This is a genomic window from Paenibacillus amylolyticus (assembly GCF_051136285.1).
Taxonomy (GTDB): domain Bacteria; phylum Bacillota; class Bacilli; order Paenibacillales; family Paenibacillaceae; genus Paenibacillus; species Paenibacillus amylolyticus_F.
The window spans coordinates 6,514,056-6,611,862 of sequence record NZ_CP194938.1 but is presented as its reverse complement, the minus strand read 5'-3'; the positions used below and the strand labels follow the sequence as shown (position 1 = coordinate 6,611,862).

General features: G+C 43.8%; 78 protein-coding genes and 1 pseudogene (1 of these 79 running past the window's edge). 26 read left to right on the top strand and 53 right to left on the bottom strand.

What is annotated here, in order from left to right:
- Nucleotides 1-141: 141 nt before the first annotated feature.
- The 4 genes from ACR8BL_RS28825 to ACR8BL_RS28810 all read right to left on the bottom strand — a co-directional run bounded on the left by ACR8BL_RS28825 (nt 142) and on the right by ACR8BL_RS28810 (nt 3,058).
- Nucleotides 142-588 (bottom strand): DMP19 family protein, encoded by a 447-nt coding sequence (locus ACR8BL_RS28825; protein ID WP_434750705.1) that lies wholly within the window; start codon nt 586-588, stop codon nt 142-144.
- Nucleotides 585-1,052, bottom strand: a complete 468-nt coding sequence (locus ACR8BL_RS28820; protein WP_434750704.1) for an Imm63 family immunity protein — start codon at nt 1,050-1,052, stop codon at nt 585-587. Before ACR8BL_RS28820 ends, ACR8BL_RS28825 begins: the two co-directional genes overlap by 4 nt.
- 72 nt (nt 1,053-1,124) lie before the next feature.
- The gene (locus ACR8BL_RS28815; protein WP_434750703.1) at nt 1,125-2,594 is read right to left on the bottom strand and encodes a protein adenylyltransferase SelO; all 1,470 of its coding nucleotides are present in this window, start codon (nt 2,592-2,594) and stop codon (nt 1,125-1,127) included.
- A 155-nt stretch (nt 2,595-2,749) separates the two neighbouring features.
- Nucleotides 2,750-3,058 (bottom strand): Dabb family protein, encoded by a 309-nt coding sequence (locus ACR8BL_RS28810; protein ID WP_434750702.1) that lies wholly within the window; start codon nt 3,056-3,058, stop codon nt 2,750-2,752.
- Between the two features lie 205 nt (nt 3,059-3,263).
- Between ACR8BL_RS28810 and ACR8BL_RS28805 the strand changes: the two genes are divergently transcribed.
- Nucleotides 3,264-4,115 (top strand): AraC family ligand binding domain-containing protein, encoded by an 852-nt coding sequence (locus ACR8BL_RS28805; protein ID WP_434750701.1) that lies wholly within the window; start codon nt 3,264-3,266, stop codon nt 4,113-4,115.
- Between the two features lie 5 nt (nt 4,116-4,120).
- Complete coding sequence (locus tag ACR8BL_RS28800; protein ID WP_434752959.1) at nt 4,121-5,044, top strand: DMT family transporter; 924 nt, start codon at nt 4,121-4,123, stop codon at nt 5,042-5,044.
- A 136-nt stretch (nt 5,045-5,180) separates the two neighbouring features.
- Here the strand turns inward: ACR8BL_RS28800 and ACR8BL_RS28795 are convergent, their stop codons facing one another.
- Nucleotides 5,181-5,897 (bottom strand): pseudouridine synthase, encoded by a 717-nt coding sequence (locus tag ACR8BL_RS28795; protein ID WP_434750700.1) that lies wholly within the window; start codon nt 5,895-5,897, stop codon nt 5,181-5,183.
- A 285-nt stretch (nt 5,898-6,182) separates the two neighbouring features.
- On the opposite strand from ACR8BL_RS28795, the gene ACR8BL_RS28790 reads away from it, so the two are divergent.
- The 4 genes from ACR8BL_RS28790 to ACR8BL_RS28775 all read left to right on the top strand — a co-directional run bounded on the left by ACR8BL_RS28790 (nt 6,183) and on the right by ACR8BL_RS28775 (nt 10,648).
- Nucleotides 6,183-7,391 carry an MFS transporter gene (locus ACR8BL_RS28790; protein ID WP_434750699.1) on the top strand — a complete coding sequence of 403 codons (1,209 nt, stop codon included), beginning with the start codon at nt 6,183-6,185 and terminating at the stop codon, nt 7,389-7,391.
- A gap of 106 nt (nt 7,392-7,497) precedes the next feature.
- A complete protein-coding gene (locus ACR8BL_RS28785; protein WP_434750698.1) occupies nt 7,498-8,736 on the top strand; it encodes an aspartate aminotransferase family protein in 1,239 nt (412 codons plus the stop codon).
- Between the two features lie 31 nt (nt 8,737-8,767).
- Nucleotides 8,768-9,805 (top strand): zinc-dependent alcohol dehydrogenase, encoded by a 1,038-nt coding sequence (locus ACR8BL_RS28780; RefSeq protein WP_434750697.1) that lies wholly within the window; start codon nt 8,768-8,770, stop codon nt 9,803-9,805.
- 99 nt (nt 9,806-9,904) lie between these two features.
- Nucleotides 9,905-10,648 carry an HAD family hydrolase gene (locus tag ACR8BL_RS28775; protein ID WP_434750696.1) on the top strand — a complete coding sequence of 248 codons (744 nt, stop codon included), beginning with the start codon at nt 9,905-9,907 and terminating at the stop codon, nt 10,646-10,648.
- 163 nt (nt 10,649-10,811) lie between these two features.
- Here the strand turns inward: ACR8BL_RS28775 and ACR8BL_RS28770 are convergent, their stop codons facing one another.
- From ACR8BL_RS28770 to ACR8BL_RS28745, 6 genes are all read right to left on the bottom strand, one after another.
- Nucleotides 10,812-10,994, bottom strand: coding sequence for a YjfB family protein (locus ACR8BL_RS28770; RefSeq protein WP_434750695.1), 183 nt, complete (start codon nt 10,992-10,994; stop codon nt 10,812-10,814).
- 189 nt (nt 10,995-11,183) lie between these two features.
- Nucleotides 11,184-21,008, bottom strand: coding sequence for an amino acid adenylation domain-containing protein (locus ACR8BL_RS28765; protein ID WP_434758302.1), 9,825 nt, complete (start codon nt 21,006-21,008; stop codon nt 11,184-11,186).
- 36 nt (nt 21,009-21,044) lie between these two features.
- A complete protein-coding gene (locus ACR8BL_RS28760; protein WP_434750693.1) occupies nt 21,045-33,008 on the bottom strand; it encodes an amino acid adenylation domain-containing protein in 11,964 nt (3,987 codons plus the stop codon).
- Nucleotides 33,009-33,275: 267 nt separating this feature from the next.
- Complete coding sequence (gene fabD, locus ACR8BL_RS28755) at nt 33,276-34,487, bottom strand: ACP S-malonyltransferase (RefSeq protein WP_434750692.1); 1,212 nt, start codon at nt 34,485-34,487, stop codon at nt 33,276-33,278.
- 199 nt (nt 34,488-34,686) lie between these two features.
- Entirely contained in the window at nt 34,687-35,541 is an 855-nt protein-coding gene (locus ACR8BL_RS28750; RefSeq protein ID WP_434750691.1) for a Cof-type HAD-IIB family hydrolase, read from the bottom strand.
- 108 nt (nt 35,542-35,649) lie between these two features.
- Nucleotides 35,650-36,156, bottom strand: coding sequence for a GNAT family N-acetyltransferase (locus ACR8BL_RS28745; protein ID WP_434750690.1), 507 nt, complete (start codon nt 36,154-36,156; stop codon nt 35,650-35,652).
- A gap of 244 nt (nt 36,157-36,400) precedes the next feature.
- On the opposite strand from ACR8BL_RS28745, the gene ACR8BL_RS28740 reads away from it, so the two are divergent.
- The gene (locus ACR8BL_RS28740) at nt 36,401-37,561 is read left to right on the top strand and encodes a S8 family peptidase (protein ID WP_434750689.1); all 1,161 of its coding nucleotides are present in this window, start codon (nt 36,401-36,403) and stop codon (nt 37,559-37,561) included.
- A gap of 79 nt (nt 37,562-37,640) precedes the next feature.
- On the opposite strand, the gene ACR8BL_RS28735 is transcribed toward ACR8BL_RS28740, so the two are convergent.
- From ACR8BL_RS28735 to ACR8BL_RS28700, 8 genes are all read right to left on the bottom strand, one after another.
- On the bottom strand, nt 37,641-38,039 hold the full coding sequence (locus ACR8BL_RS28735; protein ID WP_434750688.1) for a RidA family protein: 399 nt from the start codon (nt 38,037-38,039) through the stop codon (nt 37,641-37,643).
- 323 nt (nt 38,040-38,362) lie between these two features.
- Entirely contained in the window at nt 38,363-39,805 is a 1,443-nt protein-coding gene (locus tag ACR8BL_RS28730) for a 6-phospho-beta-glucosidase (RefSeq protein WP_434750687.1), read from the bottom strand.
- A gap of 64 nt (nt 39,806-39,869) precedes the next feature.
- Nucleotides 39,870-41,783, bottom strand: coding sequence for a beta-glucoside-specific PTS transporter subunit IIABC (locus ACR8BL_RS28725; protein ID WP_434750686.1), 1,914 nt, complete (start codon nt 41,781-41,783; stop codon nt 39,870-39,872).
- Nucleotides 41,784-42,126: 343 nt separating this feature from the next.
- Nucleotides 42,127-42,966: a BglG family transcription antiterminator LicT gene (licT, locus tag ACR8BL_RS28720; RefSeq protein WP_434750685.1), complete on the bottom strand. Its 840-nt coding sequence runs from the start codon at nt 42,964-42,966 to the stop codon at nt 42,127-42,129.
- Nucleotides 42,967-43,209: 243 nt separating this feature from the next.
- Complete coding sequence (locus ACR8BL_RS28715) at nt 43,210-43,515, bottom strand: hypothetical protein (protein WP_434750684.1); 306 nt, start codon at nt 43,513-43,515, stop codon at nt 43,210-43,212.
- Nucleotides 43,516-43,589: 74 nt separating this feature from the next.
- Nucleotides 43,590-44,150 carry a shikimate kinase gene (locus ACR8BL_RS28710; RefSeq protein WP_434750683.1) on the bottom strand — a complete coding sequence of 187 codons (561 nt, stop codon included), beginning with the start codon at nt 44,148-44,150 and terminating at the stop codon, nt 43,590-43,592.
- 220 nt (nt 44,151-44,370) lie between these two features.
- Entirely contained in the window at nt 44,371-45,459 is a 1,089-nt protein-coding gene (locus tag ACR8BL_RS28705; protein ID WP_434750682.1) for an acyltransferase, read from the bottom strand.
- A gap of 102 nt (nt 45,460-45,561) precedes the next feature.
- On the bottom strand, nt 45,562-46,137 hold the full coding sequence (locus ACR8BL_RS28700; RefSeq protein WP_434750681.1) for a 5' nucleotidase, NT5C type: 576 nt from the start codon (nt 46,135-46,137) through the stop codon (nt 45,562-45,564).
- Between the two features lie 286 nt (nt 46,138-46,423).
- On the opposite strand from ACR8BL_RS28700, the gene ACR8BL_RS28695 reads away from it, so the two are divergent.
- The gene (locus tag ACR8BL_RS28695; protein ID WP_434758301.1) at nt 46,424-46,615 is read left to right on the top strand and encodes a hypothetical protein; all 192 of its coding nucleotides are present in this window, start codon (nt 46,424-46,426) and stop codon (nt 46,613-46,615) included.
- Nucleotides 46,616-46,637: 22 nt separating this feature from the next.
- Nucleotides 46,638-46,925 carry a hypothetical protein gene (locus ACR8BL_RS28690; protein ID WP_434750680.1) on the top strand — a complete coding sequence of 96 codons (288 nt, stop codon included), beginning with the start codon at nt 46,638-46,640 and terminating at the stop codon, nt 46,923-46,925.
- Nucleotides 46,926-47,116: 191 nt separating this feature from the next.
- Here ACR8BL_RS28690 and ACR8BL_RS28685 read toward each other — a convergent pair whose 3' ends face one another.
- The 4 genes from ACR8BL_RS28685 to zwf all read right to left on the bottom strand — a co-directional run bounded on the left by ACR8BL_RS28685 (nt 47,117) and on the right by zwf (nt 52,183).
- Nucleotides 47,117-48,220 carry a metallophosphoesterase gene (locus ACR8BL_RS28685; RefSeq protein ID WP_434750679.1) on the bottom strand — a complete coding sequence of 368 codons (1,104 nt, stop codon included), beginning with the start codon at nt 48,218-48,220 and terminating at the stop codon, nt 47,117-47,119.
- A 251-nt stretch (nt 48,221-48,471) separates the two neighbouring features.
- Nucleotides 48,472-49,890 (bottom strand): NADP-dependent phosphogluconate dehydrogenase, encoded by a 1,419-nt coding sequence (gene gndA / locus ACR8BL_RS28680; RefSeq protein WP_434750678.1) that lies wholly within the window; start codon nt 49,888-49,890, stop codon nt 48,472-48,474.
- 69 nt (nt 49,891-49,959) lie between these two features.
- Nucleotides 49,960-50,625 (bottom strand): fructose-6-phosphate aldolase, encoded by a 666-nt coding sequence (gene fsa / locus ACR8BL_RS28675; RefSeq protein WP_434750677.1) that lies wholly within the window; start codon nt 50,623-50,625, stop codon nt 49,960-49,962.
- 34 nt (nt 50,626-50,659) lie between these two features.
- Nucleotides 50,660-52,183 (bottom strand): glucose-6-phosphate dehydrogenase, encoded by a 1,524-nt coding sequence (gene zwf, locus ACR8BL_RS28670; RefSeq protein WP_434750676.1) that lies wholly within the window; start codon nt 52,181-52,183, stop codon nt 50,660-50,662.
- 112 nt (nt 52,184-52,295) lie between these two features.
- Between zwf and ACR8BL_RS28665 the strand changes: the two genes are divergently transcribed.
- On the top strand, nt 52,296-53,201 hold the full coding sequence (locus ACR8BL_RS28665) for a LysR family transcriptional regulator (protein ID WP_434750675.1): 906 nt from the start codon (nt 52,296-52,298) through the stop codon (nt 53,199-53,201).
- Between the two features lie 110 nt (nt 53,202-53,311).
- Here the strand turns inward: ACR8BL_RS28665 and ACR8BL_RS28660 are convergent, their stop codons facing one another.
- From ACR8BL_RS28660 to ACR8BL_RS28640, 5 genes are all read right to left on the bottom strand, one after another.
- The gene (locus ACR8BL_RS28660) at nt 53,312-55,318 is read right to left on the bottom strand and encodes a chemotaxis protein CheW (protein WP_434750674.1); all 2,007 of its coding nucleotides are present in this window, start codon (nt 55,316-55,318) and stop codon (nt 53,312-53,314) included.
- 14 nt (nt 55,319-55,332) lie between these two features.
- Nucleotides 55,333-55,758 carry a chemotaxis protein CheW gene (locus ACR8BL_RS28655; RefSeq protein WP_434750673.1) on the bottom strand — a complete coding sequence of 142 codons (426 nt, stop codon included), beginning with the start codon at nt 55,756-55,758 and terminating at the stop codon, nt 55,333-55,335.
- 21 nt (nt 55,759-55,779) lie between these two features.
- Nucleotides 55,780-57,372: a methyl-accepting chemotaxis protein gene (locus tag ACR8BL_RS28650; protein WP_434750672.1), complete on the bottom strand. Its 1,593-nt coding sequence runs from the start codon at nt 57,370-57,372 to the stop codon at nt 55,780-55,782.
- A 550-nt stretch (nt 57,373-57,922) separates the two neighbouring features.
- Nucleotides 57,923-58,606, bottom strand: coding sequence for a hypothetical protein (locus ACR8BL_RS28645; protein WP_434750671.1), 684 nt, complete (start codon nt 58,604-58,606; stop codon nt 57,923-57,925).
- Between the two features lie 151 nt (nt 58,607-58,757).
- Nucleotides 58,758-59,354: a cupin domain-containing protein gene (locus tag ACR8BL_RS28640; RefSeq protein ID WP_434750670.1), complete on the bottom strand. Its 597-nt coding sequence runs from the start codon at nt 59,352-59,354 to the stop codon at nt 58,758-58,760.
- Between the two features lie 250 nt (nt 59,355-59,604).
- Between ACR8BL_RS28640 and ACR8BL_RS28635 the strand changes: the two genes are divergently transcribed.
- Entirely contained in the window at nt 59,605-61,143 is a 1,539-nt protein-coding gene (locus ACR8BL_RS28635; protein WP_434750669.1) for a hypothetical protein, read from the top strand.
- Nucleotides 61,144-61,297: 154 nt separating this feature from the next.
- On the opposite strand, the gene ACR8BL_RS28630 is transcribed toward ACR8BL_RS28635, so the two are convergent.
- Nucleotides 61,298-62,365, bottom strand: a complete 1,068-nt coding sequence (locus ACR8BL_RS28630) for an ankyrin repeat domain-containing protein (protein ID WP_434752957.1) — start codon at nt 62,363-62,365, stop codon at nt 61,298-61,300.
- Nucleotides 62,366-62,497: 132 nt separating this feature from the next.
- Between ACR8BL_RS28630 and ACR8BL_RS28625 the strand changes: the two genes are divergently transcribed.
- Complete coding sequence (locus ACR8BL_RS28625; RefSeq protein ID WP_434750668.1) at nt 62,498-63,499, top strand: serine hydrolase domain-containing protein; 1,002 nt, start codon at nt 62,498-62,500, stop codon at nt 63,497-63,499.
- A gap of 171 nt (nt 63,500-63,670) precedes the next feature.
- Here the strand turns inward: ACR8BL_RS28625 and ACR8BL_RS28620 are convergent, their stop codons facing one another.
- The 5 genes and pseudogenes from ACR8BL_RS28620 to ACR8BL_RS28600 form a co-directional block, all read right to left on the bottom strand.
- A complete protein-coding gene (locus tag ACR8BL_RS28620) occupies nt 63,671-64,693 on the bottom strand; it encodes a serine hydrolase domain-containing protein (RefSeq protein WP_434756508.1) in 1,023 nt (340 codons plus the stop codon).
- A 14-nt stretch (nt 64,694-64,707) separates the two neighbouring features.
- Nucleotides 64,708-65,424 carry a DUF1361 domain-containing protein gene (locus ACR8BL_RS28615; protein WP_434750667.1) on the bottom strand — a complete coding sequence of 239 codons (717 nt, stop codon included), beginning with the start codon at nt 65,422-65,424 and terminating at the stop codon, nt 64,708-64,710.
- Between the two features lie 233 nt (nt 65,425-65,657).
- Nucleotides 65,658-66,650 (bottom strand): sigma-70 family RNA polymerase sigma factor, encoded by a 993-nt coding sequence (locus ACR8BL_RS28610; RefSeq protein ID WP_434750666.1) that lies wholly within the window; start codon nt 66,648-66,650, stop codon nt 65,658-65,660.
- Nucleotides 66,651-66,685: 35 nt separating this feature from the next.
- Nucleotides 66,686-67,132 (bottom strand): carboxymuconolactone decarboxylase family protein, encoded by a 447-nt coding sequence (locus ACR8BL_RS28605; RefSeq protein ID WP_434750665.1) that lies wholly within the window; start codon nt 67,130-67,132, stop codon nt 66,686-66,688.
- Nucleotides 67,133-67,676: 544 nt separating this feature from the next.
- A pseudogene (locus ACR8BL_RS28600) lies at nt 67,677-68,193 on the bottom strand (cupin domain-containing protein); the annotation flags it as partial.
- A 180-nt stretch (nt 68,194-68,373) separates the two neighbouring features.
- Here ACR8BL_RS28600 and ACR8BL_RS28595 point away from each other — a divergent pair.
- A complete protein-coding gene (locus ACR8BL_RS28595) occupies nt 68,374-68,658 on the top strand; it encodes a hypothetical protein (protein ID WP_434750664.1) in 285 nt (94 codons plus the stop codon).
- Nucleotides 68,659-68,775: 117 nt separating this feature from the next.
- Here ACR8BL_RS28595 and ACR8BL_RS28590 read toward each other — a convergent pair whose 3' ends face one another.
- From ACR8BL_RS28590 to ACR8BL_RS28560, 7 genes are all read right to left on the bottom strand, one after another.
- Complete coding sequence (locus ACR8BL_RS28590; RefSeq protein WP_434750663.1) at nt 68,776-69,375, bottom strand: SMI1/KNR4 family protein; 600 nt, start codon at nt 69,373-69,375, stop codon at nt 68,776-68,778.
- Between the two features lie 8 nt (nt 69,376-69,383).
- Complete coding sequence (locus ACR8BL_RS28585) at nt 69,384-69,854, bottom strand: hypothetical protein (protein WP_434750662.1); 471 nt, start codon at nt 69,852-69,854, stop codon at nt 69,384-69,386.
- Nucleotides 69,855-69,879: 25 nt separating this feature from the next.
- Complete coding sequence (locus ACR8BL_RS28580; protein WP_434750661.1) at nt 69,880-71,181, bottom strand: hypothetical protein; 1,302 nt, start codon at nt 71,179-71,181, stop codon at nt 69,880-69,882.
- A 25-nt stretch (nt 71,182-71,206) separates the two neighbouring features.
- Nucleotides 71,207-71,953: an SMI1/KNR4 family protein gene (locus ACR8BL_RS28575; RefSeq protein WP_434750660.1), complete on the bottom strand. Its 747-nt coding sequence runs from the start codon at nt 71,951-71,953 to the stop codon at nt 71,207-71,209.
- Between the two features lie 90 nt (nt 71,954-72,043).
- Complete coding sequence (locus tag ACR8BL_RS28570) at nt 72,044-72,601, bottom strand: hypothetical protein (protein ID WP_434750659.1); 558 nt, start codon at nt 72,599-72,601, stop codon at nt 72,044-72,046.
- On the bottom strand, nt 72,601-73,251 hold the full coding sequence (locus tag ACR8BL_RS28565) for a hypothetical protein (RefSeq protein WP_434750658.1): 651 nt from the start codon (nt 73,249-73,251) through the stop codon (nt 72,601-72,603). Before ACR8BL_RS28565 ends, ACR8BL_RS28570 begins: the two co-directional genes overlap by 1 nt.
- A gap of 31 nt (nt 73,252-73,282) precedes the next feature.
- Nucleotides 73,283-73,891 (bottom strand): hypothetical protein, encoded by a 609-nt coding sequence (locus ACR8BL_RS28560; RefSeq protein ID WP_434750657.1) that lies wholly within the window; start codon nt 73,889-73,891, stop codon nt 73,283-73,285.
- A 511-nt stretch (nt 73,892-74,402) separates the two neighbouring features.
- Between ACR8BL_RS28560 and ACR8BL_RS28555 the strand changes: the two genes are divergently transcribed.
- From ACR8BL_RS28555 to ACR8BL_RS28545, 3 genes are all read left to right on the top strand, one after another.
- On the top strand, nt 74,403-75,395 hold the full coding sequence (locus tag ACR8BL_RS28555) for a multicopper oxidase domain-containing protein (RefSeq protein WP_434756507.1): 993 nt from the start codon (nt 74,403-74,405) through the stop codon (nt 75,393-75,395).
- Between the two features lie 21 nt (nt 75,396-75,416).
- Nucleotides 75,417-76,100 carry a Crp/Fnr family transcriptional regulator gene (locus ACR8BL_RS28550; protein WP_434750655.1) on the top strand — a complete coding sequence of 228 codons (684 nt, stop codon included), beginning with the start codon at nt 75,417-75,419 and terminating at the stop codon, nt 76,098-76,100.
- A 122-nt stretch (nt 76,101-76,222) separates the two neighbouring features.
- Entirely contained in the window at nt 76,223-76,648 is a 426-nt protein-coding gene (locus ACR8BL_RS28545; protein WP_434750654.1) for a YlbF family regulator, read from the top strand.
- Nucleotides 76,649-76,800: 152 nt separating this feature from the next.
- Here ACR8BL_RS28545 and ACR8BL_RS28540 read toward each other — a convergent pair whose 3' ends face one another.
- Both ACR8BL_RS28540 and ACR8BL_RS28535 read right to left on the bottom strand, forming a co-directional pair.
- On the bottom strand, nt 76,801-77,526 hold the full coding sequence (locus tag ACR8BL_RS28540; RefSeq protein ID WP_434750653.1) for a ZIP family metal transporter: 726 nt from the start codon (nt 77,524-77,526) through the stop codon (nt 76,801-76,803).
- A 222-nt stretch (nt 77,527-77,748) separates the two neighbouring features.
- Nucleotides 77,749-78,027: a YwiC-like family protein gene (locus tag ACR8BL_RS28535; RefSeq protein WP_434750652.1), complete on the bottom strand. Its 279-nt coding sequence runs from the start codon at nt 78,025-78,027 to the stop codon at nt 77,749-77,751.
- 125 nt (nt 78,028-78,152) lie between these two features.
- On the opposite strand from ACR8BL_RS28535, the gene ACR8BL_RS28530 reads away from it, so the two are divergent.
- The 6 genes from ACR8BL_RS28530 to ACR8BL_RS28505 all read left to right on the top strand — a co-directional run bounded on the left by ACR8BL_RS28530 (nt 78,153) and on the right by ACR8BL_RS28505 (nt 82,082).
- Entirely contained in the window at nt 78,153-78,854 is a 702-nt protein-coding gene (locus ACR8BL_RS28530) for a Crp/Fnr family transcriptional regulator (protein ID WP_434750651.1), read from the top strand.
- 385 nt (nt 78,855-79,239) lie between these two features.
- Entirely contained in the window at nt 79,240-79,473 is a 234-nt protein-coding gene (locus ACR8BL_RS28525) for a DUF2249 domain-containing protein (RefSeq protein WP_090917009.1), read from the top strand.
- 17 nt (nt 79,474-79,490) lie between these two features.
- Nucleotides 79,491-79,868: a hypothetical protein gene (locus tag ACR8BL_RS28520; RefSeq protein ID WP_434750650.1), complete on the top strand. Its 378-nt coding sequence runs from the start codon at nt 79,491-79,493 to the stop codon at nt 79,866-79,868.
- Entirely contained in the window at nt 79,861-80,511 is a 651-nt protein-coding gene (locus ACR8BL_RS28515; RefSeq protein ID WP_434750649.1) for a DUF2249 domain-containing protein, read from the top strand. The genes ACR8BL_RS28520 and ACR8BL_RS28515 overlap by 8 nt, the downstream gene beginning before the upstream one ends.
- A gap of 13 nt (nt 80,512-80,524) precedes the next feature.
- Nucleotides 80,525-81,757: a hypothetical protein gene (locus ACR8BL_RS28510; protein WP_434750648.1), complete on the top strand. Its 1,233-nt coding sequence runs from the start codon at nt 80,525-80,527 to the stop codon at nt 81,755-81,757.
- Nucleotides 81,758-81,782: 25 nt separating this feature from the next.
- Entirely contained in the window at nt 81,783-82,082 is a 300-nt protein-coding gene (locus ACR8BL_RS28505; RefSeq protein ID WP_434750647.1) for a metal-sulfur cluster assembly factor, read from the top strand.
- 313 nt (nt 82,083-82,395) lie between these two features.
- Here ACR8BL_RS28505 and ACR8BL_RS28500 read toward each other — a convergent pair whose 3' ends face one another.
- The 6 genes from ACR8BL_RS28500 to ACR8BL_RS28475 form a co-directional block, all read right to left on the bottom strand.
- Nucleotides 82,396-82,737 carry a cupin domain-containing protein gene (locus ACR8BL_RS28500; protein WP_434750646.1) on the bottom strand — a complete coding sequence of 114 codons (342 nt, stop codon included), beginning with the start codon at nt 82,735-82,737 and terminating at the stop codon, nt 82,396-82,398.
- Between the two features lie 173 nt (nt 82,738-82,910).
- Nucleotides 82,911-83,921 (bottom strand): sugar kinase, encoded by a 1,011-nt coding sequence (locus ACR8BL_RS28495; RefSeq protein ID WP_434752956.1) that lies wholly within the window; start codon nt 83,919-83,921, stop codon nt 82,911-82,913.
- A gap of 1 nt (nt 83,922) precedes the next feature.
- Nucleotides 83,923-84,126 carry a hypothetical protein gene (locus ACR8BL_RS28490; protein WP_434750645.1) on the bottom strand — a complete coding sequence of 68 codons (204 nt, stop codon included), beginning with the start codon at nt 84,124-84,126 and terminating at the stop codon, nt 83,923-83,925.
- Entirely contained in the window at nt 84,123-85,166 is a 1,044-nt protein-coding gene (locus ACR8BL_RS28485; RefSeq protein WP_434750644.1) for an SPFH domain-containing protein, read from the bottom strand. Before ACR8BL_RS28485 ends, ACR8BL_RS28490 begins: the two co-directional genes overlap by 4 nt.
- A 180-nt stretch (nt 85,167-85,346) precedes the next feature.
- The gene (locus ACR8BL_RS28480) at nt 85,347-89,720 is read right to left on the bottom strand and encodes a glycosyl hydrolase 53 family protein (RefSeq protein WP_434756506.1); all 4,374 of its coding nucleotides are present in this window, start codon (nt 89,718-89,720) and stop codon (nt 85,347-85,349) included.
- 314 nt (nt 89,721-90,034) lie between these two features.
- Entirely contained in the window at nt 90,035-90,754 is a 720-nt protein-coding gene (locus ACR8BL_RS28475) for a YceI family protein (RefSeq protein ID WP_434750641.1), read from the bottom strand.
- A gap of 193 nt (nt 90,755-90,947) precedes the next feature.
- Here ACR8BL_RS28475 and ACR8BL_RS28470 point away from each other — a divergent pair, with 193 nt between their 5' ends.
- Both ACR8BL_RS28470 and ACR8BL_RS28465 read left to right on the top strand, forming a co-directional pair.
- Nucleotides 90,948-91,634 (top strand): response regulator transcription factor, encoded by a 687-nt coding sequence (locus tag ACR8BL_RS28470; RefSeq protein WP_434750640.1) that lies wholly within the window; start codon nt 90,948-90,950, stop codon nt 91,632-91,634.
- Nucleotides 91,619-93,097 (top strand): ATP-binding protein, encoded by a 1,479-nt coding sequence (locus tag ACR8BL_RS28465; RefSeq protein ID WP_434750639.1) that lies wholly within the window; start codon nt 91,619-91,621, stop codon nt 93,095-93,097. The genes ACR8BL_RS28470 and ACR8BL_RS28465 overlap by 16 nt, the downstream gene beginning before the upstream one ends.
- 53 nt (nt 93,098-93,150) lie before the next feature.
- Here the strand turns inward: ACR8BL_RS28465 and ACR8BL_RS28460 are convergent, their stop codons facing one another.
- Nucleotides 93,151-93,963 carry an AAA family ATPase gene (locus ACR8BL_RS28460; protein ID WP_434750638.1) on the bottom strand — a complete coding sequence of 271 codons (813 nt, stop codon included), beginning with the start codon at nt 93,961-93,963 and terminating at the stop codon, nt 93,151-93,153.
- Nucleotides 93,964-94,346: 383 nt separating this feature from the next.
- On the opposite strand from ACR8BL_RS28460, the gene ACR8BL_RS28455 reads away from it, so the two are divergent.
- Together ACR8BL_RS28455 and ACR8BL_RS28450 are read left to right on the top strand one after the other, a co-directional pair.
- A complete protein-coding gene (locus ACR8BL_RS28455) occupies nt 94,347-94,499 on the top strand; it encodes a DUF1540 domain-containing protein (protein ID WP_434750637.1) in 153 nt (50 codons plus the stop codon).
- A gap of 192 nt (nt 94,500-94,691) precedes the next feature.
- Nucleotides 94,692-96,149 carry a 4-hydroxyphenylacetate 3-hydroxylase family protein gene (locus tag ACR8BL_RS28450; protein WP_434750636.1) on the top strand — a complete coding sequence of 486 codons (1,458 nt, stop codon included), beginning with the start codon at nt 94,692-94,694 and terminating at the stop codon, nt 96,147-96,149.
- Between the two features lie 59 nt (nt 96,150-96,208).
- Here the strand turns inward: ACR8BL_RS28450 and ACR8BL_RS28445 are convergent, their stop codons facing one another.
- The 3 genes in view from ACR8BL_RS28445 to ACR8BL_RS28435 are tightly spaced (at most 46 nt apart) and all read right to left on the bottom strand, a layout consistent with a single transcriptional unit that may run on beyond the window.
- Nucleotides 96,209-96,775, bottom strand: a complete 567-nt coding sequence (locus tag ACR8BL_RS28445) for a nitroreductase family protein (RefSeq protein ID WP_434750635.1) — start codon at nt 96,773-96,775, stop codon at nt 96,209-96,211.
- A gap of 46 nt (nt 96,776-96,821) precedes the next feature.
- Nucleotides 96,822-97,628, bottom strand: a complete 807-nt coding sequence (locus tag ACR8BL_RS28440; protein ID WP_434750634.1) for a hypothetical protein — start codon at nt 97,626-97,628, stop codon at nt 96,822-96,824.
- Between the two features lie 5 nt (nt 97,629-97,633).
- Nucleotides 97,634-97,807, bottom strand: the 3' portion of a protein-coding gene (locus ACR8BL_RS28435) for a flavodoxin (protein ID WP_434756505.1). 279 nt of this gene lie beyond the right edge of the window; 174 of the gene's 453 nt are visible here — the last part of the coding sequence; its start codon lies off the right edge, out of view; it ends in the stop codon at nt 97,634-97,636.

Genomic DNA, 97,807 nt, shown 5'->3' with positions numbered 1-97,807 from the left:
TTTAATTATAGCCAGTATAGCGGAACGTTATAGGCATTGCAAGCGCAAGTATTCCGATAATGCATATTATTATAAAAATTAAAAGTTCTAATCCACAAAAACATTGCATCCTTGTAGGCAAAATTGACTATGCCAAGTTAATTACAACCTGATCTGAAGCTGGTCATGGTAATATACATAAGCCTTCTCAGCAACCTGATCCTCGTTATTCCAGAGCTGCTGATCTAGCTCATCCAGACGTTCTTCTTGCTCCGCTTCAAGATATTTCGGGATGTCCCATAGCCCGGTCAGTCTAGGATCATCTTCCAAATGCTCAAAACAAGCATACTGCTGCTGTACATTATCCAGAACCTGGTTGGCACCGATGGTTTGCAAAGCTCTGCAAGCCGCCACATACCCTTCTTCTCCCCAGTTACAAAAAAACTGTATAAAGCCGCCATTATAGACGTCGGCCTCCAAGAGCCACAATGCCGCAATTTCTTGTTCCACCTGGGAAAGCACAGCCCATCCTTGTTCTGATTTGTTCTTTTTCTCCACAAAAGTCAGAGCGTAATCATACCAAATATCTTGAATATCCTGTTCACTCATATCGAAGATTTCCCCTTTTTGGGTTGAACCGTTTCCAGCTCCCGGCGTTTACCCTCTTGGTGCCAGCTTAAATAGGGTTCACCAATTGCTCGAAAAGCATTGAATACGTTATCTTCTATCTCCTGCCACACTTCACTTGTGTAATCGAGATGGGTATTCACATTATCTACACCGTACTTCTTAAGCAATGTTACATGGGCAGCTGTAAAAATCATATCTTCCAATAACCAATAGAGCATCTCTTCAGTCTGCTCCAGCTTTTTAATCAACGAAGGTATACCACGTTCATAGATCGTTACGATGTAATGTTTATCACCGATTTCTACGTAAGGAACGCCTTCCCATTTGAATGACTCACCCAATCGGTTCACATAACTCTCCATCTGTTCTCTAGGATAAGCAGTTCTTGATAACAGTTCAAGAAGTTGTTCGACTAACTCCTGCATACTTAATATATTGGACATGAAAGTTACCTCCTAATGAAAAAGCTGCCATTTGGCAGCTCTATCCTTTTTTTTCTGTCAGCCTTGCATATTTTAAGTCCCGCAGAATGTTTGGTACGAAGTGTCACAGGACACAGGCAACGCACCGAATGCTTCCTGTTCCGGCGTATACGCATAAGGGTGCTGAACAATGTCCAGTAAAGGCTGGATTAAGCTGTAGTCCCCATCCTTCTCTGCTCGTTCCAGCACTTCCTCTACCTTGTCGTTCCGTGGAATAACCGCAGGATTATTTTGTTTCATAAGCTCTACCACGTCTTCGCTGGATTCGGGCTGCCCACCTAATCTTTCTGTCCAGCGTGCATGCCACTCCTGAAAATCTGACTTGTCATTCAGATTAGACGTTTCCAGTTTGTTCAAGGTCAGCGCCACGAACGTATTCGTGTAGTCTGCAGCATGCTTTTCCATTAGTTCAAGCAAATCCTTAATTAAGGTCTCATCTTCTGCTGCTTCCGTAAACAAACCGAGCTTGGCTCGCATCCCTGTTAACCAGTGATGATGATATTGCTCCGAGAACTGTGCAATAGCATCCTGAGCGATTTGTACGGCCTGTTCTTCATCTTCATGAAGCAAAGGTAACAACGTTTCTGCAAAACGCGCCAGATTCCAGCCTGCAATGTAAGGTTGGTTTCCATAGGCATATCGACCTTGTCTGTCGATCGAACTAAACACCGTTGCTGGATTGTATGTATCCATAAAAGCACAGGGTCCATAATCAATCGTTTCCCCGCTGATCGCCATATTATCCGTATTCATCACGCCGTGAATGAAGCCAACGCACTGCCATTTCGCAACAAGCTCTGCCTGAAGTTTGATCACTTCCTGCAGTAGGCTCAAATAACGCTGTTCGTTAGGCTCTACCTGTGGAAAATGGCGCTGCAATGTGTAATCTGCGAGCGCACGTATATCCTCTACCGAACCAAATTGCGCTGCATACTGGAAGGTAGCTACACGTATGTGACTGGCTGCAACCCGTGTGAGAATAGCCCCTGGACGCTCTGTTTCACGATAAATGTTCTCCCCTGTAGAGACAACAGCCAAGCTTCGTGTCGTAGGAATACCTAGACCAACCATCGCTTCACTAATAATATACTCCCGAAGCATCGGGCCAACAGCAGCACGTCCATCCCCACCGCGAGAGTAAGGCGTCCGCCCTGATCCTTTCAACTGAACATCGACTCGCTCCCCTTGCGGGGTAATCTGTTCACCCAGCAGCAAAGCACGTCCATCCCCAAGCATATTAAAGTTACCAAATTGATGGCCCGCATATGCTTGTGCGAGGGGAACTGCCCCCTCTGGTAAGTTATTGCCTGCAAAAATAGCCACTCCCTCGGGACTTTGCAGGAAATCGGCATCTAACCCAAGACTGTTTGCCAAGGTTTTATTAAAAATGATCCAATCTGGGGACTTTACAGGCACTGCATGTTGACTTGTATAAAACGACTGGGGAAGTTCTGAGTAGCTATTTTCAAGATTCCAGCCTGAATTTAATTTACTTTTTTCCATGGGTCACACTCCTTCTCCTAACCAAGAAACTTCTTTGTTTATCTTCATGTAGCTTTTGTGAACCCATGCTCATTTATGTAGTCACATGGAGATTCCAAGGTGAAGACAACTCTTGTTTAACAGGATCGTACGAAAGCTAAAACAACGAGCATTACTTACTTGGCGGGGATTGCATAATCCGTTACGATCACATTCTCAATCCAGCCATCCAGAGAGGATACGAACGCTTGATGTGCAGGATGTGGTCCATAGGCACGAAGCGCTTCCTGATCTTCAAATGTCACTCGTAATCCCAGGGTAAATCCCTGAATGCGATCCGTTTCCTCCGTTACATTCACTCCAGCCGTCAGATCAACGATCCCAGGAATTTGATCCTGTAATGTCAGTAACTGAGCTACAAACTCCTGCTGCTTGGCAGGTGTGATTTTATCGTTAAATTTGAAAATGACCAAGTGTTCAAACATATCATCCCATCTCCTTATCCATTACCATATCCATCAGAGGAAAATCTTTCATTCAAGTTCCACACTCTTATTTTAAATTAAACATAAACTGAACTCAAATAGACGTTCTCGATCCAACGCTCCGCTATAATAAGCAATATCGTTCAAGAAATCGGGCTTAGGTGCACGTTATAATCTCCTCACCATACCAGAAAGAAGGTGCATCATGAGTCGCGAAGTGCGAACCGTCGTTTTTGATTCAGATTTGCAGCTGGAGGCTTACCAATTCGAAGGTATCATGCAGAAATTTCCCAATCATTTTCACGAATATTACGTGATTGGATTTATTGAGGAAGGCAAACGACATCTGATCTGCAACAACGAGGAATACCTATTAAACAGCGGAGACATCATTATTTTCAATCCACAAGATCCACATGCCTGTGAGCAGGTAGACGGAAGGAAACTGGATTACCGCTGTATCAATATTGAGCCTGAGGTTATGCGAGAGTATGTACGTGAAATTACCGGACAAGCCTATTTGCCGAGGTTCTCCACCCATGTTTTATATCAAAGTGAACTCGTCTCCTCGCTCCATGACCTGCACCAGATCATACTTGAAGAGCAGTCTGATTTCTGTAAGGAAGAGATGCTTTTGCTGCTGCTGGATCAGTTGCTAAAAGATTATGCTGATATGGAACCCCCTGAAGCAGAACAAACTGTCACGTTGGAAATCAGGAAAATTTGCGAGTATATGGAAGCTCATTACACAAAAAACGTCAGCTTAAATGAACTATCTGAGCTTTCAGGGATTAGTAAGTACCATCTGCTGCGCCTCTTCACTCGCCAGAAGGGCATATCCCCCTATCGTTATCTGGAAACGATACGGATTAATCAAGCTAAACGTCTGCTGGAACATGGCGTACTGCCCATTGATGTAGCTGCACAGACGGGCTTCAGTGACCAAAGCCACTTTTCAAACTTTTTCAAAAAACTGATCGGTCTAACACCTAAACAATATCGACGTATCTTCAATCACGGTTCGGAGCCAAGACGATTACAGGAGAGCAAACGATGACTTCGATGCGTCATTATAGCAGCACGACTGGACACCTGCTCGCCTTATTTACCATCCTGATCTGGGGAACGACCTTTGTCTCAACGAAGGTGCTGCTAGAGGACTTTACACCTGTGGAAATCTTGCTGTTCCGTTTCTTGATTGGTTATCTGATCCTGTGGATAATCTATCCACGTGTTCAGAAAGTCTTTTCTTTTGGGGAAGAAGCCTTATTTATGGGCGCGGGTTTATGCGGTGTAGCTTTGTATTTTCTCATTGAAAATATCGCTTTAGTATATACAACAGCTTCCAACGCAGGTGTGATCGTATCCGTTGCTCCCTTCTTCACCGCTGTGCTTGCCCACTTCTTTCTGGTTGGAGAAAGGTTAACTCGCCGCTTCTTGATCGGATTTGGCATTGCGATGTGCGGGATCATTCTAATCACACTAAACGGAAGCTTTATGTTACAACTTAACCCCTTAGGGGATTTGCTTGCCTTTATCGCTCCGGCAGTATGGGCTATATACTCTGTTCTTATGCGCAAAATTGGCGTGCGAAACTACCCTGTGATAGGTGCAACCCGTAAGGTTTTTTTCTATGGCCTTCTCTTCATGTTGCCAGCACTCGCTTGGTTTGAATTCGATCTGAATGTTGCTCGGTTCACACAATTTAGTACGATATCAAACTTTCTCTTCCTTGGTGTGGGTGCTTCTGCGCTGTGTTTCGTAACCTGGAATCAAGCGGTAAAAATATTAGGTGCTATTCATACAAGTGTATATATCTATCTCGTACCCGTCATCACCATTGTCTCTTCTACACTGATTCTTCAGGAACGAATCACATGGGTGAGCATGTTAGGCGCATCCCTTACGTTGTATGGATCTTATGTTTCGGAAAGCACCAAGAGGCGGAAAAAAACAAGAAATTCTTTTGACAACATTACGTCGTAACACATAAATTACTCATCTTGAAAAGTCACGTAAAAACGTGTTCACTATAAAAACACGACCTCCACCAAAAGGGGGCGTGTTTTCTATGTTCGTCTGAATGAAGTTCTTCATTCTTTCGAGCTTGGCAAGCATGTTCTTACTCATCCCCTGCCTCGTTATGATCCAATTGAGACATAAGCAGCTCAAGTTCCTGCTGCTCCAGATGTCTCCATTCCCCCTTTTTTAACCGCTCATCCAGTGTAATGTTCATAATTCGAATGCGTTCCAGCTTGAATACCCTGTACCCCAGCGCTTTGCACATTCGGCGTATTTGCAGATTAAGCCCCTGTGTCAAAATAATTCGAAAGACATTCTCGCTCTGCCTGTACACCTCACACGGTTTGGTCACCACGTTAAGAATCTCCACACCTTGCGACATGGAATGTATAAATGCATCCGTAACCGGCTTGTCCACCGTGACAACATACTCTTTCTCGTGATGATGCTCTGAACGCATCATTTTGTTCACAATGTCTCCGTTATTGGTTAGTAAAATTAACCCCTCAGATGCTTTATCCAGTCGGCCGACTGAAAAAATGCGTGAAGGATAATTCACATACTGAATGATGTTGCCTTCAACATGCTCAGCTGCGGTACAGGTTATACCAACAGGTTTGTTCAGCACGATATACACGGACTCCGGATTCCGTTCTGGAATCTTCTCTCCATCCATCAGCACAATATCACCTGGTTCCACCGTATCTCCTTTTACACATACCCTGCCATTAATCGTAATTCTTCCGGCTGCAATGCGCCGATTCGTTTCTCTGCGGGAGAAATGTCCCGTCTCACTTATGTATTTGTTGACTAACATTCCTTCACCACTTCTTATCATAATAGCGTACAAACATTGACTCTACTCTACAGCAAAGCACCAAACCTCATCTTCTCATGAATTGAATAGTGACGCAACAGAGTCATTTTCGACACCATTTTTAAGTTTAGACAAGATGAATCAAAAGAATGATCTCTCCGCTAAAACCTAACAAAATTTTACAATAAAAAGCTTGTAAAATTTCAATATTATGGTATAAGTTAAGTATAAAATAAACATTTATTTCAATTTATAAAATTTATATCCACCTTAGGAGGTAGACACTTGAGAAGAATATTCGTTTTAAGTTGCGGCTTCTATCTGTTGATCGGTATCACCAGCGTTGTGCTTGGTGCCCTTCTGCCTGTTTTACTGCCTCATTATGAACGAGGTTACAGTGACGGAGGATTTTTGCTATTTTTGCAGTTTATCGGATTTCTTGTTGGCGTACTTGTGTCACCATCCTTGACAGCCAGAATCGGGCGAAAATGGATGCTTACCTTGGCGTTGATCTGTATTATTGCAGCTTATTTGGTGCTCGGAGGGTTACCTTCATGGAACATTCTGCTTCTGTTAACCATAATCGTAGGGTTTGGCTCAGGTATCATTGAACCTTCCGTCGGAGCCTTCACCATTGAATTCACGGAAAATCAAAAAGCGGTCGCCATGTCCAAACTGGATGTATTTTTCGCACTGGGTGCACTTCTCATTCCAGCGGCCGCCGCTTTATTCATCTGGCTAGACCAGTGGCACCTGACGTTCTTTACAGTTGCTGTCTCTGCACTAATTCTCATGATTACTTGGGTCACCATGCCTCGTTCTGCTGCACAATACCTGGAACAGGCCGGAGAAAATACGACCGCCCAAGGAACAGACAAAATTAGCTATTCCAAAAAACATCTGGGACTACTCTCGATCTTCGTTGTCTTTTTCTTTGTCTATATGGGACTAGAACTTGGATTGATGAATTTCTTGCCTTCCATTCTCGTGGAACGCCTGGAACTGAAAGAATCTATCGCTTCCCTAAGCGTCTCTATTCTGTGGATTGCCATGATTATCGGACGCCTGTTCTCGGGCAGAATTGCAGAAGCTGTCAACTATATGCCTTTCCTGATCTGGAGTACCATCGGCACACTGCTGTTCACGGTTTCCATGGTATTTGTGTCTGGTCAATGGGTGACGTATATACTGATTTTTGGAACAGGGTTATTTATGTCTGGGCTGTTCTGTATCGCACTCGTCTACGCGAATGTGTTGATTCCCGGCATGACAGAGAGGACAACCAGTATTCTGATTGCCTCCGGCGGTATTGGCGGTGCAACACTACAATATCTCACAGGATGGAGCATGAGCGCTTGGCCTATTGTTGGCACCATTATGATTTTAGCGGGATTCTGTCTACTTTTATTGCTGACACTGATCCTCTCTCACCTTTGGAACAATCGCAATGAAACACTAAGCTCTACATTCCCCCACCAAACCAAAGAAGTATAAATTTTTAACTCATAGTTTCCTTACTTGAAAGGGGTGATGCCCAAACCATCCGGATCAGATCATATCGTTCACCCAGCTTGTACACTAAACTTTTGGAGGAATCTGCATGCAAACTTTAACCAATAACCGCTTTATAGTCGGAAAAGGGATTAAGTTGATTGACGATTCAGGTGTGGAGTATTTAGACGGTGTCTCGGGCACGTTTAATCTGTCCTTGGGATATAACCATCCACATGTAGTCAATAAAATACAGGAACAAGTCGGCAATCTTACGCATATGTCATCCTCCTTCACCGAACCTTATGTCAACGAAGTATTGGATCACTTGATTGAGTTCGCTCCGAACCAGATTGATGCCGGATGGATGCGGGATATTACCGGCTCCACAGCCAATGAATGTGCAACTAAAATTGCTCAGAAATATACAGGCGCTACGGACATCATTAGCTTGTATCTTTCTCACCATGGACAGACCCAATTTGCAACGGGCATCTCAGGGAATGCCTTCAGACGTAAGCGATTTCCAAACTCATCTGCACCGAATGCAGTTCATGTACCCGCACCATATTGTTATCGCTGTCCGTTCAAAAGCGAAAGCAGAGAGTGCGGATATCAATGTATTGAAGCGATATCTGATGCCATTGACTATACCAGCTCCGGCTCGGTTGCTTGTATGATTATTGAGCCCATTCTCGGAAATGGCGGCAACATTGTACCACCGCTCGGATACTTCAAACGCCTTCGTAAACTATGTGATGAGAACAACATGCTTCTTATTGCGGATGAAGTCCAGACAGGTGTAGGCCGAACAGGAACGATGTTTGCCAGCGAACTGTTTGATATCCAGCCCGACATGATTACACTTGCCAAGGGACTTGGTGGCATTGGCGTGCCTGTAGCTGCTGTATTGATGCAATCCCGTTTGAATGTGCTCGAAAAACATGAGCATTCCTTCACCTCAGGTAGCAACCTGATCTCGGTCACCGCTGCCAAGTCCACGCTGGAGGTTGTCTCCGAACCGGGATTCCTGGATGCAGTCAAGCGAAAAGGAATTTTGCTTGGAGAACTGCTGCAGGAACTCGCTTTGAAATATCCTGGCATCGGTGAAGCTCGCGGTGTTGGACTGATGTGGGGACTTGAAATCGTGGGTGATAACAACGAACCAGATACCCCAAAAACCAATGCAATCATTGACCGTGCTTTTGAAGATCAACATCTGATCCTGCGCAGTTCGCGATACGGCTTCGGTAATGTCGTTAAAGTACGCCCTTCTCTGACAACAACGGAAGACGAGTTGGTCGAGATTGTTGATCGATTGGATTCCGTGCTGGCCAGCGTTCATTAATCTGTTTCTAAGAATATAAGGAGGTTTTAACATGCTTGCATTAGTATATAAATCTGCATGGGATGTCGCACTAGAGGAACGACCTGTTCCCGAGATTACAAGAGACAATCAGGTTCTTGTCCGTATACGGGCAACCGGGGTGTGCGGAACCGATCTTGGCATTGTCAGCGGCAAATATCATGCGATTCCTTCCGTCATTCTTGGACATGAATCAGCGGGAGAAGTGATTGCTGTAGGTTCCGCCGTCTCAACGCTGCAGCCTGGAGATCGCGTTGTCATTGATCCTACGTACTACTGTGGTCAATGTGACATGTGCAGAACAGGCAGACAGAATCACTGCACCCATAAATCCGTTACGGAAACGGGAGTAAGTGCGGATGGCACCTTCACGGATTATTACGTGACCGAAGATCGCTTTTTATATAAATTAAAAGATCATGTAAGCTATGAAGAAGCAACGTTAACCGAGCCCCTAAGCTGCATGCTGACAGGCATTAACCAGATTCATTTGTTACCGAATTTCAGAACAATTATTCTTGGAGCCGGGCCGATTGGCATCCTGTACAGCTATGCGCTTGCTTCCAAAGGTGTCACTGGAAGTCTTGTCGACATCTCCGAAGAACGTTTAGCCATTGCAGGCTCCATCGCACCCGACCGCTGGCAAGTTCATTCTTCCTTTGAACAGGCGATTGCGGACATCGCTCCAACAACCGGACAAGTCGATATGATTGTGGACACCACTGGTGTTGTAGGCACACAAGTATTGTCACAGCTCGCCAGCGGCGGATATTTAATGCTGGTTGGTTTACGTGATGGCAATACGTCCTTCAATCCGAAGGAAGTTGTAGATCGCAGTCTGAAGATCATTGGCTCTATCGACTCACTTGGAACATTTGCAACCGCACATTATATGATTGAGCAACAGATTATACCTGCTAAAAAAATCATAACCCATTCCTTCCCTCTAGAAGATTATGAAGAAGCGTTCCGTACATTGGGATGTGATATCCCTGGACGTACCCTACAAGCTTCATCTCATGCTATTAAGGTTGTGTTGCAATCCAGTTAATTCAGTTTGCCTCAAGCTGGAATGAAGGATAGAATGCTGGATAAAAAGAAGTTAAACTTGAACGTATCTGAATCACTCACTTAATAGGAGGAACGCAGCATGAGAGCAAAAGAGGAAGCTGAACGTCTGGATATGAATGAGAATGGAGATCCGTCCATTCAAGCAGTCATTTTTGATATGGATGGCGTTCTGATTGACAGTGAACCGATCTATTTTGAGATTGAGCGTAGTTCATTTGATCATTTTGGTGCAGCCGTGACGCAAGAAGAACATCATTCTTTTGTCGGAGTAACGCTGGAATCCATGTGGAAGCAAGTCATTGACAAGTATCAGGTCAAGGTACCCCTGGAAGAGATTCTTGCGTATCATCAGCATAATGTGATGGAGAAGATGTTTACTCATCCTGAACTTACTGCCATGCCTGGCGTGGAACGGTGGATTAAATGGTTGCATGAACAGCGCATCCCGATTGCCGTTGCCTCCTCTTCCCCCCGGGCACTCATTGATCTAATCATGGAGAAAACAGGATTGGGCTTGTACTTTGAAGTGCGCATGACTGGTGAAGAGGTTGAACATGGCAAACCAGCCCCGGACATTTTCCTCGTGACAGCCGAGCGAATCGGCATATCTCCGGCACAATGCCTCGTTATTGAGGATTCACGTAATGGTGTTCAAGCCGCCAAAAGTGCAGGCATGCGCTGCATCGGCTATCATAATCCAGGTTCAGGGGATCAGAATCTCTCCAAAGCTGACGTGCAAATTTCCAGTTACGACGAGTTATGGGCGATGAAGGATTCATTATCTTTTAAAAGCTCTACACCGGACTTATCGTTAACAATATAATATGAGCCTACAACAAAAATCGATGTGTTAATTCGGACTTATGATTTCATAGCGCAAAACAAACGCGAAGCAGCTTCAATTCCTGTGAATTGAAGCTGCTTCGCGTTATGCTTGCTGCATGTTTTGTAAAGCATACCAAACTTAAGATACGGTCGGAACTGGCCTAACCTGAAATATCCAGACTCCCACCCAAGTTAGGATGAGGAGCAGGCACGGATTTTAACATCTCTGCCATCTGTTGACCTTGCTGCTGCGCCATGTCTTTCGTAATAGACATCACCTGCAGACTCGCCGCTTGTGCTACCGAAGCCTGGTTCATCATCATTGACATTGCTGCAATATCCATGTGAACCCTCCTTTCCTTATCTTCGCGTATAGGTGTACTTATTATATATCGGTTAGAAGGAAGCAAATGTTACAACTCATCATCATACCTTCAACAAATAGGATCGAAAACAATGACAACAGCAACAACAACACCCCAAAAAGCTACTTGGATTCATTAGAACCAGAACTGTTTGGGGTGATCGCTGCTTTAATAACTTTTCGATGTGATCAAGTCAAGGTCGTTGATGTGAACTTCCGGGTTTGTTACCACTTGTTGAATCACAGAAATAAAGTTGTTCTGAATCTGTTCCACCGTGGTGAGATCATATACCTTGGCATTGTACATTAATATGATTTTCATTTGCTCATGGGGTTTAATAATTAAAGTAAAATCGAAACTGTTGTGTTCCGTTCCCCCGACATTCGTGATTTCAAGAGGTACTTCACCTTTTTTCCCTAGATTCTCCAGCTGATCCTGTACCGGAAAATTTTGATATACGACAACATGGTTAATCAAATCTTGTTTCTGCTTGGTCAGATTTTGAATATCATATAACGAGTACGTATCATACGCGTGCGAATCCACAGCCTGTACCTGGTTCCTTTTCACTAGTGATATAAAGGACTCTTCACCCTTAGTGCGGATACGAACAGGAATGGCATTAATAAATAGTCCAATCATGCTTTCAATCCCAGGAATAACTGGGGGTCTGCCCGATACAACACTGCCAAATACGACATCTTTACTTTCATTATATTGCTGCAGTAATACGCCCCACGCGGTTTGCATAAATGTATGCACCGTCACCTGCTGTTGCTCCGCAATTTGTTTCATTCTCTGAACCAGCGCCTCATCCAAGTGACAGTTTAGCGTTCTGGAATCCTGTCTTTCATGCTGCGGTTTAGTTTTCCCTCCAGGTAATCTGGTTTGTCCATCATAACCTTCCAGGTAACGACTCCAGTAGGTTATCGCTCGTTCATTGTCCTGCTGCTCCAACCATTCAATGAATTCACTATATGGTGTTAACAGGCTCATTTCAGGTTTTCGATTTTCCCGAATCGCAAAATAATTCTCGAAAATCTCTTTACTGATCAGAGACATACACCAGCCATCCATCAAAATATGATGAAAACTCCAAATGACATGATAATTTTCTGGGGCTGTTCGTATAACAGACATCCGTATTAACGAATCTTTTTGCAAGTCAAATCCTCTAGCCTGATCCTGCTTGATGTATTGATTGATATACGTTTTACGCTGCAATTCACTTTTGCCTGTTATATCCTCAACTTTAAATTCAAATTCCTTCTCCTGATATACAATTTGAAGAGGAATGTCCAGCATTCCAGTGTAAAAATTAGTTCTTAATATCGCATGTTTTTGCATGATTTGATCCAGGCTTTGTGCAAAAGAGACAACATCCAAATCTCCGGCCATATCAAACAAGATTTGTACAAAGTACGCACCCGAAACGGGATTCCGCTCACTTTCGTACAGCATTTCCTTTTGCAAAGGGGTAAGTGGATACACATTCTCAATTTGACCGATATTTCGGGTATATTCAACCATTTGATCCCATTGATCTAGTGTCAATCCCTTAAGTGAAAGATCGCTTGGGGTAAGTTCCGTTTGTTCTTTAATGATGCAATGCTCGATTACTTTACGAAGGTTATCCTTATAAGAATAGGCCAGTTGCTCCATCGTTTCTCGTTGATATTGTTTCTGACTATAATTGATAGTCAGTGACAATTTCCCTTCTACAACAATACTGTTGATATTAAGCACAAACGGTCTCTTGTTATTTTCACTGACGGAAGGTCCACTGGAATACGTTGAAAATTGAATACCAGCCTGATCCGAATCCTGATTTATTTGACCCATATAATTAAAACTGATTTCGGGATTTCTCTCTAATTTGCCTCCTTCATTCTCCGGTGACAAGTACCTCAAAATCCCGTAACCGATCCCTTTATTCGGGATCTGGCGCAGTCCTTCCTTGACGGACTTGATTCTTCTGGATATGTTAGCCCCCGCTTCCATAGCAACTATAACCGGATACATGCTCGTAAACCATCCCACGGTACGCGTAATATCCAGTTCTGGAAGAATGTCTTCCCTGCCGTGCCCTTCCAGGTTCACGACCACTTTATCCATGCCTGTCCAATCATGGACAGCCATTCCCAGAGCCGTAAGCAATATATCATTAATCTCTGTATTGTACGCACGGTGGATCTGCTTTAATAATCGCTCCGTTTCCTCTGCCGTCCAATGCAAGGTAATCGTTTCGCTGTCTTTTCCAATCGTCTCCTTACAATCCATGTCTTTAGGGAGAGGACTTAGCTCAGCCTGATCTACAGAATACCAGTAAGAGTACTCTTGTTTCATCAAAGCATGATCTGAAAAAGTAGACAAACCTTCTGCCCATTGTTTAAACGAGGTTGTTTTTTGAGGTAGACAGATTTCTTCTCCCCTCAGGAATTGATCAAACCCAGTTTGTATATCTTCATATAAAATGCGCCATGATACCCCATCAATCAACAAATGATGAATCGCAATCAGCAAATGACCCCCTTCAGCACATTGAAACAAACCTAGTTTAATTAATGGACCGTGAGACAGGTTTAAGCTGCTCTGGATTTCTCTAGCTTTATTTTCCACCAAGGGTGCCGGATCAGATTCATTCTTCAGATTGAAGGTATCCAAACTGTATAAACCGTCTTCTTCAGATCCGCGGTTCCACACTTCATACCCGCCTTCTGGTACCTGACGATAAACGATGCGAAGTGCATCATGCTGCTCGACAATTTTCTTCATGATGCTGTGAATGAAGCTGATATCGAACCCGTCTTTACGGAAGAACATCATTTCTTGATTATAGTGATGTGCATCCACCATGTCCTGATCAAAGAACCAGTGCTGAACAGGTGTCAGCATGACTTCTCCTGTTACTTCCCCCTGATCATACTGTGTGCTCACAGATGTGACGTGTTCACTTAATTCCGCTACAGTTGGATAGACAAAAAAATGTTTCATTTCCACTTTATAGCCTGATTGAAGCAATCGTGATGCTACTTGAATACATTTGATTGAATCTCCCCCAAGTTCAAAGAAATGATCTGATCTGCTGATTCTCTGAACGCCAAGCACAGCTTCCCATGCAGAAATGATTACTTGTTCCACTGGGCTTTGTGGTGCCATATATTCAGCTGCCTGATCTACACGTTCCTGTGGTGAAGGCAATGCCTTCCGGTCAATCTTGCCATTCGAAGTTAACGGAATATGCTCTAATTGAACATAATACGACGGGATCATGTAATCCGGGATTTCATGAGCTAATGCTGATCTGATCTCCTTGGCTGATAATGCGCCGCTACCTTTCCAATAAGCACATAATTGCTTTGATCCATCCTCATGTTCAGGGGCGATCACAACCGCTTCCTGGATCGTTTCTATTTTTAAAATAGCCGTTTCCACTTCACCCAGTTCAATACGATAACCCCGGATTTTCACCTGATGATCGATTCGTCCCAAATATTCAATATTACCATCTGGCAACCACCTGGCAGCGTCTCCAGTTCGGTACATCTTCCCTTTGGTGATCGAGGCATATTCTACGAATTTCTCTGCTGTCAGCTCAGGTCGGTTCAGATAACCTCTCGCCAGCCCTTCCCCTGCGACATACAGCTCTCCTTGAACACCAACTGGCTGCAGTTGTTGATGGGTGTTTAATATATAGGCTTGCAGTGTCGGGATCGGTTTACCAATGTTGCTCTTGCCCGCCTGTATTTCCATTTCAGTGATTTCCTTATACGTCACATGAACGGTGGTTTCAGTGATGCCATACATATTGATCAACTGAATGAATGGATATTTTCCCCTCCAGTTTTTTAATAAAGTCGGATTAAGAGCTTCCCCTCCAAAAATCACTTTTCTTAAATTCAGACTTTCTCCGTGACTTGTTAATTCCTCCTGAAGAAGATGGTAAAAATACGTTGGCGTTTGATTCAAAATGGTTACTTGCTCATTTCTTAACAATTGTAAAAATTGCTGCGGACTTCTAGCTGTCATTTGGGGTACGATAACCAGTTTTCCACCATAGAGCAAGGCACCATACATTTCCCATACTGAGAAATCAAAGCAAAAGGAGTGGAACAGCGTCCATGTATCTGATGGTTTGAAATCAAACCTATTTTGACTGTTAAACAACAATCGAACCACGTTTTTATGTTCAATGCATGTGCCTTTGGGTTTCCCTGTCGTTCCCGAAGTATAGATCACGTAGGCCAGCCCTGTTGGGCAAACAGTTACTCCCAAGTTGGAATCATCTTCATGATAAGCGTCTAATTCATCAAAGTTGATGGTTTCTCCTTTAAAAGAGATACGTTCCTGTATATGTCGCTGCAGCAGCAATACATGTACACCCGAATCTTCAAGCATGTATTTCACACGATCTTCTGGATATTCAGGATCAATCGGAACATATGCCCCCCCTGCTTTCAAAATCGCAAGGATTCCTACCACCATGTCTAATGATCGTTCCGTAATAATTCCAATTAACTGATCTTGTTGAATCCCTTTGCCATACAGCGTTCTTGCCAATTGATTGGCTTTCCTGTTCAGTTCCTGATAGGTCAACTGTTGACCTTCGAACACAACTGCGACGTGTTCAGGAGTTCGTTCCGCCTGCTCTTCAAACAGTTCATGAATTGTTTTATCCGTGGGGTATTCAGCCTTGGTGTCATTAAAAGATTCCAATATCTGCACTTTCTCATCTGCTGTCATCAGGTCTATAGCATCGATCTGGATAAGCGGGTTGTCGGCCACCTGCTCCAGCAGTTGAATCAAATGACCTTGAATCCGTTCTATGCTTGCTCGATCATAGACATTGCCGTTGTAATAGAACATGCATTTCATGGCTTGGCCTGGTTTGATAATCAGGTTAAAATCATAATTCGTTTGTTCATCTGCTTCTACATTTGTGATTTGAAGTGCTGTCTTCTCCTGATCTCCGAACTGTTCCGTAATGCCTTGTACCGGATAATTTTCAAAAACGAGAATATGATCAATCAAATTTTGCTTTTGTCGGGTTTCCGCTTGAATCTCATATAATGGATACGTTTCATGCGGATGCGAAGCGACAGCTTGCTCCTGATTCCGTTTCATCACCGCAGCAAATGTTTCGTTTACCTGCGATTGAATTCGAACTGGGATCGTATTGATGAACAAGCCGATCATGCGTTCAACTCCAGCAATCCCTGCTGGTCTGCCTGATACCACACTCCCAAATACGACATCTTGACTGTTGCTGTATTTCTGTAGCAGCATTCCCCAAGCAGTCTGCATTAGCGTGTTCAGTGTTACCTGGTTCTGACTCGCGACATATGAGATACGCCCTGTTAATTCCTGACTCAGGGTGCAAATTAGATTTTCCGATTGATATTCGTTACTTTTCCGATGGATATGTTCTTTTGGTAAAGCGGTTTGCTCCTCATATCCTTGCAAGTAGTCACTCCAGTATTTCAAAGAGGTTTCATGATCCTGTTTATCCAGCCATTCGATATAGAGTTTGTAAGGGGCAGCTGCCTGTTCCTCACTTCTCCGTTGTTCAAGTATCGCAAAATAACCATCAAACAGCTCCTGAATTACAAGAGAAAGACACCAGCCATCCATTAAAATATGATGATAATTCCAAATGAAACGATAGGTTTGATCCTGTGTTTGCAAGATCGAAATCCTCATCAACACATCCTTAGACAAGTTAAAACCCTTCATTTTATCTTTCCTTGTATAGTCTGCAACGTATGCGTCACGATCTTCTTCCTTCATTTCACGTAAATCTTCGTATAAAATCCCGTTTGGTTTATGACGGTAAACCACTTGTAAGGGACCGTGTTTCCATTGGCCATGAAAATTCGTTCTGAGAATCGAATTCCGCTCAATGAGTTGATCCAAACTTCTTTCAAATGCTCTCACATCTAAAGAACCGTGAAGATCTAGCGTCGTTTGAAGTACATATGCCTCCGAACCTTCATAACGTAAATGATGAAAAAACATCCCGTTTTGCATCGGTGACAACGCATAAATATCTTCGATTTCACCAATACGCTCAGATTGGCAAACCAGATCTTCTAATTCTTCAATGCTCATCCCTTTCAAGGATAGATCACTTGGTGTTAATTCCGGCTTCTCTTTGCTCAAGCAGTGCTTTGTTAATGCTTGCACATGGTTCTTGAAATAGGCCGCCACTCGTTCCATCGTTTCTTTATGATATTGTGTACGGCTGTACTTCAAGGACAAGGACAATTTCCCTTCCATAATCAAAGCGTTAACATCGATAAGAACATTTTTTCTGTGATTCTCACTTGCTGTAGCTCCACCGGAATAAGGAGACATTTGCATCCCGCTATGTTGAAGATCCTGATCAAATTGTCCCAAATAGTTGAAACTAATTTCAGGATTCAAGGTGAATGGAATATCTTTCTGATGTGTACTTAAATATCTTAAAATCCCGTATCCAATCCCCTTTTTAGGGATGTTGCGAAGGATCTCTTTGTTTGCTCTGATGAGCAGAGATATATCGGAATGTTTTTTCATGTTAAGCACAACCGGGTATTGGCTTGTAAACCACCCGACCGTTCGTGTAATATCAAAACCCGGAATAATAGATTCTCTACCATGTCCCTCTAGATTGACAAGAACTTGATCACTGCCCGTCCATTGATAAATTGACATGCCTAGTGCGCTAAGCAAGAGATCTGTAATCTCTGTGTTATACGCACGATTTGCATGTTTCAATAACTGCTCCGTTTCCGCTACCGTCCATTCCATCGTTAATTCTTCGCTGTCTTTTTCCAGGGCATAACTTCTTTTGAAATCGGTTGGCAATGGTTTAAAAGAGGATTGTTCAATTACACTCCAGTATTCCAATTCCTGTCTCATAACTTCGCTGTCCGCGTATAACTGCAACTGCTCCGCCCATAATTGAAACGATGCCGTTTTCAGTGGCAACTGCATCGGTCTTGCACGTCTTAACTGTTCATAGCTCTTTGATATATCTTCAATCAAAATTCGCCATGAAACCCCGTCGATCACCAAATGATGAATCACAATCAATAGATGATCGCCGTCTGCGCATTGAAACACACACAATCTCATCAAAGGGCCCTGCTCCAAGTTGAACAATCGTTGGAGTTCATTGGCTTTCTTCTCGATTTGAAGCGATGGTTCTAGTAACGACTTCAAGTCCATTATTTCTAACGTATAGAATGACTTGGTTTGGTCCAGCCCTGGATTCCACTGCTCATAACCTGGTTCGGTTTGATGATACACTGTGCGAAGTGCGTCATGATGCTCAATCATTTTATCAAACACCTGACGAAGGGTAGTCTCGTGAAAACCTTCTTGCCTATACAACATGATGGACTGATTATAGTGATGAGGATCCACCTCGTACTGCTCAAAAAACCAATGTTGGATAGGCGTCAGTAACCCTTTGCCTGTGACGACTCCCTGGTCAGATTTTGTGCTTATGGGCTGAACATAAGGAATTAGGCTTGCAATGGTTGGGTTCTTAAAAAGATGGTCCATCTGTACCTGATAACCGGCCTGGTATAACCTCGAAGATACTTGAATCGACTTAATTGAATCCCCGCCCAGCTCAAAGAAATTATCCCGGAGCCCGATATTCTGCACCCCCAGTACACTTTCCCAAATAGATACCAGTTGTTGCTCCATGATGGTGCGCGGCGCTTCGTATTCCATTCCCTTCAACATATGTTCTTTGGGAGCGGGCAGTGCTTTACGATCCAATTTTCCATTGGATGTAAGCGGCATCTGATCCAATTGGACAAAATAGGCTGGTATCATGTAGCTTGGCAAATGCATGGATAGTTCTTCACGCAGCTCCGTAATGGTCATTGCTTCCACTCCTACGAAGTAGGCACATAATTGCTTTGTACCCGCTTCGTCTTCAATGGCGATTGCAATAGCTTCTTGAATACCGGTTATATTTAAAAGGGCACCCTCCACTTCACCAAGTTCAATCCGGTATCCACGAATTTTTTCTTGATGGTCCATTCTTCCGATATATTCAATATTTCCATCAGGCAGCCATCTTGCAAAGTCACCTGTCTTGTACATCTTCGCTCCAGGCACAAACGGATCATCTACAAATTTTTCCGTCGTCAGGTCAGGACGATTCAAGTAACCTCTGGCGAGTCCAGCACCTGTTACACATAATTCTCCCTGCACTCCAGCAGGTTGCAGTTCACGCTGTTCACTTAAAATGTAGATTCTATTATTCGCAATGGGCTTCCCGATAGAGATATATTGCTCCGTGGAGTTAATTGTAAGAACTGTAGATACCACACTATTTTCAGTCGGGCCATACTCGTTGCATACTTCAATCCTTGGATTGATATGGTTTAAACGGTGAATCAACGAGGGCACAATTTTCTCTCCCGCAGCAACTACATTTTTCATCGAAGCCCAATCCTCTGCTTGTGCTTGTTCCAAAAGAGTCATCAAGAAACTGGGCGGGCTTTGAATATGCGTAATTTTCTCTTTCCTGATCATCGAATTGATGGCTACCGCATCTTTACATTGCTGCCCGTTTAATAGGTACACCGTTGATCCTGAGATCATCGGACCAAAAAAGTGAGTAATGAACGAATCAAACACAAAGGGATTCAGCATTAATACTCGGTCGTTACCGCTAAAATGATAAAAATCCGATTTCCATTGTAAAGAATTCACAATGCTGGCGTGTTCAATCATGACACCTTTGGGATTGCCAGTTGTTCCTGACGTATAGATCATATAGGCTAGGTCACTTGCACTGGCTGAGTGCTCCAGATTCAAATGACTGTTACTGGAATGGGCAGTATCTTCGAGAAGGATAGACATTCCCATATATTGCTCAGGTTTTTGGATATGACTGTGATGCAGCAACCAAGCCGCATTGGAGTCCTCAAGGATAAATTGAATACGATCTGCAGGATATTCCGGATCAATCGGGACATAAGCTCCCCCAGCTTTCAGAATACCTAATAATCCTACAATCATCTTCAGTGAGCGTTCCGCCATGATTCCAACGAATTGCCCTGTCTGCAATCCTTTAGCTTGAAGTGTCCGGGCCAATTGATTGGATTGTTGATTTAAATCTCTGTAGGTTAATACACTACTCTCAAATCTGACAGCAGGATGATCTGGCGTCCGCTCCGCCTGTTCTTCAAATAATTGATGCATTAACTTATGCTGCGGATAAGCCACCTTTGTTTCGTTAAAATCGAACAACAGCTCGTTCCGTTGAGCAGTTGACAACATTTCGACTTGACTCAACGCCAGATCGGGTTGGTGCAATAGGACAGCAAACAACTGATCCAGATGCTCTGCGGCTTGCATCATATAATCTTGATCATAACGCTCTGCGTCATAGGTTAATTTCAATTGAACATTTTCGTTCTCCAGATCAAAGTGAAACATCGTCGCCGCTCTTACGTTATTGTCATCAGGGACCGTCTGAGCTTTCCCTAATGAAACCAATGTATGGATCATTGGTACGTGGTTCAAATCGTACTGAATATTTAAACGTTCAACCATTTTTCTGAAAGAAATTTGTTGATGTTGGATAGCCTCACTGAAAATGACCTTCATTTGATTAAATATAGACTTAAACGACATCGTATGATCGATATTGTTTTTTAAGAGAAGAACCTTATTCGAGAGCGTCAAGTCACTGTTCTTCTCTTCCATCACTCTCATGCCCATCATTATTTGGGTTTCATTGGTGTATTTATATAAGAGACATTGAACTCCGGATAATAATATCGTGTACATGGCCATGGGATTGTTTCTAGAGATAGATTTGATTTTATTAGATACTTCGACTGACAATGGCTTATAAATATAATTTTGTTGGTTAGTATCGTGGGCGTGTTTGAAATCTATTTTGCAATAAGGCAAATGAACAAGAACATCTTCTTCTTCAAATCGGCTTGCCCAATACATTTCTTGTTTCTTAAATATAGACATACGGCACCCCGATCACTATTTATATTTTCAGTTCATTTAGAAAAAATCCATCTCTATCAGATTGGTCAGTGTATCCTCATTCGTGGATTCGTCAGCCAATTGGATCTCATTGATTGCTATATGAGGCTCGCGGCATATCGTTGTCAGAATCCGCAGTAAATGTTGTGACATGGCTTCAATCGTTGTTTTTTCAAACAACATCGTGCTGTATTCAAAAGCGGCATCGAATTGGTGATCCGACTCAGTGACATACAGCGTTAAATCAAACTTGGATACGCGATTATTTGGAGCATAAGGCTTACAGGTGATGCCATCCATATGAATCTCTGACGGACCTGTATTTTGTAATACAAGCATGGTGTCAAACAACGGATTCCGCCGTGCATCCTTGGTTCGATCCACTTTTTTGATTAATTCCTCAAATGGATAATCCTGATTATCATAAGCGTTCAGCATATGTTCTTTAACTTCCAGCAGATAAGATGCAAATGTTTTATCCGCCGCAGGCTGATTTCGAACAGCCAGTGTATTCACGAACATGCCCATCACCGGCTCCAGATCCGCATGTGTTCTTCCTGCAATCGGCATACCCACAATGATATCCTCTTGTCCACTATACTTAGACAACAAAATCGTATAAGCAGCGAGCAAGATCATGTTTAATGTTGTTCCTGTCTGAGTTTCCAATTTTCTCAAGCTTAAGACCAGATCTTCATTCACAGCAATTTCCAATAGATCTCCCTCATAACGCGGCGATTCAGGTCTTTCATAATCTGTTGGCAATTCCAGTAGCGGAACCTTTTCACTAAAGACCTCGAGCCAATATTGCTCCTGCTTTTTCATCCAGTCACTTTGAAGTTGGCATTGCTGCCATTCCGCATAGTCCTTGTATTGAATTCGAAGAGGGGATAACTTTTCTCCTCGATATAACTGACCGAGTTCGGTCATTAAAATCTGCACAGATAATCCATCTGCAATGATATGGTGCAGATCCACTAACAGCACATGGCAATCTTGCCGAAGCTTAATCAGTCCTGCTCTCATAAGCGGTGCTTCTCCCAGATCAAAGGCCCGAACAAAGTGCTGGACCTGTTCTTCCATTTCTTCTTCCACTGCATGAATAGATTCAATAACAAACGTTGCTTCAGGGTAGATGATTTGTCTGGGTTCTCCGTGGATGACTTTGAAACCAGTCCGAAGTGATTCATGGCGATCTACTAACTGCTCGAAAGCGGCTTCCAATCGTGTCCGATCAAGCATTCCTTCCAGCATAAACATACCTGACATGTTGTAGATGAGTTCCTCGCCAGCTTTAATGCTCATAATGTACATTCTCATTTGTGCAGAAGAAATAGGATAATATTCTTTTTCTATCACTTGAGGAATAGACAGATTCACCTGCTGCTCCATCTGATCAATGTAGAGAGCCATTTGTTCTATCGTCTGCCATTCAAAAACGTCTCTGACCGAGATACGAACACTCAGATTTTGATTGATTTTGTACGCCAGCTTTGTTGCACGTAAAGAGTTACCTCCTACATCAAAAAAACTGTCTTTTATACTGATTTGATCTATACCAAGTACATCCTTCCAAATGGGTAATAACATTTTTTCCATGGAAGTCCGGGGTTCGATATATTCACTTCCCGTTTGTATATTTTCTAGTGGAGGCGGAAGTAAACGGCGATTAACTTTCCCATTGGATGTCAGGGGCAGTTCATCAAGCTGAATAAAATAAGCTGGAATCATATAATTGGGAAGCAGGATAGAAAGATTTTGTTTCAACTCTCTAACGGTCTTTTCGAAATCCGCCGTAAAATAAGCACATAGAGATTTGTCTCCGTTCTCATCCTCATGTGCAATAACGATAACTTCATTCACACCTGGTACATGTAATAATGCCGCCTCAACTTCTCCCACTTCGATTCGATAGCCTCGAATTTTAATTTGATGATCGAGTCGTCCCAAATACTCGACATTGCCATCCGCCTGCCACCTCACCATATCTCCCGTCTTATACATCGTCGCACCTTGAACAAATGGATCACGCACAAATTTTTCCGCTGTCAGTTCAGGCAAGTTCAAATATCCTCTGCCTACCCCGTCGCCGGAGATGCACAATTCCCCAACAACGCCCACAGGCTGAACCTTTTCTTGATTGCTCAATACATACAAGCGGTTATTGCCTAACGTTTGACCAATCGGCAGATGATCTCGTCTGTTTTCTGAATTCAACTCCTCCGAAACAACACGGTACGTCGCAGCATCGACACAGCATTCAGTCGGACCGTAAACATTAATTATGGTTGGCGGCAGGGTATCGTGGAGTGAAAATAAAGCAGTGAATTCAGCAACACTTTGCTGAGAAAGAGCCTCTCCTCCAATGAGCATATATTTTAATGAGATTCCTTGAACGTTTTCTACCCTGGAGAGTAACTTCAGGTGAGCAGGTGTACCATCGGTTAACTCGATTTGGTACCGCTTGTAATAATTCATTAACTCTAGTCCGTCCCCCACCGTCTCTTTGTCTACAACAAATAAGGCATGTCCAGACAACAGCGCACCAAAAATCTGTTTAACCGATGCATCAAAATAGTATGGAGCTATTAAAGCAACATGCATACCGTGATTCGAATCATTCACGACCTGGCTGTACAACGATGTAACCAAATGATGAACCTGACGATGTTCAATCATGACGCCTTTTGGCATTCCCGTTGTACCGGAAGTATAGATTACATAAGCCAGTTGGCTGGAATCCCCTGTCCCTTCCAAGTTGGAGAGATTAGCTGCATAGCTTTTTTCATCGTTTAAATCCACAAGTTTCCCATCGAAAAGCCCCTTTTGTTTAAGGTGCTGTTGCGTGACCAACAACATCGCTCCTGAATCACGCAAGATATGCTGGATGCGCTCTTCAGGAGAATCCGGATCAAGCGGTACATACGCCCCGCCCGCTTTGATAATGCCAAAGATGCCAACAATCATGTCAATGGAACGCTCTGTCATAATTCCTACAAGTTGATCCGTGCAGACACCTTCAGCCCGTAGCGTATATGCCAGCTGATTCGCTCGTTCATTCAATTGACGATATGTTAATTGCTCATGACCATAACGAAGAGCCAATTGGTCCGGGGTTTGTTCTACCTGTGCCTCGAAGCGTTCCTTTACGGTCTGATCTCGGGAATATTCGATTGAGCTATCATTAAAATCATGTAAAAGGACATACTGCTCCCTTTCAGACAACATTTGAATATCAGATAATACAACATCCGGCTCCATCACAATGTCTCTGAGGATATTGAGCAGATGTGTCTTCATTCGGTCGATGGTATTCCGTTCAAATAGTTCTGTCTTGTAATTCAAGTGCATCTCCAGATACTCGTTATCCTCTTCAACGATGAACATCAGATCATATAATGATACGCCGAGGTTGATCTCTCTCACTTTAAAATCGCAGTTCTTTTCCTGCCTTGAATTCAACGCTATATTTTGAAAAATATACATGGTATTAAATAAGGCTGTTCCTGTCGACTCCCGATGTGTGTTTAATTTTTCAACAAGATTGTCAAATAGATAGTCCTGGTTATTCAATGCATCGAGAGATTGATTTTTGATCTCTTCGAGATAGGATCGAAACGATTTATTCCCGGCAGGCTGAGATCGAATCGCTACCGTCTGAATAAAGACACCGATCATATGCTCAACATCTGGATGATTCCTTCCAGATGTTGGCGTTCCTACGATAATATCTTCTTGAGCTGTATATCGATGAAGCAGCACGTTGTACGCAGCAAACAACACCATAAACAGTGTGGTACCTGTTTGTTTGGCTAGTCTATTCAGAGACTCTTTCAAATCCGGGTCCAGAGCAAATGACAGTCTTGACCCAGCCGAAGTCAAGTGCGGTGGCCGAACAAAATCGGTGGGCAGATTTAGGTAAGGTATCTCCCCACTGAATTGATCCAGCCAGTACTTTTCCTGCTGTTTATATGCTTCACCTGCCATATACTCTTTCTGCCAAGCAGCAAAGTCCTTGTACTCAATCTTGATTTCCGGCATACTTTTTCCGGCAAATGCATCAATAAGTTCATTCGCTAGAATACCCACGGAATACCCGTCCGATATAATATGATGCATCTCAATGAGAATCACTGCATAATCCGCTGCTGTACGAATGAATTCGGCGCGTATTAATGGAGCTTGTGAGCAATTAAACGGTTTGGTAAACGCCTTGATATGCTGCTCAAATGAATCATAGCTTTGCTCTGATCGTTTCACTTGAAAATCAATTGAAGGAGTAATGGCTTGGTAAAGTTCTCCTTCAACGAGATGAAAGCTGGTGCGAAAAGCTTCATGACGCTGCACCATTTGTTCTAATGCATCAATTAATCTAGTTTCATCTATATCTCCTCTGACTGTCAGATAACCGCACATATTCTGGAACACACTATTTGGCTCGAATTGATCCAGAAAATAGATTCGTTGTTGTGCAGGAGAAGTCTCGTACAGCTCTTTGACATCCAAGGGGCTGATCGGAACAAGTGGGCTTACGTTCTCGTCTGTAATCAGACTGGCAAGCTCCTTCAGGTGTTTATGCTTGAATAATTGAACGATTGAAATATGTTGTTGAAACTGCTGATGGACTTTGGAGAGCATCACTGTCGCCTGGAGAGAGTTGCCCCCGAGATCAAAGAAGTGATCATTTCTGCCCACTTGATCCAAAGACAATACGTCCTCCCAAATCCGCGCCAGCTTTCGTTCAATATCATTGGCTGGATACACAAACTCGGCAGTATGCCTAACGCTAAAAGCACGTTCCGTTTTAAATTGATTGTACATATCGTCTAATTGTGCCTGTTGTTGATCTGAAAATAAGGTCAACGACGAAATCTCGGCTTCAGGACGACTGACCATACGATGCAGTAAACCTATAAACCCTTCAGACCACAATTTCATGATCTCATGTCCAATCAGCTCGGTGTTGTAATCAAAATCCAGATAAACTTCATAGCTTACATCCGTAATATTGAGAAATAAATCATATGAAATATGTTTGATCGGATACGACACAAGCTCCGTTTCTATATTATTGAACTGAAGATGATGAATCGTTCGGTCCATATTAAATAAAATACGGGTCTCCGGTGCGCTCGTAGGGGCAAGCTGCTCGGATACAAGTGTTAATGGAACATGCTGATATTCCATGACAAGAGCCAACCGCTCCTTAAGCTGAACTATATGGTCCGCAACGGACTGCTCCGCTAACAAGGTATGATGAACAGGCAGAATATTGACACAGTTGCCTATCAAAGCATTTTTCCTCATATGAGACTGACCTGCTGTAGGCACACCAATCACAAGCTGAGACTGCCCTGTAAGCCAGTGCAAAAATAAATGAAACGCGGCAAACATCGTGACAAACAAACTGTTTTTATTATTAATACTTAACGTTCGCAAGGATGCTGTTAAGGAATGCTCCAGCTTCATGGAGTATCGTGCACCTGAATACCCCTTTTGCACCTCAACAGAATGTACCGTTGGTAGAACTACGTTCGGATAGCCTAAGGAAAATTGCTTTGCCCAGAATTGAACCCCATGCTCAAACGTGCCTCTATCCTGTTCAAGTCGCTGCCAAGTTAAATACTCACGAAATGGAGTAGCTTCTGACAATTGAACTGGAACTTTCTGAACAAGAGAAGAGTAGATCTGTTCCAATTCCTGAATAAATAAAGCAATCGACCAGCCGTCTGCAATAATATGATGAAAGGTCATCACCATAACATATTCATTCGCTGCCTGTTCAAGCAGCGTAATTCTAAACAAGGGTTCCTCGGACTGCAGGTTGAATGCTTGACTTGCATGGGTAGATAACCAATCGGACATTTCCTGTTCTTGCTTCTCGTCGGCATACATGGAGAAATTCAGCCATGTGCAGTGAAATTCCATGCCCGCTCGAACTTCCTGTGTCTCACGATCCACATGAATAACAGTTCGCAGAGCTTCATGACGCTGTACAATCTGATTCACAGCCTGCTCCAGAGCGGACCGATTCATGTGGCCCTTCATTTTCAAAATAACACTCTGATTTAATGCCGCATTTGCATCTTCACCGTGCAGTGAAGTTAATAATAATTGTTTTTGCTCCAAAGACAGCGGAACTTCCATTACAGGGGTAGTACCAGGAATAAAGCCCAGCTCCCGCAAATCACTGATCGTCTCTTTTACAATCTTAATGATTGTATTCATATCATCCATGGAATGAACCGTAGATATAAAACAGTTGCGGCCTTCCCAAATATATAAACCTTTATGGATTAAATGGTAGAAAAACAGTTCCATATCTCCAAAGGAAATAAATCTGAACAGTGATCCATAGTTCACCATCTGCATAGGTACATTTGATGTTTTAAAAACCTCATTTAATTCCTTTACAAGGTACTCTGTTCTTTCATTTAATTCTTTGTACAAAGTTCCTGCTTCAGATTGAAGATGTTGCAGTACGGCTAACGTTACTCGCATGGTAAGTGGATGAGTGCAAAATGTTCCACCCACAAAGGTTTTTTTGTCTGCATCGGGAGGAAATGAATGGTCACCAAAATTCCAGGAGCCTCCATCTACAGCATTCATAAATTTCGCTTTTCCTGCAACAATACCAATCGGAAGTCCGCCGCCAACTACTTTTCCATAGGTAACCAAATCCGCCTGAACTCCAAACCATTCCTGTGCTCCACCCAACCCGATTCTAAATCCAGTAATGACTTCATCAAAAATAAGTGCAGTGCCCGATTGTGTAGTAATCTCTCTAAGTTCATGTAAGAAAGAGGTTGGTTGAAGATCAGGTCTTCGACTTTGCACCGGCTCAACAAGCACAGCAGCCAAATCATCACCCATATGACGAATCAGTTCAAGGGATTGCGGATGGTTATAATTCAGAATGATCAAATCATCCATTGAGCTTTTCACAATTCCAGGAGCCATGGGCAATGCAGAAGATAAAACTTCTTCGGGATTCGCTACTCCAAGTACGCCGTCATGTGTACCGTGATACGATCCGGAAAATAATACAACTTTGGAACGCCCCGTGACTGCCCTTGCCAAACGCAGCGCAACCATGACAGCTTCGGTTCCTGAATTATAAAAAGCGACACGCTCTACACCTGTCAACTCTGAAATTTTGGTTGCTACATCTCCTGCCAAGTCTGACATTGGACCCAATGGAGGCATCTGCCCTTGAATACTTTCGGCCATAATATTTTGGATGAACGATGGATTATGACCAAATAGATTGACACCAAACCCCATTGTCAGATCCAAGTATTCGTTCCCGTCGATATCCCATACTTTGGACCCGTCAGCGCGTGTAGCCATGATGGGATACACCATTTCCTTCCAATACGAGCGGAATCCAGCAACATTGCGATTATTGGCGTGCACATAGCGGTTCTGATCTGTTTTTAACTTGGAGCCTTTCGTTTTAGTTGTATACTTCGCAATAAATTGTTCAATATACTGATTCTGGAGCGTTGAGAATGGACTTTCTTCTTGAATTTTCAGTGATTGATACGGTATAAATGGCTTGATTTCCTTGGAGTCCGAATTAGATATTACCTGATTGGTTCCATTCTCTTTACCGTTCTCATTCGTTTTATTGTTTTCAATGTTTGATTTCGTAATGGATACTTCTCTGATTTCTCTAACTTCATAAAGTTCGTTCTGCTCATGATGTTTTGTGTGCGTAGGAGCCAGCTGAGCAGCAGTTTGCTCTCCCAATAACAAATTCAGGCTTTTTAATTGCGACTCCATCAGTTGAATCGCAGACATCACAATTTGCTCTGAATGCGCTCCTGCTTGGGCTGTATTTGTATGAGGGACCGATGCAGCATGTTGTTTTTCAGAAGGTTCCTGTTCTGGTCTATCATCTATGTGCACAGATACATTCTTTTCCTTCGTATTCTCTGATACATATTGTACTAAGGCGTTAATATTCGTAAGCGTCTCAAAAAACATTTCCATCGGGATATCCAAGCCAAATGCGTCTGATATTTCTTTCTGGATTTGCACAAGAATGATAGAGTCCAGCCCCATCTGGAGAAAATGGGCATGATCATCTAACTCTTCCAGCTTCAGACCAGATGCACGACTTATACTTGTCTTAATTTTTAAATGCACATCATTTGTATTTTTTTCCATATGAACCACATTCCTTTCTACCATATGTTTCGCAGGCATTGGTTGTTTGACTTCGATCCAACACCTCTTCTGTTCAAATGGATATAAAGGTAATGGGATTTTGGAGATGATTTCACCGTCGTAGAACCTCTCCCAATCAATCACTGCCCCTCTTGTAAACAACTCACCGAATGAATGTAAGGATTCTGCTTTGGACAGTGTATAGAGATGGTCAGAAGTGAGTGTTCTGTCTTTTTGGGCATAGCCAAAATAAACATCATTCAGCTTGTTTTCACCTCGTGAAATTTGTTTCAATTTTTCTAACAGTTCCTGTGTACTCGTTATAACGATGGCGAGACGATAATCAAGACTGGCTCTTCCCCTACTTGCTGTATAACAGATTTGTTGAATACTATCATCATGGTGCTTTTGGATATACTGAAGATACAATCTGATCAGGTCACTCAGAGCCCGTTCATTAACAGCAGATAACACAAACAAGTAAGGCTCGTGAACAGAACTTTTGTGTACAGTTGTGGATGGAACATATTCTTCAAGAACCACATGTGCGTTGGTACCGCTGAAGCCAAAAGAACTGACTCCGCATCGTATAGGTCGATCCACTTCACCCAAATCCATCAATTCCCGATTCACATAGAAAGGTGAGGATTCAAATCTCAATGCAGAATTGGGTTTATCAAAATGAACCAATGGTGGAACCTTTCTATGCTGTAACATGAGAACAGATTTAATTAATCCGGTTATACCCGCAGCTTCAAAACTATGTCCCATGTTGGTCTTGGCAGACCCGATCGCACAAAACTGTTTTCGATCCGTATATTTTTCAAATGCTTTACGTAAAGCATTAAATTCAACGGGATCCCCTAATTTAGTCCCTGTCCCATGTGCTTCTATAAAGTGAAGTGTGTCTGGAGAAATACCGGCTTCTTTCCACGCCTGTTCAACTACATTCGTCTGTGACTCAGGATTAGGTGCCGTAATTCCCACCGTTTTTCCATCCTGATTAATTGCACTTCCTTTAATTACGCCATAGACATAGTCCCCGTCCGCGATGGCTTGCTGCAGTGGTTTTAACATCACCGCTCCAACACCTTCTCCAAATCCCGTGCCGCTTGCATCTTCGCTAAATGCTCTTGTCAATGCATCGGGTGATTCCATATCCAGTCCGATACTGATCGGTAATAAGGAGGTTCGAATCCCTCCTGCTATGGCCATCTTGCAATCTCCTGCAAGTAAACCTTTACATGCCATATGAACCGCAACAAGTGAGGAGGAACAAGCCGTATCTATCGTTATTGCTGGGCCTTTCAAATTTAAAAAGTATGCAATTCTGCTCGCCAGCACAGACGGTAAATTACCAACAATATAATGTTTGATCTCTGATGCATAACTTGCCGTGATAAGCCGTTCATAATCATAGCCGACTTTGGAATAACCCACATACACTCCTACATGACTTCCGCTGATCTCTGCACCTGCATATCCCGCATCTTCGAGCGTATGCCATGCCGTTTGCAGAAACATTCTTTGATTCGGGTCCATAAATTGAGCGGTTTTCGGGGTTACGCCAAAAAACGAATAATCAAATGGATCAATTTGATCTAAATACCCCCCCTTGATCCATTCCATTTCATCTATATCACTACGAATAGACTGGAGATAATCCGCTGCGTCTTTTATCCGACGTTCAGGATAATTTTGAATACAGTGCTTTCCCTCTTCCAATACATGCCAAAACTCACTTGCATTTGAGGCTCCGGGAAGATTCATAGACATACCGATAATGGCTATATCATTTGACGATGACTGATGCTTCGGAGCGGGATGCACACTTTTGTTTTCACTGCGGTCACCAGCCAGATATCCTGCCAAATCAGTTATAGAGGGATAGGTAAAGAGGTCCGTAACAGCAAACTCTTCTCCATATTTTTCTTCTAACCGCTCAGCAATCTGAGCCAGCTGCAACGAAGTGGCACCCATATCGAAATAACTATCCTCAAATTCAATTTTCTTCCCGACCAATACTTCAGAAAATAGAGATATTAATTCCCGTTCCAGAACTTGAACGGAAACAGGTACCTTTTTTCTTTGCTTGTCATTCATAAGCGCTTCTTGAATAAGTGCTGATTCTGTTGAAAACTTTCCTGCTTCATATTCCTTGGCTAAATGATAGCGCTGGATTTTCCCACTTGTTGTTTTGGGTAACTTTTTAATGGGCAGTACTTCCTTGACACTCCATCCTCCATGAATGTACAGGTGTTTTTTAATGTTCATAGCTAACGGCAGAAAGTGTTCAATCCTCTTTTTATAAACGACAAATACAATAATCTCTTCACTCTGACTATTCAAATCATATACACCGCAAGCAGCAATTCTGCCGAGATCAACCTCATCCAGTTGAATAGCCACACGTTCGATATCATGGGGATAAATATTTTTACCATTAATGAAAATAATGTCTTTCTCCCGTCCTGTGACCACAAGAGTACCGTTCATGGTAAAACCCAGATCCCCTGTATTCACCCATCCATCGCGAGTGAACAACTTCTCGGTTGCCAGTGGATTATTGTAGTATCCTTGGGTGACGTTCTCTCCCTGAATTTGTATTTTACCGATAACATAATCTGGAACAGGGTTCATTTCCTCATCACATATCCGGACATGACAATAGTCAACAGCCTGACCAACGACAGCGAACGAAGCCGCATGCTCTGCTGCCTTCTCAACTTCGACGACGAGTTCACCAAAATTCAAATGATCGCGGTGGACATACACCGAAGCGAAATCTTTCTCTACTTCTGGAAAAGAGACAGCCACTGAAGCCTCTGCTAATCCATATACGGTGAACATAGCTGTTTTCTTCAACTGGTATGCTGATAATACATTCAAGAACTCATCACATACCTCTGGTAATATGGGTTCGGCCCCATTATAGATGACTCTGACACATGACAGATCCCATTCCTCGGTCTTGTCCTCACGAAAAAAATTCAAAAAATACCTATAACCAAAGTTAGGAGAGGATAGAATGGTGGCTCTATGTTGATTGACTTTTTTCATCCATAGAATTGGTTTTCGAATAAATAATTCCGTTGGGATCAGATACTGGTGAATACCTGCCATGAGTGGTACGAGGTGGAATCCAATCAAACCCATATCATGGGTGAGGGGCATCCAGGAGAGAAAACTATCTTCTATACTGATCTTTGCACAATTGATTGCAGCACAGGTGTTGTATATCAAATTGCGGTGTGTGAGCATGACTCCTTTAGGGTCACCGGTTGATCCGGACGAAAATTGAATAAATGCCAAGTCCTCTGACTTGGGCTCATTATATTTAACAGCATCATATTCATATACCTTGTCATGTATTATTTCCGCTCTCTTCTCCAGCTGACCATGAAAATCAGACAGTTCATGCTGCAAAGCGAATTTTTTTATTTTATCAAGCACCTTCTCAGATGCAATCATAAAGGGGGCATTTAACAAATCCCAAATACGGCATACTTTCATATTTTGTTCTTCATCTTCACCAATACTTACAGGTACGGGTATCATTCCACCTAATAAACAGGCCCAGAAGGCGACCAAAAAACGTTTGTTTTCTTGAATCTGAAAAATAATTTCCTGTCCGGGTAGTAAGCCAATTTTTTGTAAATAACCCAAATAACCTTTGGCTTCATTAAATAATTCACTATAGGACATCCAAGTTTCGATTTTATCAGAATCAATAAAACGAATACCCCGGTCTGTCATTTTGCTTCTGTCGCGAATGACGTCGACGAGTGTTTGAAATTGACTGGTATACATATCTCTCCTCCAAATGGATCATCTCTAGAAAACTTATCTAATTAGTTACACACATATCTTGCAAAATTTTACCATAGAAATATATGTAATTTCAAGAAATTTATTGTTACTATATGGTAATAAATAGTTTTAAAAGGGAGTGTGATTTTACACATTCACGACAATCCAAATACATTTTTGATCATTTCAGAACATATCCAATGACAAACAGACAGTCTCAAGATGAGACTGCCTGGGTGACATGGCTTATCGTAGATATAAAATCTGCTAGATTGTATTCATCATCGTTTTTTCGTTCAAGGGAGATTGTTTCGCTCTAAGAATGCAATGACAGAGTTCGATTGAATCATGTATATCTTTTTCACTGAGTTCATGGCGATTATTGTCTAGCTGTTCTTTTATCATTTGTAATTTAGGAAATAATGGCTCAACTGTTTTATTGTATATTGCTAGGTCCTGACTGTAATTCCGTGAAGTGAATGCCGTGATCATCAGTTGAGACAACTTTTGTTTACGTATGGTTAACAGTTTGTCTTGTCTTGCCTGTGAATTCGCAAGGATCGTTAAATCGGAAGGTTGACCTAAAGAGTAAGACACAATGTTCTTCGTTATTTTATTCATAAGACTCACTAACACCTGTTTGGAACCCAGTTCAATGACCTCAGCAACCCCCTGTCCTATTAAATAATGCATAGACTCCAACCATCTTACTGGCCAAGTCATCTGTTTATTTAAATAATCCACAACGGGTCGATCCGACTGATATGGCTCCGCTGTGACATTGGAAATGATCGGGTAGGCTGCATGACTATATCGATATTGATATTGATCCAATTCAATCTTGAATTGTTCTGCCGCATCTTGCATCATGAGAGAATGATACGGCCCGGATACTTGAAGATAAGAATGTTTTGTATCCTTGGATTCAGTCCTTCTTATTACTTCTTCAAGAGATTGGCGATGGCCTGAAATGACAAACTGCTGGTTTGCGTTTATACAAGCAATACTTACCGGACGTTCGTTGGTCGAGACTTCTTCACATATTTCTTGGAGCGTTCCCATTGGGATGTTTGAAACAGCACACATGCTCCCTTGCTGATATGGATCTGCATTGTGCATAATGATGCCCCGTTGTCTTACAAGTTGAACAGCATCACGAAAAGATAGAACACCTGCACATACAAGAGCCGAATATTCTCCCAAGCTGTGCCCTGCCATGTAAGCAGGTTTCATCCCCATTTCCTGCATATATACGTGAAAAGCAATAACACTAACCGTTAACAGCGCAGGTTGGGCATTCATCGTCAATGTCAAATCATTCATGTTTCCTTCAAAGCATAGCTTTTTTAGATCGAAAGAAATAGCGTCACTAGCTTCTTCAAATAAGAGCTTGGCAACATCAAAATGATTCCAAAAATCTTTTCCCATTCCAACGATTTGAGACCCTTGTCCAGGAAACAACAGAGCAACATTACTCATCTGGCATCCTCCATATATTCAATGTTCATGTTTCATTTAAATCCATTTAAAAACCAAAAAATCCCTTGTTTTCAAAATTTATATTAAACTTTCTCGTTAAGATATGCAATAAACCTGGATATAAAAATAGACACCTCCAATGACGGAGATGTCTGTTTAGCTGATCTGATCAAATCTTACAGTTGTCTTATCCAAGCCCTTAAATTAGCCCATACTTCACAAAACTATGATACAGCCCGTCTTCTTCCACGGAGCCCGTGATATCATCGGCAATTGCTTTTAGACCGGGTTTCGCATTCCCCATAGCAATACCTACAGCACAGAATTCCAGCATCTCGGCATCATTCATCCCATCTCCGATAGCCAGCGTATCTTCCCGCGACATCCCCAGATGTTGTAACAAATCTGCAATGGCAATCGCTTTGTGGATTCCCGGGATCATCAGCTCACCACTGCCCTCTCCAAAAACAGGTACAGTGCATTGAATTACTTCAAACTTGCCTTCAAACTCCTCTTTGATTCGTTCAAACGGAACCACCGGGCTTTCCAGAAAGCAGACCTTGTTAACATCATCCTTATACAGATCGGCTTCACCATAGGTTAAGCCTGCAATAAACGGATGAGGTTTGGTTTCCTTTTTCTCCCGGGCAACTGGATCATTCTCGATATCTCCATAGATGCGGCGTTCCAGATGAGTCTGAAGATTACTGCTCGCATACAATGCAGAGTTGGATTCGAGATAGAAATCAATGCCGTGTTCATTGAAGAAATCGACCATATGACGAACATCTTCAGCAGTTACTTTTTTATGATATAACACATCAGATCCGTATTCGACGTATCCTCCGCCTGCTCCAATCAATCCGTCAAAACCTACATCCCAGATCGAATCATAGATCTCGGCCTTGGAGCGGCCTGTGCATAAATACAGCAAATGTCCATTCTTATGGGCTTGTTTACAAGCCTCTTGTGCAGACATTGGGATGTTACCGTCGTCGTCTACCAATGTGCCATCAATATCAATAAATACAACTTTTCGTTTAATATTGCTCATCTGTTATTTCCCCCAATTGCATTCTATGTCTGAAATAATACGATTCACTACCGAGGCGTTGCTCCAATTTCTCAATCAGACTTGTGTACATATATACATCTCTCCGATCTAAACGTTTATGGGTTTGTCCATATGCACGATCTGCCATTCATTCTGCTCTTCCGTAATAAACGTAAATCCTTGACGTTCCCAGAAATCTACGGCTCCCGGCAGAAAACGATGGGTGTGTAGATATAACGTTGTATAGGGCATTTTGGTTATGATCTGCTCCAGCTCCTTCACCAGGAGTGAGCCAATGCCGTACCTGCGGTAAGCAGGATCCACGTAAACTTTTACAACCTCAGCTGCGGTGTTTACAGGGTAACGGCCTTCAATTGCCTGTATACGTCCATCGTAAGGAACAATCCCGATCGAGCCGATCACGCCCGCTTCGCCCATTCGTGCAAGCAGAAAAGTGGTATCCTTCCGGTTTATATACGTGTCCCTGAACTGTTCAAAGTCTTTGGGAAGTTCGGTAGGATCCATCATGGGAAACACTTCACTTCGTACACCCATAGCAAAATTAATCACTTCCTGTATCTCATGGGATTGAACAGGTCTTACTTCCGGTTTCATCTGATGTGCTGTCAACCATATCACATTCCCTTTCTTCGATTACGAGGTACCTCTCTTCATCTTAACGAATTCTAGCAAACCTATCAATCGACTAAACTCAATCCAACCTATCATGTATTGACTTCAGATTAACCTATGAATCTATCGGTACTCCCGACCCATTTTGGAAGAAAGCCCGCGCATTTTCATAGAGTCCGCATAGGATAAGTCGTGTCAAAATCCAATTGGGAAAGGGGTCAAGCCAATGTGGTTATGGTTTAGCGTCGTGGCGGTTCTCATTTTAATATCCACCTGGTTCACCCTTCGTTATGTAGACCAAAGGGACGCAAGTAAATTTGATCCGCATGCTCCCCATCAACTGTTGCTTAAGTTCAAGGAAGGCACAACCCCTGATCAGATGCACACCCTCCATCGAAAAAACAAATGTAAAGTCGCTGAGACCTATGAAGACTTGGGATGGTATCGTATCGAATCTCGCAAAAAAATGCACCGCATACTCAAACTGTATAAAGATCATGCTCTCATTGAACATGCCCATCCCAACTATCTGGTTGAAGCTTCGTTTATCCCCAACGATCCGTTCTTCCCTTATCAGTACAATCTGACCAAAATTAATGCCCCGGCTGCATGGGATATCAACCAGAGTACCAGCACAATTAAAATCGCTATCATTGATACTGGTGTACAATTAAACCACCCCGAGCTGGCTTCAAAGCTCTTGCCCGGTTACGATTACGTGGATTATGACAACATCCCTGAGGACGGAAACGGCCATGGTACACATGTTGCTGGTATTGCTGCCTCGATTACCAATAATGGTGTTGGCATTGCGGGTACAGCACCTTTGGCTTCTATCGTTCCGCTTCGTGTGTTGGATAACAACGGCCAAGGAACGATTGGCAATGTGGGCAACGGGCTTGTTTTTGCTGCCAATAACGGCGTTCAAGTGATCAATCTTAGTCTGGGTGGTCCTACCGGAGATGCATTCCTTCAAGCCGCTGTTCAGTATGCCTGGGATCGCGGGGCTGTCATTATTGCAGCAGCTGGCAATGACAATACCTCATTCCCGATCGTGCCTGCTTCTTACTCCAACGTCATTGCTGTGGCATCCACCAATTCATCTGACCTGAAATCGAACTTCTCGAACTACGGCTCTTGGGTCGATATGGCTGCACCGGGTGATACCATCCTCTCCACGTACCTTGGCAGTTCGTATGCGTATCTCAGCGGAACATCAATGGCTGCTCCGCAAGTTGCTGGCGTTTCTGCTCTACTCGCTGCTCAAGGTAAAACCAATGTTCAAATCCGGGATGCACTGTGCTTCGCTTCAGAGCCCATCTCCGGTTCAGGCATCTATTGGACGTACGGGCGGCTGAATGCCTATCAGAGTGTGCAAGTCCCATAACGTATTTTAAACAAGTAAAAAAACTATGGAGCGTCTATACAATAGACATTCCATAGTTATATAGATAATGAATTGATTTTTACAGTTTTGCTGCCCAAATCTCAATTTCAATCTTAATTTCGGGTAGACCTAATTCCGTAATATATGCAATTGTCATCGCGGGATACTCATGATCGAATAATTGTTCCCACTCGGCGTATAGGAAATCCCAATCTATTTTCTCCGTTGCCCATACATTCACTTTAATGATATGTTCTGCATTCAAATCCTCCGATTGCAAAACGGTCTTGATATTGTTAAATGTATTGGTAACTTGTTCATTAAGTGTATCCGGGAATTGTCCATTCACATCTGCTCCAATCTGCCCTGATGTCACGAACAACTCCGCATTTCTCGGAATTTTTGTAATGTGCGTGTAATTACCTACAGGTGCTGGCATATTCGTAGGATTTTTTCTAGTAATTTTTTCATTTTTCATGTTCGTTACCTCATCATTCCTAAGATTTTTCTACGGTAATTCCTCACTTTCATCCCCATATGGGCAGACTTATCCAGTGTAGTGGATTCTAGAAAAATACCGCAGTGGAGTATCCATATCCCGAAGATATAAACGCTAGTGATTTTTTCTTCATGACTGGTTACTCCTCCCTTCTTAGTTGACAAGATTTACTACATTAATAAATTATATTGAAATTTATATCATGGGTCAAATTCCCCCTCCAATTCATCTCCAAACAAAAAACAATCCCGTAGTAACGAGACTGCTCTTTGTTTACCTTTATACGATATGAACAACTTAAATCAGAAATATCGGGCTCCGTTACTTGCGATAACCTCTTTATACCAATGGAAGCTTTTCTTGCGTACGCGGCGAAGTGTTCCGCTCCCGTCATTATTTCTGTCTACATAAATGTAGCCATACCGTTTCTTCATCTCACCCGTGCCTGCGCTAACCAGATCAATTGGCCCCCAACTGGTGTAACCAATCAGTTCTACACCATCCTGAATCGCTTCGGCCATTTCAGCGAAGTGGCTATTCAGATACTCAATACGATAATCATCTTCAACCGTGTCATTATCGAGCAAAACATCGGTAGCACCAAGTCCATTTTCAACAATAAACAACGGTTTGCCATAGCGGTCGTGGAGCTGGTTACATGTAATCCGAAGCCCTTTGGGATCAATGGTCCAGCCCCATTCTGACGCTTGAAGATACGGATTCTTGACCGATCCAAACACATTGCCTTCGGTGGACTCTTTCAACACTTCCGGATCAGCACTGGTACAACGGCTTGCATAATAACTGAAACCAATGTAATCAACCGTATGTTGCTTCAAAATTTCGGCATCTTCCGGCTGCATCTCAATACGGATATTATTTTCTCTGAAAAAACGCTTGGTATAACCCGGATACTCACCCTTTGACTGTACATCAATGAAGAAGAATGACTCCCGATCTTTATCCATCGCTTTCCACACATCTTCAGGATGTGAACTATAAGGGTATACCGTACCCGCAGCCAGCATACATCCAATCTGTGCACTCGGAATGATCTCGTGACAAGCTTTAACTGTCAGCGCACTTGCAACGAGTTCATGGTGAGCCGCCTGATACAACACTTGCTCCTTGTCTTCACCTTCCCCCAGCACGATCCCTGCACCGATATAAGGCAAATGAAGCAGCATGTTGATCTCGTTAAATGTCATCCAGTATTTCACTTTATCCTTGTAGCGATTAAACAGTGTTTTGGCATAAGTTTCAAAAAAGCCGACCATCTTCCTGTTTTTCCAGCCGCCATAATTCTTCACCAAATTCACAGGCACATCAAAGTGGCAGATGGTTACGACTGGTTCAATATTATACTTCAGTAACTCGTCAAAGACATCGTCATAAAATTGAAGTCCCGCTTCATTAGGCTCTGTATCATCACCATTCGGGAAAATCCGTGCCCAGGCTACCGAAAGCCTGAGACACTTGAATCCCATTTCCGCAAATAATGCAATATCTTCCTTGTACCGGTGATAAAAATCAATCGCGTCATGCGAAGGGTAGAACTCACCTTCTTGTGGTTCAAACGAATCCAGGTTACCGAGTGCAATCGGAAAACGATTGGCTCCAATCGGAATCAGGTCAACCGTTGTTAACCCTTTCCCTCCTTCAAGATAAGCACCTTCCAGCTGATTCGCCGCCGTTGCTCCTCCCCAGAGAAAATTCTCCGGGAAGGCATTCATTTTTTCAAACATCGAAGTACTCCTCCTATTCATCATAGGCATTTATGATCGGATTAGATTAGATCAAGCTCACAGATTAGCTCAGTACAGTAAGCAGCTTATCCTTCTCGTTCACACTTGCGCTTTTAGTCGGGACAACGTCCAGATAATTAGAAGTATTCGTAATGATAATCGGAGTAACGATCTCATATCCCGCGTCTTTGATTGCTTGCAGATCAAACTCCATAATCAGATCACCTGCATTGACACGATCCCCATCTTTGACATGAGCTGTAAAATGTTGACCTTTTAATTGCACCGTATCCTGACCAATGTGAATCAGCATTTCTACACCATCATCTGTAACAAGACCAATGGCATGTTTGGTACGGTACACCGTTTGCACAACACCAGTAATTGGGGACACCACTCTACCACTAGTTGGACGGATAGCAATACCTTTACCCATATGTTCTCCGGCAAACGTAACATCGTTAATTTCTTTCAGTTCAACCACTTCACCAGCCATCGGGCTTACAATTTCATAACGATTGTTCGGGTTAGGATCCAGAACTGGCGCAGGAGCAGCTGATTTTTCAGCTGGATCTTTGAAGCCAACAACATATGTCAGGATGAAACCAAGAATGAATGCGATAATTGTAGCTGCAACAACCCAGAAGAATACGGAATTCATTCCTTCTGTAGGACTTACATAGCTCGGATAACCGAAGATCCCGAGACCACCAATGATGTAACCTTTTGCTCCGAACAACCCAAGGATACCTCCACCAATACCACCAGCGATACAGCTCATAATAAATGGTTTTTTGAGTGGTAGTGTCACACCGTAAATCGCTGGCTCAGTGACACCGAATATTCCGGAAATGAACGCAGGTGCACCGAGTGTTTTCAGCTTTTGGCTTTTCGTTTTCAACATAACCGCAAGCACTGCACCGATTTGAGCAAAGGAAGCTGCAAAAGACAATGCCAGAATCGAATCATAACCCAGAGTTGCAAGGTTAACGAATACCAATGGAACGAGTCCCCAGTGGAGTCCGAACAAGACGAATACTTGCCACAAACCACCGATTACAAGACCTGTAAGTAACGGACTCAGACCGTAAATGGAAGAAGTAAATGCTCCTAATAGTTGACCCGCCCATGTCGCAACCGGGCCAATAACCAAAAATGTAAGGGGTACAATAACAAGCAAAGTACAAAATGGAACCAGGAAATTACTAACTACTTTAGGCATAACCTTTTTGAAGAAACGCTCAATTTTAACTGCGAAGAACGTTGCTATAATAATCGGAATAACGGATGAGGCATAATCCATCAGAATGACCGGTATACCTAGAAACTCAATCCGAATCGGTGATTCAAACAAGGTACCTGCAAACAAAGTATACATCGGTTCCCCAGCGCGTATTCCCGCCAGTGTTGGGTAAACTAACGAAGCACCAATCGCCATCCCCAGGAATGGACTTCCACCAAACTTTTTAATAGCTGTGTATCCAAGGAAGATCGGGAAGAAGTAAAATAAACAATCTCCAATGGCGTTTAACAGAGCATACGTTCCAGCATCCTTATCAATCCAGCCCAAGGACAAGAACATCGCCGTGAAACCTTTAATCATCCCCGTCGCAGCAAGCAATCCGAGAACTGGAGTAAATACACCAGAAATCATATCAACAAAGCGGTTAAACAAATTGCCTTTTGGACCGGAGTCTTCATCCGTCGCTTCTACTTGACCTTCAGCAGACAAATTGCCTGCTTTTACTACTGCTTTATATACATCCGGCACTTCATTGCCGATAACAACCTGATACTGCCCTCCACTTTGCATAACCGTGATTACGCCCGGTAGATTTTTAAGCTCTTCCGTTTTGGCTACGCTTTCATTTTTCAGCTTAAACCGAAGTCTTGTTACACAATGAAATACACTTTTTACGTTCTCAGGTCCCCCGACCCGTGACAGAATGTCTTTTGCCAATTGATCGTAGTTGCTCATTGTCATTCTTCCTCTCTAAGTAGACTCCCCATGCTTGTGAAACAAAGAAAACCTGAACTACTGAACAATCACAACGTACCGGAAATCCGGAAATCAGTCATGTTATTCAGCAATTCAGGTTTTGCCCTTAACGGTTGCAACCCTGTAAGGCTGTACACATTGATATTTGATTATTATTGCTTGGCAAGCACATTGATTAATCCTTCAACCTTGCGGCCCGGAATTGCCTGATTGAACAGTAACAATCCGTTTGAATAATGTATGCGCTTACTTCTTGAAATCATCATAGTACATCTGGACTATGTTTGCAAGCACTTTTTTATTTATTTGTCAGACCGTATGATTATTCAGAAGTTGCATTGACCACTCGCTCAATATGAATAGTTAAATACATCATTTCTTCGTCAGTCAGTTGATAGGTGTAGTTATTTTCAATAAACTTTTTGATTTTCACAGAGCACTTGTGTGCATCCGGGTATTTTTTCTGAATCATCTGGAACAGTTCGTCATCATTGTTGCTCTTGTAGTGCTTCCCTTTAACCATTCTCTGAGCGAAATACTTCAGGTGTGTAACAAAACGGGTGTAGTTTAAGCCATTCTCATCAAAATCCATTTTGAAGTGATATTTGATAATCGTCAGAATCTCCTGCATAACCTGCGTCATATTGCGTATATTAGGCATCTCTTCGTTAAGTGCCGCATTCACAAAATGCAGTGCCATAAATCCTGCCTCATCCTCCGGTAAAAGCACACCGAATTGATCACAGATCATATTTAACGCTTCAAGCCCAACTTCATACTCATCTTTATAGAGCTGCTTTGTCTCCCATAACAACCCGTTCCGAATAGGAAGATTGTTGCGGAACCGCTCGATGGCAAAATGAATATGATCCGTCAGATGCAGATAGATACTCTCGTTTAACTTCTTGCCGAGTTTCAGCTTGGCATAAGCAATAATTTCTTCGGACACCTTCATGTACTCAAGCGGGATGCTTGCAATCAACGCCTTGAAGTTTTCCTGAATATCTTCATTCTGTAAAGTAAATATCTTGTCAACATGCTGGTCAGAGATCAGATCACCTGTCTTCTTTTGAAAAGCGATACCCCGACCAATAACAATAACTTCTTGTTCATCTTTGATGGCCACTACCGCATTATTGTTTAACACCTTCTCGATTTTCACTTCATCACTCCAATATACAGAAAAAGGCAAACCACACCTGCGCTTTGAGGTTACTGGAGATGCCCTTATCTCTTCAATGTAAACTGATATGTGCGTTCATGGTATTACATTTCACTGGTTTATGCAACAAAAAACGGTTAAAGCTTTAGTAGAGTTCATCTACTCTTGTGTATATATAACCACCCAGGCAAAGTAAAATGGTGATCGTATTTAGTATAGGTTGCTCTAATCATTCAAAATCAGTTATGTTTTTTTATTTTTGTTGTCCCGCTCTAATTCTGCCTCAATCTTGCGATTGATAACATCCATCCTCTCGGATGAGATCCGGTCTATATCTTTATAAGTCTGATCCGTCTCATACGAATTCAACTCTTCTTTACTCATTAAATTCAAATGATTTTTGATCGCCAGAATATCTTCACGCATATACATCGTTTGCCGGTATTGATCAATAACAACTGCAAAGATGATACCTCCGACAAGGATGGGTCCGTAAGGAAACAAAAAACATAACACAACACCAACTAACAAAAGCATTAAAAAATACATCTAACTCCTCCTGATTAACAGATTGTATCAGTCCCAGTATAACGATCCTTAAGTATAATTACACATGTATGAAACTACAAATCAAAATGACGCCGGATCCATTGCGCAGTAAACTCGGGACTTTGGTTTGTATTATCTATCCGAAGATAACGTTCGTGTGTAACCTCTCCCGGTTCAGAATTTAATCGGTATTGCTTCATAGATTCCAATAAGTTCTGCTCAGACCAGGCAATATCTCGTTTTGTAGGTTTATGGTGCAGACGATTCGGTGTTTTATTACGCTCCAGTCGTTCTGATACTTGTGCTTCCAGTTCTACATAACATACCTCGGCACCGTGAGCAACAAACAGATCAGTAAGATGCCGAATGTAGGCATGATCCTCCTCCACATCAAACGCCCATACATAAGTGAAAATAAGACCCGGCAGTTCACTCTGGGCAACTGCCTGAAAGATCTCTTCTCGAAACAAGCCTACAAGCCTTTTCCCCTCTGAAGAACCATAGTCAAAATATGGGGATACAAGATCAATCGTCATATGATTATGAAATAACTTTAGGTCCGTAATCTTCTCCAATTCTTGTCCTACGGTCATTTTCCCAACGGCTTGTGGTCCAAAAATAATAACCAACTTCAATAGGTCTCACCCTACTCTAATGAAATTCTATGTAAGCTTTGCCACAGTAATTAGTTCGTTTTTATTCATTCTATTTATTCCATGAATTTCTTTTTGTGGACATTTTACTATCTTACCTTCTTTAAAGGAAATAAAAAAGAGACTTCAAGTCTCCTATGAAAAAAGACTTGAAATCTCTTTGTACTTGTTGACATCATTTTTGAACAAAATGAAAGAATAATTAACGTCCGATAAGAACCCATCCCCATTTCAATCGACGCAATGCCATCGCACAGAGCCAGGAAAACAACAGTGCTGCGATGTATGATAATACAATACCAAGACCGAAATGACGGGTAAAATCATCTGTGAGCTCATGTCTCCAAACCATCAGTACTAAAGGATGAATTAAAAAGATACCAAATGCGACTGTTCCCAAAGAATCCGTAAAACGAGACACTTTATATTCACTTCTACGTTCTCTTGTGCCTACCTTCTCACTCAAAACCAGCAGCACCAGACAAGCAGAAAGTGTAAATACATTTCGTACAGTGAATAGCACAGTATACATCACCAGTGGCCATTCAATCAAGTTCGTTTTAATGAAGCCCGAGGCATACATGGAAATCGCTGCTCCGCTTATAAGCGCAACCAGAAGCACATAGCGAAGGCGCATCATTTTTTTCATCAACCATTCGAAGTTCAGCCCCATCCACGCTCCGAACCCAATCACAATCAAATAACTTGGCAATAGACTGCCTGTTCGTCCGAAGTCAAACTTCAAATTTAATATATAAAATAATGCTTGACCCGCAATAAAATACAAAGGCATATATTTTCTAAACCACGGTCGTTTTGTTAGATAAAGTATCCACGGAAATACGATATAGAATTGAAGGATAATAAGAAAAAAGTACAAATGTGTATGGGCGGTTCCAAGGGCCAATTGCTTCACAAACTGAGTACTATCTGCGAACGGCTCTTTGCCTACAGCTAACTTATTGATGACAAAATAGATCAGAGACCACGCAACATAAGGTACAAAGATATAGAACATTCGCTTCTTGTAAAAATAAATGATCCAGCCTTTCTCACTAAGCTTGGTGTTATAGTTATAAAACAAAACCAGTGAAGATAGGAACAAAAAAGCCGGAACTGCAAATTGAAAAAAAGTGTTCCAGAAATAAAATAAATCATGATCAAATGTGTTTTTGGGATAATGCGCAACTGCTGTTGATGTTGCATGAATAGCGACAACAGCCATAATCGCGATTGCACGATAGAGATCCAGGTACTCTATACGTCGGGGGCGATTAACCGGTGGACTCATACATATAACCTCACTTGTGTCTGATAATAGAAAGATAGTCTCCGGTAATTCAGATTCCAAATCTTATTTTAGTCCCCTATCCAGAAGATTACAATCCTATTTTTATGATTTTTCGACAAAATGTTTATGTATAAGTTTATCTATCCATATTTTCGCATCTTTCCAAGAAGACATCTGCGGAAAGTTGTATTGCTCACGTTGTTGTTTGTTCCACGGATGCGGAATACAGATCACTTTCTTTCCACTTTCCACTGCCGGAATCAGATTATGGGGGCCATCATCAATTAAAAGATCGTATGTGAGCAAGTTTTTGCGTTTACACGTAATGAATTGGTCTAGTTTAATAAACGGCATATGTATCTGAAGCCAATTCCACTTTTCATTGACCGTTCTTGGTTCCGCTGCTGTTACAATAATGAGATCGTATACTTCGTTTAACTTTTGCATCTCTTCTACAACATACTCATCATATAATTCTAGCTCTTCGAATAAACCAGGACGCCCGTAAAACACCTCATGTGTACTATCAGGGTGACGCAAGTGCGTTGTATCCCAGTCGACCATATCTTCATATTGGAGTGGGTGTGTTGGGAAGCTCCTGTTGTTATGGTATATAGCCCGCTTGACCAGTTGACAAATGGTGTCATCCATATCTACGGCAATAATCGGTTTTCTCATTTTCATTCCTCCCTGATACGAAAACAGTATATCATCTCATCCGGGATTCAGTCATTCATTTTCATAGGAACAAACCTAAAAAAGGCCCTACTCCGCAGCAAAATTGAAGCAAAGCTGACCCGTCCTTTCTAAGATTGAATCTATCGAAGTATGTAACATTTTCCTTATCATCCACTTAATAATGTAGCTAGCTATAAATACGTCATTCAAATACAGTTACGTAACAGGAGGACTAACCTTGAAAAAATTGGTTGCCATCACCGCAGCAATCACTTCTATATGACTATTGTTATCCATTGCTCCTGCCGCTTGGGCAGAATCAACTCCCACTTCCGTGGTTCAGGATGTTTCACATACGTTGAATCTGGATCAAAAAGTTACAAAACAATTAACCGATGCCATCACAGCACTGGCTGGAAAACATACGATTCAATTCACATCCGCAGACACTGCATTTGATGATTGGGTTGTGAATTAAAGCAGATGATCTTAACAAAGTATTGGATCAAGCTTTATACAACAAAATACAATCGTTCCTGAAGTCTTTTGATAAAGACAACAAATTTAAAGCAGAAGCCTTCTGGCGTGTTAAACACGAAATAAACGACAGCGGACTCAAAAACTACTGGGTGATCTGGGGGCATGACCAAAGTTTATACGTCGATGTAGATCATAACAACCAATTGTCAGCAAGTATTCCGTATGACCTTAAGGATGCACGAGCTGCACTTACTAGCAAAGCCCGGAGCTCACTCAAAATGCTTGGTATTACATCCGTTAAGGCATAGGATACAGCGTTCGTATCCAAGATAACCAATACACTTTTACGAAAAAAGGAGCCACCACCCTCATCGGTAAAATCAATAAAAAAGGTGCTTTTTATTCGTTTGAAGTTATTCCCGTAAATGGAGTACGAAACTAACTGTCGGTTTGTAGAAATAACAAAACAGCCCCTTCTATTTACGAAGAGGCTGTTTTGTTATTGTCCAAAGGTCACGTTAATCTGCACGATCTCGGAACGGCTGCTTGTCCGGATTGGTGGTCCCCAGAAACCGTATCCTGAGGTGACAATCGAGTGCATGGAGCCCTTTTGTAGATAACCCCAATCATTCTCATAGATCGCTTTTGTTATAAATTGAGCTGGTGCAATCTGTCCCCGGTGGGTATGACCAGATACAACCAAATCAACTTTGTTTTTCTCGGCAATATCCAGATCGTACGGCTGATGATCCAGCATGATCACAGGCTGATTCAGATCTGTATTTTGCATAAGCGTTGCTACATCTGCCCGATCTTCTTCCGTGCGGTCTTTCCGTCCAATCAACGTAATTTTGTTATCCAGTACGATCTTGTCGTCATACAGCACCTGCATATTGCTTTTCTCCAAAGCAGCGATCAGATCCTGGGTAGGTCCATCAAACTTGTCATGGTTCCCCAGTGAAGCATATACGCCATAAGGAGCCTTGATTTCACTAATTATATCGGCAATACCGCTTTTCTCATACATCGCCAGATTGTCATCGATCAAATCCCCCGGATATAAGACAAGGTCTGGCTTGAGGGAATTGATCTCCTTCACCATCCGTTTAGCATGAGCAGGACCAGACAACAGTCCAAAATGCATGTCCGCAGCCATGACAATATTCAGCTTGTCGATGCCTTCCACCTTTTTATCAATCTGAATGTTATATTGTCTGACGACCGGACTGTACGCGTTGAAAATTCCGTATCCCATTGTAGAGATAAGTAAAACCAGCGTAACTACACCCGCCCATTTGTGAGCGTGATGTCTAGGAATTCGTGTCAAGCGGAGAAGCCACAACGTCAGGTGTACAACAGGTAATATCAGTAATAACAGCGAGAAAACCGCCAGCCAGTAGGAACCGATGACACCGAGAAACGAAATACTGCCAAAAAGGCGTGCCAAAATAAAGGAAGCTGCCAGAAAAACAAGTGCTACGATATACAACCAGCGAAATCTGGCTGCCACGACGGGTTTCATCCAACTCCATCCGCTCCAGCCTATGTAGAAGACTAACAATCCATATACGAGTAAAAACAGGATACCTATCAGAACAAACATGCCTAGCCTGACCCCCACCATCTAAAAGTTATATACTGCTATTTTAACAGAATCAAATCCGTCTGAACTAGTATAACGTAATTAGAGGCAATCCAGCATCTTTTGCGTACTACAGATAGGTACATTTTATTACAATTTGGTGATATTTAATTTTGAACAAACTTTATCCTCACGCCAAAACAAAAAAACACCTCTGCAACTCCCCTTTGAGTAAACTCAAAAGGATTGTTGCAAAGGTGCTCTTATTTAAATTACTCGTTAGAATCCATCCATTGGAAGTGGAATGAACCTTCTTTGTCCACACGTTGGAATGTGTGTGCGCCGAAGTAGTCACGTTGTGCTTGCAGCAAGTTTGCTGGCAAACGCTCTGTACGATAGCTGTCGTAGTAAGACAATGCGCTAGAGAAACCAGGTACCGGAATACCTTGTTTCACCGCAGATGCTACCACTTCACGCCATGCATCCTGGTAAGTTTCGACGATGTTTTGGAAGTACGGATCAAGCAACAGGTTTTTCAGGGCTGCGTCTTTGTCGTATGCTTCTTTGATGTTTTGCAGGAACTGCGAACGGATAATGCAACCACCGCGGAAGATCATTGCGATGTTGCCGTATTTCAGATCCCAGCCGTACTCGTCGGATGCGGCACGCATCTGTGCGAAGCCTTGGGCATAGGATACGATTTTACTTGCGAATAGTGCTTTGCGCACGTTCTCGATGAATGCTTTTTTGTCACCAGAGAATGCTTCTGCTTTGGGTCCGTTCAAAATTTTACTTGCAGCGATACGCTCGTCTTTCATAGCAGACAAGAAACGGGAGAATACGGATTCCGTAATCATAGACAAAGGTACGCCGAGATCCAGTGCGCTTTGGCTTGTCCATTTGCCTGTTCCCTTTTGTCCAGCGGCATCCAGAATGACATCAACCATCGGTTTGCCTGTTTCCGGATCGTATTTGGAGAAGATGTCCGCTGTGATCTCGATCAGGTAACTGTCGAGTTCACCCTGGTTCCACTCTGAGAAAATTTCATGCAGCTCTTCTACCGATACGTTCAATACCGATTTCAGCAAGTGGTACGCTTCACCAATCAACTGCATATCACCGTATTCAATACCGTTATGCACCATTTTTACATAGTGTCCCGCACCGTCAGGTCCGATATACGTGCTGCACGCATCATCGCCAACCTTGGCAGAAATCGCCGTCAGGATTGGTTCTACAAGCTCATACGCACTTTCCTGACCGCCAGGCATAATTGCCGGGCCTTTCAGAGCGCCTTCTTCACCACCAGATACACCTGCACCGATGAAGCGGAAACCTTTGGCTTCCAGATCTTTGCTGCGACGTTGTGTGTCAGGGAAGTACGCATTACCACCATCGATAATAATATCTCCTTGATCCAAATGAGGAAGCAATTGCTCAATGGTCGCATCGGTTGCTTTACCCGCTTGTACCATGATTAGAATTTTGCGTGGTGATTCCAAGGAAGCTACGAACTCTTCAACAGAAAACGTTCCGATCAGTTTTTTACCCTCTGCTTCTTTCAGAAGATCATGTGTTTTCTCAGGGGAACGGTTAAATACCGATACTGAGAAACCTTTGCTCTCAATATTAAAAGCCAGGTTTTTCCCCATTACTGCTAGTCCAATGACACCAATCTGTTGTTTACTCATTATGTCCTCCCGATACTCCATGATTTATATATATATTTTTGCGTTAACCCTTTTTCATTCGCATGGCTCTTATTGTACTGTTTTTTTCCAGTCTGCTGCAAATTTCTCCATGCCTTGATCTGTCAGCGGGTGCTTGGAGATTTGCTCAATTACAGAAAATGGAACTGTTGCAATATGTGCTCCAGCCATCGCTACACGTGTCACGTGATCCGGATGTCTTACGGATGCCGCAATGATCTGTGCATCCAGATGATGTGTGCGGAACAGTTCAGCTACTTTGGCTACCAGTTGTACGCCATCTTCGGAGATATCATCCAGACGTCCCAGGAACGGAGATACGTAAGTTGCACCTGCACGAGCTGCAAGCAACGCCTGATTCACGGTGAAGATCAATGTCACGTTTGTTTTTACACCTTTTTTAGTCAAATAACGGCAAGCTTCCAGACCTGCAAGTGTCATTGGCAATTTAATGGTAATGTTTTTGTCGTTGTTGTTGATTTTGATCAATTCGTTCGCTTGAGCAATCATTTCCTCAGCAGTCAGCGCGTCCGGTGTAACTTCTGCCGAAACAGACTCAACTTCAGGCACAAGCTTCAGAATTTCTTCGATGCGGTCTTCAAATTTCACGCCTTCTTTGGCAACCAAAGAAGGATTTGTTGTTACTCCTGATAATACGCCGATTTTATATGCTTTTTGGATATCTTCCACGTTAGCTGTATCGATAAAAAATTTCATGATTGAATAACCTCCAGATATTTTTTAGTTTTGTTTACATGTTGCCATTTACTGCTAAAGGCACATCACTTGATACCTTGGAATTCTGATCCTGTGGTTCATCAAACCACCAGTGGTGACCTTCCGCCTCAAGCATGGCATCCGACTCGGCTGGTCCATAACTTCCTGCTGGATATAAGTGAAGTGGCAGCAGATTTTCATTAAATGCATCCAGAATTGGTTGCACCCAAGCCCAGGATAACTCTACTTCATCCCAATGTGCAAAGAATGTTGGATCACCATGCAGCGCATCGCGAATCAAGTTCTCATAAGCCTCTGCCAGATCTCCCTGATTAGGAGCAAGATCAATATGAACGGGTTTGAACTCCCCTTTGTTTTCAGGATCACTTGCGTTCAATTGCAGTGTCATGCTTTGATCCGGGCTCATTTCAATCACAAGCAGGTTAGGTTTCGAACCGTTGTTCTTGATCAGGTGACCCTGGCCTGAAGGTTCTTTGAACTCAATCACAATTCGTGTTGATTTCTCCTTCATTCTTTTACCCGTACGGATGTAAAACGGAACACCTCTCCAGAAGAAATCATCAATTTGCAGCTTCGCGGCAATAAATGTGTCATTCATCGTGTTCTCGGCAACACCCGGTTCATCTGTGTAGGCATGTACCGGTTTCCCTTGAATGTTGCCTGCAGCATACTGTCCACGAATGATACTTGCCTCCACCGTTTGCTTCTGCAGTGGTTGAATAGACTCCATAATGTGTTTTTTCTTCTGACCCACATTTTCGGAAGTACTGTTATATGGAAGCTGAATAGCCATCATCATAAGCAATTGCAACATATGATTCTGGAACATGTCACGCACAGCACCTACATGATCATAATAGGATGCGCGTTCTTCAACACCAACAGTCTCATTCGCCGTAATTTGAACATTAGAGATGTAACGGTTGTTCCACAGAGCCTTCATAATCGGGTTGCTCTGATGAAGTGTCTCCAGCTTCTGAACCATCGGTTTACCCAGGTAGTGGTCAATTCGGTAAATCTCTTCCTCTGTGAATGATTCACTCAGCTTGCGGTTAAGGTCGCGAGCCGATTGCAAATCATGACCGAAAGGCTTCTCAATGACGAGACGTTTCCATCCTTGGGTGGAACCAAGCCCACTTGCCTGAATATTTTCAGCGATTGGTTCGAAGAACTCCGGACCAACCGACAGATAAAACAAGCGATTGGATGGAATGCCAAGTTCAGCCTCTCTTTGCTCAACCACTTGAAGCAACTTTATATAATCTTCCTTATGGCTGATATTCAATACACTGTAACGAAAAGCTTTTACAAATGATTTGACCGATTCATGATCTCCCTGACGTCTTGAGAAATCATGTAAGGATTTTTCCACTTGCGCCTGGAAAAATTCATCCGACCACTCTCTGCGGCCCATGCCGATCAGGGAGAAGGTTTCAGGAAGCTTTTTCTCAAGGTACAGATTATATAGGGCAGGATATATTTTTCTTTTGGCTAAATCTCCAGTAGCACCAAATAAAACAATTGTTGTTGGTTCCATCTTACCGTGCTCCTTCCAAGTAACTCTGGTTTCTTTGTTGTAGTTACACTATAATACGTTTTATAGCCATACAAGTAATTAATATATTTCACAGGAGCTATAGACGATATCTATGACAACAAATTATGAACTATATAAAGTCTTTTACTGGGCCGCCAAAACAGGCAGCCTGACCCAAGCCGCCAAAGCACTCTACATTACTCAGCCCAGCGTCAGTCATGCCATTAAACAGTTGGAAGACAGCTTCGGACTCACTCTGTTTTATCGAAACTCCAAAGGTGTATCGTTGACTCAGGAAGGTGCCAGCCTGTATTCCTATATCGAACAGTCCCAAATTTTGATCTCTCTTGCGGAAGAAAAAATGGCCGCATTGAAAAATCTGGACAACGGAGAACTCCGGATTGGCGGTAGCGACTCGCTGTTCAAACATTACATGTTATCGTATCTGGAGCAGTTTCATATACATTACCCTAACATTAAATTGCATCTAAGCCATGGAACAACGCCTGAAGTTATAACGTTCCTGAAAGAAGGCAAAATTGATCTTGGAGTTGTCCGCATGCCGATCGTTGACCCACAGCTAGAAGTGCGGGAAAGCATTCAGTTAAAAGATTGTTTTGTTGCTGGCGAACGTTATGCCCAGTTGAAGGGGAAAGTACTAACTCTGGAGATGCTGCTTGAACATGAACTTATCCTGTTTTCCCGGAACAGCCGGGTGCGAATGGCAATCACCGAACTCTTTAACCATTACAATTACACATTAAAACCAGAGATCGAGGTTGGCAGTGTTGACCTACTGATTGAATTTGCACGTCGCGGCTTGGGAATCTCCTATGTCACGCGTGAATTTATCTCCAAAGAGCTGGAAGAAGGCTCTCTCTTTGAGATTCAGCTGGACGTCCCACTCCCCCCTTCTCACGTTGGGATCATGACAAAACGCAATATGCCGATCTCCTCGGCTGCTAATCGTTTTATGGACTTAATTTTCAAAGGACAAGCAGACAACCCGAGAACATAAGTGTTAATAACATGACAAAGAGCATCAAGATCCCCTTCAAGATCTTGATGCTCTTTGTCTTTATTTTTTTAATAATAATGTGATTACTGCATACATTGGACTCTGCGCCCTTAGTGACTTACCAGATATGATGCATCCAGAATCAAGGCCACTTTACCGTTACCCAGAATCGTTGCACCAGAAAGATGGTTCATTGCCCCGAGGTACGTCCCAAGTGACTTGATCACTACTTCCTGGTTCCCGATAATTTCATCTACTGCATAGGCTGCGATTTTATCAACCGAGCGTACAATAACGAGGGGAATCGTTTTTGATTTACGATCTGTACGTGGGTATTGCAACTTGTCACACAGCCGGTAAAATGGCACAATGCGCCCATGATTCAGAATGGATTGCTGTCCCTGGATCATCTGAATATCTTCAGGTTTAATGCGCACAATCTCCGCTACGTTATACATCGGCAGAATCATTACCCGGCCAGAGACATTCACCAGAAGCCCCTTAATAATGGCGAGGGTGAGCGGTAAACGAATCGTAAACGTTGTGCCGACACCAACCTCTGTATCAATATCTATGATGCCATTCAGCCTGCCAATCTGGCTTCGTACGATATCCATACCTACACCGCGACCGGAAACATCACTCACAGATGATGCCGTTGAAAATCCCGGTTCAAAGATGAGATGAACAGCTTCCTGGGCATTCAAACGAGCCGCTTGTTCTTCTGAAACAATACCCTTTTTCAGTGCAGAAGCTTTAATCTGCTCTCCATCAATGCCCTTGCCATCATCGGAGAAACGAATCACAACATGATTTTCTTCATGATACGAAGTCAGTTTTATTCGACCTTTGGCAGGTTTGTTCTGCTTAGTTCGAATCTCGGCGCTCTCAATACCATGATCCGCACTGTTCCGAATCAGATGGATCAACGGGTCGCTGAGTTCTTCGATAATCATGCGATCCAGCTCCGTCTCTCCGCCTTTAATGACCAGCTCAATATCTTTCCCGAGCTTCTGCGACAAATCCCGCACCAGCCTCGGGAACCTGTTCAACAATTGATCAATAGGCAGCATGCGCGTCTTCATAACCCCATCCTGCAGTTCCTTAATAACTCTGCCCATATGGTCGGACACCCCACCAATACTTTGAATCACCGGGGAGGGCTCCTTGCGGGCACCAGAACGGCTCAAATCAGCAAGAGAGGTCTGATCAATAAGTAGCTCGCCAACAAGATTCATCAAATGATCCAGTCGTTCTACACTTACGCGAACGGTAGGCTGAGTTGACTTCATCTTATCTTCTTGAGGGGGCACTGACGAGTCGGCCTTCTCTATTCCAACCGTCATTTCAGTCTCTTTTAATTCAGTTGCTACTGCAACCTCTTCTGTCGCCAAAATATACGGACCAACATCCACGCTCCGAATATCCAAATCTCCAGATAGCGCACTCTCAATCTGAGCTTGATCCAGAGAAGAAGCTGTAATGATCACAAACTCGTTATAATGCGCTTCTCCCAGTTCCTCATCAAGACCCTGCTTTTCAATAGATGTCGCCAGTACATTACCGCATACATCTTCAACCCGTTTACACAAGATATGATATCTCGCTGCTTTCATCAAACAATCTGAGCTTAATACAATACGAATGGAAAACATCTGATGGCCCGTTTCAAGTACCTCACTGAATAGATTAGACTCCACAGGCTTTAGAGCGAGTGACTTGGTCTGCACAACCGAGGCCGGCTGATGAATCATGTCTTGTATTTCTTTAACCACTGCACGAAAATCAGTATAACTTTCTCCCCGCACATATTGATCCCTAAGTACTCTCATCGCATCTAATGAGCGAAAAAGTGTATCGATGAGTTGTGCGGTAATTTCCGGTTTCTTGGATCGCACCCATTCCAATGCATACTCCACTTCATGTGTCAGATCACTTAATTCACGAAAATCCATAGTCGAAGCCGAGCCTTTAATCGTATGAGCCGCTCGAAATAATGTCTGCACGAGTTCCACAGAAGGTGAAAGTTCAAGTGCAAGCAATGACTGATCCATCCGTTCCAATTGATCATTCAGTTCTTCGATAAATATGTCGCGATAGGCGGACAAATCCATCATTGGTGCATTCCCTCCTAACCGCCCAATATTTCATCCAGCTTCAAAATACCAACCAGATTATCTCCCTTTTGGCCCACACCCTGAAAGAATATTTCAAGGTTACGTCCATGACCTCCAGTAGGCGGATGTATTTCCGAATAAGTTGTGACTTTACTGACTCGGTCTACAATCAAACCGATATATTCATCCTGGTAACGCACCACAATAATTCGGGTCGCCCGAGTGTCCGATTCGTCCGGCATGCCCAGCAAATTACGCAAGCTCATGACACAGACGACTTTACCACGCAGATTCATAACTCCTTTGATCTCAGGCCTGCTAAACGGAATATCGGTAATACTTTGCATTTTTATAATTTCGTGAATTTCTTCGATTCGAATGGCGCAGGTCTCTGCGCCGACAGACATTTCAATATATTGTTCCTTCTGAAGTGAAGACATCGTTTCACCCTCAATTCGTTATTATGACTGGGTTTTGAAAGCAGATGCAGATTCAGCCAACTCTTCTGCAAGATGCGCAAGTGATTGACAAGTTGCTGCCGTTTCTTCGGATGCAGCGGCAGACTCCTCACTGGATGCAGAGATCGACTCTACTGAACTCATCACCTCAGCAGCTTGTGCCGCCTCTTCCTCACATGCAGCTGCAATTTCATTTACCTTTTGGGAAGAGTTGTTGACCATCTCAATAATCTGATCAAAGGCTTGCCCTGTTTTAGATGATTGCTGCACACTATCCGAAACGGCTTGAACGCTTTGTCTCGTATTCTCTTGCATCACTTTAATAATCGTTGTGATTTCTTTGGTGGCTTCACCGCTGCGTTCAGCAAGCTTGCGAACTTCGTCAGCCACAACCGCAAATCCTCTTCCCTGTTCTCCAGCACGTGCTGCTTCGATCGCAGCATTCAATGCAAGCAGATTGGTCTGTTCAGCTATGTCGTCAATCACTTCGATAATATCGCCAATTTTGCGTGAATCTTCTTCAAGCTTTGCCATTTTGGTACTAACAGCTTGCATACCTTCCAGGGAAGTCCGTACGACATGACCACCTTCACGTGCCGTTTTCACCGTATCATTGGACAACTCGGCAGCTTCTTCAGCACTTGCAGCTACAGAGTTGATGGCCAGAGACAATTCCTTAAACAATTCGGAGATGTTCGCTGCTTCACTGGATTGACTTGTGCTTGTACTTGCAATTTCCTCTGTACTTGCTGAGATCTGTTCAGATGATGCTGCAACGCTCTGTGAATTCATGACAATGTTATTAATTAAGTCTCGCAGATTATCCACCATTCGATTAAGCGCGAAGGCCAATTGCCCAACCTCGTCTTTTGAAGAAATATCAGACTTCAGGGTCAGATTTCCGTTAGCGACTTCCGTAGCGAGACCAAGCATGGCCAATAGAGGTCTAGAGATGGAGCGTGAAATGACAAATCCGATGATAATACTAAAGATAATAGAACCAATGACTAAAGCAACCGTGACTGTGAATGCACTTGTGTATGCCGCTTCAGACTTCATATTGTTCTGTTCGGCAAGTTTCTCGTTCAGCTCCACCAGACTACCCAATGTGGCCAGAGCTTCATCACCAGGCGACTTGAGTGTATCTTTCAAGAAAACCAAAAAACCTTGATCGTCATTGCTTTTTGCCAGCCCTATACCTTGCTCCAAGATTTGCATGTACTTTGAATACTGCGTATCAAATTTGCTAAGGAGTGCACTTTCTTCGGGGGTAGTTGCCAGAGGACGATAGCCTTCAATTTGACTCTCGATGTTACCTTTAATAATATTAATATTATCAATAATACGATTTTGCTCTGCGGAATTCTTTTCAAAGTTGAGGTCACGAATGTTAACCCGAACTCTCTGGTAATTCATCTGGGCTCCACTCAACTCTTTTACCGAGACCAGATTATTGGCGTAAATTTCTTTCATGTGTTCATTGGTGCTTCTAAGTGTAGTAATCGAATACACTCCAAGGATGGCAAGAATCATTGATACAACCAAGAATGCTGAGATAATCTTTGTTGCTGTTTTCAAGTTGCCGAACCACTTCATTTTATCTCCCCCTAAGTTTCTTCGTGTCTAGTTATGTAAATAAAGTTTGCTAATCCATTCTATGGATCGCTCTCCAGACAGCATACGATGTATTTCGACATAAATATTACAAAACTGAATAGTTAAATTTCATTTTTTGTAAACTTTCATTTTTGTGTAATTTTATTATAATTAATAAGTAACTTGTTTTTGTGTTAATAAATACTAATATACTAAATTTCTATATAAAATTTTCGTTTTAACGCAATTATTATATATTTTTTTATACATACCACTTTACATAGCGATGTGATATCTATGTTCTATTTTTAAATCAGACCTATATGTTAGTTCATAGTTCTTTCGACTACTTTGTTCCTAAAACTACGAAGTAAAGGTCATATTTCTAACACCGAAATATTTAATAATGTGACTTAAGTCTAATAAATTCCCATGAAATATGATTCAATTGACCCAAAAAAAGGACAATCAAATTCATTAAAAATGAGTTTGATTGTTCTCTTAATCCATTTGGGATTTTCAGCTTTTTGTGATCGGATCAAGCTTGGTTTTATTCATATTCTTCCAGCTGATCCAGCTCTGCTATACGGTCTTTAATTCGCTGTGGAATCAATGTAAAAAGCCTGTCCCATGTCATAAACATCTCCGGTTTCAACAGATACTCTTCAAACTGCATGGATGGCACAAATGCTTTGGTTTGTAGATACTTTTTGACGCGCGCATCGATCTGTTCACTGGTTTGAAAAAAAGGCTTAAACATTTCATTGACAAGCAACCCGTCACAACCCGCCTTCACTCCCGCTGCACTATACAGATTCGGCAGTAATTCAAATACAACAGGCAATGGTGAAAAGGCATGTTTTCCCGGCTGTGAGTACAGACACACATGATGGCCTACCAGATTAACTCGATCTTTTAACAGCCCTCTTAATACCCTCCCATGAAAGCTAGCCTCGCAGTCCACGACCTCCCCATGATGTCCTACATACACCCATACATGCTCCATCTCATAAAGATGTCCGATCTCGTAATCCCACCATATCGCATATTCAATAACATACTGAACCGCTTCAGAAGGAAACTCAATTTCTCTTCGAAAGGATGGAGAAGGTCCAGAACGTTCGAACACCGTCACGCCGACGAAATCCGGATAGAAAGGTTCATTCTGATCAAACATGATTACCGGTGCATAACTCATCGCTGTTTCAAGCCATTCGTTTTCTGTTACAGCCATCGATGATATCCTCCATTTTCATTGTTGTTACTCCTATAGTAACAGAGAGAGGGTGAATAGCGTCAACGCCTGCAATTTAAAAACCTGCAACTCAATTCGCTCAGCTGCAGGTTTCTAACATTGTTTTTAATTAAGATGAAGTTGGAACCCTTCAGGGTTGAGGTTTATGGTTGGGTGCCGTTGACGCCTTGGAAGCTTGAACGGAGGTATCCGAAACAACGGTTCCACACCCGATATTCGGGCCCAGAATGGCATCATTTTGGATGGAAGCAACCGCTTTGGCATAAGCTTCTTCATCCAGACAATATGCGCGGTGAGCAACATCGGGCGGTGTAGCTGCAAGGAAATCTGCGCCAAATACAATATCCGGTGTCGGTTGATCAAATATGGTCAGCACATATACTCCATCGGTCTCCGCCACAAACCAGTGAAACCAGCCCTTTGGAAAAACAACCACTTGCCCCGGCTTCAAACGATACGTGATCCGTTCGCGAGTGAATGGATTGAACACGGATGCTGTAATTTCACCGTTGATGACCACAACCATCTCCGTGACATTGGTATGCCAATGGGGCTGTACAATAATGCCTTTGCTCAGGTAAACGTTAAAAAATCCATTCTCAATCGTTGGCAGTTGCTCACCAAACAGCTGAGTTACGTAGTTGCTTGAATCTCTCCGGTAATTCACTACAGCGTTAGAATCCGCAGCTAGTGGAACGTTTGGGGATTTCAAGATTGGATTGATCATCAGTTTTATTCTCCTCCTTGGGCAAACATCTCGTTGTTATACTGTATGCTGAAAATTCATGAGATAATACTGCAGCCAAGCTGCACACCTAAACGTGCATCGAAGTAAACTTGTCTCTACTAATAAAAGAAGAACAGACATCTCTGCTACACGAATTGGAAGTTTATCAGATTAAGATGATATAATTTTAATAGGAGAATTCAGCTTTATTTTTTACAATGCAGACTTTCTATGTTGAGAGGAGTTTATTATGTTTCCATCCATCGGGGATATTTATTGCATCTATGATGATCAAATGCAGCAATATACAGCATGTCAGGTCACTGCTCTGAAAGCAACGGACGATAAAAAAACACGCACACTAGCCGCCATCCTGCAATTGGACTGGTCTGGAGATCAACTTCCAACAGAATCCGAACTTGATGCGATGAAACCACTGTTCCGTAATTTCTATTTTTGGAATGATATTTTAGAACATAACTATGTAAAAGCGGATATTCCTGAACTGTATATTTTAGCCGGTAACCGTCTTCCACTGATCACTGAAGAACCCCGAAGTTACGATACAGGATGGCTGGCCGGAGAAAGTTTGTATCGTCAGCGTCAATGGGATCAAATTGCTGAAAGCCGTAGGGCTCTTTTTAAACAAGCAGCGAGGGATCACGAGGGAATCATTGTTGGTGGAAGTGAAATGAGACGTAACACCAGTACGATTCGTAACTTCACTCCTACCTCGGCAGAAGATGTCGCTACTCTTGAGACGCTTCCGTGTCTGACCCATATCGAGATGAATACATATCATGATGCCATTATTTCTTTTCTGCAGGAGAACCCCTTTGTTTATGAACTCCACATTAAGAACCACGGTCAACGTGAACTGAATTTCAGCCAAACGCAATTGACCCGACTTGTTGTGGATGCCAGCGGAGTGGAACAAATTGTTTTGAATGACAGGATGGATTTCCTAAGCCTCACTGGAGAGATAAGCCCAAGTCTACATATCGATGCAGCTGCCGAAGGAGAACGATTGACCTTGTGTATAGCGGAATCTTTACCTGAGATTCGCGGTATTTCTCGTCTAGGGAGCCTTCAATTGTATAAAATCGCAGAGCTTAATATTGAATCTGTCGTTCAAACCTCCCCCGAACTTTCCCAATTACGCTTGTGGGGTAAACCCGGTACGATATCTGGTATTCATTCCATTCAGCACCTAACATCCTTGCAAATGTTCAGCACGAATGACCTATTTGGCTTTGATGGAGATCAATTTCCAAGTCCCGAGCAACTCCCTGAACTACATACACTCTGGATGAACAGTCTGCCGGCAGAAGCAGCCAAGTCAATCAAAACCCGATATAAAAAAGTTGCTGAAACCCGAATCGATCTAGACATCACTCAGCCACGTAAACCGGAATGGCTCGCAGAAAATCTGAACAATCCGTTTCGGGACTGGGACGGCAGGGAACAGATTAAGGCAGTACCTGCCAAAAAAGCCGCGCAGTTGTATAAACAATCTCTGAAGCGGATTCGTGAATTAAGCCAGCGAACGGTTCAAGCAGACACGCTCTCTGAATATCTAATCTCCTTCACCCATGAGTATACACAGATGTTCAATCAAATGGATGCCAAGTCAGAATTCATTGAAACGATGGAGCGTGAAGAAATTAATGCGGCACTTGTTGACTTGCTTGATCAATTAGAGGAGCAGTTGGAAACCAACCAGCCCGGTTCCTTCAAGATTAATCGAGAGCAGTTATACGAGGTCTTTGATCGTACGAAGGATTTTTAGAACATACGTTGGATTTCAGTTGAAAAATGCACAGATCATATCTTAGGTTTTGTTCAAAAAGATAAACAAGGGACTGGAGCGTTGTTTCATTAAGAAACAGGCTTTAGTCCCTTCTGTATCCAGATCACGATTATATCGTCTATAACACTTTCAACTAATTCAAAAGACGTTCGATATAAACCTCAGGCTCGGCCATGAATTGTTCAAACGTACACAATATGCCATGCTCCAGATGTTCAATATCCGCATAACCTATCATTTTTTTGCTCGGATTCCAGACGATCAGCATATGAGAGTACTGATCCAGTTCAGAGGATAGACGCAGCAACTTCTGCCTGCCCATCTTCATCTCCACTGTATCCGTCAAGGAAAAAAATTCAATAAATCCAACACCAGCAGGACGGCTTGGCAAATTGATTTTACGCGAACCTTCGGTCAGGAAATGAATTAATTGATTTGGAAGCTTGTATGATTGGAGCGCATGCAGTTTGTTGCTCAGATTATGAAACTCTTCAGGCTCATGTGATCTCAAGTAGTCTGCCATTTCACTATTTTTCTGACTGACCGCGATCGTATATGCCCGCTCCCCATCCATCTCCTGCAGGGTCACATCTGCACCTTGTTCTACCAAATATTTGACCATTCGCATACTGTTCTGACGTGCTGCTACGGTGAGCGGTGTCGCCTTGTATGGATAGACCATATCCGGCTCATTATAATTGATGTCCACACCCTCATTCAACAGGTATTGAACGGTCTTCATATCATAATCCGACACTGCTTTTCGCAACGTTTTGCCGCCATATTTACGGATATCCAGCCCAAGCTCGTTCAGCACCGTTATATTCTTTTTGTTTCCGTAGTACGCCTCGTCATATGCACTGGATTTCAACCGACTTATTCCGTTTAATGTCGCTCCCTGCTCAACCAAATAACGAATTATATCTGCACCACAGTAGCGCGCTGCATATAGAATGGCCGGATGATCCTTGGCATTCATCTCGGCTCCCCGCTCTACAAGTAGTCTGACAACCTTAAGCTGATTACAGATCAGTGCCAGATCAAGCGGGCTAAGCATGATATTTTTACTCAACGAAATTTTTTCTTCCAAGTCCATGCCTTGCTCGATATATGTTTCAACACGGGCAACATCCCCTTGATAGATCGCGAGGGCTTGATCAGGTAAGGTTTTGAACGTTCCTTGATTACCGATTTTGTACATCATGTTGACCTCCTGTGCAATGATTATAAAGAAATTGATGTTTGTTGAGCTACCCGAATGAATATGCTAATATAGTTGGCAGCCATTTCGAATCTACATCCTAAATACACCAACGTACACAGAAAGGACAATATGAATCTTTCAACCCTTCACCATACATTACAGCATATCATTCCACCGCTGGATCTGCGAAGTTGTCTCGTCAGTGTGCGTGGAGAGATGATGTACAAGCATTATCGGGATGCTCAGGCAGAGACCCATATTGCCAAAATTAATTCATGTACCAAGAGCTTCATCTCTGCGCTCATCTGTATTGCCATGGATCAAGGCCTATTACCTGAGGCAGATATACCCCTTTCCACCTTTTTCCCGCAACTCACTTCTGATCCTGACCCACGTAAACCAGCGATTACGCTGGAGCAACTGCTTACAATGACAGCCGGATTTAACTGGGATGAGTTTGGAGGACAAAACTCATTTCCACGGATGACACGTACGGAACATTGGGTCAACTTCACCTTGGAACAGCGTTTGCGGCATAAACCAGGCACACATATGGAGTACAATTCGGGAGTTTCCCAGATTTTATCTTCCATTTTGATGCAGCATACAGGCATGAGTGTGGCAGCGTATGCCGAGCGTTATCTGTTTGGCCCACTGGGCATTCAACATTATGAATGGGAGCAAGATCCTCAAGGTGTACACACAGGTGGATTTGGTCTGAGGTTGTTGCCTGCTGACCTGCTCAAATTCGGAGAGCTTTACCTTCAGGAAGGAATATGGGAAGGAAAACAACTCATCTCCAGCCAACGTATCCAACGTTCAACACAGCCCCTCATCACCGTCCCTCTGCCAAACCATGGCAGTTACGGCTGGCACTGGTGGGTGGATCAATATGCAGGTCAGGATCTTGACGAAAACTCGCCATCGCAGCCTGCTAATTCAGTGAATCACAAGCCACTGAATTATTACTATGCCAGAGGATTCGGAGGCCAATATGTATATATCGTGCCCGAGTTGCAGCTTGTGACCGTGCTGACCAATGATAAGCGCAAAAAGGAAAAGCCACCCATCGATGTATTCCCTAGATTAATCGTGCCTGAGTTGTGGAAGCTAGTTCACTTGTCCGATTAAATTCGTAATGATTCCAGGAGAATATTCCAATCATAAGCCCTTGCCCAGACCACGCTGTAGTAAGCGGACAAGCAAGGGCTTCACTCCGGGCGGCTGTTACTGCTTCCGCTCTTTCGTGGTTTTCTCTTCCTCTGCTGTCTAAACGCCTGCAACTGAACCATACCTCTCCCCCTATACCAGCGCTTCCTCTACTGCCAACGTTATAGGATACGGACCCGACTCCTGATTAGATATAACTACAAGCTGGACTCCATGCTTCGGATATACCCCCGACATAAACGAAACACCTGGATCAAAACCCATCACATGTGTTTTAAAAATCTCATTTTCCCGAAGTTCCAGCCATATACCCAAACCATAATACGCCTCATCCTCGTCATGCTTGTGTGGAGTCAACAAGTAGCGGGTCATCTCTTCGCTCAGCAACAAATGCCCCATCAAAGCATCCCAGAAACGAATCATATCCGGTACGGTAACATAGGCTCCTCCATCCGCCCCACCTTGAACGGGGATCGAAAAAATATTGCTTGTCCATGTCCCATCGTCAGCATCGATATATCCAGTTGCTGTATTACGCGGAAGCTGATCTGTCTTGAAATAACCTGAATCCTGCATACCGCATCGTTTAAAAATATGTTCCTCCACGTACGTTGTAAACGTAATGCCAGTGTATTGTTCCACAATGAGTCCCAGCACGATAAATGCCGCATTGTTGTAATGGAATTGCTGCCCGGGAGCAGACTTCATCGGCAGATGCTGAAACATCGGCAGAAAATCACTAAGATTCCGCATCGTGTACACGGGTCTGTCTTTCCATAATGCTGAAAAATCGTCCATCACGTCCTCATCAAAATAATCCGGCACACCGGAAGTGTGTGTCAGCAATTGGTGTACCGTAATCTCCGGATCCCATGCCGGAAAGGTCAGGCTCAAGACATCTTTTAATGTGGACTCCAACGCAAACTTCCCTTCTTCTATCAATTGACCTATGCTTACAGCTGTGAAGAGTTTACAACCCGAAGCGATACCAAAACGTGTATTTATATTATTTAAAAGTTCTTCACTGCGGTTCGCATACCCTCGCACCATCTGAAACAGTGGCTGTCCATGATGCTTGCAGAGCACAACGCCCGAAAAGTCCTTATCTTCCATAACTTCTCTGACTTTTTCCGTTATCTTTGCTGCATCCAACATATCGAAGAACTCACCTACACTTTCTTGTCATTGGTTTGTGTACTTGCTTTATCTGATCCAGACCCTCTCGCATTCATCAGATAATACAACGTAAGGTAGATCGTGAGAAGAAACGTTCCAAAGAACATACAAAATGCCAAAGAGGGCCGGCTTACACTTTCGTGCATTAGCCTGATCAACAGCTCACGATTGGTCAATGCATCCCAGCTGTTTAACCGATACACCCGTCCAAGCAGAACACCATAACTCCCAAGCGCTGTTCCACCCAGTACAAATATCCATGACACTGCACGTCCCCACCGTTCATAGATGACTTCCTGAATCTGATACATCGACAGAAACCCTACCAGTAACCCTGCCCATACAAACATCAGCACAACCATAAGATCATACCAATAGTGGAACTCTGCACCGTTTCCGGCAATATATCTTGAGCTTCTTGACGTCAAATGAAGTAAATCCGTAACAATATATGAAGAGTTCGGGAAAAACAATAGCCACAGCATCGCACTAGGAACTGCAAGCCATATGGCTCCTGCCCACTTCAAACGACTCAATCTATAGGTTATTGATGAGAACAAAAATGGGATCCAACCCAAAAACAAATTCCAGATCAGGAAGCGGAAATACGTCTGATCCAGCCAATCTGCCGCCGCATAGTACAGACCCAGCGTGACGACAGTAACTGCACTTAGAAAAACAAACATGTGAACATAATTCAGTTTTTTCAAAGAATATAACCTCACTTGTGTAAAATTCCAAATCCCACATCAAATATTACATATATTTACTCCTTTTCAAACCTATTAAATCATACCATGTAAATAAGTAGAATCAAATTTCTGATAGATGAGTTCGACTCAAAATGACCTCTCAAATGTTTTTACCCTTGGTTTATTTCATACTAAAAAAAAGCGACAGTCCTGATTACAGGAACATGCCGCTTTCTTATGTGTGGTTAAAGTTAATTCTTGCATTGATTATAATCTTCGCCCAAAGGCTGCACAGTGCTCAGCTTGTGTGGATTGACAATAAGATACACACCATGGATTCGATCCCCTGAAGTATTCATTTCCACACATACCACTTCAGATACCTGCCCGTCTTTCATCAAGGCAAGCTGTGGCTCACCGTTAATAAACGCAGGCTTCCACTCTCTTTCTCTTAATGAGATGAGCACTCTGGGAGAGGTCAGAATCGCAAGCACGCCTTGGTGTACACGCATGGTTTTCATAATCGTCCTCACTACACCGCCCCCGTCCGCTGTGAATACAGGCTGATCTGTCAGCAGTTCAAGCATGGCTGAAACATCATGACGGAGAAATGCTGTGGTAAAACGGCCAAGTATTTCTTCTTTGGTTTTCCAATCGGCGTTGGGAGGATCCATCGCTGGAAGTTTTTCAGGCAGATTTCGTCTGGCACGACTGTATATTTGTCGACAGTTACTCTCTGTTTTCCCCAACCAACCCGCGATCTCCGAATAGTCATGCTCAAAGGCTTCTCGCAGCACAAAAACAGCACGTTCCATGGGGGATAGACGTTCCAGCATCACCAGATAGGCGTACGAAATCATTTCTTTTTGCTGTATCGCTTCCTCTGGCGTATTTATCGTTTCATACACACCTAATGGCTCGGGAAGCCATTCTCCGACATAATGCTCTCTCTGGTTACGGGCAGAGTTCTGCAGATTCAGGCAGCGGTTCACGATGAGTTTTGCAAGGTAAGCCTTGGGTTGATGAATATCCTGAATATCCTGATTTTCCTGATTCACCATACTTTGAAGTCCTGCAAAGCAGTCCTGAACGATATCTTCTGCCTCTGTCACTGTGCCCAGCATCCGGTAAGCGATGGAGAAGGCATAACTTTTATACATTTTATATAACTCACCAACATCCAGAGAAGACGGTTTCGGCATATATTTATTTTCATTTGGATCAAAATTGAGATTGGACTGCATGAGATCGCCTCCTCTGGCTTGGTTCGTTTGTCATTTTAGTTAAAACAACCGGGGTACATTCCTGTCGTAATGGCGATGCGATTCCAGCTATTAATGGAGTTGATCGCCATGATCAAATTAACGATCTCTGTTTCACTGAACTGTTCACGCGCTTTATCGTATATCCCAAGAGGAACTCCATGTTCCGATATCCGCGTCACAGCCTCGGCAAGTTCAAGCATAACACGTTGTTTCTCCGTAAATAAAGGCACTTCATGCCACACACTCAGCAAAAGAATATGATCCCCGTAATCGCCCAGCTTCATCAAATCTTTAGCATGCATGTCCAAGCAAAAAGCACAGCCATTGATCTGAGACACCCGGATTTTCAACAGCTCATATAACACCTTATCTTCAAATTGTCCGGATATATGTTGCTCCATCGCCATCATGGCTTTGAAAGCACCCGGGTTTGCCGCCCTGTAGTTCATACGTAAATTCATTATTTCATTCGCCTCCATCATTTGGTCTACATACTGAAGACAAACAACACATGTAGTTTGTGACAGCATTATAAAAAATAAAAAAAAAGGCGCTCTAAGTTGAACGCCTTTTTATCGTTATGGAAGCTGAATATGAGGATTAGAATGTGAGGATTATCGTCATGATTACAGAGATGAATAGACGACTGCATACTGTAATGAATTGAGTATGTTTATTGAATTCACGCCTCGTTATCTGATTTCAACTGTACGGGTAGTTCCGTATAGTATGGACATCCTGGTTCGTGGATAATACGCGGATCTACCCAGGTACCCCAATGTGGAAGACGATTCACATATGGAACCATATTGGGTTGCATATTGGGTTGATTGTTAGGCAGCATGTTCGACTGAATGCTTGGTTGTACGTTGGGCTGCATGTTCGGTTGATTGTTAGGCTGCATATTCGGTTGATTGTTGGGCTGGATATGAAGTGGTTCGATGTTAGGTTGGAGGTTTGGCCCTACATTAGGCATATGGTTTGATGACGGAGCAACCTGAGTTTTACAATCTGTCGGCGGGCCGATAATTACCGTTTTTTGAATGGGAGCCAAAGCTTCCTGCACTTTGTGTTCATCCAGACAATAGGTATGAGCCAGTACGCTTGCAGGTGTCAGTCGCAGAATATCGGAGCCAAATATCGCTTCGGGTACAGGTGCATCAAAGATCGCGAGCAGATGTGTGTGATTTGCCGTTGCCACTTCATAGTGCCACCAGCCTTGAGGTACGTTAGCCGTTTGCCCCGGTGTGATCGGGAAATGCAGCAATTCATTTGTAAAGGGGTTAATGAGGGAAACAACCGCCGAACCACTAATGCAATAAACAAGCTCGTTTGCGTTCTGATGAATTTGAGGTTCAACGACATTGCCTGCACTGAGAAAAATATCCAATAACGAGCTGTTGCCCAACGTATTGAGCTGTTTCACCGAAAGTGCATTAATGTAATTATATTCATCTTTCTTAAAAAGCGGATTTTTGCTCAGATCATACGTAAACTGTGTGGTCGGTACAGTGAAATCCATGTACGAGGTTGCCAAAATAAAACGCCTGCCCTTCGCTCTCGGTTTAGGTAATAACCTATACCTCAGCTTATGCCCAGTGCCCAGATCTGTGCCCATTTAGACTGGGCTAAATCTCTGTGTCAGCAAGTGATGAATCTGCATAGGCTGATATCATCAATCCAGACATTGGAGGCTTGTGATATGTCAATTGTTCCAGGTTCTACATCAACCCAGCAGTTAGGTTATCCTTATCCTTATTATCCGCCCCCTCCACCGCCGTACCCTTATCCATATCCCTACCCTTATCCGCCAGTAGTGCCTTTTCCTCTTCCTTTTCCTATCGGGGGACTTGGGCCTTGGTGGCACGGAGGTTATCCGGGACATTACCCTGGGTATCCGGGAGGGCCACACGGCGGCGGACCGGGCGGACCCGGTGGACCAGGAGGTCCCGGCGGGTTTCATGGTCACCGCTTCTTCCAGTGGTAGAGACTGAGAGTTTCACGTTCTAAGACCAAAATCTAGAACTTACCACAGGAGCTGTTAAAGTAGCTCCTGTCTTTTTTTAATTTATTTTTTATATCTGATATCATTTACATTGAGCATCTAGTATTCAATTTCCTGGATTAAATTCAGATTGAGGTTGGACATCCGAAGAAGCTCCGTAAACGAAGATGTAACGTAATAAACAAAGTCTGGATCATGCACATACATAATAATCTGCCCATATGTACCTGCCTCTGTTGGATCAAAATCAAGCATCAAGTAGAGTGAACCCCCAGCCATTGAGGCAAATGGAATCCATGATTTATGGAACAAGTACGGTTTTATTTCAGGATCCAACTGGCAAATCTCTTCCTCCCCGTAATGCTCCTCCAGCTTCTCGTCTACATCACAGAAGTATTGTTTGGTCTCCCGAATCTCATGTAGCGACATCAGATAGAAAGGATTGCATGAGCCTTGCTCCGCATCACCCGGGTACAACACATGCAGACCATAACCACTGCCATCCGTATGACGGTAAAAAGCACGGAAATCATCTGGTAGGCGAACCTCATACTGTTTTTCAAACTGATCCAGTTCGGCCTCCGAGGCCCCTTCCAATTGGAGATACGTGTCATACAGCGACCGAATCTCTTCATCCTGTATTTTCCGGTCTAACAATTGGTTCAATTCTATCCGTAGATCGTTGATAACAGTATCCACTCCAGACTTCATCTCCCTTCACCTTCACCTTTCTCCACAATGCAGTCCAACACATATTGTTCATATCCCCAGAACGCTTCTTGCTCATCGCCGCCTTCAATCAGGATCATGACTGCATAGGAGAACAGATTAAGCCATTCTTCCATCACCGTAACCTGCTCATCCGAGATCAAATGATTACTGCGAAGCATACCCTCCGGTTCTAAAGCCCAAGCCCTCGCCAGATGAGTAATACTCCACAGACAAGCCATCACTTCACGATCCAACGCTGGATTCGAAAGATCCGGAGCGAGCACGCGTAATATGCACATCAGTTCATGGAAATTCGCTTCAAGCAATTGACCACGAAAGCGACGCAGGCTACCGAGAAAACCATGTTCCATGGTGGGATGATTCACATCATCGTGAGCAAAGGCATGACATTTTAACAACAGCACAGCCTCTTGACGTTCCATATCATCACCCTTTAGTAAAATCATTCATTCAGACCGTCACCAGCCCATGCTACCAGCGCAGCGGCTCTTGTTCACGCCACAATACATAACGCTCCCTTTCACGCAAAGCACCTGTGCCAATGCCGTATTCATCCATACGGTCCGAACGCAGATCAAGGATATGCAACATACCGCCATAGGTTCCCACGGCAAGCTGAGACTGCTCAGGTGAGACCATCAGGGAATAGATTGTTGACCCTACAAAATGACGCCAAAGCTCTTGTCCTTCGCGGTTGATACAGTACAAATAACCGTATGCATCACCGATTACCATACCTGCTTCAATCTCAACCATGGCATACACACGCGCATTCTCGTCCATGATTGGCCATTCCTCTTTCTGTTTACTAACCGACATGTTGTCTAGCGGAACTTGAATCGTGACCCCATTGTAAAAGTGACAGGCATTAAACCAGACAACTTGGCTGTCCCGGCTGAATGCCACGCAATGCGGATAACTGGATTCCGGCTCCACTTCATACGTCTTATTGGACTCCCGATCCAGCACGGTATGGCTACTCATCTGGCTACCCCAAGCAATCTGGCGCTCGTCATAGGATACTGCGGTATGTCCCATAGCAAGCTGAGTATCTTCATACTCATATTCCTGAATCTCAGACGCGTCGGGATGAAGTATTGTCACCTGCTCCTGTGCGATCAGATAGATACCGTACCGGGATTGAAGTAGTAGCGTCTGCCCTTGATCCATGGGGATCAACTTTTCAAGCGTGCATTCGGGGTGTGTAATATCCGCCAGGGATTCAATTTCTGGCAAATTGGCTTTTATTCGATCCTGAATCCCGTTCCAAGGGTAGAATGAGACCTGCTCTCCTTCAAGCCTGCAATCAGGCTTGAAAACGACACGTACACCTTCCCGATTCGCCAGAGCAACGTAAGCACCGCCCTCTGAACAGCCTGCAAACGTATATTCCGGACTACACCACCATCCCTGCTGATCCATCGTGTATACTTGGCCGTTATTCGACAATATACCTGTGTTACAGAGCACCGTTTCCTCATTCAAATAACCTGCAACCTGTACAGCCTGCATGGAATCCTGAAAATGATTGCTCAGCGGCCATGTTGCCGCAGGTAATTCTTCTCGAAGTCGTTCCACCTCACCCTGAAGATTAGCCTGTTTCACCATCTTCATGACTTTAGCACTCATGGCATGGCGGGTATCATCTGCCAGTTCGGATTCATTCGGCTGCTCTCCTTGAAGCATTTTATGTACAAACGCATTGACATCGCCCGCGTACCGCTTGCCTTCATTTCGCCACTGGTCTGCAATTTTTGTATTTAGCCACTCCATCAAATCACCTCTCCTTCTAGTGTGTTTACTCCTGTAAGGTGCAATGATGTACCTGCAAAAATTGTTGTAACTCCTGCACTTGCCTCTGCGCTTCTTGTGCCTCAGTCGGATCATTATTTTCATAGAACAGTGCAATTTCCCGCTCATATGCGTAATTAAAACGAACATATCCGCCAATTCCCGATTGGAACAGCATGCATGTATATTCGTTCTCAATGACCAGATCCCATGAAAAGTTCGATTGGCACAGATCAGCCAGTTCCTTCATAGAGACACCATGTTCTTTTCCCGTAAAATGATAAAAAATATGCTGCCGCTCCTCGTTCCACGGTTCGAAATATGCCGGCCTTGAAGGTTCGTCTCTGCGGTAATATCCGCAGTAGATGTGGTCGAGAATTTCAGGAAATGACTCATTGTTTGCCGGCCACACTGAAATCTGTTCATCATGCCGTGGAAGCCATATAAGTCCTTCCACATCGGCATGAACAGCCAGGAAATCTCCATCTACTGAACTTCCAATGCTGATACACTCTTGCAATTGATGCTGGCTGATTACCGTTTCTTCTGTATGTTCCCAGAGATCATATTCTGCAAATGGTTTTAACACCTCGGAATCCGGCCGTTGAATGTTTATCCAGCCCGAATAAGTCCCTTCCCCGTATTGTTGCATCCAGCTTTGATAAGCTAAAGGCAGAGAAACGGAGTGCTGCTGCTCAACTTGCTGCAACTCCTGAGGCGAGACAGTCTTTAATACACGAGACACGGTATACATTCGGAATCAGCTCCTAATTATAGTTCACAACAGGATTTACACGATGGATTGAATCCATCAGATGCCATTATATTGATTGACGTATCACATTTAAGCCAACTCTTCCTGTACAATTTCGGTTTCTACACCTTTCCGATTGCGAATACGAATGGCAAAAGCATCATAACCATTACGTTTAACTTCATTAAAATGTACACGCTCGCCTGTAATCAGTTCGTATGTTCCATCTTCCTGGGCGTCCTCACCAAACTCCTCATCCCATGGCACATTGTAAAATGCTGTCAGATGAACTTCGAATGTATCCTCACCCTCCACATCGAGATAAGGACGAAGCGGCCTTTTATTCACTTTTTCCTCCGGATATGTTTCACACAACATCGCATCGTAACCGTGCTTCGCCGCATCAATGAGCAGATAACGTTCACCTGTTACCGTATGTTCTGCATAAACCAACAACGGTGTCATATCATGCCACATAATTAGATCATCTTCATCCAGGTCACCATAATAAAAAATATGAAACTGATCATGTCCGTCAGCTGTCTGCAGTTTTCCTTGCCATTCCACATCATGTGTTTTTTCTGCCGTCACGCTCTTTGTCAGCCCTTGCAGATATACAGGCCCACGCTCTACACCATACATATTCATTATTTCGCCTCCATTTTGTTCATTCGAATGGTGACGACTTTATGCTCATCATCCACCGTCAGTTTTACATCGATGCCCAGCTTTTCACGAAACAACGCCGTAATATTCAGGTAGGGATCACGAGCGGCTTCCGTGCCGTGATTGCTTGTACGGCTCATGCCTTGATGAATGATAGACTTCACCAATTTGCCGTCTCCTTTTCCCGTTTGTTCATAGGTATATATTACCTTTCCCTCGCGATCTACCAGGGTTAGTACTGTAACAAAGTCTTTTGCATTGGTGTATTTGTTCTCACTCCGCACATACTTATGATCCGTTTGCGAGAAGTTAACTTGACCGGCCAGAAACGGATTGTCTCCACCCGGTGTAACCTCATACTCCTTGTATGCCAGCTGAAACAAGTTTTCAAGACCACTCACGTCGATACGGTAATACAGCTGGCGATCTTCTTCTCCTTTGTCCATCGCTGTAAAGCTGTTGATCAGCGGCCATGCCTGGTATGATTCCCCTTGCACATCCACCGCAATGGCGTAATCAGATAACACTTTTTCTTTTTGAAATACACCATAGGTCTGCATAATAAAATAAGCAGGAATGCAGAGCATGGCAAACACAAACAGAGTGATCCCCGTGACAATTCGTTTATTCATCTTTTTCTTCCCCTGTCCCTGATGATGATCTTCATCGGATGTTATGCTGCATTTTGGTCAAAATACGAATCACGGCCTCCCTGTTCTTGGCATCTTTGATATACGCCGGTATGCTGTGAGATGCTGTCTTTATCATGACTCCACCATACTTCACCCGCAAATCAGCAGAAACATAAGCCATCAGATAGTTCAGATGCTCACGATTCACAGCCCAAATCTGCTTGCCGCGGATGTAGTCCAGAAAGTACAGTTCCAAATCAAAGATCGGGTCTCGACCTAGCCGAATATCCCGGTAATACCCCCGACTAACCGCCCGTTTATGCAGTTTAGCCTGATTACTAGCTCCGCAGTGTGGACAGGTAATATGTACAAGCGAATGTGATGTCATCTTCTCGTCCGTTACCACTACATTAAACCACCGCTCACATATAGCACAGTATCCTTTGCCCGTATATTCATAGTCTTCTTCTTTGACCGCATGAGCGTAGCACTCGTTACATTTCCAATGCAATTCTCTATTACGACATTCAATATAAGCATGCCCGCCGCATGATGGACATTTGACATCGATTCGCTCTCCGCGGTGAAGCACGGCATAATAGCTGTATTTGAATGCAGGTTCGTCTTCGAAACGTATCATATGCAACCTCTCCCTTCTTCTACGGTTTCTGTTATATAAGTTAAACTAAAGATTTTACACAGGCCACTCCGATGACAGAATAACCTTACAATCGCTGTTATCCCCAGATTTTTTAGATTCCCTTTCCAGAGGAGAAAATCCGGTGACAAGCATATGCTTCCGATGTAGCTTTCTTACAGAAAGCTTCTAGGCGACCGCTTCGCTTTCCAGGTTTTTTCTGTCCTCTCCGTTAACGTGTAAAAGAAAAAATCAACTTATATACATCCACTGCATAATCCCACATCGTTCCATATAACCGTCTTTAAAATTATATGAAACTCTTTACCCAAGCACAACAAATGCAGGCGGACTGTCTTAAAATAACGTCCATAGTCCTACACAAGTGTGTGCCTTATCACACCCATCATCCCATCGATAACGTAATCTGAACGTAGGACATTCTTGTAACCCTCATTTCTCCAATCTATTTTTGTGAAAATCATCACTTGTTAACCGAAAGGGTTGTGATTATATGCTCTCGTTTCCTAACATCTATAAATACACGTTAATCTTAACCATCTTTACGTCCGCTCTATCTCATTGCAGTTCCACAAGTCCCGTTCAGCACAACTCAAATGAAGCGGTTTTCTCCAGCTCTGCGCCAAGTCAGCCACCCGTTGATCCGATTATCCGCAGAGAAGGTCAAACCGTCTATATCGAAATGACCGCCCAAGTGACCGATATCGAAATTGCGAAAGGTATCATCTATAACGCCTGGACCTTTAATGGGACTTCTCCTGGCCCCGTCCTGCGTGTGAAAGAGGGGGATACGATTGTTTTTACGTTAACAAATAAAGATGCCCGCATGAACCATTCGATGGATATGCACGCTGTTCACGCTTCTCCGAGCAGTAAGTTTATCGATGTCATGCCGGGAGAAGAAGATACGTTCACTTATCCGGCATCCAATCCCGGCGTATTTATGTATCACTGCGGAAGCAAGCCGACCCTCGCCCATATAGCCAATGGCATGTACGGCATGATTATCGTTGAACCCAAAGCAGGATACCCTTCGGATCATCTTGTTGACCGTTCGTATACCCTTGTGCAGAGCGAATGGTACAAAGAGCATGATTACAATTCTTTTGTGAACGGGGAACCGGAGTATGTTGTTTTTAATGGTAATACCTACACCTTGAAAGAACATCCACTGCTGGCCAAGGTAGGAGATACCGTGCGCATCTATATCAGCAACGCGGGTCCAAATGAAGTCTCTTCCTTCCATGTCGTAGGTACGATTATGGATCGGGTGTACACGGACGGTAACCCAAGAAACATCGAGTACGGAATCCAGACGGTTATGCTTCCCGCCAGCGGAGGAGCGGTTGTTGAGTTTACGGTCACCGAGGAAGGTGACTATCCCATCGTAACCCATCAATTCAAACACGTGGACAAAGGTGCCTCTGCTGTACTTCGTGTAACGAAGGATGGCAAAAATCACGGTGGTGAGACCATGGCTCATTAATATACAAGAGGTGACTAAGAGATGATCTGTATCCATGAAAAAAACGACGCCTGTTTCACCAAAGTTTCGCTGTTTCAGCATCGGGACCCTGCGGACGCTGCATTGCTGACCTCTCTTCTCCATACCCGGAAATATCATAAAGGCGAGTATGTTGTAAAGGAAGGCGAACGTTCAGATACCCTTTTTGTGATACATCAGGGCAGTGTTAAACTATCCAAATATAACGAGAACGGCAAAGAACATATTATCCGGTTTCTGTTCTCAGGCGATTTTTTCGGACAGAATTCATTACTGCATCAGACACCGCATCAATCCAATGCCGAGGTTCTTGAGACCTCGTCGATATGCTCTATCCGCAAACAGGACTTTGACCAATTACTTGAGCATGACCCCAAACTTGCTTATCATTTTTTGCTTGCCATCACCCGTCTGCTCCATGAGACCGACGAGTGGAACAGCTCCCTCAGCGCAATGACGACGGAGCAAAAAATTGCGAAGTTGCTCCTCGACTTCCATACCCGGAATCATGCAAACCATGAGATCCGACTGCCTGTTTTCAAAAAGGATATGGCCTTGCTTTTAGGAATTACACCAGAGACGTTAAGCCGGAAATTAAACATGATGCAACATCAAAGGCTGCTTCAGGTAAACGGCAATGAGATTCGGATTCTGCAGCTGCAGGAGTTAAAAGATATGATCTCCTGATCGATTCATCGCCTGCTCGCATATGTAAACTACTTAACCCAGGTTGTGAGTATCGTCACAGTGAACGTCTGATTTACAGTATAAAGTGATTAATAAGAAAAGAATTTCAGGAGGCTAACCTTATGACGACTACCGTTGTTAAATTGGACAAACAAATCATTATGCATAAAATGCAGGAGCTATGCTCCCTATTGTTACAAGATGAAGGCTACAAAGAGATGCGTGAGATGATCGATCAATTTGCCGCAGACGAACAAGCGACAGAGCAGTATGAGTACTTCATGGAGAAACATCAGGCCCTTGAAGAGAAAGAGCGTCAAAATATTGAGTTGCTCGAATCGGAGATTAAAATCTACGAAGAGGAAGAACGTGCGCTCTATGATCATCCGCTGATTCGCAGATTTATCTATGCACAGCGTGAATTCAGCCAATTACACCAGCAGATCAGCAACTATTTTACAAAATCGGTTGAATTAAATCGTCTGCCCGAAGCCAAAGAGCTGGGCAAAGAAGCCTGTGGCTGCGGCGGAAGCTGCTCCGGTCACTAATTGCTGTACAACCTCTAAACGATAATAACTAAACGATATCTACCTATATGAAAGAGTATCCGTAACTCAGAATAAATCTGAGGGGGATACTCTTTTTCTTTACATACATAATTTACATACATAAGTCGGAAGGTGTCACAACATGTTCAGGATTATATATCCAGCAGCAAAGAAACCAGTAATCCCATCGATGCAATCAACCCTACGACAGGGCCGCCTTCTTCAAAAGCCTCTGGCATCATGGTTGAACAGAGCATGGCTATAATGCCTCCTCCGGCAAAAGCACCAATCGCTGCTCCCATCTCTTTCGGTAGCTGTTCCAGGAATAAATAACCGCCCATTGCGGCAAGTGCTGAAATCAGCAATACACCGAGCCACATCAATAGAATTTTGCCTTTGCTATACTTGCTATTCTTCAGTCCTGCGGTACTGGATAAGCCTTCAGGGATATTGCTGACAAAAATCGATACCACCAGCACCACGCTGACACCGTTACCAGCCAACAAACTGGCACCCAGCATGATTGACTCGGGAATTGCATCCATCACCGTGCCTGCGAATATGCCGAGCCCGCTTTGCTGGCTTGAGTCTTTCTTGTTGGAACGTTTACGATCCGAACCACCTTTGGACGAGATAAGCAAATCAAACAACGTGTACACCACAGCTCCAGCGGTAAATCCGATTGCTGTTGGCAACATGCCTCCATCGTTCAGTGCGTCTCCGAGAAGCTCGAACGTAGCTGCACCAATCAGCGTACCTGTCCCGAAAGCCATAATCCAACCGATAACCCTTTTCGGAATCTTCATAAACAAGGCAGCAAGTGCACCAATCACAACCGCTGAGGCGGAGATGCCGCCCCACATGAATGCAATCCACATCCGGGAAGGCTCCTCTCTTGTTCCAGATTGTTTTATCTCCCATTAACCCGGGATAACAGATTAAAAACAATCACTTGATCCAGTGGTCTTTATTTTCATAAAACAGTCGGTTAAACGAGCAGTGCTTCTCCCTATAATTCATCATTCCATGTCAATCCGCTGACGGTGTGACCTATGTCACCTGACGTGGACTTAAATCACGTTATGATAAAATGATGTCATTTACAGCAGGATGAGACAGACCAAGGCAATCGTGCCGTATATGGCGGCCCACTGATATAAACGCTGCCGATTTGCGTTTCGTTTGAGTGATTGCAACAAAGGATATGCGGTCAGATAGAGACCAAGCCAAGCCAAAAATAGAGGCACATGAAGCCACTGAGGGCTGCTTGCCGCCACTCCGACGAGAAAGGGTACGCTGACCATTGCCCATCCACCATGCTCATGAGGGATAACGATCGGTGTTAAATTTGTACTTCCATTGCTTTTCAATTCAATCATAACCTCCTGTCCGATTTGTCATTACAAAATGAGGCTTTAAGCACTGATGGTATGAAGATACGAAAATACGATGATAGATCAAGTGAACATATTAAATAAAAGCTCTACTGAGAGGATGAATTCATATGACCAGGGTGAACAAAGAAAACGCAGCAGAATTTCTGCAGCAATTCCCAATTTTTCAGGATCTGAGTCCCGAAGAGTTGAAACAGGTTGAAGAAATCGCCATATCCCGAAGCATCAGCAAAAAAACAGTGATTTTTAGTGAAGGCAGTGAAAAAGAAGCGGTGTTCTTCATCCGTACTGGCATTGTCAAAGCTTACAAAACGGACGAGAACGGACATGAACAGATTGTCTCCTTTCTCAAAACGGGTGATATGTTCCCACATACCGGCTTTTTCAATGCACATCCATATCCCGCTACTGCTGTCGCGATCACGCCGACAAGTCTGCTGGCGATTCCTGTCCGTCATTTTGAACGCCTTATGCTTAGCACACCTTCGATTGCCATCAAGATCATGCGTGTATTAGGCGACAAGATACGCGAGTTACAAGACAAATTACAAGTGCTTTCCGGTCAGGATGTTCGTAATCGTGTGCTTTCCTTTCTTCTCATGCTCGCAGAGCAGCACGGTCAGCAGCAAGCCAATAAGGTTGTCATCAATCTCCCCATGACACACCAGGAGTTTGCCAATTCCATCGGAACGACACGGGAGACGGCCAATCGTCTGCTGAATCAGCTCGCCAAAGACGAATTCCTTGAGGTCGATCGCAGCCGCATCATCATTCACAACCTGCAAGCTTTAAAGGAACAACGAGACGCCTGAGCAAGAAGGCAAGATTGTTTCTTGCCTTCTTTTCCTCCGTCTGCTTCTTCTTCCGATTACTCTTAATCACAGCTCCACACTAGATCGATTTCATCTGGAACACGGATCATCTACTCCCGATTGAGACTGCCCTTTGTACAGAAAGAGACCTTACTACTGTAAATCAAGTTAAGGTCTCTTTCTGTATGTTGGATCACTTTTCATCGATCCGCAACCGATATACGCAAGTAATAATGGTATTCCTTTTCCGAACAGGATTTCAACTCAAATAAGGCGAGATTATGACAAAAATAAAGGTGTGAGCAGGCTCACACAGCTCTCCTGTCTGCTTTTCTATAATCAAGTTGCAACACACCACACTAATCCCAATTTGGAGGAATGACATATGAACACATATGCTGCAACCATTAATGCCACAGAGTATCCACCTCATTTGAAACATAAAATTATCTTTGAAACGTTTGAAGCCCTTCAGCCCGAGGAAGCTATGCTGCTGGTTAATGATCACGATCCAAAACCACTCCGCTTCCAGTTTCAATCGACACATCCTGACGGTTTTGACTGGGAATACATCGAACAGGGTCCTATAACGTTTCAAGTCAAAATCACTAAACGATAGATTGGAGTTGAACGGGAATGGCGCATGTTGAAATCATTAACGATACTACACTGCGTCTGACGCTGGGACTCGATGATGCTATATCCATGATTCAGATCGCTCAGCGTGAGCAGGCAGCCTATGCACAAGAAATCATCACACTTTACGAGAAAATGCCCGTGTTCGAATTTACTCATTTTTGCTTCTATGCCTATGACAGTGCGAGACTGTTTGAGCGTGTGCTTGAGATGGATCCCAAAACCTATCTCTCCTTCTCTCTTGATGCACCCGACACATTCTTCTATGCCTTGTACGGCGGCATGGGCGCCTTGTATGAGTCTTCGATCAAACTGGTTCAGCAAGAGAGTGCAGCTGCGACAGTCAGCACTGAAACGGATGTGAACGCTAATGTCTGAAACCGACGTTAAGATTGTGGAACTGGACGTACGTGCTCATCTGAGCAAAAAACTGGAGCCTTTTCAGCTCATTATGGATACTGTTAAAGAACTGAAACACGAAGACGTATTCGTGCTGCATGCGCCGTTCAAACCAATTCCCCTGCTTGGCATTCTTAAGATGAAAGGATACTCCAGTACATCCGAGCGTCTTGAGTCCAATCATTGGGTGACTACATTTGTTCATAAGAAAAATAAAACCGCTGCAGCGAAAGTCTCTGCGGCGGTTCAATCCAAATCTTTGGATCGGCAACCATTATCTGCATCATCGATTGAAGACTTGGCCTCTAATGATGTCAACTCTTCCTGTGAGGGGCAACCTCCAGCGATAGATGCAACTTCAGAATCCGAGCTTTCAGCACAAGATACAGCACCCGCATTGCAGGAGCCGAACATCGTTCTGGACAATCGCGGACTGGAGCCACCTCAACCGATGATGCGCACATTAGCGGCTCTCGAACGCTGCAAACCGGGAGAAGTTGTACTGATTCACAATGACCGTGTCCCTGTTTTTTTGATCGAGGAATTGAATCAGCTCGGTTGTCTCTACACCGTTGAGGATCAGGCGGATGGTACAGCCAAAGTCAGAATTGAAAAAGGGTAAGGGGGCGAACGCCATGTCCAGACTGCCATTTCTTTTTATCATCACGGGCATCTTTGGATTTGTAATGTATCATGCATTCTCCCTGCTCTCACTAACAGGCTGGCTTGGTGATGAATTAAGAGGACCCGAAGGCTGGTTTCATGCCCATTTGTTCGTGCTCGGGTGGGCCACTATGCTGGCGATGGGTGCTGTTTATCAGTTGATACATGTCATTTTGCAAACGAATATCTACAGTACAGTGCTCGGTTACTGTCACTATTTCTTGTTCACCATCGGCGCTACCGGCATGTTAATTGGTTTCACTCAGGCTGATGTGATCTGGATTGCCTGCTCAGCGACGCTTGCACTATTCGGCATCTTGTTATTCGGTTTGAACATGGTTATCACCCTCCTCCGTGCTTCAATTTGGAACCCCGTTACGATCAGCGCAGCATGTGCCTGTCTGTACCTTGTACTTACCGGATTATCCGGCATGCTGATGGGACTGAATTTTCCTTTTGGCGACTGGAATGGTCTGCATCAACGATTGTTTGGCGCACATATCTGGATGGGAACCCTCGGATGGTTTGGCATGTTAATCACTGGATTCAGCTACAAAATGCTGCCGATGTTTTATTTGTCCCATGATTTCTCCATCCGAATGCAGAAGCTTGTTCTGGTCCTGTGGAATGCCGCTGTTATCTTCGGAGTAATCGCATTCCTGACTGGTATAAAGGGCGGCCTACTCTGGTTTGCGCTTTTGCTTTTGACAGGAGCACTGATCTGTTACGTATGGCATCTGGAGGAAATTCAGGAGAAACGGCATAAAAGCAACCCTGGTCCCGGAATCCGCTGGACGGTCTATGTAAGCCGTGCCTTGCTCGGATATTCCATGGCTCTGTTAATCTATAGTGCGCAAGGGATGGAGCAGTTACTTGATTCACGCGTTGTGCTTCTGACTGGTTGGGTATATCTTGGAGGCTGGGTATCCCTTACGATCCTCGGGTATGCTTCCAAAATAGTGCCTTTTCTATGGTGGACCCATAAATACGGTAAACTCGCCGGACGTCCTGGCACTCCACTCATGGCTGGTATGTTAAGTGAAAAAAGGATCAACCTTGGAATACTTGCGATGGTCGCAGCCAGCCTGCTGTTAGTCAGCGGTATTCTGATCAATTTGGCTGAAGTCATGATGGTTGGCGGAACGTTATTGTCTATCATTTCAATCGTGTATATTTCAAATATCGCCTTGGTATTCAGACGTTAACAAGATGGATTGGAGCGTGGAAAAGATGGAACAAACCTCACATTTACTCGAGCATTTAAAAGAAGTCTATGACCCGGAGCTTGGTGTCAACATCGTTGACCTCGGGCTTGTATATGAAGTAAAGGAAGAACCTGAACGCATTCAAGTGCGTATGACACTTACTACACCAGGCTGTCCACTGCACGACACCATCGTTGGTGCGGTGAAATGGGTTTTACAAGAAAATACTGACAAAGCCGATATTGACGTGCAGGTCGTATGGGAACCGCAATGGTCTCCGCAGCTGATGTCCAGAGAAGCCAAAGAAATGCTCGGATATTTTTAAACAGGTGCTTAAAATTAAGGATGTCGGCAGAAGGATATATGTCCAAACAACTCAGTCTGATGAACATCAATTCCCCCAAAAAACGTACTCAAGCTCTGATCCAATCAGGCCACGGTACGTTTTTGTTTGTATTCCGTTTCGCACGTATATGAGATGCTTTTTTCACTTTCCAATTTCCATTTCCATTTTCATTTATTCTATTTCTATTTCTATTTCTTCTCTTTCGCTTTCTCTTACGCTCACTTCAGCACCAAAGAAAAAGAACTCCTCACGGAGTCCCCATTCCCTATTATTCATCCACTTCTATTGAATATTAGATATCCTTGGCATAAGACGCTTCCGGCACTTTATTCAATACCACGAACAAACGGACCTCCGCATCACTCGTGTTATGGAACGCAAATTCAGTCTCACCTCCGCAGGACACCACATCTTCTGCCTGAATCTCATGCTCTTTTCCATCCAGAATCAGTGTACCTTTGCCTTCAACGACGAGAAGTGTGAGGTCTGCACCAGGATGTTTGTGAACAGGAAGCTGTTGTCCTGGCAGAAAATGAAGTATAAAGGTTACACCGCCTCCTTGTTGAAACAACACCCGTTTTGTGAAACGTTCTGTATTGTATGCTTTAACTTCTTGTAATGACGTAATACTCATGATCATCATCCTCCTGTATTTGTTCTGGTTATGCATCCATCTTAACGCGAAAAAACCTGCATCTCCTTGATTCAAATCAAGAAAATGCAGGCTGTAGTGCAGCGATTGAATTACTGTCTGTTTGATAATTAGAAAATATAGCATAGATCCATATTATAATAAAAGAAACTCATTCATATCACCAAACGACCTCTCTTCTCCGCCAGGCCAATCGTTGCATGCACCCCCGAATTAAATTCCAGAAAATCCTGCTCCACCCCGTCGCTGAAAATAACCCCATCCTCCGGCATCTGTGAAACGATATGCAGCGGTTGCTTCGCATGAATCTGTCCAAACACGAGATTCGCCGCTGTGGTTCGACTCGGGAACGGCTCACGTACCGTAAAATATAAATAAGGGGAATCCCACGAAAATTCGTTCTTGTTCGATCCGCTCTCAGAAGCCGTTCCTTTGAAGTCAACTGCTCTTTCATCACTAGTCAGTTGCTTCCGTTCTCCCCTGTTCACATGCTGCCACGCCGCCGAACTGACAATGCCTGAAGCACCAGCCAGCACACTCTTGAACCATCCGGTCGATCCCATACCTGTAGATACAATAATGCCGCTGGATGATTGATTTTCAGTGGAGGTTCCCAATCTAACTTCATAACGAGCGGATACATGTGTCTTCCGACCAATAAACAGATCATTGACACCGTACAGAACCTGTCCGTCATTCAGCTCAACCTTGGCAAGTGTGACTTCCTTGAGCGCACGCTGCTTACGAATCACATCCGGAATAATGAAGCTTAAATCCTCCACTGTAAAAGGTAACAGCACCCCATCCCATCGCATCGGGTCTGGATTCACACCAATGAGCGGCTGCTCCGTAACATATTTCAACGTATTGGCGACCAAGCCATCCTGCCCAACGACAACGACAATATCCTGCTCTCCAAATATAAAATTCGGCACATGTTCTCGGTCAATCATCTGAACACGTCCAAGCTGGCTCAATTGCTGCTGGGCAAGCTGGATCGATTGTCGGTAACGACGGTCTTCGTCGATGTAATCACTGAAGTCTGCGCCAAGACGTTCAATGTAGAACTGCGCCTGTTGTACGGTATTGTAGCGAACAATCAATTCCTCCAGCCGGGTTCTTCGCTTGATCAGAATCAGTTTGTGCTCACTCATGGGTTCTTTCATCTTAGCCATCCGTAATCCCACCTCCCGCCTTCCCTCCAACTTGAGGAAAAGCCTTGTTAATTTTCTCGACTTGTTGACTTGTCTCGCTAACTTGTTTCACCAGATTGGCTTGAGTATCTGACCCTTTCTGACTAACTTGGCTGGATCGTATAAACCGTGTTCTGGAAGCGGATAGATTGGTTGGTTTACCCCATCCAAGAATCATCGTGCTGCCCCTCCCTTACCTCTTCCTTCTGTTGGAGCCATTAGACCCTGTAACAGATCTGGCGAGATATTCAGTTGCCCGATCTTGCCAGCATTCTCGGCCAGTTCCTGGAACGCAAGGGCAATCAGTTTATCTGAATTCATGCCCATATTGGCCATGGCTTGCAGCACATTCGGTTGAACATGTTGGAGCGAATTCATAACTGCTGCAATCTCATACGCTTTGGCGTCCGCTTCGGCATTCTTATTCGCAATCGTAAGCTCAATCAACTGCTGCTTACGCTCCTCCATCGCTGTATTAAACTGAAGCTGTTCCTGCTCCATCTCGTTCTGCTTCTGTTTCACCGAGCGTTCTGCCTGTAATTGGGTTTCCCGAATCTGTTGCTTCTTCGTCTCTACAGCAATCTCGGTATTCAGTTCATTTTCCTTCACGCGGCGTTCCTGTTCAATGGAAGCATTGCGCCGCACATATAAAGCTTCGTCCGCCTGTTTCAGAATTTCTTCCCGCGCCTGTGCTTCCAGCGCACGCATCGTTTCCTTATTAGGCAAAATAGCCAAAATGGATAGATTCATCAGCTCTACGCCCAGCTTTTCCAGCTCTTCATGCTGCGCGACCTCTCGTTTCATGCTGCTGGCGAGCCGTTCGCTGGATTGAATCGCTTCTTTTAACGGCAACTGCTCCAAATATTTCTTCGTGAGCACTTTTGCAATGGTAATCACCCGCTGATCCAGCTTGTGAGGATCGTCAGACATATATTGATTTTTACGTAAATTGTACGTGTAATTCAGGCTTTGTGTAATTTTGCTGTAGTCCATGATGCGATAGCTGAGTTGTCCCTGTAGGGTAACCGTCTGATAATCCGCTGTAATCTCCTCAAACATAAAGGGCACATCCACCGAAGATACAGGCAGTACAACCACCGAAGTCGTTGGTTCATAATAATAAAAGGATAAACCCACGCCTTCGCGCTGTACCTTGCCGTTCTTCACTTTCATAACGTATTCACTTGGTTGAAACTTTACAAATCGGAATCCAAACATGGTTTATTCCCCATTTCATAATAATGTCGTTTTGATATTATCGAAATGATAACAAATGATTTTGATATTGTCAATACGACATTAATGAATTTCATAAAAAAAGGCCGAATCATGGATTCGACCTCTTTTTATGACTTACATGTTCGTATTTCATACATTTTATAACTAAAACTGTAGCTCTTAATACATCTGTTCCAGCAATCTTGCTGCCGCAACGGCACCTTGTGCACGATTTGCAGTTTGCTTTGGAGCAAATGTGCTATCAGGCAGACCTTTTAATACCCCAAGATTTAACATGGATGCCACCGCACCTTCTGCGTACCCGGCAATGTCGGCTTGATCTTTAAACTTAAGCTGACCAGCAACTGCAGGAGCGGAGCTGTTTCCTCGTTTGGCTGCTTGCATTGCACGATACAGCATCACTGCCATATCTTCACGAGTAATACGATCATTCGCACCGAACGCTCCATCTACTCGACCTTCAACAATATTCATCGCAAGACCCATACGAACAGTCTCGGCATACCAATGATCTGGCTTCACATCCCGTGGCAGCGTAATCGAATGGTCAGGCTGACTCACATTTCCTGATATTTTAACAAGCATCTGCAAAAATTGTGCACGTGTAAGTTCACCCTGTGGATCAAAATCTGTTGCATTCATGCCTGCAAGTACACCTTTGGCATAGAGGCTCTGTACTTCCTGAGTAGCCCAGGCATGCTGCTGCATATCCGACAAAGGCACTTCAACATAGCTAATCACATAACGACCAGCTTGAATCGGCTTGAATGCAATCGTCGCCGAAGATTTATTATATTGCGAGTGCGTTACAGGTTGTAGCTCACCACCAGTCGAGATTGCATTCACAACCATCACTGTATCTTTTGTTTTCACAGGCTCTACATCAGATAAAACCACTTCAATGGCTCGATCCGACAACGAGAAAGACTTTTTGTTTAAGCTCATATCTACCTGAACAATCGGTGAGTTGCCAATCCTTGCTCGTTGTGTAGCAGACAGCATATCTACTGAACCTTCCGATACAACGACATCCAATGTGCCTGCTGTCTCGGCAATGGTCAGTGGCAATGCATGTAGCGGTATACGAATGGTCGTGTTGCCCACAACCACTTCGATGGATTGCACTTCCTCCGAACGAACCCATGTAGAGAGCTGACCTGTTGGTACTTGGAACTTCACTGTTTTGGAACTGTCTGGTACATCGGCCACCAGCTTCAATGTACGTTTGCCTGTGTCCATTGATTTCAAGGCCTGAGTAAGCTCAGTTGTACTTAGACGCACTGCATATGCGCCATCTTCTGTTGCCGTTCCTTTTACAGTAATAGAACCGCTCGCTGTTTCGCTCCCAGGTGTTGGCTGAGATGTCGTTGCCGGATTGTTCGTACTTGTTGAAGGTGCCGATGACCCGGACGGATGACTTGGCTGAGATGGCTGTCCTGTGCCCGGGTTTGTCGTCTGACGTGCCAGTTGTGCAATGGCCTCCTTCAGAAGCTGATTTGCATGAATTAGCTCTTGTTCTGAAACTTCAACATCCAGAACAAGCTGCTGAGCTTGCCCAAGCATTTTACTGAACACACTCCAACTTGAAGCTGTGTAATCGGCTTGTTTCAATGCTTCCGCAGATGTAACGGTTGATTTCAAAGCGGTTTTGTCAGCCGGGAAGGTACCATAAGCTTCAAATTCCATGAATCCAACCCAATTGGAACCCGCGGTAATGGTCACACGAACGTAACGCCCCTCTGTTCCCTCAGGGAGAACGTGACTTGGGGATGTAGATACGACAACATCGCTGGTTGTATCCACTACCGTCTTGAAATGCTCATTATCGTTGGATACATCAATTCTGTATTTGATCCCGCCGCTCCACATCGACATTTCAATTTTACGGAGATTGGCAACGTGTTTAAGATCCACCGTCCACCAGGGATTTTCATTCTGTTCCCGTTCTGTCCCCCAAGACGTATTTGGATTATCGTCAATTGCACCTGACGGTGCATTGTCTTTACCGCCACCATTTCCAGCACTACTGTATGCAGTAGCGGTTTTACCTGTGGTCAAGGCTTCTAGTTTGACCAGATTTGTAAAGGCTTGTTTTAATGTATCCATTGCTTCGTTTACCTGAGATTGCACAGCAACAGCATTGTCTCTCACCTGAACTGCATGCTGCAAAGCTTGCTGTAGAACAGACCAGCTACGATGAGTATATGAAGATTCACTTTCCAACTGCATGAGCTGAATGTATTGGTGCAGCTCTGTTTTATCTACGTCAGACAAACCATTAATGGCTTCTTTAAGACGATCTGTTGCTTTATTTGCATCCGTCTGAGTAGCTCGTGAGTTAGCCTCAACGGATTTTGCATGTTCCAGTGCTTTACTGAATACACTCCATGTTGCATCCGACCAGTTATTCTGTTGAATCTTCTCTGCCTCTGCAATTGTCGCTTGAAGTGGTTCCAGTTTCGGTGTAATCACGCCGAGCTGTAACATTACATTTTCCAAAGATGCTGTTGCAGCATTGGTTTCCTCTTGACTCACACCACCTGACGTATATGCTTTGGCGTATACCCCTTTAGCTTCAACAATAGCAGGAGCCAGACTGACCCAGGTTTTTGGAGTAAAATCACCTTCCACAAGCGAGTTTGCCCGTGTCAGTGCTGCTGCCAGTTGTTGCCGATCTATCGGCATTTGTGTAAGCCCTCTTTTAAATACGTCGAGAGACCATAACGCTCTGCCCTCTTTGGAATACCCGCCATTGGCCGGATACTCATCATAATCAAACATGCCCTGATTTTCCCACGCATCGCCTGCCGTATCAATCCAGCCTACACCTGCCGGAATCCATGCAGGCTCCCAATAAAAGAAACCTGCCCCGCGATTATTGGGCACGTTGGAGATCAGATCCATAATACCCGCAATCGCATCATATTGACCTTGAATCGTTGCCGGGAACGTTGCCCCTCCAACATGGAGCGCTTGGTCCGACCCGATGATATTTCCATGCTTGTCCCCGTTTTTATAAGTGAACGGATAGGATGTTTCAGCGATGATCACATCTTTACCAAACGCTGCGGATACTTCATTCATCGTTCGCTGCACATCAGCAAATGTTCCATGCCAGAACGGGTAATAAGACAGTCCGATCATGTCATACTTCAGATCTGGTTCTGCTTGTTCCAGCTCTCCGAAGTACCATTTGATATCATTCGTCTTGCCACCTTCCGCCAGATGAATCATAATCTTCGCCGGGTCACCAACATTCCCGTTTTCCGCTTCCACTGCACGTACAGCGTCAATTCCACTTTTCAACAATGCTGCATTATCGGCAAAATTAACGCTAAGGTTCGTGCCGTTTAAAAGCCCACTGTTAATCTCATTACCGATCTGTACCATATCCGGCATAGCGCCTGCCTTGTTCATTTCCTTAACGAATTCAAAAGTATATTTGTATACCGCTCTCTTAAGTCCTTCAAAATCCAGATTCTCCCACGCTTTCGGTCTCAACTGCTGACCGGGATGAGCCCACTCGTCCGAGTAATGGAAATCCAGCAGTACCTTCAACCCTTTTTGCTTCGCACGTACAGCCATTTTGATGACATCAGCTTTATCATTATAGCCACCTGATTTTTGTGGATCATTCCACAAACGCAGACGCACATAATTGACACCGCGATCCATGAGGATATCAAGCAAGTCCCGCTCGGTGCCGTTGCTATCCAGATACTTCCCACCCTTAGCTTCAATCGCCGTAAGAGTCGAAATATCAACGCCTCTGACATAATCAGAACGATACCCTTGTACAACAACCGTTGCTACAGGCTTTTTGTCTGTCCCATATACGGCACCCGTTACAGAGAATTCACCTGATTTTTCATATTTCGATGGGTCAATGCTGTCCCAGGTTACAGGAACCAAGCCAGACTTCTTATTTGTATAGTTTGCTTTGACTTCCGCTGGCAGAATCGGCGCACTTCGTGGAAGTGTACTTAATTGAACGGAATCAAAACCGGTAATATTAGCTGGCTCCATACCCTCCGATTCCCCCCACACTTTGAACTCCAATATTTGGGGCCATGCTCCGTCCTCTTTATAAAAAGATATGTTGAGCTTAATATAACGTACATTATTTTGCTGAAAAGTCAGATCCGAAATCTGTTTTGCATCCGCATTATCCTGTTGATCGGCAACAGTAGACCATTGCTGCTGGTCAGTAGAAATTTCAAGCGAATACTTTACAACCGTATTCTCTCTCCACATGATTTCCGCTCCTGAGAGATTGTACGTGTCTCCCAGATCAATCATGACCCACTCCGGCTTTTCCGGGGTCACTCCAGCTTCAGTACTCCAATGGGTACTCAAATCGCCATCGACCAGATGTGCTTTATCGCCTCCCCACCTTTTTTCATCCGAACTCACCGTTACCGTCTTGTTCAGCGCCACATTATTTTTTGCTGCCTCCGCAGGTCTGGCGATCAGACCCAGATCACAGAATAACAACATTAAAACAAGACAGCCGCTTATGTACCTCTTATTCACTCTTGATCTCCCCTTCTCGTGTTTGTTTGTGCTTGGATCAATGAATGTATTGAATCCTCCCCATTGTAAGCGCTTCATGATCCTTAACAACACGGTATTATCGAAAGGAAACAGCAGTTATTTCAACCATGTCGAATTTTCTAACGACTGTCCTGTCTAGCCTAATCCTTATTTTCCAACCTTAGGGAGATAAGCAGAAGTCATCTTTTTTCAGCGAACCTATCAAAAGTAAAAAATCTGTTCATCCGCCCGAAGGCGAACAAAACAGATTTAGTAGCTCACTCTATTCAATTCTACGATATGGATGCGATCTATTATTTCGCCAGCTTCAATTCAAGACGAACCTGGATATCATTTTCTGTAGAGAGCACCACGGAGTGTGGATTTTTCATGCCAAAATCTTCGAACGTAACCATCGTTGTGCCTGACAGCAACACTTGATTATCTTTATAAGCCGCTTTGGCGTCAAATGTAACTTCCTTTTCAATACCTCTTACGGTAAGTGTGCCTTTCATTTTCAAATCAGCTGTCTGTCCTTCTGTCCATTCGGAAGGCATACCTTCAATTGAAGTAGCTTTAAATGTTGCTTGTGGATGTTTAGCCATATCGAAGAAGTCTGCACTTTTCACATGCTCGTCCCGCTGGCCATTACCGGAATCAATGCCTTTTATCTCGATTGTTCCTTCTGCTTTCGACTGAGCCGGGTCATCCACATTAATGGTCCATTTCCCGCTAACCTGCTCGTCCACAAAATTCACGGTCTCCTGTGATGTGGTCACTGAGAAGTATACTTTCGAACCTTGGCTGATATTCCAGTCCCCGTTCAGTTGGTCTGCTCCAACCTTTTTATTTTCCACTGCTTTTACCGTGCCGCTATCTGCGGCTGTAGTTGATGCTGCCGTACTAGCCGGAAGAACCTGCTCAATCTCAACATTGTTTCCCAGGTAACTATTTGCAAAGTAATAACCGCCTCCACCAATAATGGCTACTGCTGCTACCCCTGTAATAATCCATGTTTTAGTCTTTTTACTCATCTCTATAATTCCTCCAGTACAGTATGGTTATCGTTGCTTATTGATATGGATCATAACAGTCCAATGTGTCAGGAAGAAGTCAAGATGAACTTCTTTTTCATTTTTTTTCAAAACGTGAAAACAGGATTGGCTTTATGCCTCGCCTCATGTAAAATCAGTACACAAGCTTGTCTGTGAAAGGAGAACACCCTGTTTGAAATCTGTACTTATCGTTGAGGATGAGCAGGCAATCGCACGTGTTTTGGCTGCCTATCTGAGAAAAGCTGAATTTGAAGTTCATCATGCAGCGGATGGCCAGGCTGCTTTAGCCCTTTTCGATTCTGTAAATCCTTCCATCGTATTATTAGACATCATGCTTCCCGGGATGGACGGGTGGGATCTGCTGCGAATTTTTCGAGAAAAGAGTGCTTGTCCCGTCATTATGTTAACCGCACTGGACGATATCACAGATCGACTCAATGGTCTGAATGCCGGTGCTGATGATTATATGAGTAAACCGTTTGTACCCGAGGAGGTGGTCGCACGCGTCAATGCTGTACTGCGGCGGAACCCACACTGGACTTCCGGTAGTCAGGACAGGCGTTCCTTTGGCAACCTGGTCATTGATCTTGCTTCCAAGCAAGTCCTGCTGAATGGCGCAGAGGTTGCACTTACACCACGTGACCTGTCTCTGCTTATTTTTCTATCCGAATATCCCAACCGCACGTTCACGAGAGATCACTTGATTGAACAAGTATGGGGCTTGGACTATGAGGGCAGTGATCGGGCTGTAGATTTATCGATCAAACGACTGCGTCAGGCACTCTCCCACTGGGCAACAGACACAGGAGAAATCCGGACACTGCGAGGAATGGGGTATCAATTTTGGATCGCCAACTGACATCAACCAAACCAAAGCGAACGACCTCTATTTTGTCACACTGGACACTGCGCTACTTCCTGATTTTGTGTATCGGCTTCTCGGTGATTGCAGCTGGTGCACTCTATTGGATACGGACAACTTCTATCGAAAAAAGTTTAAAAACAGCTGAGTTGCTTGGTTGGGAGATTGCCGATCGAGTGACAGTAAAGAATCACCAACTTCAAGTTCCACCTGATCTGAGTACCGTTGTAAGCAGTCGTGAGAAACTTTTTAATACCGATCAGTATTTTTGTGTCATGGTACTGGACAATAACAACAAGCTGATTTTCTCTCAGCCTGAAATGGTGCAAGATGATGTCTATTATCGACTCTCCGATGATTTTCTTGAACCGCGTAATAGCAAATATGCTGGTGTAACGGTGGATATTACAGATGGCAATCAAACACTTGGGAAAGTATGGGTCATGCAGTCCAAACAATCCATCACGTTCAGTCCTGAAACGCTATGGCTTGTTGTTCTGATTTTTGGAGGCCTTATTCTCTGTGGTTGGTTTACAATTTACCTGTTGTCCAGTAAGTTATCGAGACCCATTCGTCAGGTTGCTTATGCGGCAGAGCAAATTCGCGGTGGTAATTACGATGTAAGCCTTGATATTAAAACACGGGAGCGGGAGATGACTGAGCTTGTAAGCTCCTTTGGCGATATGGCAACACGTCTGCGGCAGCTTGAAGAATGGCGTACACTTTCTCTTGCGGGAGTTAGTCATGAACTCAAAACACCTGTCACCTCAATCAAAGGACTAGTAATGGCTGTACGGGACGATGTGGTCAGCCCGCAGGAAGGCAAAGAATTTCTGGATATCGCCCTGAAAGAATCCGAACGCATGGAGCGGATGATTGCTGATCTGCTGGATTATAATGCCATGACCGCCGGGAGTGTCACTGTTCGTAAAGAAAGAACCGATCTGAAGCTGTTGGTCGGGGAGATCATTTACCAATGGAAAATAGCGTATGAAGAACATACGCCCGAGGTTCAGCTGCATGCGCCGCCTGGCGCACTATATGTAATGGGTGATGCACTCCGTATCCAGCAGATTATTGTGAACCTGCTTAATAACGGACTTCATGCCACTACGCCAGGCCATCAATCTGTATTCCATATACATTTGCATGTAGAGGAAGACATGTTACATGTCGATGTGCAGGATAACGGCACGGGGATTTCCATTGAAGATCAGCCTAACATATTCGAACGATTCTATCGGGGAGAGCTGAAAAAACGTCGCAATCGCGGTTTGGGTCTTGGATTAACCTACAGCCGCCTTCTGGCGCAGGAGCAAGGCGGTGAGTTAGCCCTCGTATCCAGCAGTCCGGAAGGAAGTACGTTTAGATTAAGCCTGCCACGCTGGGTTTCTCAGCAACAAGTACTTATGCCGGATAAAACCTATCGTTCACCTGTCAAAGCGAAGTCCGCATTGTAATAAAAAAGAACCCGGCATTCCTTATGAGTAAGGAAGCCGGGTTTGTTCTACTTTTATCCTTGCAGCACTCGTGGCCTGTATTCCTCGTAGGCATCAGAGATCAGCTGTTTATGCAAAGCACTGCTGCCAATAATCGCTTTACGCTTCGCTTTTAACACAATCTGTTCCACATCTGCATAACTACAGCCAGCCAAACGTTCACAGATGTAATCCTCCAGCCTGTTTTCCTGTTCAAATGATCCCACCAGTTTGCTAATATACTTCCTGCGGTTCTCTTCATCCGGCATGCCGTAAGTCATCTTGGTATCAAATCGGCGCCAGATCGCATGATCCAGCTGTGTTTCCAGATTCGTGGCAGCCACCAAGATGCTATCTCCTTCGAATTCATCCAAACATTGCAACAGGGTGTTCACTACCCTTGCCATTTCTTTGACTTCGTCGTTACTCTCCCGTGTCCGGCCGATCGCATCAAATTCATCCAGAAACAAGACACAAGGATTAAGGCGAGCATATTCAAATAATTTGCGTACATTACTGCCTGTTTCCCCCAGATGGCTGTGGATGAGCGCATCCAGCCTTACCAATACAAGTGGCAGCTCCAGTCTCTGTGCCAGATACGATGCGGTTAATGTTTTTCCTGTACCCGGAGGACCAAACATCACCATTTTATTCGGAATGGATACATCATGCTCTCTGAACTTTTCCTTCATTCCCAGGATAGTAATGAACTCTTCAACAATACGTTCGTTCTCAGTCGAGAAGACAATATGTTGTGCTCTTCGTCTACATTCCTTTGGGGTGTAAAATGCTGCCATATCAATTCCCTTCGCACGAGGAATTCGGTTTGTGTTATTCATTTTGCTCATGTGTATGTGTAGCTCCTTCAAGAAAAATATACATCTGTATTATCATTTTTCAATACCTTATTTTCCATAATGTTTGCTTGCTATTGTTTCTTTATTTAACATCGGATTTTAATCGTAATTTTTACTATTAAATAATATCATAGTGATGCCATTTTGCAAAGTGTGCAATCCTTGTCTGCGTTGAAAACTCTTATGCGTCAGCGTTTGGTTGCAGCGGCCAGGAAAATTTGCTATTCTGAAAGTGCATCGTTGTGTACAACACAAAAAAGCCCTCCAGTTTCATGAGAGCGTGAAAATTGTTCCAGATTAGCAAGCGGCAACTTGTGTATCCGGATCTCTTTGTACCAACGAATGTAAATCCAACTACAAGTGAGGTTACAATCATGGCAAAAGACGTATTGTGTGAAGTGAATTCCTGTCGTCACTGGGCTCAAGAAAACAAGTGTAGTGCATCTTCAATCTACATCGTGAGCCACGCTTCCAAAGAAACAAGTGAGTCTGCTGAAACAGACTGCAAAACGTTTGAAGTCAAATAAATAAAACTGTTTCATTCAAGGAGCCCTCTGGGGTTCCTTTTTCTTTATTTATTTTAGCAAGAATGATAATTATTATCAAGCCCTTGATTCAAATTTTTCACCCTGGGTCTGTAGCACACAGAACAGCTGCCTTACGTAGAATAGGGATAGAAATGAATGTGCTCATGAACCATGACCAAGAGGTGAAGAATAATGCCCGTTAAAACTGGCCTACAGTATTGTGAACGAATTAACGCCCAAACCGTACCCTGCTGGTATAAAGGAGAACTGCTTACCGGTAAACGCTCCGAGCATATCGCCTTCTCCGGCTTGATGAAAACCCAGATGAATATGTATGATCTACAGTCTGATCCACAGCTGGCAGAACGAATGACGTACGCGTCCCCGACCGATGGCAAACCTGTAGGCATGTCCTTCCTGCCTCCAACCCATGTCAACGATCTTCGTAGACGACGTGAAGCCATGACCATATGGGCGCAGGCCCATCACGGTTTTCTGGGACGTTCGCCTGACTACATGAACACCGCAATTATGGCGTTTTTTACTGCAGCCGACCTATTGACTGAACTTTCTCCCCAATACGCTGACAATCTAAAAAATTATTATGCCTATTGCCGCGACAATGACATTACGCTATCTCACGCCTTCATTCAGCCGCATGCGAGTAAAATTTCAGGACAGTTGGACGCCACAGAAGATGCCATTGCTGCCAAGGTTGTCGATCGGACAGATGAAGGGCTCATTATTAATGGTGCGTTTATGATGGCAACACAGGCCGCCACGTCAGACGAAATTTTTGTCTACCCTTCGCCTTCCCCTGCACCTTTCGATGACGAGAACCCGTTTGCTTTTTCTTTTGCCGTTCCCAATGACTCACCAGGCATCCGTCTGATCTGCAGAGATACGTACGCCGCAGCATCGAATTATAATTATCCCTTAAGCTCCAGGTATGAGGAAATGGACAACATCGTTATTTTTGACCATGTGCTTGTGCCACATGACCGTATCTTTTTTGCGGGTAATGAGAAGATGTCTTCCACTCTTTTCAGTCAAAGTAACTTCCATATTCACGCCGGACATCAGGTGTTATGCCGTTACATTGCCAAAACTGAATTTGTGCTCGGTACAATCCAACTGCTAACGGATACACTGGATCTGAAAAACGAAGCCCATGTGGTGGAGAAGACAGCACGTGCTCTCGCAGGTCTTGAATCGTTAAAAGCACTCGCGCTCGCTGCGGAAGCAGGTGCTGTACCAGATGGAAGGGGATATATCCTTCCAGCCCCCAAACCGCTGATGGCAGCCAATTTTCTATATCCGAAGCTTTATCCTGAAATGATCGAGATTTTGCAGTTGCTCAGTTCCAGCGGCATGATCATGGTTCCTCAGGAAGAGGATTTCCACTCCGGTTCAGCTGAATCATTAAACGTTTACCTCAAAGGCTCAGATATGGAATCCAGACAACGTAATTCATTGTTCCGCTTGATTTGGGAACTTGGTGCGGGATCTTTTGGAGGCAGACAGACACAGTTCGAGCGATTTTTCTTCGGTAATGCCATTACTGTCTCAAACCGCTTATATTCAGCCAGCTTGAGGGATGACTCGCAGAGAGAACGCGTTCGCCAGTTCCTCGGCAATTTTGCACGGTAGCATGTGTACAACAACGCAGTGAGTACAATGGGCAACGACGATGTCAAACTCGTTGCCCTTCACACCAAATGGTCATATACCGTCATGAGTTCAGATGCGGGTCTGCCTTCCGCCACACCGGGTAATCCGCACTGCTCTCCGTAACCGATGTGAAATACACCCAGCACCCTTTCATTTGATGTAAGTCCCATCAGGTTCATGAACACCGGATGCTGCTGATAATCATTCATCTTCCAGACGGCATGTAACCCTTGTTCAGCAGCCAGAATGCAGAATCGCTTGCTCCATGCCTTCGCGGGCAGGACATGATCCTCCGGGGTGTTGGTGGGGGCGACCACAACCAGGTGAGCAGGGATAGCTTCCGTATATTGGTGCGCCGCCCAGCTTCCATGGGAATCCGCAAGATGAGGTGGATAGCTCTGTCTGACAGCTTCCATATAAAGCTTCCGCCCTTCACCAGAGAACAGCATAAAACGCCAAGGTGCCGGACTCATCACATATAAAGATGGATCAGCTTCATCCAGCAGTGTTCTTATGACAGATTGAGGTACGGGTATGGAGCTAAATTCATACATTCCTGATCTTCTTTTTCCATGGCTTGTATCTTGCCTGAATACAGTCGTCACCTGCGTCCCTCCTCCGAAATAGATGCTCTTTCACTTCCTTGAAATGTTACATTAACCACGATTTTTGAGGCTTGGTCCCTTCGGCTCTCCACCGATCCACTTCTTCATGCACACGGATTTTGTCCCTTGATGTAAAGTGCTCCGACACTTGCTCCTCAGCTTTCGGCATGCTGTCCCGTACCAGACGGATATAATCCATGGAACGCTGTAATGATCGGCGACTCGGAATATACCTGATCTTACGACCTTCCAGCAGACAATAAATTTCAATCATGCCAGGCAACTTGCCAAATGCTTCCCAGCAAAATACACTGACCATATGCTGAAAGGCTTCCACAACGTTGGCGTCGTACACCACCATATATTTCTGAATGAGTAGTGTGTCCCAGCCTTCCGGCTGCCACGCTGCCTGAAAGATGATCGACAGAGACATCTGTAAAGAAGGTACTTCTGTTTTCCATTGTTCAAACAAAATAGTTGGTCGTTTCAAGTCATCATTTGCCGAAATGGTGAGGGATATTTCATCGATCATTTTCTGTTTTACATCCCAATAGTGAAGAACGGAATCAAAACCATCGGTTTTTCTAGGCCACCATTTTTCGAGTACATACTGAATCGGGATTTCTTTACGTACTTCAGGGTCTACACTGTAAAAGTGATTAATAGCGTGGCTCACCGCATATTGTACGCGATGTCTCCATTGCAGCACTTGGTGCTGCTCAGCCGAAGGTTCAGGGCGGATGAACCGGTGCGGGCTGCGCAGCATCTCTTCCAGCTTATAGTCTTCAAGCAAACGTTCGGGAAGCGCATTGTCCCCCTGAGCCGTTGCAGTACAGGCATCACGCTGCAGCATTTCGATCAGGATACCTGCGCATCAGCAGTAACAAAACGTCTGCCGAAATCCCGGCACGTTTCTTTTTCCTGCTCCAGCGGGCTGTATTCAATTTTCAACATCTCTGGTGATACTTTCGCCCCGCGCTCCTGTAACTTCTCCGCTGTGAGATCAACAGCCCCGCAAAATTGTTCATAGGA

Coding starts and splice junctions, on each gene's coding strand:
- ACR8BL_RS28525 (WP_090917009.1), top strand. CDS start 79,240: ATGAACACATATGCTGCAACCATTAATGCCACAGAGTATCCACCTCAT.
- ACR8BL_RS28625 (WP_434750668.1), top strand. CDS start 62,498: ATGAATCTTTCAACCCTTCACCATACATTACAGCATATCATTCCACCG.
- ACR8BL_RS28775 (WP_434750696.1), top strand. CDS start 9,905: ATGAGAGCAAAAGAGGAAGCTGAACGTCTGGATATGAATGAGAATGGA.
- ACR8BL_RS28765 (WP_434758302.1), bottom strand. CDS start 21,008: ATGTCTATATTTAAGAAACAAGAAATGTATTGGGCAAGCCGATTTGAA.
- ACR8BL_RS28640 (WP_434750670.1), bottom strand. CDS start 59,354: ATGATCAATCCAATCTTGAAATCCCCAAACGTTCCACTAGCTGCGGAT.
- ACR8BL_RS28800 (WP_434752959.1), top strand. CDS start 4,121: ATGCGTCATTATAGCAGCACGACTGGACACCTGCTCGCCTTATTTACC.
- ACR8BL_RS28655 (WP_434750673.1), bottom strand. CDS start 55,758: ATGTCTTCACTTCAGAAGGAACAATATATTGAAATGTCTGTCGGCGCA.
- ACR8BL_RS28485 (WP_434750644.1), bottom strand. CDS start 85,166: ATGTTTGGATTCCGATTTGTAAAGTTTCAACCAAGTGAATACGTTATG.
- ACR8BL_RS28760 (WP_434750693.1), bottom strand. CDS start 33,008: ATGTATACCAGTCAATTTCAAACACTCGTCGACGTCATTCGCGACAGA.
- ACR8BL_RS28770 (WP_434750695.1), bottom strand. CDS start 10,994: ATGGATATTGCAGCAATGTCAATGATGATGAACCAGGCTTCGGTAGCA.
- ACR8BL_RS28490 (WP_434750645.1), bottom strand. CDS start 84,126: ATGATTCTTGGATGGGGTAAACCAACCAATCTATCCGCTTCCAGAACA.
- ACR8BL_RS28805 (WP_434750701.1), top strand. CDS start 3,264: ATGAGTCGCGAAGTGCGAACCGTCGTTTTTGATTCAGATTTGCAGCTG.
- fabD (WP_434750692.1), bottom strand. CDS start 34,487: ATGAGTAATGTTGCTCTGTTGTTTCCTGGACAAGGGTCTCAAATCGTT.
- gndA (WP_434750678.1), bottom strand. CDS start 49,890: ATGAGTAAACAACAGATTGGTGTCATTGGACTAGCAGTAATGGGGAAA.
- ACR8BL_RS28735 (WP_434750688.1), bottom strand. CDS start 38,039: ATGAAAAATGAAAAAATTACTAGAAAAAATCCTACGAATATGCCAGCA.
- ACR8BL_RS28740 (WP_434750689.1), top strand. CDS start 36,401: ATGTGGTTATGGTTTAGCGTCGTGGCGGTTCTCATTTTAATATCCACC.
- ACR8BL_RS28515 (WP_434750649.1), top strand. CDS start 79,861: ATGTCTGAAACCGACGTTAAGATTGTGGAACTGGACGTACGTGCTCAT.
- ACR8BL_RS28570 (WP_434750659.1), bottom strand. CDS start 72,601: ATGAATATGTATGGTGTAGAGCGTGGGCCTGTATATCTGCAAGGGCTG.
- ACR8BL_RS28565 (WP_434750658.1), bottom strand. CDS start 73,251: ATGAATAAACGAATTGTCACGGGGATCACTCTGTTTGTGTTTGCCATG.
- ACR8BL_RS28610 (WP_434750666.1), bottom strand. CDS start 66,650: ATGCAGTCCAATCTCAATTTTGATCCAAATGAAAATAAATATATGCCG.
- ACR8BL_RS28635 (WP_434750669.1), top strand. CDS start 59,605: ATGTTTCCATCCATCGGGGATATTTATTGCATCTATGATGATCAAATG.
- ACR8BL_RS28530 (WP_434750651.1), top strand. CDS start 78,153: ATGACCAGGGTGAACAAAGAAAACGCAGCAGAATTTCTGCAGCAATTC.
- ACR8BL_RS28665 (WP_434750675.1), top strand. CDS start 52,296: ATGACAACAAATTATGAACTATATAAAGTCTTTTACTGGGCCGCCAAA.
- ACR8BL_RS28535 (WP_434750652.1), bottom strand. CDS start 78,027: ATGATTGAATTGAAAAGCAATGGAAGTACAAATTTAACACCGATCGTT.
- ACR8BL_RS28460 (WP_434750638.1), bottom strand. CDS start 93,963: ATGAGCAAAATGAATAACACAAACCGAATTCCTCGTGCGAAGGGAATT.
- ACR8BL_RS28575 (WP_434750660.1), bottom strand. CDS start 71,953: ATGTATACCGTGTCTCGTGTATTAAAGACTGTCTCGCCTCAGGAGTTG.
- ACR8BL_RS28700 (WP_434750681.1), bottom strand. CDS start 46,137: ATGAGAAAACCGATTATTGCCGTAGATATGGATGACACCATTTGTCAA.
- ACR8BL_RS28495 (WP_434752956.1), bottom strand. CDS start 83,921: ATGAAAGAACCCATGAGTGAGCACAAACTGATTCTGATCAAGCGAAGA.
- ACR8BL_RS28630 (WP_434752957.1), bottom strand. CDS start 62,365: ATGTACAAAATCGGTAATCAAGGAACGTTCAAAACCTTACCTGATCAA.
- ACR8BL_RS28825 (WP_434750705.1), bottom strand. CDS start 588: ATGAGTGAACAGGATATTCAAGATATTTGGTATGATTACGCTCTGACT.
- ACR8BL_RS28810 (WP_434750702.1), bottom strand. CDS start 3,058: ATGTTTGAACACTTGGTCATTTTCAAATTTAACGATAAAATCACACCT.
- ACR8BL_RS28550 (WP_434750655.1), top strand. CDS start 75,417: ATGATCTGTATCCATGAAAAAAACGACGCCTGTTTCACCAAAGTTTCG.
- ACR8BL_RS28750 (WP_434750691.1), bottom strand. CDS start 35,541: ATGAGCAATATTAAACGAAAAGTTGTATTTATTGATATTGATGGCACA.
- ACR8BL_RS28540 (WP_434750653.1), bottom strand. CDS start 77,526: ATGTGGATTGCATTCATGTGGGGCGGCATCTCCGCCTCAGCGGTTGTG.
- ACR8BL_RS28650 (WP_434750672.1), bottom strand. CDS start 57,372: ATGAAGTGGTTCGGCAACTTGAAAACAGCAACAAAGATTATCTCAGCA.
- ACR8BL_RS28545 (WP_434750654.1), top strand. CDS start 76,223: ATGACGACTACCGTTGTTAAATTGGACAAACAAATCATTATGCATAAA.
- ACR8BL_RS28730 (WP_434750687.1), bottom strand. CDS start 39,805: ATGTTTGAAAAAATGAATGCCTTCCCGGAGAATTTTCTCTGGGGAGGA.
- ACR8BL_RS28580 (WP_434750661.1), bottom strand. CDS start 71,181: ATGGAGTGGCTAAATACAAAAATTGCAGACCAGTGGCGAAATGAAGGC.
- ACR8BL_RS28585 (WP_434750662.1), bottom strand. CDS start 69,854: ATGATTTTACTAAAGGGTGATGATATGGAACGTCAAGAGGCTGTGCTG.
- ACR8BL_RS28820 (WP_434750704.1), bottom strand. CDS start 1,052: ATGTCCAATATATTAAGTATGCAGGAGTTAGTCGAACAACTTCTTGAA.
- ACR8BL_RS28475 (WP_434750641.1), bottom strand. CDS start 90,754: ATGAGTAAAAAGACTAAAACATGGATTATTACAGGGGTAGCAGCAGTA.
- ACR8BL_RS28785 (WP_434750698.1), top strand. CDS start 7,498: ATGCAAACTTTAACCAATAACCGCTTTATAGTCGGAAAAGGGATTAAG.
- ACR8BL_RS28520 (WP_434750650.1), top strand. CDS start 79,491: ATGGCGCATGTTGAAATCATTAACGATACTACACTGCGTCTGACGCTG.
- ACR8BL_RS28705 (WP_434750682.1), bottom strand. CDS start 45,459: ATGAGTCCACCGGTTAATCGCCCCCGACGTATAGAGTACCTGGATCTC.
- ACR8BL_RS28725 (WP_434750686.1), bottom strand. CDS start 41,783: ATGAGCAACTACGATCAATTGGCAAAAGACATTCTGTCACGGGTCGGG.
- ACR8BL_RS28500 (WP_434750646.1), bottom strand. CDS start 82,737: ATGAGTATTACGTCATTACAAGAAGTTAAAGCATACAATACAGAACGT.
- ACR8BL_RS28645 (WP_434750671.1), bottom strand. CDS start 58,606: ATGGCTGTAACAGAAAACGAATGGCTTGAAACAGCGATGAGTTATGCA.
- zwf (WP_434750676.1), bottom strand. CDS start 52,183: ATGGAACCAACAACAATTGTTTTATTTGGTGCTACTGGAGATTTAGCC.
- ACR8BL_RS28780 (WP_434750697.1), top strand. CDS start 8,768: ATGCTTGCATTAGTATATAAATCTGCATGGGATGTCGCACTAGAGGAA.
- ACR8BL_RS28685 (WP_434750679.1), bottom strand. CDS start 48,220: ATGTTTGTTCTGATAGGTATCCTGTTTTTACTCGTATATGGATTGTTA.
- fsa (WP_434750677.1), bottom strand. CDS start 50,625: ATGAAATTTTTTATCGATACAGCTAACGTGGAAGATATCCAAAAAGCA.
- ACR8BL_RS28560 (WP_434750657.1), bottom strand. CDS start 73,891: ATGATACGTTTCGAAGACGAACCTGCATTCAAATACAGCTATTATGCC.
- ACR8BL_RS28620 (WP_434756508.1), bottom strand. CDS start 64,693: ATGTTGGATGCAGCAAAGATAACGGAAAAAGTCAGAGAAGTTATGGAA.
- ACR8BL_RS28715 (WP_434750684.1), bottom strand. CDS start 43,515: ATGTATTTTTTAATGCTTTTGTTAGTTGGTGTTGTGTTATGTTTTTTG.
- ACR8BL_RS28455 (WP_434750637.1), top strand. CDS start 94,347: ATGGCAAAAGACGTATTGTGTGAAGTGAATTCCTGTCGTCACTGGGCT.
- ACR8BL_RS28605 (WP_434750665.1), bottom strand. CDS start 67,132: ATGAATTTACGTATGAACTACAGGGCGGCAAACCCGGGTGCTTTCAAA.
- ACR8BL_RS28660 (WP_434750674.1), bottom strand. CDS start 55,318: ATGATGGATTTGTCCGCCTATCGCGACATATTTATCGAAGAACTGAAT.
- ACR8BL_RS28510 (WP_434750648.1), top strand. CDS start 80,525: ATGTCCAGACTGCCATTTCTTTTTATCATCACGGGCATCTTTGGATTT.
- ACR8BL_RS28595 (WP_434750664.1), top strand. CDS start 68,374: ATGTCAATTGTTCCAGGTTCTACATCAACCCAGCAGTTAGGTTATCCT.
- ACR8BL_RS28555 (WP_434756507.1), top strand. CDS start 74,403: ATGCTCTCGTTTCCTAACATCTATAAATACACGTTAATCTTAACCATC.
- ACR8BL_RS28505 (WP_434750647.1), top strand. CDS start 81,783: ATGGAACAAACCTCACATTTACTCGAGCATTTAAAAGAAGTCTATGAC.
- ACR8BL_RS28450 (WP_434750636.1), top strand. CDS start 94,692: ATGCCCGTTAAAACTGGCCTACAGTATTGTGAACGAATTAACGCCCAA.
- ACR8BL_RS28745 (WP_434750690.1), bottom strand. CDS start 36,156: ATGAAACCGGAAGTAAGACCTGTTCAATCCCATGAGATACAGGAAGTG.
- ACR8BL_RS28795 (WP_434750700.1), bottom strand. CDS start 5,897: ATGTTAGTCAACAAATACATAAGTGAGACGGGACATTTCTCCCGCAGA.
- ACR8BL_RS28815 (WP_434750703.1), bottom strand. CDS start 2,594: ATGGAAAAAAGTAAATTAAATTCAGGCTGGAATCTTGAAAATAGCTAC.
- ACR8BL_RS28440 (WP_434750634.1), bottom strand. CDS start 97,628: ATGCTGCAGCGTGATGCCTGTACTGCAACGGCTCAGGGGGACAATGCG.